We start from the raw sequence: 103,705 nt of genomic DNA on the forward strand, positions 1-103,705 counted from the left end.
TCGCTGGATGAATTTGCGGGGCTGGTCGAGGGTCGGGGTAATTCCGGCGCACTACCCGTGCAGAGATCGTCGGTGCCGCTGCTCGGCTTCGCCCAGGCGGGCGCCGGTGGCTTCTTCGACGACGCCGGGTTTCCAGCGGGGCAGGGATGGGACCTGATCGAGCTTCCGGCACGGGCAACCGAAACCTCCTATGCCTTGAAGGTCCAGGGCGATTCCATGCTGCCGCTCTATCGCAATGGCGATGTCCTGATCGTCGAGCCAGGGGCTACCATACGAAAGGGTGATCGCGTCGTCGTCAAGACCAATGCCGGCGAGGTGATGGCCAAGGTGCTCGACCGCCAGACACCGAGGTCGATCGCGCTGGTCTCCCTCAATCCCGATCACCCGGACCGCGACATCCCCATGCGCGATGTCGAATGGGTGGCGCGGATTGTCTGGGCAAGCCAGTAGGCGCGGGGCCGGTGCGTCTGCCTCACCTTGCCTTGGCTGTTCTGGCGATCCCGGCGATGGCCACGGCAATTGTCGCCGGCGGCCGCGCCGTCCAGAGCGAAAGCGGCGGCCCCTGGGAGCAAATCCAGGTCGGCGCTGAACCGCAGCCCGCCGCGCCGGCTACGTCGGCCATCCCGAAACCAGTGCCGGCCAAGCAGGCGGCGCATTCGAGGGCAATCGATCCAGAAATCGTGGTGCCGCCGCAGCTCGGTTCCAACGAGCTTGAACGGATAGAGCCGCGCGCCCCGTTGAGCGATCTGGCATTGGCCGGACCGCCCAAGCCGCCAAAAACGAAAATGCCCGACGACTGGAAAGGCACGAAACTATTCCAGCCCGTCGCGTCGGCCGCCGGGGTCATCGAAGCAAAGGGCTATTCGATTGCGGTTTCCGGTATCGACATCGTCAAGCAGGAGGAGACTTGCACCGACGGCGGCGAGTCCTGGAATTGCGGCATTCGGGCGCGAACGGCCTTCCGCGCCTTTCTCCGCAGTCGTGCGGTGGTCTGTGCCGTGCCGCCCGAAGGCGGTCCTGATCTGATCGCCGCCGAGTGCCGGATCGGCAATCAGGATATCGGCCAATGGCTGGTCGAAAATGGCTGGGCGCGCGCCGCCAAGGGCGGCCCTTACGTAGAAGCCGGCGAGAAGGCGCGTGCAGCAAAAAAAGGCGTCTTCGGGCCGCCGCCGAGCGTTTCAGGCCTGCCGCCGCTCCCGGCTGCTGCGTCGCGATCCGCGCCTGTAGCGCCTAGCTCGATCCTGGAGGAGCAAGACGGCGTCCTCATGCCGCCAGCTGACCAGCCAGCGCCCGCTGAATGAGCTCGCGCGTTTCGGCGATGCCGTAGAGCGCGGCGAAGGAGCCGAAGCGCGGCCCGCGTTCCTGACCTATCAGCACCTGATAGATCATCTGGAAGAAGGCGACGGAGACACCGGGTCCGCCCTCCGGGCTCTGCTTGGAATGATCCTGGTAGCGCTCGATCTTGCGCGCAACATTGAGGGCAGCGTTCTGGATTGCCTCGCTGTCGGCATCAGCCGGCAGCGCGGCGAGCGCTTCCGAAAGCTTGGTCAGCGCCTCGCGCTCGACCGCGTCGGCAGCACGGTACACTTTCGCCGGCTTCACGAAATCGTCGAAATAGCGGATGGCATATTCGGCCAGCCGGTCGAGCTCGGGATGGGTTGTCGGCGTCACACCCGGCGCGTGGCGCGAAATGAAACCCCACAGCACGTCCCTGTTCTGCGCATTCGAGGCGCTGACCAGGTTGAGCAGCAGCGAGAACGGAACCGGCAGGTCGACTGCCGGGGGATTGCCGTCATGCATGTGCCAGACCGGATTGCCCAGCCGCTCCTTCCAGTCCTGCCTCTGATAGGCAGAGAGGAACGTGTAATATTCGTCTACCGCCTTCGGGATGACGTCGAAATAAAGCTTCTTCGCGGTTCGCGGGCGCTGGAACATATAAAGGCTAAGGCTCTCGGTCGGCGCGTAAGTCAGCCACTCGTCGATGGTCAGCCCATTGCCCTTCGACTTCGAGATCTTCTGGCCGTTCTCATCGAGGAACAGCTCATAATTGAAGCCCTCGGGTGCCGGAGCATCGAGCGCGCGGCAAATCTGCCCGGCGAGCTTGACGGAATCGATCAGATCCTTGCCGGACATCTCGTAATCGACGCCGAGTGCTGCCCAGCGCATCGCCCAATCTGGCTTCCATTGCAGCTTGGCATGACCGCCGGTCACCGGCGTCTCGAAGCGCTCGCCGGTGTCCGGGTCGCGCCACACGATGGTGCCGGCGTCGAGCTTGCGCTCGTCGATCGCGACTTGCATGACGATGCCGGTCTTGGGATGGATCGGCAGGAAGGGCGAATAGCTCAGCGCCCGCTCCTCGCGCAGCGACGGCAGCATAATTGCCATCACCTTATCGAAGCGCTCGAGCATCTTGAGCAGCGTCGCGTCGAAGCGGCCGGAAGTATAATAGTCGGTCGAGGAAGCGAATTCGTAATCGAAGCCGAAACGGTCGAGGAAAGCGCGCAGCCGTGCGTTATTGGCGGCGCCGAAGGACGGATACTCATTGGAGAACGGGTCCGGTATCCTGGTCAGCGGCTTGCCGAGATAGGCGCGCAGCATGTCCTTGTTAGGCACATTGTCCGGCACCTTGCGCAATCCGTCCATGTCGTCGGAGAAGCACAGCAGCCGCGTCTTGACCTTGTCTTCAGTCAGCACGCGGAAGGCGTGGCGCACCATAGATGTGCGCGCCACCTCGCCGAACGTGCCGATGTGCGGCAGGCCGGACGGGCCGTAGCCGGTCTCGAACAGCACCGTTTCCGGGTAGCCGCTGCTCGCGTAGCGGGCGACGATCTTTTTCGCTTCCTCGAATGGCCACGCCTTGCTTTCGGCGGCGGCGGCGAGGACTTCCGGGCTGAGATCGATCGGCTGTTGTTCGGCCATGATGCTATTCCTGCAACTTTGCCAGCATCCATGCCGGCAGCCGCATGCTCTAGACCATGATCCCGAAAAGTGGAACCCGGTTTTCGGGCAGCACCGTGATCAGGCAAGAAGATTAAGAGCCCCCGTCCCGATAGTCAGGATGGATCAAGTTCCAAGGCGTGATCGGAGCGCCAACGATCGCGGCTGTTTTTCCTTGCGGCGCCGGTCCCTCGTTCCTAACTTCGGGACCATCTCAAGGAGTTGTAAATGCCATTGTCGCCACACGAAGCCATGATCTACCTGATGGTCATCACCTCGGCATCAGACCGCGACATGACCGACGTCGAACTGGCGCGGATCGGCGACGTCGTTCGGTCCTGGCCGGTGTTTGAGGATTTCAACCAGGAGCGGCTGGTCGAGGTCGCCCAGGCCTGCCAGAAAATGCTGCATGAAAAGGATGGGCTGGAGGGCGTCCTGGCGCGCGTCGCCGAGGCGCTGCCCGAACGCCTGCGTGACACCGCCTATGCCGCCGCCTTCGAGGTCGCAGCTGTCGATCTCGAAATGCGCCTGGAGGAGGTGCGCGTCCTGCAGCTCGTCCGCCGGGAACTCGACCTCGATGCGCTGACGGTCGCCGCCATTGCGCGAGCCGCCAAGGCCCGCCTTCGCACGCTGACCTGAGCCGGCGGCCAAGCTCAGAAAAAACTGACGGGAAAATAGCGCAGATAGAACTCGGCGAACGTGCCTTTCACCGAGATTTCCTGCAGCGCGTAGTCGAAAGCGGCGGCCAGTGCCGGATCGTCGGCCCTGGTGGCGATTGCCATGCCTGAGCCGAGATATTCGGGCGCCAGATAGGGGCCGCCGGCAAAGCGGCAGCAGCCCGCTGCATCCGAACCGCCGAGCCAGAAGGCGAAACGCATGCCGTCGCCGAAGGCGGCGTCGATCTTGCCGGCTTTCAGCTCGCCATAAAGCTCCTCCGGCTTTGCGAACGGGACGATTTGGACGTCGCCGAAATAATCGCGCAGCATCCGCTCGTGCGCGGAGCCGGCGATCACGCCGACACGCTTGCTGCGCAGCTTGTCGAACATTGGTTCGGTCAGCGCCTGTGTCTTCAACATGATGAAGCGTGCCGGAAATTGCAGGTAGGAGCGTGAAAATGTGTATTTCGACCGCGACTCCGGCGTCGCGGCGATGCCGGCAATGATCGCTTCGCCCTCGCCTTTCCCGAGCGCACCTTCGAGCTCGGCCCAGGGCAGCGCCTGGATCTGGCATTTTTCGGCAATGCCGAGCTCGGCGCAGATGGCGCGCGCCAGGTCGACATGGAAGCCCGACAGCCGGCCTGCCCCATCGAGGAAATTGAACGGCGGGAAATCCGTGGCGGTCAGGAATCGCAGCCGCGGCAGCATCGAAAGGTCCGGCTTTGGCAGCCGCTCCTTGGCGTCCCAGAACACCGGCACCTGCGGCTCCGCGGCGAGCGCAGCAGCCGCAAGCGATTGCGCTCCGATCAATATCGAGATCAATGAAATGGATATGCGCCGAAACGCCACGCGACGACTCCGTCCGGTCTTGCCCCGGCTTTCGTACGAAATAACACAGGTTTTTGTACGAAAAAAACACAGGTACGACGGTTTTTGGTTTCATCATTGCAATTTAGGGATATTGTTTAGTGAGTTTGCAAGTGACTGCGTGATGCCGGCTGAGGAGGAGCAGTAGGACGCACAGGGGAGGCAGCTTTGCAGTCCGGGGTTGATGGCGTGGTGTTGATGGCGTGGTGCGGGTTGATCACTGCCATTGGCCTCAAGAGCGGAAGGCAACATGGGGTAGATGTTGCGATGGGTCATTTCGATCGTACGCTGGAGTTGATAGATCAGTTGCAGCACGCCGGCACAGCCGCCGCCGTCTGCGAAAAGCTGCTGGGGGTAACAAGCGGGTTCGGGCTGACGGCGCTGATGGCCGGGACGGTTCCGCAACCTGGCACACCGAGAAACCAGCAAAAGGACCATGTGCTGCTCTGCGACTGGCCGGCTGAATGGCTTGAGCGCTACGTCGCGCGCAACTACGTCGATCACGACCCCGTCGTCAGCCACATGAAGCAGCTTCAAGCGCCATTCCAGTGGCGGGAAGCATCTCAGGGCATCCGCATCGGCAAGAGCGGCGGCGAGGTGATGGGCGATGCCGGCGAATTCAAGCTGCGCGACGGGTTGGCCTTCCCGCTAATCACGCTCGATGGCCAGATCGTCATGGTGTCGCTAGGCGGCGAGGCTGTCGAATTGTCGAGTGCCGAGTTCGGGTTGGTGTCGCTGGTCTCGACTTATGCGATTGGCCGCGCAATGCAGCTCCACACTATGGCGGGCAAAACCATCGATCATGTCGAATTAACGCCGCGTGAGCGCGAATGCCTGCAATGGGCTGCTGTTGGCAAGTCCGAATGGGAGATTTCACAAATTCTCGGCATTTCGGAACACACGTCAGAGAAACACCTTCTTAACGCCAAAAGCAAACTCGGTGCCGTCAACCGGGTCCAGGCCGTCGCGGAAGCGATAAGGCGCGGCTATATTAACTAGGTCGGCCGCGCCGGCCTAGAAATTCTTGCTTGCGTGATCGCGTAATTTTTTTGGGAAAGCACGGCCGTATCTTCCTATTGAAACTAGGAGACGGCAAATGCTTTTTTCCCTCACGACCCAGGAATTGATGGAACGGCCCGACCTCTGGGAGGCAGTTCATCGTTTGCGTTACAGAGTTTTCGTCGAAGAGATGGGATGGACCGATCTGCAGCGCCCTGATGGCCTCGAGATCGATCAATTCGACCACGACGAGGCAGTGCACCAGATCGTCATCCGCAATGGCGAGCTCGCCGGTTATCAGCGGATGCTGCCGACGACCCGGGCACATCTTCTAACCGATGTGCTGGCGGACCTTTATGAGGGAACCCCACCGTCGGGCCCGAATGTCTATGAACTGACCCGCTATGCGGTTGCGCCGGGATTCCGCGACGGTCGGCGCGGCGTGTCGACGGTCGGCACCGAGCTGATCGCCGGCTTCGTCGAGTGGGGCCTGAAGCGCAACGTCAACCAGGTGATCATCGAATTCGAGCCGATGTGGGTGCTTCGCGCGCTGCAGCTGCATTTCCTGGCAACGCCGCTCGGTTACCAGCGTACCTATGGCAACCAGCAGGTGGTTGCCACACTGCTCACCTTCAACGAGCACACGCTCGACGTGGTGCGTTCGCGCCGCAACCATTTTGCGCCGGTGCTGGCCAGAGGGTACCCGGACATGCTCGGACAGAGACGCGCCTCGTGAGATTGGAGAGAGGCCATGAACGTTCACTCAAAAGCAGAATTCCGCAATCACACGCTGATCGTCACGGTATCGTCGGGTGACGGCCGCCCGGTGCTGGACAGGCGGGCCTATGAAAGCCTGGCCAGGACATTCCATGAAGCCGCTGTCGACGACGACGTCCGCGTCGTGGTCCTGCGCGGCTTGGCCGGGTGCTTCTGCCTCGGAGCCGATTTCTCCGAATTTCTCGATGCCACCAAACATCGGCGACTGATCGCCGCCGTCACCGATATGTTCCGCACGCTGGCGACGTTCCCGAAACCGGTCCTTGCCTGTGTCGACGGCGACGCCGTCGGCGTCGGTTGCACCATCCTGTTCCACTGCGACATGGTGATCGCCTCGAGCAAGAGCACGTTTCGGGTGCCGTTCGTCGATTTCGGCCTGGTGCCGGACGCGGCGACCAGCATTCTGGCGCCGCAGAAGCTCGGCTATGCCGGGGCGTTCCGCTTCTTCTGCCTGGGCGACACGCTCGCCGCCGAAGATGCCAGGGCACTGGGCCTTGTCGGCGAGATCGTGACGGACGGCAGCGTCGAGGAAGCCACGTTGGCAAGAGCCAGGCAACTCGCCAAGAAGCCTGTCGCGGCGCTGCTACAGACGCGCGACCTGCTTAGGGGCGACACCGGCGCGCTCTGCGACCGCATCGACCAGGAGATCTCGCTTTTCCAGCAGGCGCTGCAGGACGACACCACGCTGAAGCGACTGCAGCGGATTGCCCGGCTGGCGGCATGAGAGCCGCGTATCGATGAGGTGAGCTTATTTTTCGAGGAAAGTCGGCCCTTCGCCGATGATCTTCTTGTCCTCCTTGCCGATGACGTCGAGGTCGCGGCCGTCATAGGGAAGCGAAAGGAGAATGCGCTGCATGACGGCCAGCCGCGCGCGCCGTTTGTCGTTCGCCCGCACAATGATCCAGGGCGCGAACTCCTTGTGCGTGCGCTCGACCATCAGGTCGCGCGCTTTGGTGTATTCGTCCCATTTGGTGATGCCGGCGATGTCGATTGGCGAAAATTTCCAGCTCTTCAGCGGGCTCCAGCGGCGGTCGTGGAATCGCTCGAGCTGCGTTTCCCGGCCGATGTTCAGCCAGAATTTGAAGAAATGTATGCCCTCGTTGCGGATCATCCGCTCGAAATGCGGAACCTCGTCCAGAAATTGCTCGTGCTGCTCGGGCGTGCAGAATCCCATCACCGGTTCAACGCCGGCGCGGTTATACCAGGAGCGGTCGAAGGTGACGAATTCGCCCGACGTCGGGAAGTGGTCGACGTAGCGCTGGAAGTACCATTGTCCAAGCTCGGTGGGCGTTGGCTTGGTCAGCGCCACGTTGCGCGCCGTGCGAGGGTTCAGATACTGGCGCAAAACGAAGATCGTGCCGCCCTTACCGGCAGCGTCGCGCCCCTCGAACAGCGAAATTACCCGCTTGCCCGTCGACTGCAGCCACGCCTGCGCCTTGACCAGCTCGATCTGCAGCTTCTCTAGCCTCTCGTCATACTCCTCGCTCTTCATCTTCTTGTCGTAAGGGTAACCGCCGGCGGTGAGCTTGCGGTCCTCGACCCAGTCGGGAAGCGCGGGGGCCTCGATGTCGAACGCCCTCTCCTTGCCGTCGATCATGATCTTCAGCGGCCCCGATGAGGGTGCGGCGGGGCTTTCCTTGGCGTTTTTCATCGAGGCGAACCTTTCCAGCTTCCGGACTCGTGCTATTGGGAGCCTTACTGCATCGGCCCGAAAATCGGAATCGATTTTCGGAAAGAACGATGCAGCAGATAAAGTGGTAGAGCGTCCTTTGTGCGCCCAATTGGACGCACTGCGCTCTAGCGCCGGTCCAGCAAGAAGTTCTTGAAGTGGCCGCAGACGGAGCGCAAATGGCCGACATCGGCGCAGAGCGGAGAGGCAGGGCGCAAGCCGTCGCCATGCGGCTGTGGAACAGCCGCTGGCTGCTTGCGGCCGGCCTCGTTGCGGTTCTGATGGTCTATGGTTTTGCCGGCATGTCTGGCTATGTGGTGCTGCTGGCTGGCGCCGTGCTGGTTGCCGCTGCGATGCTGCCGGCCGGCATCGCCCGCCAATCGACCGAAAATGCCGCGGCCATCGAATCGAGCGTGCAACAACTTTCCGGCGAATATCTCGCGGCGGCGGTTGCCGATCCGCTGATCATTTTCGATCGCTCCGCCGCCATCGTCCACGCCAACGCCGCTGCCTTTGCCGCCTTCGGCGGGATTGCCCCCGGCATGTCGCTGTCGCTGAAATTCCGCGCGCCGGAAATGCAGGCCTTGCTGGATAGTATCTTGGCGGGCAACGTCGCTTCGGACAGCGTCGACTACATAGAAAAGCTGCCGGTCGAACGAGCCTATCGGGTGAGCGCGTCTTCAGTCGGCCATGCCACGGATCTCTACGTGCTGGTGTTCAAGGACCAGAGTGAGGCGCGCCGGATCGACAGAATGCGTGCCGACTTCATTGCCAATGCCAGCCACGAGCTGCGCACGCCTCTCGCCTCGATCGCCGGCTTCATCGAGACGCTGCGCGGGCCGGCCCGCAACGACCCCGCGGCGCGCGAGCAGTTCCTGCAGATCATGCAGAACCAGACCAGCCGCATGGCGCGCCTCATCGACGACCTTCTGTCGCTGTCGCGCCTGGAGATGAAGCCCTATCTCAAGCCGGGAACCGAGGTCGACCTGCGCCAGGCCATCGACAACGTCATCGATTCGCTTGGGCCGCTCGCAAAGGAAAACGGCGTCGTCATCGAGCGTGATTTCGCGGAAGGGCCGCTCGACGTGCCCGGCGATCGGGACGAGCTTTTCCAGGTCTTCGAAAACCTGCTGGAAAACGCCTGCAAATATGGTCAGTCGGGCGGACGCGTCGTGGTGTCGATCATACGCAGCGACAGCGATCCCGAACCGGGCATCGACGTCACCATCAGGGATTTCGGCCCCGGCATCCCCGAAGAGCACATCCCGCGCATCACCGAGCGCTTCTACCGGGTCGACGTCGAGAACAGCCGAACCCAGAAGGGCACCGGCCTTGGCCTGTCCATCGTCAAGCATATCCTGACCCGCCACAACGCCAGACTCTCCATCAGGTCGGAGGTCGGCAAGGGTGCGGCGTTCACGGTCCATTTGCCGGCTCGCTAACGTAGTACTATCTCTAGCACATAATGGGCCGTTTCTTTTTTCTGTCATCCGGCTAGCGTATCAGCGGGGATTCGAGGGAACGACTCAACCACGAGATCCCGGGAAAGGCATTTCGTCCATGCAGTCCGTGCATATCGTCAGCGCCTATGACGAGGAGCTGAAATATCTGTCGAAGCGCATCGCGGCGATGGGCGGGCATGCCGAGCGCATGGTCGAGCAGGCGGTCGCGGCGCTGGTCAATGCGGATCCGGGGCTTGCCCAGAAAGTCATTCGGGACGACCTGGTTCTGGATGAGGGACAGCGCGAGATCGACGACAAGGCGATCATCATCATCGCTAAACGCCAGCCGATGGCGACGGATCTGCGCGAGATCGTCGGCGCGATCCGCATCTCGGCTGACCTCGAACGGATAGGCGACCTCGGCAAGAACGTCGCCAAGCGGGTGGTTGCCGTCGCAGACGGGCGCCAGCCGAACAGCCTGTTCCGCGGCCTCGAGGCTTTGGCCAATCTGGCACTGACCCAGCTCAAGGAAGTACTCGACGTCTATGCGTCGCGGTCGGTGGAGAAAATCGGTTTCGTGCGCGACCGCGACGACCAGATCGACGCCATGTACACCTCTCTGTTTCGCGAATTGCTGACCTACATGATGGAAGACCCACGCAACATCACGCCCTGCACACATCTCCTGTTTTGCGCCAAGAACATCGAGCGCATCGGCGACCACGCTACCAACATCGCCGAGACGATCTACTATATCGTCACCGGCGATCAGATGCCGGCCGATCGTCCGAAGGGCGACAAGACGGACAAGATTATTCTTCCCGCAACCCAACCAGCGAAGTGAGTTCTCTCAGCACTGATGCGAATTTCGGATTCGCCACCTGACAGAAAATTGCGCTAAGCTTTCGACGCGCCGACTTCTCAGTTCCGCGATGAAGGCCCCGCCTTCAGGAGGCTGCGATGGAATACGTCCGCGAGTTTGCTCCTGCGCCGCCGATGTCGGGTATAATCGCTTGCGGCGTCTATACGGCTGGGCGGCGCATCGCCGACATTCCGATCGAGGAAGCCGGCGAATGGGCCGGGAAGCCGGGTCACGTGGTCTGGATCGGACTGCTGGAGCCCGACCGCAATTTGCTGCTGCGCGTCCAGGCGCAATTCCATCTGCATGAGCTGGCGATCGAGGACGCCGAGCATCCGCACCAGCGACCGAAGATCGAGCAATATGGTGATGCCCTGTTCATAGTTGCCCGCACGGCGCAGCTGATCGAGAGCCGCGTCACCTTCGGCGAGACGCATCTGTTCGTCGGCGCGGGCTACATTGTCAGCGTCAGGCATGGCCCGTCGACCTCCTACGCCGCCGTTCGGCAGCATTGGGAAAGCTGCCCGCATTCCCTTGCCAAGGGCGAGGATTTCGTCCTCTACGCCATTCTCGATTTCATCGTCGACAACTATATGCCGGTGCTTGAGCAGATCGAAAACGAGGTCGAGGCGATCGAGGACAAGGTTCTGCTGAAACCGATGACCGGCTCCGATATCGAACGGCTTTATATGCTGCGCCGCGATCTCTTGCGCCTGCGTAATGCGGCCCTGCCGCTGGTGGAGGTCTGCCGGCGGCTCACCAGCGCCGATCTGCCGCAAATCCACACAGCCATGCACCCGCTGTTTCGCGACGTCACCGACCACATCCGCACCGTCCAGGAAAAGATCGACAGCCTGCGTGAGGTTCTCGCCTTCGCCTTCGAGGCGAGCCTTCTGGTCGGTCAAAGCCAGGAGACGGCGATCTCCAAGAAGCTTGCCTCATGGGCCGCAATCTTGGCCGTGCCGACGGCATTCGCCGGCATTTACGGCATGAATTTCAGCGACATGCCGGAACTGAGGATGGAATATGGCTACCCGGCCGTCCTGGCGGCAATTGCCCTGATCTGCACGTTTCTTTACTGGCGGTTTCGCAAGAATGGGTGGCTATGAAGTGGGTGAATGGTGAATAGGGCTAGACAAGAGCCTTGCTTTCTTACTCCAAGCTCAGCCCGCCACCATTCACCATTCACCATTCACCATTCACCATTCACCTGCTCCGCCGCCGCTCCGATGCCGGCTGGAACGCCACGCGGGCGTGGTACTTGCAGTAGGGGCCGGTTTCGGCTGCGTCGTTGCCGCAGAAATGGAAGTCTTCCGAAAGCGGATCGCCGTTCGGCCATTTGCAAGTGCGCTCGTTGAGTTCGACAAGTTGCAGATGCCGCGAGATCGGCACGACGACGTTCTCGACCGGGCGGATATAGTGGCGCGCCACCGGTTCGGCATCGAACTGCGCCTTGAGCGCGGTCGCACCGATCGACATCGAGGTGGTGGCATGGCGCGTGGCGCTTGCTGCCCGGGACACCGATTTCTGGATCGTCGATCCCTGCACCGTCTTCTTCTGGCGTGCCGGTGAGGCGGTCGTGCGTCCGCGACCGGACAGTTTCAGCCGGTGCACTTTGCCGATGACCGCATTGCGGCTGACCCCGCCAAGCTGTGCGGCGATCTGGCTGGCGCTGAGGCCCTCCGACCACAATTTTCTGAGAAGTTCGACTCGCTCGTCAGTCCAGTTCATGAGACCGCGCTCCTGCTGAAACGTGCGGCAATCGGAATCCATTCCCGACCCGGCTTCTGCCGGGCAGACACCACATATATCGGGTGATTAGGTCCGCCGCACGAAATCTAGTTATTTCTCTACTACAATTACCTTATGCGCTGACTCGGTGACAAGAGTCCCAAGGCCAACACGAATCGGTTTTTTCGGTTTTCCCCAACTTGCCCGGTCGCTTATGAGCCGGCGTTATGCTGGGGGGCTTGCCGCGCGACCTTGCGCGACCTTTTCGTTGACTTCACGGCCGAAAAACACGATAAGCCACAAGGGCCGCCGCTTTGGCGGCTTTTTGATTTTTCCGGTTCCGGAGACGCATATAATGAGCGGTTCGGCGCTTTTCGAGACCTTTGTTCGCGCACCCCTGGCTTTCGACCACGGTGAAGGCACCTGGCTGGTCACCGACAAGGGCGAGCGATATCTCGATTTCGCCGGCGGCATCGCCGTGAATTCGTTGGGCTACAGCCATCCGCATCTGGTCGCGGCCCTCACCGAGCAGGCCGCCAAGCTCTGGCACGTCTCCAATCTGTACGAGATTCCTGGACAGAGCCGGCTCGGCGAGCGGCTGGCCGACGCAAGCTTCGCCGACAAGGTGTTCTTCACCAATTCCGGCGCAGAGGCGCTCGAATGCGCCATCAAGACGGCGCGGCGCTACCACTTCGTCAAGGGCCATCCCGAGCGCTACCGCACAATCACCTTCGAAGGCGCCTTCCACGGCCGCACCCTGGCGACCATCGCCGCCGGCGGCCAGTACAAGTATCTGGAAGGTTTCGGCCCCAAGGTCGACGGCTTCGACCAGGTCGGCTTCGACGATGTGGATGCCGCCGAGAAGGCGATCACGCCTGAAACCGCGGCGATCCTGATCGAGCCGGTGCAAGGGGAGGGCGGCATCAGGCAAGTGCCGACGCAATCGCTGAAGCGGCTCAGGCAGCTCTGCGATCAGCACGGACTGCTCCTGATTTTCGACGAGGTCCAATGCGGCGTCGGCCGCACCGGAAAGCTGTTCGCGCATGAGTGGACGGGTGTCACACCCGACCTCATGGCGGTGGCCAAAGGCATCGGCGGCGGCTTTCCGATGGGTGCCTGCCTCGCCACCGACGAGGCAGCGGTCGGCATGACCGCCGGCGTGCACGGCACCACCTTCGGCGGCAATCCGCTGGCAATGGCGGTCGGCAACGCCGTGCTCGACGTGGTGCTGGAAGACGGCTTTCTCGAAGACGTCCGGCGCAAGGCACTGCTGTTGAAGCAGGGGCTCGCTGGCGTCGCCGACGAATTTCCGGATGTTATCGAAAGCATCAGGGGCACCGGCCTGATGCTCGGGCTTAAATGCGCGATGCCCAACACCAAGGTCACGGTGGCACTGCGTGACCAGCATCTCTTGACGGTTCCGGCCGGCGACAACGTTATCCGCCTGCTACCGCCTCTCACCGTCACCGACGCCGAGATCCACGAAGCGCTCGAGCGCATTCGTGCCGGCGCCAAGAGCCTGGCAGATGCCATCGTCGCTGCCGCTGCGAAGTAATCCTGGAATTTCTGATGTCCCTTCGCCATTTCACCGATCTTTCCGCCGTTTCCGAAGGCGATCTGCGCTTCATGCTCGACGACGCAGCGGTGCGAAAGGCAAGGCTCAAGGCCGGCGAACGCAGCAAGCCGCTCGAAGGCAAGGTGCTGGCGATGATCTTCGACAAGCCGTCGACGCGCACGCGCGTGTCGTTCGACGTCGGTATGCGGCAGTTGGGTGGCGAGACGATCATGCTGACCGGCACCGAGATGCAGCTTGGCCGCTCGGAGACCATTGCCGACACGGCCAAGGTGCTGTCGCGCTATGTCGATGCCATCATGATCCGCACCACCTCGCATGACCGGCTGCTGGAACTGACGGAAAACGCTACGGTCCCCGTCATCAACGGGCTGACCGACGAGACCCATCCCTGCCAGCTGATGGCCGACATCATGACCTTCGAAGAGCACCGCGGTCCGGTGGCCGGTAAAACGATCGCCTGGACCGGCGACGGCAACAACGTGCTGCATTCGCTGCTGGAGGCATCCGCGCGGTTCCATTTCAAGCTGAACGTCGCCGTGCCCGAGGGCAGCGAACCGGCCCAGAAGCATGTCGACTGGTCGAAAGCCAATGGCGGCAAGCTGAAATTCAGCCGTTCGCCCGAGGAGGCCGTTCACGAGGCCGACTGCATCGTCACCGACTGCTGGGTGTCGATGGGCCAGGAGCACCGTGCCCGCGGCCACAATGTCTTCCTGCCCTATCAGGTCAATGCGGCACTGATGGCGAAAGCCAAGCCGGACGCGCTGTTCATGCACTGTCTACCGGCGCATCGCGGTGAGGAGGTTACCGACGAGGTCATCGACGGACCGCATTCGGTGGTGTTCGATGAGGCCGAGAACCGGCTCCATGCCCAGAAGGCGGTCTTGGCCTGGTGCCTGGGCGCTTGATACGAGCCGCGGTGATCCGGGCCGGCCTGATCTGCGCCGCCTTGATCTGGGCCGCCTTGATCCGGGAGTTGGTGGTGCCTATCTCAGGCGCATCACGCAAATCGAGCGCGTCTCGTCGCATGCGCCCCGGAGGGCGGCATCGCCGCGCCCCGGAGCTTTGTCATGTTGGAAACTCATCAATTGGCTGAACATAAACCCAAGCTCGGCGAATTCGGCTACGCCGGCGACGACCATGTCGTGCCGTTCGAGGTCGGCCCGCTCGACGTGCGCGGTCGCACCGTCCAGCTCGGGCCGATGCTCGATGCTATTCTCAGCCGCCACGACTATCCCGAGCCGGTCGCGCGGCTCCTGGCTGAAGCCTGTGTGTTGACGGTATTGCTCGGAACTTCGCTGAAGTTCGAGGGCAAGTTCATTCTGCAGACCCGCACCGACGGGCCGGTCGACATGCTGGTCGCGGATTTCTCCACGCCGCACGCGCTGCGCGCTTATGCCCGCTTCGATGCCGACCGGCTGCAGGCTTTGACTTCTGCCGGCGAGACGTCACCGCAGACGCTGCTCGGCAGCGGCGTCCTGGCGCTGACCATCGACCAGGGCGCTCACACACAACGCTACCAGGGCATCGTCCAGCTCGACGGCGTCACACTGGAAGATGCCGCACGCACTTATTTCCGCCAGTCGGAGCAGATTCCGACCGACCTCCGGCTTTCGGTTGCCAAGCTTCTGACGCCCGGCGTCGGCGGTGCCCGCGAGCAATGGCGGGCCGGTGGCCTGCTGGCACAATTCCTGCCGCAGTCGGCGGAGCGCATGCGCGTACCCGACCTTCCCGGTGGCGACGGCGATCCGCGTGAGGAAATCCACGACCCGACCGACAATTCCTGGCAGGAGCTGCTGGCGCTGGTTGGTACTATTGAACCGACCGAGCTGATCGATCCGACGATCGGCGCCGAACGGCTGCTTTACCGGCTTTTCCACGAGCATGGCGTCCGCGTGTTCGGCGGGGTGCCGGTCGCCGACCAGTGCTCATGCTCGAGGGAGAAGATCCACGGCATCCTCGAAGGCTTTTCCGCCGAGGAGATCAGGGACAGCACCGAGGATGGCAGCATTCACGTCGCCTGCGAATTCTGCTCGAAGCAATATGACTTCGACCCGGCGGAGTTTGCAGCGGCCGGATGACGGCCGTCAATTGACGGTGCGCCGCATTCCCGGCAAGTCGAGCGAGAAGGCGGGGATGGCGACGTCGAACGTCTCGCCCCGCTTGTTGCGCATGGTGTAGTGCCCGACCATGATGCCGGACGGCGTCGAGAGCGGGCATCCAGACGTATACTGATAGCTGTCGCCGGGGTTGAGTCCGGGTTGCTCGCCGACGACCCCGGGGCCGCGCACTTCCTCGACCTTGCCGGTGCCGTCGGTAATGTGCCAGTAGCGCGACAGAAGCTGCACGAACTCATCCGACTGATTGTCGATGGTCACCTGATATCCCCAGACATAGCGGTTTTGCGGCGGGTCGGAGTGATCCTCCAGATAGAACGGCCTGACCTGCACTTCGATGTTGCGGGTGACGGCGCTGTACATAAACTGCTCCAAAGCAATGTAGATGGAACTTCGACGCTCAGCGCAGTTTGATCAACGATGCGCGTCATCTCCTTGCCCGACTCGAGCGCAGGTGCCGAAAAACAATGTCATTTAAGTGACACATGACAATGATGGTGTGCAGGCTTGTGCCGGGCGACTCAGCGTTCTGTCGAATTGTTGAAAACGGCCGTCATGCGGCCGGCACTTCTGGAGTGACCAGATCTCGATGGAACCGACATTCGCAGCCGCCCTCCTTTCCATAGCCCTCCTTCTTTCAAATCTCGCCAGCATCCTGTTAGCTTCGCTGAAGCTGAAGCGACCAGGCAGGATCGCACCGCCCGCGGCCAACGCGCCGCCGGTATCGATCGTCATCCCGGCGCGCGGCGTCGAGCCGTTTGCCGAAGAGACGCTGGAGCGCGCCTTCTCACTCGACTGGCCGCGCTACGAACTCATCTTCTGCGTTGCCCATGCCGACGACCCGGTGGTCAAGCCGATCACCGCCGCAATGGCGCGCTTTCCAGCTATTCGCGCCCGTCTTCTAGTCGGTGACGACCGCATCAGCGGCAATCCAAAACTCAACAATTGCGTGAAGGGTTGGGAAGCGGCGCATTATAGCTGGGTCATCCTTGCCGATTCCAACGTGCTTATGCCGAGCGACTACGTCCAGCACCTGATGGCGGCGTGGCGGCACGACACCGGCCTCGTCTGCTCGACGCCGATCGGCTCGCGGCCGGACGGCTTCTGGGGGGAGGTCGAATGCGCCTTTCTCAACACGCTGCAGGCACGCTGGCAGTACGCCGGAGAGGCGCTCGGCCTCGGCTTCGCGCAGGGCAAGAGCATGTTGTGGAATAAGCCGATGCTCGACGCCAATGGCGGCATCTGCGCGCTTGCTGCCGAGATCGCCGAAGACGCCGCCGCGACCAAGCTGGTCAACGGGTTCGGACTGCGGGTCAATCTTGTCGCCTCGCCCTTCGAACAGCCGCTCGGCCGGCGCACGTTTGGCGAGATCTGGTCGCGGCAGGCGCGCTGGGCGCGGCTGCGCCGCGTCACCTTCGCGCTGTTCTTCGCCCCCGAGATCCTGATCGGCGCAGCGCCGCCGCTGGTGCTTGCGCTGATCGCGGCGGCTGACGCCGGCGTCAGCCTGCCGGCAACCGCCATCGCCGTGCTGGTCGCGGCCTACCTGCCGGAATGCGCCTTGGCCTCGGCCAAGGGATGGCACCTGTCGCTGCGCACCATCCTGGCGATGATGGCGCGAGACCTGATGCTTCCCGCCATTTGGGCGCGCGGATGGCTGAGCGGCGCCGTCGACTGGCGCGGCAATGTGATGACTATCCAGACCAAGGCCGTCGCGGAGCTGGAAGAGACCCCGTCCGGCGCCTGATCGGCGCGTCCCCGCTCGCCTCTGTTCGGCCAGCCCTTATCCGGCAACTCTCAGTGCCTGCTCGATGTCTTCGAGCAGGTCGTCGGCGTCCTCAAGGCCAACTGACAGCCTGAGCGTTCCCGGTCCGATGCCGAGCTCGGCGCGGGCCTCATCGGTCAAGTTCTTGTGCGTCGTCGTCGCCGGATGGGTGATCAGGCTCTTGGCGTCGCCGAGATTGTTGGAAATCAGCACGACGTCGAGTGCGTTCTGGAAGGCAAAGGCCGCCTGCTTGCCGCCCTTCACATCGAGGCAAATCAGCGTCGAGCCGCCCGACATCTGCTTCTGGATCACGGCCGCTTGCGGGTGGTCGGCGCGGCCGGGATAGATGACGCGGGCGATTTGCGGGCGCTCGGCCAGGAAATCCGCGATGCGGCCGGCACTTTCCGTCTGCTGGCGTACGCGTAGCGGCAGCGTCTCCAGGCCTTTCAGCAGCGTCCAGGCATTGAAGGGCGAGAGGCTTGGGCCGGTGTGGCGGAAATAGTCATGCAGGTTCTCGTCGATCCATTTCTTGTCCGACAGAACGATGCCGCCAAGACAGCGCCCCTGGCCGTCAATATGCTTCGTGGCCGAATAGACGACGATGTGGGCGCCGAGCTGCAGGGGTTTCTGCTGCAAGGGCGTAGCGAAGACATTGTCGACGATCAGCCTGGCGCCGATCGAATTGGCAAGTGCCGCGACGGCGGCAATGTCGACTACCTCCAGCGTTGGATTGGTAGGGCTTTCCAGGAAAAACAGTTTGGTGTTGGGCTTGACCGCCTTTTCCCAATTGGCGATGTCGGTGCCGTCGACCAGCGTTGCCTCAATGCCGTATTTCGGCGCCAGCGTCTCGACCACCCAGCGGCAGGAGCCGAACAGCGCGCGCGCCGCCACGATATGGTCGCCCGCCTTGGCGCTGCACAGCAGTGCTGCCGTCACCGCCGCCATGCCGGATGCCGTGGCGCGCGCGTCCTCGGCTCCTTCCAGCGCGCACATGCGTTTCTCAAACATGTCGACCGTCGGATTGGCATAGCGCGAATAGATGAAGCCCGGCTCCTCGCCCTTGAAGCGGGCCTCCGCCGCTTGCGCCGTCTCGTAGACATAGCCTTGGGTGAGATACATCGCCTCGGAGGTCTCGCCGAAGCCGGAACGCAGCGTCCCGGCATGCACGAGTGCGGTCTGAGGCTTCCAGTCGCGCTTCTTGGTCATCATTCCATCCAAACACCAAAATTGGTCCAAACAACAAAAAACCGGTCGCGAAAGTCGCAACCGGTCCATATGGCCTTGCGGCCCGACGGTCCTTTAGCGACTTGTTTAACGTGGCTGCAAGCCGACCGGCCAAATCACCACGGGATAACGAGCTTTAGACCCGCGCCACGCTTGCGTCAATTGCCGGCATGATTAAGAGGGTTGTACCAAGCAGGTGCCAAAGGCGTCCACGGTCGGACCTGCGACAGAACAAGACCTCGCCCGGCGTTCGAACGGAGCCAGACCCTTGCGGCAGACAGGCATTCTTCCCGATCAGGATATTTCCACGCTGTTCCAGACGGGCGCGCTGAAATCGCCGCGCACGCTCGATGCCGATCAGATCCAGCCGGCCAGCCTTGACCTCAGGCTCGGCGACAAGGCCTGGCGGGTGCGTGCTTCCTTCTTGCCCGGCCCGGACCACAGGGTTGTCGACAAGCTCGACCGGCTGAAGCTGCACGAGATCAACCTCGCCGAAGGTGCCGTGCTGGAAACCGGCTGCGTCTACATCGTGCCGCTGCTCGAAAGCCTGGCGCTGCCCGCGCACATTTCCGCCTCCGCCAACCCGAAAAGCTCGACCGGACGGCTCGATATCTTCACCCGGGTAATGACCGACCGTGGCCACGAGTTCGACAAGATCGCCGCCGGCTATGAAGGCCCGCTCTATCTGGAGGTCAGCCCGCGCACTTTCCCGATCGTCGTGCGGACCGGCTCGCGGCTGTCGCAGATCAGGTTCCGCACCGGCAATGCGCTCTTGTCGGAAAGCGAGCTGCACGAGTTGCACCGCGCCGAGATGCTGGTCGCCACCGAACCGCCCAACATCTCAGGCGGCGGCATCGCGCTGTCGATCGATCTCGACGGCGACAAGGACGGGCTGGTCGGCTATCGCGGCAAGCACCACACCGGCCTGGTCGACGTCGACAAGCGCGCCGCGCAGGATGTGGTCGATTTCTGGGAGCCGCTCTACAAGAGCGGTGCCGGCGAGCTGGTGCTCGATCCGGACGAATTCTATATTCTGGTGTCGCGCGAGGCGGTGCATGTGCCGCCACTCTACGCCGCCGAAATGACGCCTTTCGACCCGCTGGTCGGCGAGTTCCGCGTCCATTATGCCGGTTTCTTCGACCCGGGTTTCGGCCATTCGGCGTCGGGCGGCACCGGCAGCCGGGCGGTGCTCGAGGTGCGTAGCCACGAAGTGCCGTTCATCCTCGACCACGGCCAGATCGTCGGACGGCTGGTCTACGAGCACATGCTGAAACGGCCGCAGGCGCTCTACGGCACAGATCTAGGCTCGAACTATCAGGCGCAGGGCCTGAAACTGTCCAAGCATTTCCGCACCGCGCGCTGAGCTTGGTCGCAAGACGTCAGCTGCGAAACAGATATTCTTTCGCGGCGCCAAGGCAGCCATGAAACTGACCGACAAAGAGCAGTTCTCGCACTGCCAATCGCTTCTTCCCCCAAATCCTCTGGTTTGCTTCTCGTCGTCAAGTGAGGCGCTTGAGCTGGACTGCAAGGGGAACAACTGCTTGCCGAGACATCCCAGCACATGGGCTCTGGCGGAGTCGATACCGCAGGCTCTGCCATTGTCGTTCAGTCTGTCAGCGCGGAGTGCGGACGTCATGCGATCCGCGTTGCGCATCAGAAAGCTCACTTGCGATTTCGAATAGCCGGTGGCCAGAAGCCGGTTAGTCATCGACATCCGGGCTTCGCGATAGGATTTTGCGCTGCATTGTCCGGCGCTGTAAGCCGCCGGGGAGAAATAGGCGAGGAACAGGACTAAACTTACGGACACAGTGCCAATCCGCAGGCCGTTCATTTTTCGCTCCTGAATTCTGTCACCAGTTTACAACGCCTTCACCGCCACCTTCACCGGCTGCTCGATTTCAAGCGGGTTGCGCAGCGGCAGGCCGAAATCCTGCGCCTCGATTTCGAATACGTCGCCGGCCTCGGTCCTGATGCCGTCGGCGAAGGACAGCGTCGCCGTGCCGAACATGTGTACATGCACGTCACCCGGCTGGCGGAAGGCCGAGTATTTGAAGTGATGATGCTCGAGATTGCCAATGGTGTGCGACATGTTCGCCTCGCCCGACAGGAACGGCTTTTCCCAAAGTAGCTTGCCGTCGCGCAGGATGCGTGAAGCGCCGCGGATATCGGACGGCAGGTCGCCGATCAGGATCTCCGGGCCGAACGAAGCGTTGCGCAGCTTGGAATGGGCGAGGAAGAGATAGTTCACACGCTCGGTGACGTGGTCGGAAAACTCGTTCGACAGGGTGAAGCCGACACGGAACGGGGCGCCGTCGTCGCCGATCACATAGATCCCGGCGATTTCCGGCTCCTCGCCGGCATCCTGGGCGAAGGCCGGCGACATAAGCGCCGCACCGGGCGCCACCGCCATGGTGCCGTTGCCCTTGTAGAACCATTCCGGCTGCACGCCGGTCTGGCCCTTCGCCGGCTTGCCGCCCTCAAGCCCCATGCGGAACATCTTCATGGAATCGGTCAGCTGTTCCTCGCCGTCCGTGCTGAGCTTCTTGTGCATGGAATCGCGGGTCGCGGCGGAGCCGAGATGCGTCAGCCCGGTGCCGGTGAGATGGAGATGCGCCGGATCGGGATGGTTGATCGGCGACAGCAGCCGGCCCTTCTTGTAGGCTGCGTCGAGATCGACGGTTTCGCCGAAGCCCTTGCGCTCGATCAGGGCGACAAGCCCGCTGCCGGTACGCGCGGCTTCCATCGCCAGCGAATAGACGCTGCGGGCGCCGTTGATGACGCGGGTCTTGCCGCCGTTGCGCGCAACGACGCGGATCGTCTCGGCGTCGTCGAGGATTTGTGAGATCAGCATGGTAACCCTCTCTGAATTGTGGGCTGGCCTGCCCTTTCTCGGCAAACCCTGCCCTGCGCGGCCCGGACCCTGTCCGCGCCTCGGTTGAAATTCTCGTCCGGATTGCGCTCGCGGATCAGGTCCCTCGGGGGACTTCTTTGCGCCGCCCGGCAGCGCCGCGATGTGACCCGTATGCCTCCTGGTTGCCTCTCAAGCCTTGTTCTTGTTGTAGACGTCGAAGACGACGGCGCCGAGCAGCACCAGGCCTTTGACCACCTGCTGCCAATCGACATTGACGCCCATGATCGACATGCCGTTGTTCATGACGCCCATGATGAAGCCGCCGACCACCGCGCCGATCACCTGGCCGACGCCGCCCATCGCCGAAGCGCCACCAATGAACACCGCGGCGATGACGTCGAGCTCGCTGCCGAGGCCGGCCGCCGGCACAGCCTGCCCCAGGCGCGCTGCGATAATCAGGCCGCCGAGTGCCGACAGCACGCCCATATTGATGAACACCATCAACGTCAGCCGTTCGGTCTTGATGCCCGATAGCTGGGCTGCCTTGGCATTGCCGCCCATCGCATAGATGCGACGGCCGATCGTCATGCGTTTGGTAACGAAGACGAACAACGCGATCAGCACGCCCATCACCATGAGAACGATGGGGAGGCCCCTATAGGTGGCGAATTGGTAGACGAGAAACAGCGCCAGCGCGCTGATCACCAGGGTCTTGACGACGAACAGCGAGAAGGGCTCGGCTTCGTAGCCATGCTTTTCGCGGGTGCGCCGTGCCCTGAGCCCGAAATAGGCATAGGCGAGCACGGCGACGAGGCCGATCACGATCGTCGTCAGGTGCAGCGTCAGGCCGCTGCCGACAATGGTTTTGCCGGCGGCGTTCACGGTTGGCGGTATCAGCGTCAATGGGCCGATCAGGTCCGGAATGAAGCCGGAACTGAGCGCCTTGAAGCCGACGGGAAGCGGCCCTACGGAAGACCCGCCACCCAGCAGCGCCTGGCAGATGCCGCGGAAGATCAGCATGCCCGCCAGCGTGACGATAAAGCTCGGTATTCGGTGATAGGCAATCCAGTAGCCTTGTGCCGCGCCGATCGCACCACCGACGATCAGGCAGATGATCGACACCACCAGCGGATTGCTCAATGGGCCAAGCGGCCAGATGACCATCATCATCGCCGCCAGTGCGCCGATGAAGCCGGCGACGGAGCCGACGCTGAGATCGATGTGACCCGAAACGATCACCAGAAGCATGCCCAGCGCCATCACGATGATGAAGCTGTTCTGCTGCACGAGATTGCTGAGGTTCACCGGCTTGAACAGCGTTCCGGACGTGGTGAACTGGAAGAACACCATGATTGCGATCAACGCCAGCACCAACCCGTATTCGCGCAGGTTGGTGACCAGCGCCGAGACGGCAATGCGAGGTCCCTGTTGTAGATCCTGGGCAACGCCGGTCTGCGGCCCGGGAGCGCTTTCGGTGCTCATGATGCTTTTCCTTCTCCGCGGACGATGGCGCGCATTATCTTTTCCTGGCTGGCGTCGCTTGCCGCCATTTCGCCGACGATGCGTCCTTCGTTCATTACGTAGATGCGGTCGGTGATGCCGAGCAGTTCGGGCATTTCCGACGAGATGACGATGATTGCCTTACCCTCGGAGGCGAGACGCGCGATGATCGTATAGATTTCATACTTGGCGCCGACGTCGATACCGCGTGTCGGCTCGTCGAGGATCAGCACTTCCGGATTGGCGAACAGCCATTTCGACAGCACCACCTTCTGCTGATTGCCGCCAGAAAGGTTGCCGGTCATCTGGTAGACGCTCGAGGCGCGGATATTGGTCCTGCCGCGATAATCGTTGGCGACCGAAAGCTCGCGCAAATCGTCGATCACGCCGTGGCGCGACACGCCGGGCAGGTTGGCCAGCGTGATGTTGTGCTTGATGTGGTCGATCAAGTTGAGACCGTAGGTCTTGCGGTCCTCGGTAACGTAGGCGATGCCGTGTTCCACCGCCTTGCTCACCGAAGAGACGTCGATCGGCTTGCCGTTGAGGAACACCTCGCCGGTGATGCGACGGCCATAGGACCGGCCGAACAGGCTCATGGCAAACTCGGTCCGGCCGGCGCCCATGAGCCCGGCAATGCCGACCACTTCGCCCTTGCGGGCGTTGAGGTTGATACCCTTGATGACCTGCCGCTCGGCATGGATGGGGTGGTAGACCGACCAGTTTTTCACTTCGAGAACGGTCTCGCCGATCCTCGGCTCGCGCGGCGGATAGCGGTCGTCGAGCGAACGGCCGACCATCGAGGTAATGATGCGGTCCTCCGAGATGTCCTTCTTGGCCAGCGTCTCGATGGTCCGCCCGTCACGGATGATGGTGACCTTGTCGGCGACCCGGTTCACCTCGTTGAGCTTGTGCGAGATCAGGATCGAAGTGATGCCTTGCCGCTTGAATTCGAGCAGCAGATCGAGCAGCGCCTGGCTGTCCTTTTCGGACAGGCTCGCGGTCGGCTCGTCGAGAATGAGCAACTTCACTTCCTTGCTGAGCGCCTTGGCGATCTCGACCAGCTGCTGCTTGCCGACGCCGATATTGGTGATCAGCGTGTTGGGGTCCTCCTTGAGGCCGACCTTCTTGAGCAGGGCGCTGGTGCGCGCCTCATTGGCATTCCAGTCGATGACGCCGTATCTGGCGTGCTCGTTGCCGAGAAAGATGTTTTCGGCGATCGATAGCATCGGCACCAGCGCAAGCTCCTGGTGGATGATGACGATGCCCTTGCGCTCGCTGTCATGGATGCCTTTGAAATGGCACTCATCGCCGCGATAGATGATCTGGCCGTCATAGGTGCCGGACGGATACACACCCGACAGCACCTTCATCAGCGTCGACTTGCCGGCGCCGTTCTCGCCGACCACGGCATGGATCTCGCCTTCCTCGACCATGAGCTTGACGTTCGACAGCGCCTTGACGCCGGGAAACGTCTTGGTGATGTCGCGCATCTCCAAAATCGTCGATGCCATTGAGAATACCACTCCTGCGAGGTCCGCAAACAATACCGGGCTGGCTCGCCAACGAAAAGGGGCCCTGCCTGCGCAGGACCCCAGGCTTTGTAACCGCGATTACTTCAGCTCTTCGGCCTTGATGTAGCCGGAGTCGACCACCAGGGCCTGATAGTTCGACTTGTCGACGTCGTGCGGTGTCAACAGGATCGAGGGAACGACCTTGACGTCGTTGTTGTAGGTCGTGGTGTCGAGGCCTTCCGGCTTGCCGCCCGAGAGCACCTTGTCGACGAGTTCGACCGTCGCCTTGGCGAGTTCGCGGGTGTCCTTGAACACGGTCGAATACTGTTCGCCGGCGATGATCGCCTTGACCGAAGCGGTCTCGGCGTCCTGTCCGGTGACGATCGGCCATGGCTGATCGGCGGTGCCGTAGCCTACGGCGCGCAGCGAAGCGATGATGCCGCGCGACAGGCCGTCATAGGGCGAGAGCACGCCATCGACGCGGCTGCCGTCCGAGTAGTTGGCGGAGAGCAGATTGTCCATGCGGGCCTGGGCGGTTGCCGCCAGCCAACGCAGCGTGCCGACCTTGTCCATGCCCATCTGGCCGGACTTCACGACGAGGGTCTTGTCGTCGATCAGCGGCTGAAGAACCGACATGGCGCCGTTATAGAAGAAGAACGCATTGTTGTCGTCCGGCGAACCGCCGAACAGCTCGATGTTGAACGGGCCCTTCTTCTCGGGATAACCGAGACCCTTGAGCAGCGATTTGGCCTGGATGACGCCGACGCCGAAATTGTCGAAGGTGGTGTAGTAGTCGACATTTGGCGTCTTCTTGATCAGGCGGTCGTAAGCGACGACGACAACGCCGGCGTCATTCGCCTTCTGCAACGCATCGCCCATCGTGGTGCCGTCGATCGAAGCGATGATCAGCGCCTTCGGGCCCTTGGTGATTTCGTTTTCCAGCTGGCTGAGCTGGTTCGGAATGTCGTCCTGCGCGTACTGCAGGTCGACAGTGTAGCCCAGAGCCTCGAGCTGGGACTTGACGGCGTCGCCGTCGTTGATCCAGCGCTGCGAGGTCTTGGTGGGCATCAGCACGCCGATCAGGCCTTCGCCCGCCTGCGCCGGCAGCGTCATGGCCGCGATGCCTAGGGCCGCAACGGCGGCCAGTGTCTTGACAATCTTCACATTAACTCTCCCTGGTTGATGGACGCGTACCCTTGGGTTTCGTGGGCCGCGCAATCGTGCAGGAGCGCCAAACGCGCCGCTGCCGTCAATCGATCTCCGGTATCCTCCCAATCGGCCCCGAGACTCTGGTTTCAATCGATACGAGTTTTCCCTCGTCACCGACCGTCAAGCCTCAGGACGCGCGAAGGGTGTGTCGCTTTGCCATAACTGTCAAATGCGATCTTTGATGGTTGCTATATCGAGACTGATATGGCTTAGGCTAGTGACGACGCTGCCGGATTTTGCCGGGGCGCCGGGCGTAAGAGTAGGGAAGAATCATGGCGGCGCTGCGAAATCCTGATGGAATATCAGCCAGTTACGATGAAATTCCGGGTGATGGCGGAACCTTGCTGCGCAGCGGCTTGAGCCTGCGTCACATGCGCATGATCGCAGCCCTCGACGAGCACGGCCGGGTGAGCGCCGCGGCCCAGGTAATGAACATCTCGCAGCCGGCGGCCTCGCGCATGATCGCCGAGATGGAGGCCGTGCTCGACGTCAAGCTCTGCGAAAGGCTGCCGCGCGGCATCACGCTGACACCCTATGGCAAGGCGTTGGCACGGCGCGCGCGATCGATCCTGCTCGAGATGCGCGAGGTCGACCGCGAGATTTTCGAGCTCAAGGCGGGCAAAGGCGGCTCGGTGTTCCTGGGCGCGGTGACAGCACCGGCGATCGAGCTGGCGGTGCCGGCGATCCGCGAAATCCGGCGCCTTTATCCGCGCATCGAAATCACCATGCAGGTCGAGACCTCGAACGTCCTGGCGCGCGAGCTGATCGCCTCGCGCCACGATTTCATCATCGCCCGCATCCCCGACGACCTCAATCCGCGGCTGTTCGAAGCGCGCGTCATCGGCGTCGAGAAAGCCTGCCTGATCGTGCGCCGCGGCCACCCGCTGACCAAGGGCAAGGCGGTGCGGCTGGAAGACACCGCCGCCTATGACTGGGTTTTCCAGTCGGGCGGCTCGCCGCTGCGCCAGGCGATGGAGAGTAACTTCCTGAACCGAAACATCGCGCTGCCGGACCGCATCCTCAACACCAGCTCGCTGCTATTGACTCTGGTCATGGTCGCGCAATCCGACGCCATCGCGCCGGTGTCGATCCAGGTCGCGAAGTTCATCCAGAACCCCGAAGGCCTGGCCGGCGCTATCGATGTCGTCCAGACTGAATTCGACATCGAGGTCAGGCCCTACAGCCTGATCACGGTGAAGAACCGCGCGCTGTCACCGGCAGCCAAGATGCTGCACGATTTTATTTTGCGAGAGGTGGGCTGAGGGTTGGAGCGGGTAGCGGGCGCATCCCGTGGCCGGCCAGACGACCGGACAGGCCCGCCAGCAGCGGCGCCGATGCACGTCGGCCACTACTGCCTGATGCTCAAAAAAGCCCGCCAGCAGAAGCCAGCGGGCAAAGGGTAGACTTTCCGGTTGGGGTCATTCGAGGCCCCGCCGACCCTCAATGTGAGATATTCCACAAACTGGCACATCGGCCAAACAGATGAAAGACGGCCAGCCGGGCTGTAAAACTGCCTATAAATCCGCTGGTTTTCAGCTTGGCCAGAACAAGTGCAATGCACCGGGGGCAAAAGCTGGAGCGGGTAGCGGGAATCGAACCCGCGCGTTCAGCTTGGGAAGCTGACAAGCTACCATTACATCATACCCGCGCTGGTTCCTCCGATATCATGGCCCGGCGCCGATGCGCAATCCGGTTTGAGGGCTCGGCTTGATGCAGGGCTATCAACTGCGTATTTCTAGGCATGTGCCCGAATCGCGGCACCCGACTGTGGAGACAGGCTTGTCCGCACTGAACCGCTTTCTCGGCGATACGCCGCTCCGGGTGATCCTGAAGCTGCTTGTGGTGTCGTTCCTCGTCGGGCTGGTCATGAATGCCTTCGGCTGGTCGCCGATGGATGTGCTTTATGGCATTCGCAAATTCTTCATCGACCTGTGGAATTTGGGCTTCCACGCCATCGACCGCTTTCTCGGCTACATCCTGCTCGGTGCCGCGATCGTCGTGCCGGCCTTCATCCTGCTCAGGATCGCTAACTACCGGAAGTGAATTTTCAGGCGTAGCCCGCCGCCACCTCGAACAGGATGGCGTGCCGTGCAGCAAGTGCTGCGACATCCGTCGAATAGCCTCCGCCGATAACGCCGCATACCGGTATGCCAAGCGTGCGGAAATGGCGGATCACCATATCGTCGCGGGCGCGCAGCCCGTCATCCGTGAGCGACAACCTGCCGAGCCGGTCCTCGACATGGACATCGACGCCGGCATTGTAGAAGACGAGGTCCCAGCGCCTTCGCGCCGACAGCTCCGGCAGGATGGCGTCCAGCAGCTCCAGATAGGCTGCATCGCCGGCGCCGTCGGGCAGGGCGACATCGAGATCGGAGGCGATCTTGCGCGCGGGGTAGTTGCGGTCGCCATGCATGGAGAAGGTAAACACGCGCGGCTCGTCGTTCAGGATATCCGCCGTGCCGTCGCCCTGATGCACGTCGAGGTCGACGACCAGGATGTTTTGGACAGCAGCTTCGGCGAGCAGCACCAGCGCGGCAACGGCTACGTCGTTGAAGGTGCAGAAGCCGGCGCCTTGCGCGCGCCGTGCATGATGGCTGCCGCCGGCGGTGTTGCAGGCGATGCCGTTCAGCAACGCCAGCCGCGCTGCCAGCACCGTGCCGGCCGTTGCGAGCTGCGCCCTCAGCGAAACCCGCGGTCCCACGGGAAAGCCGATCTCGCGCTCGATCGCCACCGGCACTTCGCAGTCAAGCACCTGGTCGACATAGTCGACCGCGTGGGCAAGCTTCAGCCATGATGGCCGCGCCGCCTCCGGCATGTTGAGCGCTTCGGGCTGCGCCAGGCCGCGTGCCCGCAAGGCATCCATCAGCAGCGGATATTTGCTCATCGGGAAGCGGTGGTTGACGGCGAAGCCGGCGTCGTAGTCGGGATGATGAACGATCTGCAAGGGCATGGGACGGGCGGTGCGCCAGAGGCGGGTTTCGGTTGACCATAGCGGGGTGGATGGTTGCGCGAGGTCCGCAAACTGGGGCACATCGGCTAGCCGATCAAGCCGCAACAGGAAGCAACACGCGTTTGGAGCAGGCTTTACCCACCGAAGTCCACGCCACCGAAGCCAGGGCCTTCGTCGTCACCAACCGCTTGGTGCTCGCCATCGCCGTGCCGATGACGCTTGCCTATCTGACGACGCCGTTGCTCGGAATTGTCGACACGGCGGTGGTTGGGCAGTTCGGCGACGCCGCCCTTCTCGGCGGCCTGGCGGCCGGCGCCCTGATCTTCGACGTCGTTTTCACGACCTTCAACTTCCTGCGCTCCGGCACCACCGGCCTCGTCGCCCAGGCCTTCGGGCGCGGCGATGCGCTGGAGGAGCAGGCGGTGTTCTGGCGCGCCGTGCTGATCGCGGTCGTCGCCGGCGTCGTGCTTGCCGCGCTTGCGCCGCTGGTCTCCACCGCCGGGCAATGGTTCATAGGCGCCGAACCACGCGTCAGCGCGGCGATGGACGTCTATATCCGCATCAGGATGCTCGCAGCACCGTTCTCGCTGATCAATTACGCCATCCTCGGTTACGTGCTTGGGCGCGGCGAGGGCGGGCTCGGGCTGATGCTGCAGTTGATACTGAACGGCATCAACATCGCCCTCTGCTTCCTGCTTGGCCTGGAGCTCGGCTGGGGCGTTGCCGGCGTTGCCTGGGCAACGGTCACCGGCGAATTCGTCGCCATGCTGCTTGGTCTCGCCATTGTCGGCCGGCGCTTTTGGGCGGCGCCCAAGCTGCCGCGCCGCCGCGTCCTCGATCTGCCGGCATTCCTGCGCATGATGTCGCTCAATCGCGATATCATGATCCGCTCCTTTTCGCTGCTCGCCGCCTTCGCGCTGTTCACGCGCCAAGGCGCGCAATTCGGCACTCTGACGCTGGCCGCCAACGCCGTGCTGATGAACCTCTTCCTGGTTGCCGGCTATTTCCTCGATGGTTTCGCCACCGCCGCCGAGCAGCTCGCCGGGCGCGCCATAGGCGCCCGTGCCGCCACGGCGTTTGACCAGGCGGTGCGGCTGACGCTGCTTTGGGGGCTCGGGCTGGCGGGCGCGGCGACGCTCTTCTTCCTGCTGGAGGGCACCGATCTCGTCGCCCTGATCACGACCGCGACGGACGTCCGCGCCATTGCCGACATCTACTTGCCCTGGGCGGCGTTCACCGCGCTCAGCGGCGCGCTGGCTTTCCAGATGGACGGGGTTTTCATCGGCGCGACGTGGTCGCGCGACATGCGCAACATGATGCTGTTGTCGTTCCTGGCGTTCAGTGCCGCGCTGCTGATCCTGGCGCCGGCCTTCGGCAATCACGGCTTGTGGGCGGCGTTGCATGTCTTCCTGCTTGTACGCGGCTTCAGCCTGCTCGCCATATTGCGGCTGCGGGTGCGCGCGGTCTTTGGCTGATCGCTAAAACGGTTTCGCCGCCCATTGATCGAGGCGGCTGTCGCGAAGCTCGCGCAGCGACTTCAGCCGTTGACTGTCCATGAAACGGACCATGCCGGAAAGAATACGCCCCGGCAGCGCAGGCCCGGCATAGATCATGCCGGTGTAGAGCTGCACGAGGTCGGCGCCGGCACGGATCTTTTCCAGCGCCGTCTCGGTGGAATCGACGCCGCCGACGCCGATGATGGTGGGATCCGGGCCAAGCAGTTTTCGCATCTTAGCCAGCATGATCGTCGAGCGTTCGAACAAGGGTTTCCCCGAAAGCCCGCCGGTCTCGCCGGCAAAGCCGGCGCTGCTCAGGCCGGCTCGCGCGATCGTTGTGTTGGAGACGATGACGCCGTCCATTTGCTTATCGCTGATCTCGGCGGCGATGTCCTCAAGCTCGGCCTCGACCAGATCCGGCGCGATCTTGAGGAACACGGGCGGTTTTGCCGGTGCCGCCGCACGCGCGGCCATGACCCGCGACAGGAGGTCGCCAAGCTGTTCGCGTGCCTGCATGTTGCGCAGGCCCGGCGTGTTCGGCGAGGAGATGTTGATTGCCAGATAACTGGCATATCGCGCGAACCGGACCACGCCGCGTTCATAGTCACTGACGCGGTCGGTGCTGTCCTTGTTGGCGCCGATGTTGACGCCGACGATGCCGGCACGGCCCATGCGGGCGGCAAGGCGCTTTTCCGCGGCGTCGTGGCCCTCATTGTTGAAGCCCAGCCGGTTGATCACCGCCCCGTCCGAAGGCAGCCGGAAAATGCGCGGCTTCGGATTGCCGGTCTGCGGCAGCGGTGTGATCGTGCCGACCTCGGCGAAGCCGAAGCCGAGGCCGAGCAGCGCGTCCGGCACTTCGGCATTCTTGTCGTAACCCGCGGCCATGCCGAGCGGGTTCGGGAAATCGAGTCCGCAAAGGCTGACCTTTAGCCTGTTGTCCTGCGGCGGACGACGGGCGACCGGCAGCCCGCATCTCAGCGCGGCAATCGACAGCCCATGCGCGGTTTCCGGATCGAGCGTGAACAGCAGTTTCTGGCCGATCCGGTCGAACGCGCTCATTCGGCCTCCAGCGCCGGGAATTCATGCCGGCCGTCAGCGCCGAGCGGCAATGCCTGCACCGAAACGACCGCATCGAGGCCGAGCCCGCCATAGAGATGCGGGAACAGGGCGCCGCCGCGCGAGACCTCATATTTCAGCGCATCGCCGAGGCGCGCGCTATCGACGGCGACCAGCAGCAACCGGCTTTGGCCGGCGAAATGTTTGGCCGCCGTTTCCCGAACCTGCCCGGCGGTGGAAAAATGGATGAAGCCGTCGGCGACGTCGATCGGCGCGCCGGTGAAGCCGCCTTCTCTTTCAGCCTCGCGCCACAACACCTCGGGAACTATCTTGTAGATGATCTCGGACATCGTTGCGCTATAGTCCGAACCGACCACGCGGGGAAGGGCAGGCCCGTGTTCTTCCCCATTTCAGGTTCGTCCCCATTTCAGGCGCAAACTGTGATAGATTGCGCTGACTGGCTCATGGAGGAAAACATGCGTCTGAAACACGTCTTGATCCCCGCAGCACTGGTGTCGCTTGTCGCGGCGTCGGCCTTTTCCGAGGAAGCCGATCGCTACCGGTTGGAGAAATCGGCCAATGGCTATGTCCGCATGGATACACAAACCGGCGCCATGTCGCTCTGCGAGGAACGCTCCGGCCAGCTCGTCTGCAAGACGGCGGCCGACGAACGTGCCGCCCTCCAGGATGAGGTCGACCGGCTGCAAAATTCGGTGAAGGCGCTCGACGAACGCGTCGCCAAGCTCGAAAATTCGCTTGCCGCGCGTTTCGAATCGACTTTGCCCAGCGAGGAGGATTTCAACAAGACGATGGGCTACATGGAGCGCTTCCTGCGCAGCTTCATGGATATTGTCAAGGACATGGACAAGGACGAAGACGGCGCCAAGCTCAATTCGCAAAAGACCTGAGGACCTGGAATCGCCTACGGCATGCCGCTCGAAACAGCTGGCGCCGCCGCATAAGTTCAGGTCCCGTAAGGCGGAAATCGCCTATGGGATTCGGGGAGGAATACCACTGTTGGGCTATACATTCGTCATTGCCGACGATCACCCGCTTTTTCGCGGTGCATTGAGGGAGGCACTCGCGGGCATCGGAGATGTTGCCGCCATTCACGAGGCTGGCGATTTCGAAAGCGCCAAGGCGCTGGTCCTGGCCAATGAGGATGTCGATCTGGTGCTGCTCGATCTCTCGATGCCGGGGGCAAGCGGTCTTTCCGGCCTGATTTCGTTGCGCGGCATCCATCCGGCGGTGCCGATGATGGTGGTCTCGGCGCATGACGATCCGGTGACGATCCGGCGCTCGCTCGATCTCGGCGCCTCCGGCTTCATCTCCAAATCGGCCAGCATGGAGGAGATCCGCAATGCGGTGCAGTCGGTGCTCGCAGGTGATATCGCGGCACCCGCCGGGGTCGATCTCGGTGTCGAGCGCGATCCCGAGATTTCCGACCTGATCAAGCGCCTGCAAGCGCTGACTCCGCAGCAGACGCGCGTGCTCGGCATGCTGGCTGAGGGACTGCTCAACAAGCAGATCGCCTATGAGCTCGGGGTCTCCGAAGCGACGATCAAAGCGCATGTCTCGGCCATCCTGCAGAAGCTCGGCGTCGACAGCCGCACGCAGGCGGTGATCCTTTTGTCCAAAATCGGCAGCGACCCGCTGGAGGCGGCCGGCTGATTCCTATTCGGCCGCCGGCGCCAGCGGCCTGACCCTGGCCATCATCGAGCGCAGCATCGCCGGTTTCAGTGGTTTGCTGATCACCGGCACGTCGAGCCTGCCGGCAGCGGCGCGAACCTCGCTGGAGCGGTCGGCGGTGACCAGCACGGCCGGCAGGTCCTCGCCATGGATCGCACGCAACTGGGCGATCAATTCGAGGCCGGTCTTGTCGTCGAGATGATAGTCGGCAAGCACGATGTCCGGCCGATGCATGCCGGATCTCTCGAGATCCTCCGCGCCGGAAAGCGTGTCGACGCTGCAGCCCCAGCCCTCGAGCAGCAGCCGCATGCCGTCGAGGATGCGGGCGTCGTTGTCGATGCAGAGCACATGGAGCCCGGCAAGCGAGGCCGCGGCACGGGCAGGCGGCTTCGCCTCGGCCTCGCGCCGCGGTGCCTGCACGGCCACCACCGGCAGCAACACGGAAAAGCGTGTGCCCTTGCCTGGGTTGGAGAAGATCCGGATTTCGAGGCGCAGGACGCGGGCGATGCGGTCGACAATGGAGAGCCCAAGGCCGAGGCCTTCCGCCTCGCGTGCGCCCTCGTCCAGCCGGGTGAATTCGCGAAACACGGTGTTCAGCTGGTCGCCGGCAATGCCGATGCCGGTGTCGATAACCTGGATCTCTGCCAGTTCGCCGCGCCGCCGCGCGCCGACCAGGATGCGGCCACGGCGCGTATACTTGATGGCGTTGGAAACCAGGTTCTGGATCAGCCGGCGCAGCAGATTGCGGTCCGTCATGACGCTGAGCGACGACGGCATGATCGAGAGTTCGAGCTTCTTTTCGGCGGCAAGCGGCCGGAAGTCGTTGCCGATCTGGCGCAGCAGCCCGTCGAGGCCGAAGCTCGTATCGTCCGGCTTCATCGCGCCGGCATCGAGGCGCGAAATGTCGAGCACCGCGCCGAGGATGGTCTCGACCGATTCCAGCGACGATTCGATGTTCATCGCCGCCTTGCCGGCAGGTCCCTTGCCGGTCTTCTCGATCAGCGACGAGCAATAGAGGCGGGCGGCGTTCAGCGGCTGCAGGATGTCGTGGCCGGCGGCAGCGAGGAAGCGGGTCTTGCCGAGATTGGCCTCCTCGGCCAGCATCTGCGCCTGAGCCAGCTCCTCATTGACGCGGGTGAGCTCGGCGGTGCGGCTCTTCACTCGCTGTTCCAGGGATTCGTTGGCGCGCTTCAGCGCCAGATCCTGCTCGACACGTCCGGAAATGTCGGCGTAGGTGGCGACGATGCCGCCGTCCGGCATCGGATTGGAGCGCAATTCCAGGATGCGCCCGCTTGTCTTCAGCTCCATCTGCCATGGACTGACGAAGCTGGTCAGGCGGTTGAGCATGGTGACGCGCTGGTCTGCCGGTATGTCACCGCGCTCGGCAAGGTGGCGCAGGATACGATCGAGTGAGACGCCGACCTGGCCCATCTCGTCGGGCAGGTCGAACAGCGCCCGGTACTGGCGGTTCCAGCAAATCAACCGGAAATCGCGGTCGAAGACAGTGATGCCCTGTTCCATCTGGTCGAGTGCGATCTGCAGCAGATCGCGATTGTGCTGCAGCGCCTCGGTGGCATCGTCGAGCAGGCGGAAGGCGTCCTTGGATTCGCGGTCGTTGCGGCGCAGCAGCAGCGACAGGATCAGCCGCGCCGAGGATGAGCCGACGGCACTGGCCAGAAGCTGCTCGGAGAAGCGGATGACATCCATGCTGGCCTGTTCGTTGCCGAGCAGTGAAGTGCCGCTGCTCTTTTCGAACGACTGAAAGGACCGCTCGGTCCGTTCGACACCGAGATAGCGCGCGATCGTGTCCTTGAGGTCGTTGACGGTAATGGTGGTGCGGAAGCGGCGCAGGCTGGGCAGCGGACCCGCTTCGCGCGGCACGAAGATCGACGCCTGGATGCGTTCCAGCGGCACAGAGGCGCGCGACAGCGAGCCGAACACAAAAAAGAGCGTGTTGATCGATAGGCTCCACAGCACGCCATGGTTCAGCGGCTCGGCGACGGTGCCGAAAAGAGCCTGCGGCCGCAATGCATCGAAGCCGAACAGGCCGTGGACGAGGATGCCGGTATCGGGCGCGACGAGCGAGGGAAGCAGCAGCGTATAGCTCCAGACGACGATGCCGGCGACCATGCCAAGCGCCGCACCCCGGCCGTTGGCGCCGCGCCAGACCAGGCCGCCGATCATTGCCGGCGCGAACTGTGCGATCGCGGCGAACGACATCAGGCCGATCGAGGACAGCCGCGCGCTGTTGGTGCTCTCGCGGTAGTAGAGAAAGGCGATGAACAGCATGATGAAGATCGCCGCCCGCCGTACATTGAGGATGAGCGTCGACCAGTCCTCGTTCTCGGATGTCGTGGTCCGCAGAAGCCGGCGCACGAACAGCGGAATGACCAGGTCGTTGGAGATCATGATCGACAGCGCGACGCTTTCGACGATCACCATTGCGGTCGCCGCCGACAGCCCGCCGATGAAGGCGGCCATGGCCAGCACGTCGTGGCCGCTGAACAGCGGCAGCGACAGCACGTAAAGGTCGCTGCTGGTCCTGGGGCCGACCAGTTCCAGGCCGGCCAATGCGATCGGCAGCACGAACAGGTTGATTGCCACCAGATAGAGCGGAAACACCCATGTCGCGGTGCGCAGCTCGGCCTCGCTGCGGTTTTCGACGATGGTGACGTAGAACTGGCGCGGCAGCATGAGGATGGCAAAGCCGCTCAGGCATGTCAGCACCAGCCAGGTAGCGAGCGAGGTGTTGTAGCCCATCGCCTTGCGCACCTGCGTGTTTTCGGCGAGCTGGTCGAACATATCGCCTGGCCCGCCGAAGATCAGGAACGTGACCATCAGGCCGATCGCCAGGAAGGCGGCGAGCTTGACCACGGTCTCGACCGCCACAGCCAGCACCAGCCCGTCCTGGTGCTCGGTGGCATCGGCATGGCGCGTGCCGAACAGCACCGCAAACAGCGCCAGCAGCATGGCCACGACCAGCGAGATGTCACTGACGAACGGATCGAACGACGGCGGCGAGCCGGTATAGTGCTCGACCATCAGGCTGACCGAGCCGGAGATTGCCTTCAATTGCAGCGCGATATACGGCACGGCGCCGATGGTCGCGATCAGCGTGGCGATCGCCGCGACAGCGAAGCTCTTGCCGTAGCGGGCACCGAGAAAGTCGGCGATCGAGGTGATCTTCTCGGTCTTGGCCAGCCTGACGATGCGCTGCAGCAGCGGAAAGCCGAACACGAACACCAGGACCGGTCCGATATAGATGCCGAGGAACTCCAGGCCGCGCTCGGAGGACAGGCCGACCGAGCCGAAGAAAGTCCAGGAGGTGCAGTAGATCGCGAGGCTGAGCGCATAGATGAACGGCCGGGCGCGGCCGGGCCCGGTTGAAGTCGAGCGGCGGTCGCCCAGGCTGGCGATGACGAACAGCAACGTCACATAGGCGATCGCGATGATGACGATGAACCAGCCTTGCACGGCTCGAACTTCCTCCCTGCGCCGGCTTTTTCATCCGGCCTTCCAGACGCAATCACAGCTTGGCGACCGAGTCCATCGCGGCTTTCGGCGTATTATATCGGCTGCGTCGGGCAATCGTGACCGGCTGAAACCAGCTTTTGCTCCTGTTGCAACCGCAGGTTTTTGCTATTCTGCCTGCCGGTCGATGCCGGAGGAGCGGCAGAACGGCCGGTCAAGACAAGGAGGCGTCGAATGCTGAAAGAGTTTCAGGAATTCATTTCCAGGGGCAATGTGATGGACCTGGCCGTCGCCGTCATCATTGGCGCTGCCTTCGGCAAGATCGTCACCTCGCTGGTCGACGACATCATCATGCCGGTCATCGGGGCGATTTTGGGCGGATTGGACTTCAACAACTACTTTCTGCCCTTGTCCTCGGCCGTTAACGCCACATCGCTGGCTGAGGCAAAGAAACAGGGCGCGGTCTTCGCCTATGGCAGCTTCATCACCGTGGCGCTGAACTTCCTTATCCTCGCCTTCATCATCTTCCTGATGGTCAAAGCGGTGAACAATCTGCGCCAGCGGCTGGAGCGCGAGAAACCGGCCGCCCCGGTTGCCCCGCCGCCGGCCGATGTCGCGCTGCTCACCGAAATTCGCGATCTCCTCGCCAGAAAGTAGCGCCTGCGGTAACTTTCTGGACCAAAACCCCGGTCGCTTGCGGCCGGGGTTTTCTGTTTTCGTCCGCCCTGAAACACGCTAGCAGTCGAGCAAACGAAAACGGACCCATCCATGACCCTGATCGATACTCTGCGCGCCGAAGCGCGGGCGGCGCCTGAAAGCGGCATTGTCGCCGTCATGAATCGCGGCCGCGGCCGCGACGGCATGATCCCGCTCTGGGCCGGCGAGGGCGACCTGCCGACGCCTGCCTTCATCACCGATGCCGCCGCCAAGGCGATGGCTGGCGGCGAAACCTTCTACACCTGGCAGAGGGGCATTCCTGAACTCAGGCAGGCGCTCGCCCGCTACTACACCAGGCATTTCGGCAAGACTTTCGCCAACGAGGAATTCATCGTCACCGGCTCCGGCATGCATGCCATCCAGATGGCCATCGATGCGGTGGCCGGCAAGGGCGACGAACTCGTCTACCTGTCGCCGGCATGGCCGAACTTCGCCGCCGCCGCCGGCATCGCGGGCGCCGTTCCAGTCGCGGTCACGCTCGATCAGTCGGGCAATGGCTGGTCTTGCGATGTCGACAAGATCGCAGCGGCGATCACGCCACGGACCAAGGCGCTGTTCGTCAACACGCCGTCCAACCCGACCGGCTGGACCGCCGACAAGGAGACGCTGCAGGCGATCCTCGATCTCGCCCGCGAAAGGGGCCTGTGGATCATCGCCGACGAGATCTACTCGCTGTTTCATTACGGCCATGGCCGCGCGCCGTCCTTCATCGACATCATGGCCGATGAGGATCGCATCCTGTTCGTCAATTCCTTTTCCAAGAACTGGGCGATGACCGGCTGGCGCATCGGCTGGATCAAGATCCATCCCGCCTTGCAGCAGGTGTTCGAGAACCTGGTCCAGTATTCGACTTCCGGCGTTGCGCAGTTCATGCAGCGCGGCGCCGTCGTCGCCCTCGACGAAGGCGACGCCTTCATCGTCGAGCAGGTGGAGCGGGCGAGGGCGGCGCGCGACCTGGTCTGCGGCATTCTCGCTACCACCGGCAGGGCGCGGTTCACAGTGCCGCAGGGCGCATTCTATTTGTTCTTTGCGGTCGACGGCATCACCGATTCCCGCGCTGCCGCCTTCGACATGGTCGACCGCGCCAATGTCGGCCTGGCGCCCGGCACCGCCTTCGGCCCCGGCGGCGAAGCCTTCCTCAGGCTGTGCTTCCACCGCCGCCTCGACCAGCTCGAGGAAGCGGCAAATAGGCTGGCGAAATGGATGAAGACTGTCTGAGCGACTTCGCTCTGACGACCAAATGGTTCTCGGCGTAGAGTTTTAAACGACCTTCAGCCGCCCGACTTCGGCACCAGCAGCGGAATGACGCGATCGCTTTTGGCGACCGACGGTCGGCCGGCGGACCCGTACGGAATCCCCAACGCGTCCCATGTCTCGACCAGTGCGTCCTGCAGCGACGCGATCAGCGCGTCCGAATGGAACGGTGTCGGCGTGATGCGCAGCCGCTCGGTGCCGCGCGGCACTGTCGGGTAGTTGATCGGCTGGATGTAGATGCCGTGCACACCGAGCAGGCGGTCGGTGGCCATCTTGCAGAGCTCGGGATCGCCGACCAGAAGCGGCACGATGTGGGTAGGCGACTCCATCACCGGCAGGCCGGCCGCGGCCAGCACTTGCTTGGTCCGTGTCGCCTGACGCAGCTGCGCATCGCGCTCGGCCTGCGAGCGCTTGAGATGGCGGATCGAGGTGGTTGCCGCGGCAGCGATCGCCGGCGGCAACGCCGTGGTGAAGATGAAGCCCGGCGCATAGGAGCGCACCGCGTCGATCACCGCAGTGTTGCCGGCGATGTAGCCGCCAAGCGTGCCGAACGCCTTGGCCAGTGTGCCCTCGATGATGTCGATGCGGTCGGCCAGCCCTTCGCGCTCGGTGATGCCGCCGCCGCGCGGCCCGTACATGCCGACGGCGTGGACCTCGTCGATGTAGGTCATGGCGTTGTAACGCTCGGCGAGATCGACGATCTGCTTGATCGGCGCGATGTCGCCGTCCATCGAATAGACGCTCTCGAAGACAATCAGCTTGGCGCGCTCGCGGCCGGCCGTCTGCAGCAGGCTTTCGAGATGCGCGACGTCGTTATGACGGAAGATCTTCTTCTCGGCGCCTGAGCGCCGCACGCCCTCGATCATCGAAGCGTGGTTGAGCTCGTCCGAGATGATCAGGCAATTGGGAAGCAGCTTTGCAATGGTCGAGATCGACGCCTCGTTGGAAACGAAGCCGGAGGTGAAAACCAGTGCGGCTTCCTTGTCGTGCAGGTCGGCCAGCTCCAGTTCGAGCTCGACCAGCGGGTTGCTGGTGCCGGAGATGTTGCGGGTGCCGCCGGCCCCCGACCCCATCTTGCCTGCCGCCTTCTGGAACGCGGCAATGACGTCGGGATGCTGGCCCATGCCGAGATAGTCGTTGGAGCACCAGACGGTGATTTCCTCGGCGCGGCCATTGGCGCGCCAGATGGCGCGCGGGAATTTCCCGACAATACGCTCAAGGTCGGCGAAGACGCGGTAGCGACGCTCCGCATGGAGCTGGTCGATCGCTTCCTCGAAAAACCGCTGATAGTTCATGTCGCCTTCCCAGTTTTGTGCGGGATCATAGTCATTGGCCCATTCGTCGTCCACCTGGCCTTTTTGGTCAAAATGCCACGCCCCGAGCCTGTTCCTAACGACCACGGAACGTGGCCTATTCCCTTGATGTGGATCAATCTTGTTTCACGACAATGCCACGCGCCGATGAGACTGGTTACCGCAGGTTTTAATGGCCTGGCGGCGAGTTTTCCAGTACGGCGACGATTGAGACAGTTCCGATAAATCATGAATAGCGAGGATGCGGATGACGGTTTTGGTGACAGGCGGTGCCGGCTATATCGGTAGCCATATGGTCTGGGAATTGCTGGACACGGGCGACAACGTCGTCGTCCTCGACCGGCTTTCTACCGGCTTTGAATGGGCGGTGGCCCCGGAAGCAAAGCTCGTCGTCGGCGCCGGCGCCGACAGGGAACTGGTCGCCTCGATCATTCGCGACAATAAGGTCGACGCGATCATCCATTTCGCCGGCTCGATCGTGGTCCCCGAATCGGTCGCCGACCCGCTTGCCTATTACGAGAACAATACCTGCAAGACGCGCACCTTGATCGAGACTGCGGTGCGCGAAGGCGTGCCCAATTTTATCTTTTCCTCGACCGCCGCCGTCTATGGCGGCGCCGGCCTGGAGCCGGTGCGCGAGGATGCCCGGCCTGCGCCGGAATCGCCCTATGGCCTGTCCAAGCTGATGAGCGAATGGATGCTGCGCGACGCGGCAATTGCCCATGGGTTGCGCTATACGGCGCTGCGCTATTTCAACGTCGCCGGCGCCGATCCGAAGGGCCGCACCGGCCAGTCGACGCCCGGTGCCACGCATCTGATCAAGGTCGCTTGCGAGACGGCGCTCGGCAAGCGCCCCTTCATGCAGGTGTTCGGCACCGACTATCCGACGCCGGACGGTACCTGCATGCGCGACTATATCCACGTCAGCGACCTGGCGGCGGCGCATCGGCTGGCGCTTCAGCGGCTGCGTGCCGGCGGATCGAGCCTGGTCGCCAATTGTGGTTACAGCCACGGCTATTCGGTGCTCGAGGTCATCGACAGCGTCCGCCGCGTCTTCGGCCATGATTTCGAGGTACGGATGGGCGATCGCCGCGCCGGCGACGCCGCCGCGGTCGTCGCCAATTCGGAGCTGGCGCGCGGCGAGCTCGGCTGGACCCCGCAGCGCGACAACCTCGACCGGATCGTTGCCGATGCGCTTGCCTGGGAGCGCATCCTGACCAGCAAGAATTCGGCTCTGGGGTGAAGTGGGCTCTCCGCAAAGGTTGGTTCAGCGCGCTGGGGGCGGAATGAAAATCCTGGTGCTTGGGGCGGGCGTCGTCGGTACGGCGGCGGCCTATTATCTGGCCAGCGACGGCCATGAGGTGACGGTGATCGAGCGCCATCCGGCGGCGGCACGCGGCACCAGCCGGTCGAATGCCGGCCTGGTGTCGCCCGGAGACGCCACCGCCTGGGCCTCGCCAGCCGCGCTGAAGACGTTCCTGCGCGGCCTCTACAACCACGATCTCGGCATCAAGGTGCGGCTGCGCTTCGATCCGTATTTTTTCGCCTGGAGCCTGCGCTTCCTGCGCCAGTGCACGCATAAGCGCATGCGCGCCAACACCGACGTCAAGCTGCGTCTGGCGCTCTATTCGCGCGACTGCATCAACGCCGTCTCGGCCGAAACCGGCATCCACTATGACGAGCGCAAGAAAGGCATTCTCTATTTCTTCCGCTCGCAGCAGAGCTTCGATACCGGCACCGACAATTATCGCTATCTCGGCGAACACGGCCTGCCGATCGAGATCGTCGGCCGCGACCGGCTGGTCGAGCTCGAGCCCGGCCTTGCCGGCGCCAAGGACAAGATAGCCGGCGGCGTCTATTCGCCGATCGACCAGACCGGCGACTCCAGCCAATTCACGCAGCGCCTCGCTGCCTATGCCGCCGAGAAACTCGGCGTCCAATTCCTCTACGGCACCACGGTTGAAGGCCTTGACATCGACGGCGACCGGGTGCGCGCGGTGATGACCTCGGCCGGCCCGATAATCGGCGACGCTGTGGTTATCTCGATGGGGCCGGAGAGCGGTCTGCTCGGCCGCCGCTACGGCATCGACCTGCCCGTCTATCCCGTGAAGGGCTATACCGTGACTGTTCCGCTGGAAGATGAAAGCAAGGGGCCGATCATGGGCGGCGCCGACGAGGACCGGCTGATCGGCTATTCCAGGCTGGGAAATCGGCTGCGGATGTCCTCGACGGCGGAGTTCACCGGTTTCGACCGCACGTTCAAGCCACGCGATTTCAACTCGATCCTGAACACCGGCAAGGACCTGTTCCCCGGCGCTTTCGACGAGAGCAAGGCTGAGCTCTGGGCTGGACTTCGCCCGATGATGCCGAACTCCGTGCCGGTCATCGGACGGGCGCGGTACGACAATCTCTATCTCGACACCGGCCACGGCCATCTCGGCTGGACCATGGCCTGCGGTTCGGGAAAATTCCTTGCTGACGTGGTCGCCGGCCGCAAGCCGGAGATCGATCCGCAAGGATTGCTCTACAGGAACTAGGCATCTCCAGACATCAGGGCGCCATGAGCTCGGCGGTCAGGCTCGTTCGTCGACCGCCGAACGCCAGGAGCGCACGTAACTTGTCCAGAGTGGATCGGCCGACGGTTCGGTCCTTTCGCCTCTGCCTTGCGGTGTCCCCTGGTCCGACGCCAGCAAGGCGGCGCCGATGCTGGTGCCTGTCGCAGCCTCGGAGGCAATGACGGCGCGCGCCGCCGCCGCAGCCAGCATGCGGGTGAACAGCCGGTTGCGGGCGAAGGGTCCTTCGACGATGGTGGGACCGTCCGCGCCGATCAGGTCGAGGCAGGTCGCGGTCATCAGCGCCAGGTAGAACGAGATGGCGACAAAGCGATGGCCGACGCTCATACCGTCCGCGTTAAGCCATGATGCGGTATAATACGGAAACGGCCCCGAACCCTGTTGGGTCGAGGGCAATAGGGACGTCTTGCGCGCCAGCACCGTGGCAACATCGTCTTCCGTCCAGTTCTCCGATTGGCCCTCGGTCAGCACGGAAAACTCGCGGCCACCCATGAAGCGCGCCGAGGGCACGGGATCGCCGAGCGCGTTGACATTGACCAGCGTGTCGCGTGCCGGGTCGAGCGCGATCTTGTTGCCGCCAACCGCCATCGACACCACCCAGGTGCCGGTCGAGACCACGGAGAAAGGCGGCTTGTCGGACAGGAGATGCGGCATCAGCGAGGCGTTGGAATCGTGCAGGCCGCAAAACACCGGCGTTTGCGGGTCGAGGCCGGTTTGCCGCGCGAGAGCGGGCAGGATCGGGCCCAGGCGGTCCTTGGCCGGCCGCACCGGCGCCATTAGCCGGCGCCATTCCAGCCGGTCGACCAGCGACGAAAAATCCGCTTTCCACGGGTTCCACAGATCGGTGTGGCAGCCGAGCGAAGTCACCTCGCTGGCGGCGATGCCGGTCAGGCGCAAGGCCCAGTATTGCGGATACATCAGGATCGCTGCGGTTCTGGCGAAATCCGCCGGAAAGCGCTTCTGCTGCCAGAACAGCTGCGCGCCGAGATTGAGGCCGGCCGGCAGGTGCGGCGTGCCGGTCTCGGAGAACGCCGGACGGATCGTGTCATAGTCCCCGGCAAGGGCATCCGGCCCGTCGAATTCGTAGTCGAGCACCGGCAGCGCCAGTTCGCCTGATGCGTCGACCAGCACGCCCGTAGCGCCATGGGTGGTGATCGATATCGCATCGATGCGCTGCTCGCGATCGATCTCGGCCAGGCTGCCAAGGATAAACGCCCATAACCGCTCGACGTCATGGTGCGGGTACGGGCCTTGCCGAACCGGCTCGTTCACCATCCTGCGCAGCGCGACTTCGCTTGCTGCGGCAAGATCGACCAGCGCCACCTTGGCGTTGGTCTTGCCGATATCGATGACGGCGACGTGGCGGGTCATTCCATATGGAACATTGTTTCCAGCGGCACCGCCACCGGCTCGTTGTTCGGCTTGGTCTCCATGATGTCCGCCATCTCGGCCCACCAACGCTGCATCACCGGATGCTTCGGCAATTCGTCCATGCCGTGGTCGTCACGGCGCCACAGCACGCCGAACAAGGTGTTGGTCTCTTCGTCGAGATGGATCGAGTAATCGGAGATACCGGCCTGTTTGAGCAGCGCGACCAGCGACGGCCAGATGTCGTCGTGGCGCCTCTTGTATTCGGCCTTCATGCCCGGATTGAGCTTCATCTTGAACGCGTATTTCTCCGGCATCAGGCAAAGCGCTCCCGCCGCACTCGCCGCCACAGGATCGGCAGCGCGATAACGATGATCAGCAGCAGGCCGATGAAGATCGACATAACGATCCCCGGCACGTTGAGCAGGCCGAGGCCGAAGGTCACCAGTCCCATGATGAAGGCGGCCAGCACCACACCCAGAATGCTGCCGGCGCCGCCCAGGATGCTGACGCCGCCGAGCACCACCATGGTGATGACTTCCAGCTCGTAGCCCTGTGCGATGGACGGCCGGGTCGAGCCGAGCCGCGATGTTATCAGCACCGAGGCGATGCCCGCCATCAGGCCGGTCAGGCAAAACAGGATGAATTTGATACGGCCGACGCGTACGCCGGAAAACTGCGCCGCGACCGGGTTGTTGCCGATGGCAAAGACCCGGCGGCCGAAGCTCGTCCGGTGCAGAAGGAACCAGTAGACGACTGCCGCGACCAGGAAAAGCGTCAGTTCGAACGACACCACCCACCAGACATAGCCCTGGCCGAAGAAGGCGAAGCTCGCGGGATAGCCCTTGTAGGCCTGGTCGCCCAGGATGATGAAGGCAATGCCGCGAAACAGGCTCATCGTGCCGATGGTGACGACGATCGACGGCAAGCCGAGCCTGGTGACGAGCAGTCCGTTGAAGGCGCCGCAGCCGAGCCCGACGACGAGGCCGATTGCCACCAGTTCAGGCATGCCGGCGCCGGCCTGCACCGCCATGCCCATCATTGTTGACGCCAGCGCGATGATGGCGGCCACCGACAGGTCGATTTCGCCGGAGATGATCAGCAGCGCCATGGCCAGCGCGATCAGCGCCTTTTCCGTGAAGTTGAAGGTCAGGTCCGACAGAGACCACGCGTCGAGGAAATAGGGCGAGGCAAAGCTGTTGACGGCAAAGATGGCAACCGCCACGACGACCAGCAGCGCCTCCCATGAGAAGATCGCCGACGTCAGCGGCTTGTCGAGCCGGTCGGGAATATGGCGTGGGGCAGGGGTGTCGGTCATGCCGCTTCCGCCTTCTTGAGGATGATGCGGCCTTGCCGGCGTTCGCCGCGCGCGTTGAGCACCACGGCCAGGATGATGGCGCTGCCTGAAATCGCCATCTGCCAGAAGGGCGAGATATTGATGACCGGCAGCGCGTTGGAGATGATGCCGAGGAACAGCGCGCCGAGCACCGCGCCGCCGACCGAGCCGATGCCGCCGGCGATCGAGATGCCGCCGATGACGCAGGCAGCGATGATATTGAGCTCATAGCCGTTGGCGACCTCGACCGAGGCGATGACGTAGCGCGAGATCCACAGATAGCCGCAGAGGCCGCCGATCATCCCCGAAATGCAGAAGACGGTGAATTTCGTCCGGCCGACATCGATGCCGGCATAGACCGATGCGGTCGGGTTGACGCCGATGGCATAGATCGAGCGGCCGAGCGCGGTGCGCGTCATCACGAGGAAGAACAGCGCAATAACCAGCAGGGCGATCCACGACAGTACCGGAATGCCGAGGAAAGCCGCGCGCTGCAACCCGATGAAATCAGCGCTCATCTGGTCGGCGTTGACCCAGGCGCCGCCTGAAATGACGAACGTGGCACCGCGGTAGATGGTGAGGGTGCCGAGCGTTACCACGATCGAGGGAATGTTCAGCCGCCATACCAGCAGGCCGTTGATGGCGCCGAGCACCAGGCCGACCAGAAGTGCGATGACGATCAGCAGCGGGATCGGGATCGCCGGATGCGCGGCGTTCAGCATTGCCACCACCATGCCGGTGAAGCAGAGATTTGAAGCCATCGACAGGTCGATCGAGCGGGTCAGGATGACGACCATCTGGCCGAGCGCCAGGATCATCAGGATCGACGTGTCGTTGAACACCTGGCGCAGGTTGGCCGGATCGGAAAAACCTGGAAACCGCGTGGAGATCAGCCCGATCAGCACGACGATTGCCGCCAGCAGCCAGACCTCGCGGTATTTGAGAAGAGCCTTCATGCCGCGATCCCCGCTGCCGTCCGGACCAAGGTTTCGGCGTCGAGCCCTTTATTGTCGTAGACCGCGGCAATGCGGCCCTCGCGCATAACCACGACGCGGTCCGACATGCCGAGGATTTCCGGCAATTCGGACGACACCATGATCACCGACAGGCCTTGCGCGACGAGCTCGGCCATGAAGCCGTGCACGGCCGCCTTCGAGCCGATGTCGATGCCCTTGGTCGGCTCGTCCAGGATGATCACCTTGGGCGCGGTCGCCAGCCATTTGGCGATGACGATCTTCTGCTGGTTGCCGCCCGACAGCGTGCCGACGTCCTGGCTGAGCGAGGAGGCGCGCAGATCGAGCCGCTCGGTATAGGAGCGAGCCAGCGCGAACTCTTCGGCCAGCCGCAATATGCCGGATTTGGATGTCCGTTTGAGCGAGGGCAGCGAGACATTCTGGAAGATCGGCAGGCCGATCACCACGCCTTGCTTGCCGCGCTCCTCCGGCACATAGACGATGCCGGCGTAGATCGAATCCGCCGCCGATTTCGGCGCGATTGCCTTACCCTCCAGCGTGATCGTGCCGCCGCTGGTGCGGGTGATGCCTGATATCGCCTGCATCACCTCGCTGCGCCCGGCGCCGACAAGGCCGTAGAAGCCGAGGATTTCGCCCCTGTGCAGCTCGAAGCCTATGTCGTCGAACTCGGTCGGGTGCGACAGGCCGGAGACGGCCAGCACCGGCGCGCCGATCTCGGCCTTGCGCTGCGGAAAGATGTGATCGACCGAGCGGCCGACCATCATGCGCACGATCTGGCTCTGGCCGGCGTCCTTGATCAGGCCTTCGCCGACCATCTCGCCGTCGCGGAACACGGTATAGCGGTCGGCGATGCGGTAGATCTCATCGAATTTGTGGCTGATGAACAGGATCGCCTTGCCGTCGCTCTTGAGGAATTCGATCAGCAGGAAAAGCTCTTCGATCTCCTTCATCGAAAGCGCTGCCGTCGGCTCGTCCATGATGACGATCCGCGCGTCGATGGACATGGCGCGGGCAACCGCAACCAGGTGCTTGTTGGCAATGCCGAGATCCTTCAGCCTGGCGTCGGCGTCGATATGGCCGGCGCCCATCGTGTCGAGCACCTCGCGGGCATTCTTGCGCATGGTGCGCCAGTCGATGGTTTTGAAACGCGTGCGCGGCGCATGGCCGAGGAAGATGTTTTCGGCCACCGTCAGGTCGTCGAACAGCACGGTTTCCTGGTGGATGGCGGTGATGCCGTGCCCGAACGCTGAGTGGGCGCTGGGCAGTGTGACCGGCTGGCCGTCGATGCTGATCGTGCCAGCATCCGGCTGGTAGATGCCGGTCATGATCTTGACCAGCGTCGACTTGCCGGCACCGTTTTCGCCGATCAGCGCGGTTACCTGGCCGGGATAGAGCGACAGGCCGACATTGTGCAGCGCCCGCACGCCGGGAAAGCTTTTCGAGATGCCGGACAGCGTCAGGCGCGGTCCGGATGACAAAGGCGCTTCATGTGCCACTTCGTGCTGGGCTGTCGTGTCCATAATCGTATCAAGCCCTGTAGCAAGGTTCGTTTGAAAGCGCGGCGGAACCTGAGCCCCGCCGCACCGTTTCGAAGGTCCCAGGATCAATAGATCTTGGAGAACTTTTCGATGTTCGACTTGTCGAACTGGAAGGGCGGAGCCATCGCAGCCGAGTTGGTGTCGTCGAGCGTGACCTTGCCGACGCGGCCGATCGACAGCGTAGCACCGGGCTTGGCCTCTTCCTTCTTCACCGCCAGGTCGTGGGCGAGGTAGACGGCGGAGTAGCCGAGATCGATCGGGTTCCACAGCGCAACCGCCTGGCTGGCGCCATTGTCGATGAACTTTTTGAACTCCGACGGCAGCGCCAGGCCGGTGACGTTGACCTTGCCGATCAGGCCCTCGTCGGTCACCACCTGCGCGGCGGCAACGACGCCGACCGTGGTCGGTGCGATGATCGCCTTGAGATTCGGATAGGACTTCAGCAGGCCCTTGGCTTCGTCCGTGCTCTTGGCCGAGTCGTCGTCGCCATAGACGGTGGCGACGAGCTTGATCTTGGGGAACTTCTCCGGCAGCACCTTCTTGGCCGCGTCGATCCAGGCATTCTGGTTGGTCGCGGTCGAAGAAGCCGACAGGATGGCGACATCGCCGCCTTCCGGCAGGTAGTCGGCGGCCAGCTTGATGATGGTCTCACCGATCAGGTTGGTATCGGAGGGGTTGAGGTGAAGCTGGCGTCCTTCCGGCGCGACGCCTGAATCCCACGAGATGACGGTAATGCCGCGCTGCATCGCCTTCTTCAGCACTGGCACCAGCGCGTCGGCGTCGTTCGCCGAAATGGCGATGGCATTGACCTTCTGGGCGATCAGCGAATTGACCACTTCGATCTGCGCTTCGGCGGTCGCCTTGGTCGGGCCGGTGTAGATGATGTCGACATCGCCGAGCTCCTTGGCCGCCTCTTCGGCGCCCTTGTTGGCGGCGTCGAAGAAGCCGTTGCCGAGCGACTTCACCACCAGCGCGATCTTGACGTTTTCGGCGTAGGCGGCATTCACGAACAGGGCGGCGGAGAACGCCGCCGTAACCATCAATTTCTTCAGAAAGCTCATCGAATATCCTCCCTTGAGCGTTGCATTCCATCGCCGCTGCGGGCGTGAGTGGTTCTCAGGCCTGCAGCGAAGATTCTTCCTTGTTGGTTGCCGTTGTGCGGGCGATGATCAGCGTCACGCCGGCGGTCTCCAGCATCTTGGCTTCGCGATCCTCGATGGCGTCGTCGGTGATCACCGTGGCGATGCGCGACAGGCCGCACAGGATCAGGCTCGAGCGTTTGCGGAACTTCGAGGAATCGACCAGCACCACCAATTCGTCCGCCTGGTCGATCAGTTTCTGCTCGGCCTGGATCAGCAGCGGGTCGCCTTCCATAAGGCCGAGCGGCCCCAGCCCTTGCGCGCCCATGAACATGCGGCGCGCGTAGAAATTGCGCGTCACGTCATTGTCGAACGGCGACAGGATGATGTTCTGCTCGCGGTAGATGGTGCCGCCCGACAGCATCACCGTGTTCTTGGAGTGCCTGAGCAAGTGCTCCGCGATCGGGAAGGAATTGGTGAAGATCGGCATGCGGCGGCCGGTCAGGAAATGCACCATCTGGAAGGTGGTGGTGCCGCCATTGATGATGATCGGCTCGCCGTCCTTGCACAGATCCACGGCTTCCCGCGCGATTGCCCGCTTCTGCGAAGCGTTGATGGTCTCGTTGACGGAAAAGGGCCGGCCGGCTAGGCCGATGAACTGCGGCGGCGAAAGCGCCTCGGCGCCGCCGCGCACCCGGCGCAGCCGTTTTTGCACATGCAATGCCGCGATGTCGCGCCGGATCGTCGCCTCCGACGACTCCGTCAGGTCGACCATCTCCTGCACCGTCACCACAGGCTTTTCCTGGACGGCGGACAGAATGATCCTGTGGCGCTCTTTCTCGTGCATGGTTCCTCCCTGCCGGAGCATCTAGTCACCCAAAGCGCGCAGTGTCAATCATTTCCGATCAGATAATTTCATTGTGCAATGCAATATGACTGATATTGATCGTTTGTGATTGACAAGGCCGCCGCTTGCGTAGAAATTCGTACAAAAGGGACCCGCGCCGTTTGCGTGTCCCAAAGGGAGGATACCTATGCTCGACAAGCGCTCCGGCACGCGCCTCGCCAATCTTTGGAATGACGCAAAAGCGCAAGCAATGAGCGAGCCCGAACGTCTGGTCTATCGCTCGAATGTTCTTGGCTCCGACAAGCGCGTCACCAATTATGGCGGCGGCAACACCTCCTCCAAGATTTGGCAAAACGATCCGCTCACCGGCGAGAGCGTGGAAGTGCTGTGGGTCAAGGGCTCGGGCGGCGACAGCGCCTCGATCAAGCTCGACGGCTTCGCCACGCTCTACATGGACAAATTGCGCGCGCTGAAAGGTCTCTATCGCGGCCTCGAACATGAAGACGAGATGGTCGGCTATCTGCCCCATTGCACCTTCAACCTCAACCCGCGCGCGGCTTCCATCGACACGCCGCTGCATGCCTTCGTGCCGAAGCCTTATGTCGACCATATGCATCCCGATGCCATCATCGCCATTGCCGCCGCCAAGGATTCGCAGGCGCTGACCAAGGAGATCTTCGGCGACACGATCGGCTGGCTGCCATGGAAACGGCCGGGCTTCGAGCTCGGCCTGTGGCTGGAGAAATTCTGCCGCGAAAACCCCGAAGCCAAGGGTGTCGTACTGGCCAGTCATGGCCTGTTCAGCTGGGGCGACACGCCGAAGGAATGCTACGAGACGACGATCTCGGTGATCAACCAGGCGATCGACTGGTTCGAGCGCAAGAGCCAGGGCAAGCCGATTTTCGGCGGCGAAGTCGTCAAATCCCTCGATGCGCCTGCGCGTCGCACCGTGGCCGCAAAACTGATGCCGAGGATCCGTGGCCTGATCTCGGAGAACAGCCACAAGCTCGGCCATTTCGACGATTCCCCTGCCGTGCTCGAATTCGTCAATTCCAGGGATTTGCGGCCGCTGGCGGCACTCGGCACGTCCTGCCCGGACCACTTCCTGCGCACCAAGATCCGGCCGCTGGTCATCGAGTTCGACCCCCAAAATCCCGACGTCGATGCCGTCATTGCCCGTCTTGCCGATGATGTGGCGGAGTATCGCGTCGGCTATCAGGCCTATTATGACCGCTGCAAGCACGCGGATTCGCCACCGGTGCGCGATCCGAACGCCGTCGTCTATCTGATGCCCGGCGTTGGCATGTTCACCTTCGCCGGCGACAAGGCGACGGCGCGCATATCGGGCGAATTCTACGTCAACGCCATCAACGTCATGCGCGGTGCCTCGACGGTCTCGACCTATGTCGGCCTGCCCGACCAGGAAGCCTTCGACATCGAATACTGGCTGCTCGAAGAGGCAAAGCTGCAGCGCCTGCCGAAACCAAAGGCTCTTGCCGGCCAGATTGCGCTGGTCACCGGCGGCGCCGGCGGTATCGGCCGGGCCACCGCCAACCGGCTGCTGCGCGAGGGCGCGTGCGTCGTGCTGGCCGATATCGACGAAGCAGCCCTTGCCAGCGCCAATGACGAGCTTGCCAAGGCCTATGGCAAGGATTTCGTGCGGCCCGTAGTCATCAACGTCACGTCCGAGGATCAGGTGATCTCCGGCTTTGCCGAAACGGCGGTCGAATTCGGCGGCATCGATATTCTGGTCTCCAATGCCGGCCTGGCCTCCTCGGCGCCGATCGAGGACACCACGCTGACGCTGTGGAACAAGAACATGGACATCCTGTCGACCGGCTATTTCCTGGTTTCGCGGGAGGCGTTCCGGCTGTTTCGGGCGCAGAAGATCGGCGGCAACGTCGTCTTCGTCGCCTCCAAGAATGGGCTTGCCGCATCGCCAAACGCCGCCGCCTATTGCACTGCCAAGGCCGCCGAAATCCATCTGGCACGCTGCCTGGCGCTGGAAGGCGCGGAAGCGCAGATCAGGGTCAATGTCGTCAACCCCGACGCTGTGCTGCGCGGCTCGAAGATCTGGACCGGCGAATGGAAGGAACAGCGCGCCGCCGCCTACAAGATGTCGACCGACGATCTCGAGGAGCACTACCGCTCGCGTTCGATGCTGAAGCGGTCGGTGTTCCCCGAAGACATCGCCGAGGCGATCTATTTCTTCGCCTCCGATATGTCGGCCAAATCGACCGGCAACATCATCAACGTCGACGCCGGCAACGCACAGAGTTTTACGCGATAAGCGACCGTCTTTGAGGGTTGCGCTGCCCCTCATCCGCCTGCCGGCACCTTTCTTCCCGTATAGTGACGGGGAGAAGGGAAGCGCTACAACGCCGGTGATCCTCCTCTCCCCGTGTTTTTACGGGGAGAGGGTAAGGGTGAGGGGCAGCGCCGACCAACGCAAATTGGGAGGAAACCACCATGTCCGAAACCATCATCTCCGCCGACCTCGTCGACAGGCACAATGCCGCGCGCGATGCCGACCTCAGACGCGACTACGAGTCTCTCGGCGAGCGCCTCGACCGCCGCGGCATCGCCATCGACGCCATCCGCGACAAGGTCGAGAAATTCGCCGTCGCCATCCCGTCCTGGGGCGTCGGCACCGGCGGCACCCGCTTTGCCCGCTTTCCCGGCGCCGGCGAGCCGCGTGACATTTTCGACAAGATCGAGGACTGCGCCGTCATCCGGCAATTGACGCAGGCGACGCCGACCGTCTCGCTGCATATTCCCTGGGACAAGGCCGATCCGAGCCGGCTGAAGCAGGCGGCATCCCGCTTCGGCCTCGGCTTCGACGCCATCAACTCCAACACCTTCTCCGACGCCAGCGACCAAAAACTTTCCTATAAATTCGGCTCGCTGTCGCATGCCGATGCAGCAACACGCCGGCAGGCGGTCGAGCACAATCTCGAATGCATCGAGATCGGCAGGACGCTGGGCTCCAAAGCGCTGACGGTATGGATCGGTGACGGCTCGAACTTTCCCGGCCAGGTCAATTTCGCCAAGGCATTCGAGCGCTATCTCGACGCGATGAAGGAGATCTATGCCGGACTGCCGGACGGCTGGAAACTGTTCACCGAGCACAAGATGTACGAGCCGGCCTTCTATTCGACCGTCGTGCAGGATTGGGGCACCAATTACATCATCGCCAAAGAGCTTGGCGACAAGGCGTTCTGTCTGGTCGACCTCGGCCATCACGCCCCCAACGTCAACATCGAGATGATCGTGTCGCGGCTGATCCAGTTCAAGAAACTCGGCGGCTTCCATTTCAACGATTCGAAATATGGCGACGACGACCTCGACGCCGGCTCGATCGATCCCTACCGGCTGTTCCTTGTCTTCAACGAACTCGTCGATGCCGAGCTTTCAGGTGCAGAAGGGTTCGATCCGGCTCACATGCTCGACCAGAGCCACAACGTCACCGACCCGATCGAAAGCCTGATGCTGTCGGCAATTGAGGTGCAGCGCGCCTATGCTCAGGCGCTGCTGGTCGACCGCAAGGCGCTCGAAGGTTTCCAGCATGCCAATGACGCGCTGATGGCGACGCAGACGCTGAAGACAGCCTATCGCACCGACGTCGAGCCGATCCTTGCCATGGCGCGGCTGAAGACCGGCGGCGCCATCGATCCGGTCGCCGCCTACCGCGCCGCCGGCTACCGGGCGAAGCTTGCAGCGGAACGGCCGGCCGTGGCGAGCGTCGGCGGCGGGATTGTTTGATGTTGGTGAAAATGAAAACCCGCCACGAAGGGCGGGTCGTTGGAGCCAATTAGCACCACAGCCAGATTAATAGCATAGCTGCCGGCACAAAGCAAGAACAAAATTGCTGTAACGTGAAAATTCTGGGAGCCGCGATGAAGCGTGGCCTTGCTACCAACGCTGCGGCGCTCAGAAGTTACGGCATGGATCCTAGGGTCTCCGCTACGTCGCTTCGCTCCTGCTCCGCCCTAGGATGACGAACGCGTGGTGGTACAAGAACCAGTCGCGGACGTTGGAGATTGGCGGGAAGCGTCACCTCGCTTCGTCATCCTAGGGCAGAGCGAACGCGAAGCGCAGCGCAGACCCTAGGATCTATATGTGGACGGCGCCTGCCTGCAACGGTTGTTTTGCGTCGTTTTCGATCGCTTGCGTCCATATGTCCGGCCTTTGAGCACGGTCCTTGCGGCCGCTGGCCAAGGTGGGGTTCGCGACGCCCGTTCCAATCATGCCAGCGGTTTCGTTGGCCAATGGATCCCTCGGAGTTTCGCGCGTCACGGATCGATCGATCACGCCATCTTCCTTCCGTTGCAAGAGCTTGTGTTCGGTGTTCCTCCGTTGCGGCCTATCCGGGCATGTCAGCGCCGTGCTGAGCCGCGGTCAGGGCTGGCCGCAGGCCACCGCCGTAGGCGGCGCGAAGCGGCCTTGAGGGCGGCGAGGAGGCGTCAGGTTGCCCGCCAGGCCGCAACGGTACGGCTCGCCGGTGATCATCATCTTCCAGGCCATGCGGGCGGTCTTGTTGGCGAGCGCCACAGCCGCCAGCTTCGGCGGCTTGCGCGCAATCAACGCCGCCAGCCACGGCGAGGCCTTGGCGCGGCCGCGACGCACCTGCTGGATGTGGGCCGTCGCGCCCACCACCAGCGCCTGCCGCAGCATCTCGTCGCCGGCCCGCGTGATCACCCCCAGCCGGTTCTTGCCGGCGGTCGAATGGTTCTTCGGCGTCAGCCCCAGCCACGCCGCGAAGTCGCGTCCCGAGCCGAACGCTGTCGCATCAGTGACCTTGACGCCGAGCAGGCTCGCCACGACCGGCCCGACGCCGGGCATCGCAGCCAGCCGCTGTCCAGTCTCGTCCTTGCGGTGATGGGCCAACAGCTTCTTGTCGATTGCCGCGTATCGCGCGCACACCGCGCGGTATTCCTCGCCGAGCGTCTCAAGCAGTTCCTTTGCCAGCCCCGGCACCGTCGCGTCGCCGGCAATGCGGGCCAGCAGTGGCTCGATGCGGGCAAGGCCTTGTGCGGCCACCAGGCCGAATTCGGCTGCGTAGCCGCGGATCGTGTTGGAAAGCTGCGTGCGCCGCCGCACCAGCTGCTCGCGCACCCCAAACAGCATCTGCGCCGCTTGCTGCTCGCCGCTCTTGATCCCAACAAAGCGTGTCCTGGGCCGGCTCATCGCCTCGCAGATCGCCTCGGCGTCAGCCGCGTCATGCTTGCCGCGCCGCACATATGGCTTCACGTGCTGCGCCGCGATCAGCACCACCTCATGACCCAGCCCCGACAGCGTGCGCGCCCAGTAATGCGAGCCGCCGCACGCCTCCAGCCCGATCCTCACCGGCGCAAGCTTGGCGAAGAACGGGACTACCGCCCGCCGTTGCAATTTACGCACCAGCACCGAACGCTCCGCAGCGTCGACACCATGCAGCTGAAAAACACTCTTGGACGTATCCATGCCAATACGGATAAGGTGTTCCACGGACGGCTCCCTTGTTTGAGATCTCAACGAACTCATTCTGGCACATCCGATGCCGTCGGGCGCCGTCCACCCCATCATGCCGTTGCAGTCGCCGAAGATTGCAACGGCGGTTGCGAGGCGAACCGGCACAGGCGTGCGAACCCTCCCGATTCTTTCGATCTTCGCAGTAGACTCAACCGCTCCAAGCGCGTTTCCTAGGCACACCCCCACGCTCGGAGAACGGCCATGCACAACACCCGCCGAACCCTAATCGCCGTAAGCCTTTCCCTCACCCTGACCTTCGTACCCTTCCTCGCCTATGCCGCCTCGCCGCAGCCGGCGAAGGGCGAGCACGGCATGGTGGTGACCGCCCAGCATCTTGCGTCTGAGGTCGGCGTCGAGGTGCTGAAGCAGGGCGGCAACGCGGTCGATGCCGCGGTCGCCGTCGGCTATGCGCTGGCCGTGGTCTATCCGACCGCCGGCAATATCGGCGGTGGCGGCTTCATGACCATCCGCTTCAACGACGGCCGCTCGACCTTCCTCGATTTTCGCGAGCGCGCGCCGCTGGCCGCGACCAAAACCATGTATCTCGACAAGGACGGCAAGCCGGTAAAAGGCGCCAGTCTCGACGGCTATCTGGCGGTCGGCGTGCCGGGCTCGGTCGCTGGTTTCGAAATGGCACGGGAGAAATACGGCACGCTGTCGCGGCAGGACTTGCTGGCGCCGGCCATCCGCTTTGCCAAAGAAGGCTTCGTGCTGGAGCAGGGCGATGCGGCCTCGCTCCAGGGCGGCGCGGAGCGGTTGGCCAGGGACCCAGCGGCGGCGGCCATTTTCCTCAAGCCGGACGGCAAGCCTTATGCTGTCGGCGAGCGCCTTGTTCAGCCCGATCTCGCGGCTTCGCTTGCCGCCATTTCCGAACGCGGGGCGGATGCCTTCTACAAAGGCGCGACCGCCGACGCCATCGTCAAGGCGAGTGGCGAGAAGGGCGGCATTCTGGCCAGGGCTGATTTCGAAAACTATGCGGTGCGCGAGCTCAAGCCGGCGACCTGCAATTACCGCGGCTACGAGATCATTTCCTCGCCGCCGCCGAGCTCCGGCGGCGTCATCATCTGCGAGATCCTCAACGTGCTTGAGTTCTATCCGTTGTCCTATCTCGGCGCCGGTTCGGCCGAGACGGTTCACGTCATGGTCGAGGCGATGCGCCACGCCTATGTCGACCGCAATTCGGCGCTCGGCGATCCCGGCTTCATCGACAATCCGGTCGCAAAACTGCTCGACAAGAATTACGCCAGGGAAATTCGCGAAAAGATCGATCCGTTCCGGGCCGGCGTGTCGCAGGAATTGATGCCGAAGGGCTTTGGCGAGAGCAACGAGACGACGCATTTTTCGATCATCGACAATGACGGCAATGCCGTCGCGGTAACCTACACGCTGAACGGCTCTTTCGGCGCCGGCGTTGTCGCCGCCGGCACCGGCATCCTGCTCAACAACGAGATGGACGATTTCACCCAGAAACCCGGCGTGCCCAATCTCTATGGCCTGGTCCAGGGCGAGGCGAATGCGATTGCGCCGAAAAAGACGCCGCTGTCGTCGATGAGCCCCACCATCCTCGCCAAAGACGGCAAGCCGTTCATGGTCATCGGCAGCCCCGGCGGTTCACGCATCATCACCATCACGCTGGAGGCGATCGTCAACGTCGTCGATCACGGCATGAACATCCAGGAGGCCATCGACGCACCGCGCATCCATCACCAATGGCTGCCTGACACGGTCTATATCGAACCCTTCGGCCTGTCGCCCGATACCGAAAAGCTGCTTACCGGCATGGGCTACCGCCTCGATCTTGCCGACACGACCTGGGGCCAGGCGGCCGGCATCCTGGTCGGCGGCAAGAGCCTGGCGGAAATCGAGAAGGGTGGCGGCGCCCGCTACAATGGCGCCATCGACAGCCGCGCCGCAGCCGGCAAGGCTATCGGGTATTAAACCCCAAAAAGTGGGAACCGGTTTTCGGATAAGATCATGGTCAACAAGAAGATTGCGCCTTGCTTCAGGTGACCAGCGCGATTGTCGACGCAATCAGCATCAGCGCCGCGATGCCGACGAACAGCGCGTAGATGCGCGGCCGGTCGAGCAGAAGCGCATTGCCGGATATCCATGCTGCAGTGGCGCCACCAAGCGCGAAAAAGAAGGTGCTGCGGCGCCCGAAGCTCAAGCCGGCAGCCATCAGGCCACCGATGATCAGGGCGCCGAACACGATGATCACGGCGACTGCGTATTTTTCGAAATCGTTGCTGCCGGCGCTCGGGCCGATTGCGTTCAACCTCGACAGATCGTCCGGATCGAACGGGCTGGTCGACCCATATTCGTCTTGACCGACAGGCTCATGCATTATTCGTTCTCCGCAAACCGACAGCAAATCATCAAGCCTCGCCGAGCGCAACCGCTCGCCGAATGTGATCGGCACGGTGTTCAACACTTTCTGGCGGCGGCTTGCCAGAGATTTTTGAATTCGCGCTTGGATCGCCGCCCCGCTGCGCGGCCTGGTCAAGCGCTTTGCCCGAGCTGAATCTTCATGCCGCCCTGGCCAAAGACCGCGTTGCCTGAACGGAAGCCCCAAGCACCGCCTGTGCGGAGTCGGCCTGCCTTTCATCGACATGCGCCAGCACCAGGATCACACCTTGTGCGGCATTCGTCTGGCCTGGCTGCTTGCCGGTACCGGACGATGTCCCGAAAAGCCTGCCGGCAACGCCGCCCAGGACTGCACCGACGAGGGCCGAGGCCAGCCATCCCGCGCCGAGGGGATCGATGCCGGGGATATCAAAGGCGCCGAGGCCGGCCAACAAACCCGCCGCCGCGCCAAGGGCGGCACCGGTGCCTGGACCGCGCAAGACGGCGCCGATTTCGTCATCGTAGGGTCCGATGACACTGATTTCGTGACGGGCGATCCCTGCCGCCTGAAGCGCTTCGACGGCACGCGCCGCCTGGTCATGGGAATCAAAAAGTCTGCTGATTGTTCGCATTGAAACTGCCTGTGAGGCCCCCCGGCCCTCGACGGTACGGCGGGTTCCTGCTGAGCGACGACTGCCCGAGCTTTCACGTCACTCGATGATCTTGACGATCTTGCGCGTGCCTGGGTCGACGACGACGGTGCGGTTGTCGACGATGACATAGCGGTATTTGACGCTGGGGACTTCATGAAGCTCGACGGTATCGGGAAGCGTCGAGCCGATATTGAGCTCCACCCCAGGGATTTTCACCGAGGCCAGCGGCTGCTTCTTCACATACTCCTTGATGACCGTTTCCTGCTGCGGTTCGATGACAACGTCTTGCGCTGCAGCGGCGCCGAGGCCTGCCAGCAGCAGAAATCCCGCCACCGCGGTGGAAAGATGCATTCTCATGGTCGTCTCCTTTGCGAACTCGGTCCGCTCTTCGCGCCAAGGCTCACTCGAACGGAAGGCAGCTGAAAACGTTCCGTCGACCGGGCTTCGGTCCCGCCCGGCAGGGACCAACCGACGTGTTGCCGCAGGACCTAAGTCTGATCCTTGTGCGCAAAGGGTGGGTTTGCCGCGTGACCCGGAACCGCCGCGGCACCTAGCCGTTGCTGGCTGCACGTTCCGGGAGGATTCCATGGAAAAGGTCGACGGTTGCTCGCACCGATCCTGGCTGTTTCCATTCCGATCGAACCCGGCATCTGCGCAGCCCTGTCCCTTCCTGCGCCGATAAGGGTTCGCGCGTCACTTTGTGGCGGGCGAACCCTCAAATTGCTGCGTGCACCAAAGTTGACCCCCTGAAGCGAAGAGAAGGGGCGAGGAGAGCGGAAATGCCCGACGACAAGAGCAAGCGAGACTTCAGCGACCGCAATCGCGTTTCGGCGGATGAATATTATGAGGTCGAACATTTCGCGCGGGAAAATGGTGTTTCGCCCAGCCAGGTGAGCAAGCTGATCAAAAGGACCGGCGGCGACCGGATGATCCTCTCGCAGGCGGTGAAGGCATTGCGCGAGCGCAAGTGAGCTGGCGGCCAAGCCAACGGTGGAGAGGCACTGATCGCGATCGGCCGAGATCCGGCCAGCTATCGACAACATGCCCGGATGCCGCCGCTTCGGCCAAGCGCAATGCCCCGCTACTTCTTCGATTCCGATGAAGACGGAATCGTCTATTCCGACGATCAGGGAACGTTATATGACGATCTCCCGCTGGTCAGGAAAGAAGCCCTTCGCACACTGGCCGAGATGGCCAGGGATGGCCTTCCTCATCGCAGGATTGCAGTCAAGGTCCGGGACGACCGTGGCGGTCTGGTCCTTGAAGTGGCTTTGACCTTTGCCGTTGAAACGCGGCACTTCGACGAGCGGATTTTCCAGATCGACTTGCGCACGAACTGACGGCTCGATCATCATCGCGCCGACCATCATCAGATTTCTGGTGCAGCGGCATCTTCCCCTGGCGCGGAACATTAGAAGTCTCTAATTGTTATCTTAAGCAGCGGGAACCTCCCAGGATTCTGCTGCAGATCGGGTGCAACCCGATCGGCCCGCGCCCTCCGCCAGAGGCGCGGGCTTCGTTTGTTTAGCCGATGCGCAACGCCGTTCGGCAGCAGCATATTGGAGACCTGCGGGAGCAGTAGTAGCATCTGTCGCTACCGCGGCGCCCTGGCGCCCAGGCAACGGAGCCCGTCGTCCGACAGGGCGGCGGGCTTTTTTGACGCGGGTCGGTCATCACGCAATCGATGGAATTCTGGCCGGCGCCGATTCGTGTGGCATGGGGTAAGGTGCCCTGACGCAGCGCCGGCCAAGCGGAAATCAGGTCCGCCGCAGCCAGATAGTAGCCGCGCTGGCGCAGCAGGTAATTGCGTGATCGCGGAAGCCGCACCATTGCAGAGCCCTCCCCAGCAGTTCGGCCTGCCCAGCGGCTGACCCGAGGCATTCATTCATTCTGACGATGCACCGGACGCCCCGACGGCGGAAATTGGACGCAGCGCTCGCTCTCGATTCAGCGGCCGGTGTTCCCTGCAGATTTCGGACGAAAGGCCATTCTATCCTTGTTGCGCCTGGATTCTTATCAGATCGTGGCAAGGATTGCCTTTCCGGCCGCGTTTGCCGGCGTTCTGCTGTTCGCCCTTCTGCCGGAGCAACTCCTGCAGGGTCTTGGCCTGGCTTTCACGTTTGATCACGACAAGCTCAATCACGCCGCCGCCTTCGTCGTCCTGGCGGCTCTCGGAAGTCTCGGCTGGCCGGAACGCAAGGCGAAGCTGATCGTACTCCTCGTTCTCACGGGTGCGGCGATCGAGGGGCTTCAGGCCGTGCAACTGATAGGGCGCGACCCGGATTTATTCGACTGGGTGGCCGACTGCGCGGGAATCGCGTGCGGACTGACGGTTGCAGGCTGGACAAAGCGGCTCGCCGGCGGATTGCCATAGCTCGAAAGCGCATAACGGAATCGGCGCGCCCGTGCCCCAATAAGGGGAAAATGGCCGGCGCCACTTGGGGGCGCGTTGGGGTAAGTTGCCTGATGGGGCGCCGGCCAGGCGGAAAAATTACGTCCGCCGCAAAGTAACATAGCAGGAACGGCAATGCGCGGCAGTAGCGTGATCGCGGAAGGTCCGCGCTCGCGCCTCCGGTGCGGTGACCCGTTTTGGGCCAACAATTCTGGCACCTGAATTGCACTGTAGGCAATGCCGGGGAATCCCGGCAATCGTCCCCGAATATGGGGCCTCGCCGCTTCGCAAATGGAGCGGCGGGCCTTTTTGCCGGATGTTGAAAAGTAGGCCGATCAGCGGCTTAGCTGATCACAGTGTGCTTAGCCCGATTTCCCCTACCAAGTGCTTATTCTCACAAGAGAAATTCTAAAGCGCCCAAGCATCGGAGCTTGACACAGGCTTCGAGAACTGGATAAGTGGATACACAGATACGCTCTGATCGGACCCAAGACATGGCAGCTGACGCAATCGAGCCGTTGGGCATCACGACCGCCGAGGAGGAAGCTTATCGCCACATTCAGCGGGCCCTGAGGATGGGGCGTTATCGGGCCGGGGACCGGCTGATCCCGGAAGAGATCGCGACGGAAATCGGCATGAGCCGCATGCCGGTTCGCGAAGCATTCCGCCAACTGGCCGCGGAAGGTCTTGTGGTCATTCGCCCGAACCGTGGCTGCATCGTCGCCGGGCTTACCCTCGATGAGATCTACGAAACATTTGAAATACGCTCGGTGCTCGAAGGGCTGGCGGTGAGGCTTGCCATGCCGCACATCGATGTCGAAGTGCTTGAAGAACTGGAACGCCAGCTCGACCGGATGGAGCGCGCCAGCCAGACCGGCAGCAGCGACTGGGTCGTGCGCCATCAGGCCTTCCATTTGCAGATTTGCCAATTGAGCAACAGACCCAAGCTGGTCCGGCAGATTGTCAGCCTGCACGTCGTGATCGAGCCCTACCTGCGCATCTGGTTCGACTATGTCGACAAACCCGCCAGCGCGCGTGCCGAGCACGAGATCCTGATCGACGTGCTGCGGTCAGGTGATGCCGGCAAGGCTGAGATCGTCATGCGGGATCATATCGTCGAGACGGCGCCGCTTCTGGCCAACTTCGCAAGTCCCGGCCGCCGCTAGGGAATACCATCTAACTCGTTGAAGCCGGAAGATAATCCGGCACGACGAAAGGGAACTGCCATACCGGCAAAAAGAGGAGAATGATATGAAAATTAGCCGCATCGCAGCCATTGCGTCGGTCCTGTTCGGCCTGGTCCAGGCCGCCGTTGCACAAGAAACACCAAAGGCAATTACCATTGCCACCGAAGGAGCCTACGCGCCCTGGAATTTCACAACAGCCGACGGCAAGCTGGACGGCTTCGAAGTCGATCTCGCCAATGATCTGTGCGGGCGAATGAAGATCGAGTGCAAGATCGTCGCACAGGACTGGGACGGCATGATCCCCGCGCTGACCGTCGGCAAGTTCGACGTGATCATGGCGAGCATGTTCATCACTGAAAAACGTCTGAAGATCATTGACTTTACCCAGCCGTATGCCGTGGATCCCTCAGGTTTCGCGGTCGCCAAGGATAGCGAACTGGGCAAGCTCGGCATCTCCAACGAGCGGTTGAAGCTGGAGAATGAACCCTCTGCGCAGGCGGCAATCGACAAGCTCAAGCCATTGCTGAAGGGAAAGATCATTGGAGTTCAGGCTGCAACGGCGAACCTGGAATTTGTGAAAAAATACTTCTCGGACGTCGCCGAGATTCGCGAATACAAGACCACCGAGCAACACGATCTCGATCTTGCCGCGGGTCGCATCGACGCGCTCTTCGCGCAACAGACAGCGCTGGCCGCCACGCTGGGCAAGCCGGAGTTCAGCGACTATACGCTTGCAGGACCAGGATTTGTCGGGGGTCTCTTCGGTCTTGGCTCCGGGGCCGGTATCCGCAAAGAGGACACCAAGCTGAAAGACATGCTCAACGGCGCCATCGACGCCGCGACCGCCGACGGCACGATCAAAACCCTGTCGCTTAAATGGCTCAAGAGCGACGTCACTCCAGTCAAGTAAGCGCTTGCCGGCGAACGGCCATTCCTGACCACGTTCCGGAGCTGAGCCGTTCGTCCTGCCGGGGGTATCAATGCCGGGGGTATCAATGGTTGACGCATTCCGGCTGCTTGGTTTCCAGCACGGAGGTTGGGGGGCTGCTCTTCTCATGGCGGCCTCGGTCACAGTGCTCCTGTCCGTGCTGGGCTTTGCGCTTGGCGCTGTATTTGGCGGGCTGGCAGCGGCCGGGCGTCTCCGCAACTCCAAAATATTGAGGTTCTTGGCCCTTGGCTATTGCACGGTTTTCAGGGGCGTGCCCGACCTTCTGACCATTTATCTGCTTTACTATGGAGGAAGCGTCGCCCTGACCTCGCTTGGTCATAGCCTGGGTGGGTCCGGATTCGTCGGCGTTCCGGCCTTTGCCACTGGAACCTTGGCTATCGCGATCATCTCGGGCGCCTATCAAGCCGAGGTCTATCGAGGGGCTTACCTCGCCATCGACCAGGGACAGCACGATGCCGCTTGCGCGCTTGGTCTCAACCGGCTGCAGCGGCTGCGACAGGTTATTTTTCCCCAGCTCCTGAGATACGCGCTGCCAGGTCTCGGCAATGTGTGGCAGTTGGTTCTGAAGGACTCGTCGCTGATATCGGTAATCGGCCTCGTTGAACTGATGCGCCAGGCGCAGATCGCTGCAGGTTCGACCCGTGAACCGTTCATCTTTTACATTGCTGCAGCCTTGCTCTATCTGGCTATCGCTTCCGTCACGGGCCACGCCTTCTACCGTCTGGAACGGAAGGCGCCGTGGCGCGTCCGGTCGGCATGATAGATTTCAGTTTTTTCCTCGAAATCCTGCCGAAGCTACTCGTCGGCCTGCCGCTCACGATGGAACTGGCCCTGACTTCCATCGTTGCCGGCTTCGTTCTTGCCGTCACATTGGCGCTTGCCCAGCAATCGGAATCGCCCTTCGTCGTCTTGCCGATCCGTGGCTTCGTTGCCGTGTTCAGGGGCACGCCTCTGCTGGTGCAGATTTTTCTGACCTATTATGGCCTTGGTCAGTTCCGGCACCAACTGTCGGCAATTGGATTATGGGCCGTTTTCCGCGAACCCTACTGGTGCGCAATCATCGCGCTGACACTCAACACCACCGCCTATGGCAGCGAAATCCTCCGCGGCGCGATTCAATCGGTGCCACGCGGCCTTGTCGAGGCGGCCCGGTCTGTCGGCCTGTCCACCTATTTGACCTATCGGCACGTTATCCTGCCGCTGGCCTTTCGCCAGGCGCTGCCGAGTTACGGCAATGAAATCATCCTGATGATCAAGGGCACGTCTCTGGCTTCCATCGTGACCTTGATGGAGGTGACTGGAATTGCCCAGGGATTGATCTCCCAGACCTACCGCGCCTTTGAAGTCTTCATCTGCGCGGGCGCCATTTATCTCACTTTGAACTTCGCGATCATCCGTGCCTTGGCGGCACTCGAATACTGGATGTCGCGGCATCTGCGGCACCGCCCCTCGACGATGAGCGACGCCGCCTCTTGAGCACGATCAGAAGGGCATAGCATGCGAAATTTTGAGAAACCAACGCGCTCGGTTGTCGTTTCACGCGAGGCCATGGCCGCCACCTCTCATCCGTCGGCGACCCTGACGGCGGTGGAGATCATGGCGGCCGGCGGCAACGCCATGGATGCCGCCATCGCAGCCTGCGCGGTGCAATGTGTCGTCGAGCCAGCCTCGACCGGCATTGGAGGCGACTGCTTCGCTCTTCTGTCGCGAAACGGATACGGCGAGGTCATCGCCTACAACGGATCGGGCAGGACACCCGCCGCCCTCACAATTGACTGGTTCCTCGAACGTGGCATGGCGGAGGTGGCCCGCAATTCTCCTGGCTCCGTCACCATCCCGGGAGCAATCGATGCCTGGACCAGATTGCACGCTGATCATGGGCATATGCCCTTCGATCAAATCCTGGCCCCCGCTATACGTTTCGCCGAGGAAGGCTACGCCATTTCACCGCGGGTCCATCGTGACTGGGCGTTGGAAGAAGAACTTCTGGCCTCCGATGTAGCCGCGAAACGGATTTTCCTGCCAAACGGCCGTGCGCCAGGCGTTGGCGAAGTGCATCGCCAGCCTGAGTTGGCTGCAACGCTGCGGCTGATCGCCAAGAAGGGACGAGAGGCCTTCTACACTGGCCCTGTGGCCGGTGACATGGTCGCCTATCTTCGTGGGCTCGGCGGATTGCACACACTCGAAGATTTCGCCTCGGCAACAGGCGAATACGTGACCCCGATCAGCACGGCGTTCCGAGGCTGCGATGTGTTCGAATGTCCGCCGAATGGCCAGGGTGTGATCGCGCTGCTCATTCTAAACATCCTCTCGCGCTTCGAAGCGCACGGCGACCCGCAATCCGCGGACCGGCTTCACCTGGAAATCGAAGCAACACGCCTCGCTTACGCCGCGCGTGACCTGCTCGTCGCCGATCCTGATGCGTCCGAGGTCCCGGTGGCCGACATGTTGTCGAATGCCTGGGCCGATCGTCTGGCCGGCATGATTGACCTAAAGCGCGCCCGCGCGGACCTGCCGGCGTTCGATATGCCGCTGCACAGCGACACGGCCTATATTTCCGTTGTCGATAAGGATCGCAATGCGGTCAGTTTCATCAACTCGGTCTTCGACAGCTTTGGCTCGGGCCTGGTCTCGCCACGCTCCGGTGTCGTCTTGCACAATCGCGGGCAAAGCTTTTCGCTTGACCCCAAGCACCCCAATGCAGTGGCGCCGAACAAGCGACCTTTGCATACCATCATACCCGGGATGCTTGCGAGAGACGGCCGGGCAGAAATGCCTTTCGGCGTTATGGGTGGCTACTACCAGGCAATGGGCCACGCGCACCTGCTGACGAAGGTGCTCGACTTCGGGATGGATCTGCAGGAGGCGATTGATCTGCCGCGGGTCGCCCCCGTCAGCGGCACCATGAACGTCCAGGCCGAACACGGGCTCGCTGGCGAAACCGTAGCTGAACTTAGCCGACGCGGTTTCGAAATCATTCCCGCCACGGACCCGATCGGCGGTGCGCAGGCCATTCGCATCGATTGGGCAAACGGGACCCTGCTGGGCGGTTCTGAACCGCGCAAGGACGGCTGCGCCCTCGGTCTGTAGACCGGTTATGGCCAGAGTGGGATCCAAGATGCCGAAGATGCTCTTCATCGACATTTGGCCGGCGAGCAGGAGCCGCTGGCGCCATGGTCCAGATAATTCTTGCACGCCATCGACAATCCGATCGGCGCGAGGTTGTCACCCATGTCTTAGGTACAAACTGTTACCCATCTCCGGGCCGTACAGGGAAAAATGGTGCCCAGAGGCGGATTCGAACCACCGACATGCGAATTTTCAGTCCGCTGTCGGTGATTGATATTGTTCAGATTTTAGGTCGAATGTCGCGTTTGTGTCGCGTCAAGCCAAAAGCGCCCGCTCGGCCTGAACTCGTTGCCTTGTTCAGCGCCCAAACACGCGTGCCGTGGTGCCGACAGTCATTCAGATGGATGATGGTATGGTTCGGCACTCCTAGTAAGCTCCGATCACCAGGCAATTTAGAGACTTTCTGAGGTCCATGTTCCTATGGGCGCAAGCGGCGCGACGACGGAGGTGTTGGCGCAGGCGGCGGGGTCGGCGTCGTCGAGGCTCGCACGCCTGGAAGCCACAACGACCGACGTCGACCAACGGGCAACCGTGGGGCACGCGCTCGATCAGGAGATGGCACGGGCGACGAGCCAGTTCGACAGCGACAGGCGTGTCAACCAGCCGCAAGCGCAGGCGATCGAGAAGCAATTGCAAGTTCCCAAGTCAACCGGCAACGCTGTCGCGGCTCGACAGGCGGGACTGCACGCCATGGAAAGGCAGTTCCCGCCGCATCGCATCTCCTCCAAATCTTTTTGCGGCGTCAGCAGGATGCCAGCGAGCGGGGTCAACTCGGCCAGGCGGATGCCAGAGTGTTTACGCTCGCCACACCGCCGGAGCGGGCGAGCTCGCTTCATCCGATCTTTCTGTTTCCTGTTCGGGAGGTCCCTACATGATTATCGAGTTGTTCGGTCCGCCTGGTGCAGGCAAGACGACCCTTCTCCGCGCCCTTTGCCGTGAGCTGGCGAAACGCGACATCCGTGTGAAGACAGTCAATGGCTATCGCCGGATTGATTTTGTGTCTTTCGGCAGCGAAGTCGATTCGGTCGAGGATGAAGGCCCGGAGACACGCCATGGCATCCAGCGTCTGGTGCACAAGCTCGCCACCGCGAGTCCGGTCTTGTTCTCGACCCCGCCGAGCGAGGGGGCCGCTGCGCGGCTTTTGGCATCGATCCCTCCAAAAAGTCGAATATGGGCGTTGCGTCTGAAGATCGACGTCGTTTTGCTCTTCGAAGCCTGGAATACGGCGCAGGCCTCAGAAGGGTACTTCATTTTCGAAGAGGGCATCGTTCAGGCGTTGTGTGCGCTCGTCCTGTTGGCACGAAATCCAAGTATCGACATGGTTCGTAATTGCATGACGTTCCTGCCGCGACCGGATCTCCTCATTCAAGTCGACGCGCCCGGGGAAACGCTGCGCCACCGCCTCATTGAGCGGTATGCGCGGCAGCCGTACCTCGAGCGCCTTCTCGAAGTCGGAGTGGTCAGGGGCCTGAAGCAAGCGGATATCGCGAGGGAGATCGGCCAATGCCTGCAAGACAAATGGCCGCTGATGCGTGTCGACGGCCTCGACCCACGCAATTTCGAACAGGTCGTCGCGCGCATCGTGGGGCACGGATTGCCCGCGACGGCATGCGTCGGGCCAGACTAGAGGCGCGAGTTGCATGGTGCTCACGGTGAGATCGTTCGTTGGCATTCGCAGATTTCTACGGGCGCAGCGGCGACCGTTAGGCAGCGTCCATGAGAACCGTGCACCCGCTCGTCGGGATTACCGAGCAAGCCACCAGACGGATGGGTACGGTGCCCATTACTCCGACACGTTCCGGTCCGGCTACTATGCAGCTCTGTGGTCGGGTATCGAAAAGCCCTTGGTCGAACGTACTCTCCTGCCTGTCGGCGGGCCGAACCGGAAATGCCTGGACTTCGCATGCGGCACAGGCCGCATAGCAAATATCGCAGCTCAATTTTTTGGTGAAGTCGTCGGCGTTGACATCTCCCAATCTATGCTGGCTAGCGCACGGGTTCCGAAGAACGTGAAATTGGTCCGCGCTGATATTACGCTCTCTCCGCTCGCCGAAAGGTTCGACGTGGTCACGGCATTCAGATTCTTCCTCAATGCTGAAGATGAGCTCAGGAAGGATGCACTGTCGGCCATCAGCGCGCATTTGAACGAAGGTGGATTGCTAATCTCGAATATCCACATGAATGCGACCTCGCCAATAGGGCTGGTCTGCCGCATTCTGAACCGTTATGCAGGAGGGACAGTCCGCCACACTTTGAGCATTAAAGGATACGAGCAGACGCTCATTGCAAACGGCTTTATTGTCGAGCGGATAGTTGGGTACGGTTTTTTGCCGCGACCCGGGAAATTGCTGCCAAGACTCTGCGAAATATTGATCGTGCCGTTTGAAAGGATCTGCGCAAGTGCCAGGATTCCGGCGGAGCTTGCGCAGAATTTCCTGGTGGTTGCCAGAAAGCGGTAAAGCCGGCGGGCACATGAAATTTGAAACCGAGCATTTGCCATGAGGCTGGTCTTTGTTGAAGCTATTGGCAGGAAAGTATCGAGTGTCGTTTTTGGCTGCGCTTCGCTTGGCTCAATCAGACAAAGCGCTGCTCGCCTCTGCTCATCAGTGCGTTTGGCGACGGCGCTCGCCGGTGACCAACGATGCACTTGCCCTTTTGAGGCAGGACGATCGCAAGCATCCCGACGTCGCGAGGTACTTTCGTAGGTTGGGGGATTCCGGCAACGTAACGCGGGTTCGCGCCGTAATTTCCAGACGTCTTGAGGTTCAAGTATCTCCCTGCCGATTGCGGGACGCGAATTCCTCGTAATGCCTGCGTATGAACTCCGGTTTGGCCCGATGCCGCACCTGCCGGCCTGTAAGCCTCTCGCAGACAGTGCCCACGCATCTCGAACCATAAAGACGCATGAGAGAACGTCTGAAAGCGGCTACGGCGCGCTTTGCGCGTGCCCATGTCGCGTTCATGTCGCGTGGAGTTGCCGACAGTCGCAGGAAACCCTTGAAAATCAACGGTAACAGTTCGCAACACGGCGCGACATGAAATGCCGTAAGTCGCCAAGTTGGCGACACCGCAAGCCATTGAGTGATTTTATATGAGGAAGTAGTGGTGCCCAGAGGCGGATTCGAACCACCGACACGCGGATTTTCAGTCCGCTGCTCTACCAACTGAGCTATCTGGGCCTGCTCCGGCGGGCGGCAATCTGCACACCGGGTTCATGAAAGCGCCGTCGGCACCCCTTGAAAGCGCGTGGGTTATAGCACGGGAATTCGGCCTGTCCAGCGCTTAGAGCATGATCCCGAAAAGTGGAATCCGGTTTTCGGAAAAAGATCATGCTCAGACAAAAAGCATGATCCCGAAAAGTGGAATCCGGTTTTCGGAAAAGATCATGCTCAAACAAAAAGCATGATCCCGAAAAGTGGAATCCGGTTTTCGGAAAAGATCATGCTCAAACAAAACGCCAGAACCTGTTCCGTCCGACAGTGCCCGGATGGAACAAGTTCTGGACATTGATTTCAGGCGGGAAACGACAGGCAGTCCGCAAGGCCGATCATCGGTCACGATCGCGGCTGCGAAACCGTCCCAAGCCTGTGGAAAACCGCAGGTGGACGGCGCTATTTCTGGTCGTCGTTCTCGTCTTCGTCGTCGCGGCCCGGGATGACGTAGACCCCCTTCAGCCAGCGGTTGAGGTCGATGTCCTTGCAGCGCGTCGAGCAGAACGGGTAGGTTTCGCGCGCCGATGGCTTGCCGCATTCGGGGCAGGGCCGCTTGGGCCGCAACGGCGTGACCTTGTCGTCCGGGCTCATATCCGCGCACCCGACAGCCAGTTGGCGTGCACCTTAAACCCTTCGCCGCTCAAAAGCGCTACCGTCTCGTAGAGTGGCAGGCCGACGACGTTGGTGTAGGAGCCGACAAGCTTGACGACGAAGGCGCCGGCAAGCCCCTGGACGCCATAGCCGCCGGCCTTGCCGCGCCATTCTCCGGATGCGATGTAGGCCTCGATCTCCTCGCGCGGCAGCCGCTTGAAACGCACCCTGGTCTCCACCAGCCGCAAGCGCTGCTTGCCGCCCGGCGTGATCAGGCAGATGCCGGAATAGACCCGGTGCGAACGGCCGGACAAAAGCCCGAGGCAGTTGGCGGCGTCGTCGAGCGTCTCGGCCTTGGGCAGGATGCGCCGCCCGACGGCAACCACCGTGTCGGCGGCCAGCACGAAGCTCGGCAGGTAGTCCGTCTCGGTCTTCAGCGAAGCCAGCGCCTTCTCGGCCTTCTGTGTTGCCAGGCGCTTGGCCAGCGAGCGCGGGTGCTCGGCGCGCAGCGGCGTCTCGTCGACATCGGCCGGCAGCACACGGTCCGGCTCGATGCCGGCCTGCTGCAGCAGCTCGATCCGGCGCGGCGAACCCGAGGCAAGCACGAGCTTCTGCAAAATGCCCATCGCGATCCCGGCCGGGTCCTTGAACTTACTTGAAGCGGTAGGTGATGCGGCCCTTGGTCAGGTCGTAGGGCGTCATCTCGACCAGGACCTTGTCGCCGGTCAAAACGCGGATGCGGTTCTTGCGCATGCGGCCGGCCGTATGGGCGATGATTTCATGTTCGTTTTCGAGCTTGACCCTGAACATCGCGTTGGGCAGCAGTTCCGTCACGACACCCGGAAACTCGAGGACTTCTTCCTTCGGCATTCGATACCTTTGCTTGGATGGGTACTTCCAGCGCCCCGGCCGGAAAGTTGCGCGGAACCTATATGATAAACGTCCGCTTGTGAACATGCTTAATCCGCGGCGTTTTTAGCCCCGTTGCCGAGAAAACGGCGGCCGATCCGCGCCTTCAGCCGCTCGCGCACGTCGCGGTAGGCGGCCATGATCTGCTCGCGCGTGCCGCTGACGCCGGTCGGGTCGGGCATCGGCCAATACTCGACCTCGACGGCCAGCGAGCGGGTGAGCTCGAGCGCGGTGTGGTGAGCTTCCGGCGCCAGCGTCACGATCAGGTCGAAATAATCGTCCTCGAGGTCGTCCATCGTTCTCGGGTGCCGTTCGCCCAGCGACAGCCCTTCTTCGGCCAGCACGGCATCGACGAACGGATCGCGTTCGCCGCCGCGCACCCCGGCCGAGGCGACGAAGGTGGTGGGCGGAAGCACCTTGCGCGCCAGCAATTCGGCCATCGGCGAGCGCACGGCGTTCATGCCGCAGACAAACAGGATCGAGCGGGGCAGGATCGGGCGGGGCAGCGGGGCGGCCAGTTCAGCCTCGCCAGTGCAGCACGCAAACCAGCGTGAACAGCCGGCGCGCCGTGTCGAAGTCAATCTCGATCTTGCCGGCAAGCCGGTCCATCAGCGTCTGCGAGCCTTCATTGTGCAGGCCGCGCCGGCCCATGTCGATCGCCTCGATGTGGCTGGGCGTCGCGGTGCGGATGGCATCGTAATAGCTTTCGCAGATCATGTAGTAATCCTTGACGATGCGCCGAAGCGGCGTCAGCGACAGGATGTGGGTGACCACGGCTGCGCCGTCCTCGCGCGCCACCGCAAACACCAGCCGGGATTCGGCCAGCGACAGTTTCAGCCGGTACGGGCCGGCGCCGTCGTCATTGACCGGCTGGAAGCGGTTCTCCTCGATCAGGTCGAAGATCGCCACCGCCCGCTCATGCTCGACATCGGGCGTCGAGCGGCCGATCGTCTCGTCGAGCTCGACATCGATCAGTCTGGCGCGGGTTTGGTCGTAGTCGGACATTTCTACATGTTCAGCCGAATGCCGACGGAGCGTCCATGTGCATCGAGCCCTTCCGCCTTGGCGAGCGTGATCGCCGCCGGCGCCAGCGCCCGCAACTGCTCCGGCCCGAGCTTCAGGATCGAAGTGCGCTTGACGAAATCGAGCACCGAAAGCCCGGACGAAAAGCGCGCCGAGCGCGCCGTCGGCAGCACGTGGTTGGAGCCGGCGACATAGTCGCCGATGGCTTCCGGCGTGTGGCGGCCGAGAAACACCGCACCGGCATTGCGCATTCGCGCCAGGAAGGCCTCTGGGTCGTCGATGGCAAGCTCGACATGTTCGGCCGCGATGCGGTCGACCAGCGGCAGTGCTGCCTCGATCGTCGGCACTAGGACTATGGCGCCAAAATCGCGCCAGCTCGCCGCCGCCGTTTCTCCGCGCGGCAGGTTCTGCAACTGCCGCTCCACCGCCTGTTCGACCGCCGCGCCAAAGGCAGTGTCGTCGGTGATCAGGATCGACTGCGCCGACACATCGTGTTCGGCCTGGGCGAGCAGGTCGGCGGCGATCCAGTCCGGATCGTTGCTGCCGTCGGCGACGACCAGCACTTCCGACGGCCCGGCGATCATGTCGATGCCCACCGTGCCGAACACCTGGCGCTTGGCCGCAGCGACATAGGCATTGCCGGGGCCGACGATCTTGGCGACGGGCTTTATCGTCTCGGTGCCATAGGCAAGGGCCGCGATCGCCTGGGCGCCACCAACGCGGTAGATTTCGGAGACACCGGCAAGGTCGGCTGCCACCAGCACCAGCGGCGGCACCTCGCCGCCGGAGGCCGGCACCACTATGGCGATGCGCTCGACGCCGGCGACCTTGGCCGGTACCGCGTTCATCAGCACCGAGCTCGGATAGCTCGCCGTGCCGCCCGGCACGTAGAGCCCGACGGCCTCGATTGCCGTCCAGCGCGAGCCGAGCTCGACGCCGGCGGCATCGGTGTAGCGGTCGTCCTGCGGCAGCTGCCGCTGGTGGTGGGAGCGGATGCGCTCGCGCGCGAATTTCAGCGCCTCGACCGTCTGCGGATCGGCGGCCTCATAAGCCTTGGCAATGTCGTCCCTGGAGACGGCGATGCCGAGCCTGGCCAGGTCACCGCCGCCGAATTTCTGCGTGTACCCGACCAGCGCCGCGTCGCCCTCGGCACGCACCTTGGCGATGATCTCGCGCACCACGGCGTCGACATCGGCCGAGACTTCCCGCTTGGTCAGCAGGAACGCGGCAAAGCGCTGCTCGAAATCGGCGTCGGACTGGCGAAGCGTGATGGCCATCGGCTCAAACCCTGTGGACCGGGCGCGACGTCGCTTCCCAGGCGCCGCCGACATCGGCAAGCCGTGCCTCGATGCATTCGACATCGAGCATGATCGCGCCGCCGCCCGAAAAGATCAGCTCGACGATGCCGGCCGGCTTGTCGAGCGCGAGAAAGCTGATCGCCAGCAGCGACAGCACTTCGTCCGGCTTGTCGCGGGCAATGCCGCTGGTCTTGGCGCCGAGCACCCGGTCGAAATGCAGCACGGCCTGCCGCCGCTCATTGTGCTGGCGCAAGAAGCCGGATTTCGCCTCCCACACGAAGCGGTTCATGGTCAGCACGAAGCGCTTTACCGAAGGCAGGTATTCGAGATCGCTGACCTTCATGACGGCATCCTGGAGATGCGCCGAGATGATGCTCAGATCCTGATCGTCGAGCGCGACAAGCTTGAGGCCATTCATGCGGAATTCGCACCTGCGAGTTGATTATTCGACCTTCTGTTAGGCGGTCTTTCCGGCTCGTGCAACCGCGCCGGAGGTCTTGGCCAGGCAATCGCTCCGGTCGGCGCCGCCCCTCATCCCCCTGCCGGGACCTTCTCCCGTATAGGGGACGGGTGTAGGGGCTGGCCGCAACCTCGGCACCCTCTCCGCAACGCCGGAGATTGGCGAAATTCTTCGCGAGGCGGTCCTACTTCCCGTCCCTATACGGCGAGAAGATGCCGGCAGGCAGGCGAGGGGCAGCGCCGACCTGAGCCTGCTATCGTTACCCCGAAATGCGCTCGATTTCCGCGCCGCAACCAGACAGCTTTTCCTCCAGCCGCTCGAAGCCGCGGTCGAGATGGTAGACGCGGTTGACCGTGGTTTCGCCTTCGGCAGCAAGGCCGGCAATGACCAGCGACACCGAGGCCCGAAGATCGGTCGCCATGACTGGCGCGCCCTTCAGTTTCGCTACGCCGTCGACGATCGCCGTCTGGCCGGACAGCGTGATGTGGGCGCCTAGCCGGGCGAGTTCCTGGACGTGCATGAAGCGGTTTTCAAAGATCGTCTCGGTGATGCGCGACTTGCCCTTGGCCATCGTCATCAGGCCCATGAACTGCGCCTGCAGATCGGTCGGGAAAGCCGGGAAGGGCGCCGTCGTCACGTCGACCGGCGAAATGCCGGCGCCGTTGCGCCTGACGCGGATGCCGGAATTAGTCTGCGTGATCTCGGCGCCGGTCTGCGAAATGATGTCGAGCGCCGTCTGCAACAGGTCGGGCCGCGCGCCTTCCAGCACGACGTCGCCGCCGGTCATCGCCACCGCCATCGCATAGGTGCCGGTCTCGATGCGGTCGGGGATCACCCTGACGCGGGCACCCGACAGCGCCTCGACGCCGTCGATGGTGATGGTCGCCGTGCCGGCGCCCGAGATCTTCGCGCCCATGGCGTTGAGGCATTCGGCGAGGTTGACGATCTCCGGCTCGCGGGCGGCGTTTTCGAGCACCGTCTCGCCCTTGGCCAGCGAGGCCGCCATCATCAGCACATGGGTGGCGCCGACCGAAACTTTCGGGAACACATAACGGTTGCCGACAAGCCGGCCGTTCCTGGTTTTGGCAATGACATAGCCGGTGTCGACGTCGATATCGGCGCCCAGCGCCTGCAGGCCCTCGAGGAAGAGGTCAACCGGCCGTGTGCCGATGGCGCAGCCGCCGGGCAGCGACACCTTGGCCTCGCCCATGCGGGCCAGCAGCGGGCCGATCACCCAGAACGAGGCCCGCATCTTCGACACCAGCTCGTAAGGCGCCGTCGTGTCGACGATGTTGCGGGCGGAGAAAGTGATGGTGCGCGAATAGCCTTCCTGCTGCTTTTCGCGGCGGCCATTGACCGAATAGTCGACGCCGTGATTGCCGAGGATGCGGATCAGCTGCTCGACATCGGCCAGATGCGGCACGTTTTCCAGCGTCAGCGTGTCATCGGTCAAAAGCGCGGCGATCATCAGCGGCAGCGCAGCGTTTTTCGCGCCCGAGATCGGAATGCTTCCGGCAAGCTTGTTGCCGCCGACAATTCTGATGCGATCCATGAAGAGCGTCCCCTCGGCGCCAAGGCCGGTTTAAATCGGTTGAGTCTGTTGCGGCCATCTAGACCATTGGCCGGCTTGGTTCAAGAAACAGGCTACTCCCCACTTTGGCCCACGCCGACTTGGCCAAAGTACCGGCGACCAACATAGCCGATTCGCGTTAATCTTTTTTCATCGCCGCCTGCAGCCCCTCCGGCCGCTCGTCGGCCTCGCCAGCGCGCCGCTTGTCGGCGTCGCCGGTCCTTCGTGAGCGCGATTGCGCCTTGCGCTTCTGCAGGTTGGCGCGCAACTGCTCGGCCAGCCGGTCCTTGCGGCCCGTTCCGGCCTTTTTCGGTGGGTCATCCTTTTTTGGTGAAAGCGTCTTGTCGTTCATCGTCCCGTCTCCGGCCGGCGACCCGCCAGCGTGCTATCAAGGGATAGCCAACATTGTGGCACGGCCATGTCCGGAACAATCGCCGGTGCGGCCTTTCAACCCGTCTTTGTCTTGGCCTTGCGCTTGCCGGTTCGATATGGCAGAAGCCCCGCCATCGGCGGCTGCGGTAGCTCAGTGGTAGAGCACTCCCTTGGTAAGGGAGAGGTCGAGAGTTCAATCCTCTCTCGCAGCACCAGATTGTTTTCGCTGGCGCATCTTCCAAGGCCTCTTTGACCTGCTCGATGATGATTGTGCGCGGTTGGCGAGGTTGCCGAAAAATATGGCGCCCCGCGATCTGCCGAGTGCCACGCGCACAAGCTCGTCGAAACAGTGGTCTTGCACGCGCACCTCCCGGCGCTCGCACGCGCCATGATGCGCGCGGGGAAAGCGTTCTAGTCTGCCCTGCTGCAGGCTGCTTAACAAAGCTTGCAGCCGGGAACAATCGCTCAATGACTCGCGTTTCTTGCGAAGACCCGCTTCTTTTGCACGGGCAGCGGGCCTCGAAGGCTCGCAAATGTCGCGCCGGCGTTTCAATCGCACTCGCCTCAGCCCTCACGATTTGGCTATTTGTGAACGCGTGTTTGATCAGGTTTGCGCAGATGAGCACATTGACCCTCTAAGCCTGGATGCCGAAGCCTTGGCGGTGATGATTGTCGCAATCTTCCGAAACGTGACTACCAATGAGCGCGAACTGCTGGAGGAAGTTAGGTCTCTTCGTCGCTCAAAAGGCGCAGAGAAGGCGCACTAGCTAGGCGGCGTTCCGAGGCGAATTGTTCTAGTCCCGCATTGGCACAATCGGATTGGCATCTGAATTGCCCATTGATGATCGCCAGAGTGTAGCCACCGAGCTTGCGAAGGGGATAGAAATGGGTTTGGCCGAAGACTTATCTGATGTCGCGCTCACATTCGAATGTCCGGATTGCTCACACCCGGCGGTAAGAAAGGGCTCCGCACTAAGAACAATCGCGCACTTCAGATGCGACGGGTGCAACCGCAAGGTGCGGATGACCTATCCGCAGAAGCTCGCGATCTTCGAAAAGCACAAGCTATTGGCCGCAAGCAGCCGGCAAAGCCGCGGGAAGCGATTGTACGCCCCCTACCGGGGCTGATTGCCGCCGACAACACGACACAGAAGGAAAATGCCCAAGGTCAGGGGCACAGATGCGGCCGAAGTGGCTTCGCGACCTCTGCCGCGTGCAGCGACGCCTGCTAAGCCTTCCTCATCCGCGCGGCCTTCGCCCCTTTTGACGCATGTTGACCATGACAATGCGCCCAATCGGAATAATTCGGGCGAAGGGCTCGTTAGTTCTTTAGGCGATGCTAAAATACGGCAAAGTGTCCGAATGTCATTTCATGAAGCCCGCCAGACAGGCTGCGGCTCGCTCTGGCCTAACCTCGAAGGGAACCAGGGATGAAAATTTCGACTTCTCTCACAAGACGAAGTGTTGTCGCCGCGCTGGCGCTGGCCGCCGCATCGACGTCGGTATTGCCTGTCGACAAGGCGCTCGCGCAGACGAAGAAAACCACATCCGAGAAAAGTCTGTATGAGCGGCTGGGCGGCGTGTTTGCCATCGCAGCGGTGATCGATCATTTCAGCGACGCCGTCGTGAGGAACCCGATCGTCGGCCAAAAGTCCAAGAATCCGCAGCTGCGCAAATGGCACACCAAGAACCTGGAAAGGTTGCCCGGCCTTAAGTTCATGCGCACGCTGTGGGTCTGCGACGTTTCTGGCGGGCCCTTCAAGTTCGTCGCCACCAAGCCCGGCACGACGCCGCTCGGTCTCGAGGAGGCGCATCGCGACCTGCGGATTTCCCCCGCGGAATTCGATGAGGTCGCAGCCGAACTCGGGCGGACGTTGGATCATTTCAAAATTCCGAAGCCTGAGAAAACCGAAGTCCTGGAAGCTTTCGCCGCCCACAAAGACGAGGTCACCGCCGGCTACGTCAAGCCGGGCTGAAGCGCTTATATCGCGCGGGCATTCGTTCTGAGCATGGCGCGCATCGCCGTGACGATGCGGCGCGGCCGTAGCTCAGCGCGCGCAGTCTTCCGATGGATCCTACTCGGAACCTGCGCGAACTGTTTCCGCGCTGAGCGACCCTTCCGGCAGTGGCAGCATGAGTTCAGCCTCGGACTTCGTCAGATGGATCCATGCCGCCCAGTCCGATGGCCGCAGCACAACCACTTGCCGATTGTGATATGGCGCGACATCCGGCCCCGGATCGGTCGTCAGCATCGTGAACGTCGGCGGCTTGTTGCCGACACCCTCGCGCCACAGCCCGGCAATCGCCATGAACGAATGGCCATTCAGCGTGAACCTGTGCTTGGTTTTTGGATATTTCGCTCCCGTGAATTCGAAGAATGCCGACGCCGGAACGAGACAGCGCTTGCTGTTGCTGAACTGCCGGCCCTCCGAGCGAAAGTTGAATACAGGTCCGCCTTTTGGCCCGGCCGGGGGAAAGCCGAACGTCATCGACGCCAGTTCGATTGCGTCGCCGGCGGCGCGCATTACCGGCGCGGGGTCGTTGATGTGGATGTCATCCGCCTGCGGCAGATCCAATTCGGTTTGATGGCTGGGGATTTTGAGCGCCAGCGATTCCATCATCCGGCAGTATTCGGCCCAGGCGATGTGCTGCTCGTAGTCATTGCACATGGAAAGGCTCCGTACGCTCGACCGAGATCAGTTCAACATAGCGTTTATCGGTTGGCGCCGATTGCTGGCGGATTTGATATAAGCCTATTTGGGCCGGCGTGCGGCAGCGATGGCCTGAAACAGATTGATGCTGTTCACGTCGGGTTCGCTGGATGCGGCAACGGCAAGTGCGGCGGCTTCGGCGATTTTCGCGACGTCGTCGCTGCTGATCGTTCCGCGCTTTTCCAGCAGATTTACAAGTTCGACAACGAGAAGAAAGGCGTTCACGCCATATCGTTCGGCTTTGAGCTCGAACTCGCCTCGAGCCAATTTCTCCGCGTCTCCTTCAGCCCGTTTGTCCACGTGATCGCCCTCTACTTTTGCCGATAACCTATTAACGCTTAGCACGAATGGTTTAATCCTTCGAACTGGCCACAACCTTCGCCAATTGCCGGGCATAGTGTCGCCGGTGGCAAGGGCATGGGTTCAGCCAAGGATGAGACCAACCAACAGAACGGTAAGAATAAAGGACAACACGACGGCAAGTAGCCCGCATGCTTCCAAAGTGTTGGTTTGCCAAGCTTTCGTCGGGCGCCTCCGGTTTGAATTCCCGTTTCGCGAAACAAACTTCATCGGGCACCAGATCGGACGCGGAGCCGGCTTGAATTTGGCAAAGCGCTCCTCTTCATCGGCCCGGAAGGCATCTCCGCGAAACTCCGGAGCACCGTATGCGCGGCGCCGGCCTGCCTTTCATCGACGCGAGCAATCACCAATACGACACCCTCAGCGATCTTCGGCTTGCGCGGCTTCTGGGCAAAATTGGCAAAAGTTCCGAGAAGCACGCCGGCAAAGCCGCCCCAAGCCGCACCGACCAGGGCCATGCCGGTCATCCCCGCAGGATCAACGTCTTGAGCTCCAAAAGCGCTGAAGCCGGCCAACAGACCAGCCGTCGCGCCAAGTGCGGCACCAGCGACGGCACCTCGCCAGAGAGCGCTCATCTCATCGTCGTAATATCCAGCAACGCTGATCGGTTCATCATTGTCATTGTAAGATCCGACCACGCTGATTTGCCGGCGACGAATCCCGGCAGCCTGAAGCCTCGCAACGGCACGTGCTGCCTGGGCATGGGAATTGAACAGCCTGCTGATCGTTTGCATTTACGCCCAGGCCCGCCGCCCGTTCGGAGCGTCGGGCCTCTCCTCCCTGGCTTGAACTCTTCCGCCCGGACGCATCTTCGTCGCGCCAAAGCTCACCACAACGTGAGCCAGCCGGCTACGTTCCCAGCCGGGGCTTCGGTCCAATCCTGGAGTATCTTGCTTGGGACCTAAGTCTGACCTGCTTGAATGCAACGGGCAGTGAGGCCACGCCGAGAGGGAGCCGTTGCTGAATCGAAGAGGTCGAGGAGAGGGCTAAGGCCTATCGCAGACCCAAAAAGCTCAAAATGGCTATTACGATCACGATCGCGCCGACCAGCCAGATAATGTTGTTCATGATTGCACTCCTTCGCCTCCGGGTGGGGTGCACGCCGAGGCGAAGCCCGCCACGCAAGTAGAACATCAGATATGGCTAAAGGTTCCTCGCTCGCCTCGCTGTCGAAAGAGCCCACCGCACCAGTCGGCACGGCGGGCGACGCAGAGTTTCACCCCGGTGGTGGGCAGCAAACGGCATTGCATCCAAAGGCTCAGCTGATGCTTCTGGACCAGTTATCAACCTGGCGCTCCGCCTCTTCCTTGGCGATGCCATATCGCTCCTGGATGCGTCCCAAAAGCTGGTCTCGGTTGCCCTCGATGCGATCAAGATCATCGTCGGTGAGGTCACCCCACTGCTCTTTCGCCTTGCCTTTGAACTGCGTCCATTTTCCCTTGATTTGATCCCAGTTCATATGTTCCTCCTTGCTTCCTAGGCCCGCACTAAAGCGGAGCGCGGACCGATCAGCATTGCATGTCGGTGACGAATGAAGATTAGCGGCCGCTAAAAGTTCCGGTGCCGGCGCAAAAAGCCCGCCGTGCCCGTGCCTGACTGTGAGCTGATGTTGATGATGTCCGGAGCTTGATGCTCTTTCGCGGCACTATCTTATGCCGTTGAAGTCGCCGAGCTTCTTGCTGGTTGGCCTTGGCTGGCAAGCCTCGAAAGGCTACCCGGCAGCATTGTTCTGTCCTTGCCGATCATCAGCACGCCGCTGTCGGGCGCCAACAGTGCCGAGAACGGCAGCATCGCCGCGCCGATCGGCGAAGCCTCGGGGCCGAATTGTCCCGACACGATTTCCGGCGCCACGATGCCGATGGCGCTGATCCTGTTGAACTGGGTCTGCACCTTTGCCAACAGCTCGAGATGAATCGGCCGCGGCAGGATGCTGTCGAGAACGATCGCCTCGATGTCGATGACGGAGGTGATGGCGATGATCGCCTCGACCAGCGCATTGGCGCAATCGTCGATCCATTCGGACAGCGGCTCGCGCGCCCCCGGCGGCAAGGGATCGAGTTCGCGCACACGGTTGATCTCGATGCCGCGCGATTTGAGATGATTGACCAGCACATAGATCGAAGCGCGATGCAGCAGGCTCTGGTAGCGCGCCGGCTTGGCCGCCACCGAATCGAGGCTTGAAGGCGAGACCGGCAAAGGACCGAGCGCGGCGCTGTTGCCGTGGGGCCCGGTATGGACCTTGCCGCCTTGCACCAGTCCGCCGCCGACAAAGGTGTCGATCGAGATATGCATGAAGTCGCGGAACCGCGCGCCGGTCCCCTGGATGAGTTCGGCGAGTGCGGCCGATGATGCGTCGTTTTCCACGAAGACCGGGGTCTTCGGCTTTGTGGCGAAGAACGTCGTCAGATCGATTGCTTCCCAGCGGCTGCCGAGATCGTCGGGAAAGCCGAGCTCTTCGCTCCAGCCGCCGAGGAAATATGGCGAGGCGATGCCGACGCCGACGATGCTGGCATCGCCAAGCCCCTCGACCAGCTTGTCGAAATTGGCCAGCGACATGTTGCCGGCCTTGAGCACCATGTCGGGATCCGGAAAGCGATATTCGTGCGACTCGCGCGAGCGGACCTCGCCGGCAAAGTCGACGAGCACGGCTTCCAGCGCGCGCCGGCCGATCTTGATGCCGACGCTGTAGATACGCTCAGGTGCAAGTCGGTAGAGAGTGGATGGCGATCCGCGTTGCCCGAACCTTTTCCCCACTTGCTTTACGAATCCGGACGATTCCAGCCCGTCGACAATGGTGGCGACCGCGGCCGGCGTCAGATTTGCGGCGCGCGCCAGATCGGACTTGGATGCCTCCTTCAGGCGGCGAATGGCATCAAGCACGAAGCGCTCGTTATAATGCCGAACCTTGACCGAATTGCTGCCTTTTCCGGACAAAACCGGCGCCTCCCCATTCATTCCCGCAGAGCCACTCCAGCCGCTTGCAGCTTTGAGGCTGCCGCGGGGTCGAGCACTCCAATCGCACCCGTGCGCGACGCGACAGTGCCCTTCGCGGCCATGGAAGTCAATTTTCCAGTTGCGGCATTCGGCCATTTAATATAGCAAATTGAAAAAACAGGACCAGGGAGGAAAGGTGCTGCACTTGGGCGCATTAGGCGAAGCCGACGCCATGGTGAAGAGCGACGCGGCTGTCCCCGTTGCCCTGGTTCAGGCGACAAAAGCCTTCGGCGGCACGATTGCCCTCAAGGACGCGTCCTTCGAATTGCGCTCAGGCGAGGTGCTGGCTCTGCTTGGCGAAAACGGCGCCGGCAAGAGCACCTGCGTAAAGCTGCTGGCCGGCGTGTATCTCCCGACCGGCGGCCAAGAACGGGCTGACGCTGGTGCGCGTCGACCCGCTGTGGCTGCAGGGCGTCTACGGCCTGGTTATCCTGGTGGCCATCGGCATCGACACCTTCATCGTGCGGCGTGCCGAGCAGGCAAGACAGGCGAGGGCGCGGTGAAAAGTTCCTCCGTTCGATCGACTTCTGGGATCTGCTGCTGGCGACCTCTTGCGTGGCCATCTTCCTCTATGCCGCGATCTTCGTGCCGAATTTCGTTTCCGGCTTCAATCTCTCGCAACTGGCCGCCAGCGCCTCGGAAAAGGCATTGCTGATCCTGCCGATGACGCTGCTCATCATCACCCGCGAGATCGACCTGTCGATCGCCTCGGTGCTGGCGCTGACCTCCGTCGTCTTTGGCTTGCTGGTCCAGGCCGGTGTGCCGACGCTTGCCGCAATCCCGCTGACGCTCGTCATCGGCGGCCTGCTCGGCGCCTTCAACGGCTATCTGGTCTCGGGCCTTGGACTGCAGTCGTTGGTTGTGACGCTCGGCACCATGGCGCTCTACCGAGGCATTGGCTACATCCTGCTCGGCACCGGCTCGGTCAACATCCTGCCGCCCGCGCTCGTCGATTTCGGCATCAACAACCTGCCTGGCACCGAGATACCGTGGACCATCGTGCCCTTCCTGGTGCTGGCGCCGGTGTTTGCGGTCGTGCTGCAGAAGACGCCGACCGGCAAGCGCATCTACGCGCTCGGCGGCAGCCCCGAAGTGGCGCGCTATTCCGGCATAAACACGCGCCGGATGGTGCTGAACCTGTTCGTCGTCTCGGGCGTCGTCGCGGCGATAGCCGGCATCGTTTATACCGCGCGCCTTTCCAACGCCCGCGCCAACAATGCGCTCGGCATGGAGCTCGACGTCATCACCATCGTGCTGCTCGGCGGCGTCAGCGTCTTTGGCGGCAAGGGCCGCCTGACCGGCGTCATGCTGGCACTGGTCCTGATCGCCATCATCCGCAACGTGCTGGCGCTGAACCAGATCGGTGGCGACGCGCAGGGCATGATCATCGGCCTGCTTCTGATCGGCTCGCTGCTGGTCGGCAATTACTGGCGCTCCACACAGGAGATGCTCAGCAGATCCCGCGCAATGCGCGAGACAAAGGGGTGATCTCGGGCCCCTTCCTTCAAGCCCGAATTTTGACGGAGGAGTCACAATGAAAGCGTTTAGATTAGCCCTGCTCGCATCCGCGGTTCTGCTTGCGCCAAGCTCGCTGGCCTTCAGCCAGGAGTGCGCCAAGGAACCCGTAACGGTCGGTTTCCTGCCCAAGCTCGACACGGATCCCTACTTCAAAGTGGCCTTCGGAGGCGCACAAGAGGCAGCCAAGGAAATTGGCGGCACCGCTACGCAGGTCGCCCCATCGCAGGCGACCGCCGAGGCGCAGATCGAATTCATCAACAGCCTCGTGTCGCAGAAGGTCGGAGTCATCGCAATTGCCGGCAACGACGCCAATGCCGTCGCGCCTGCGCTGAAGCGCGCCGTTCAGCAGGGGGTCAGGGTGATTTCGTATGACTCCGATGTGGCCGCCGATGCGCGTGCGGTGTTCGTCAATCAGGTGAAGGGCGACAGCCTCGCCGAGATGATGCTCGAAAGTGCATTCGCCCTCAGCGGCGGTGAAGGCGAATTCGCGATCCTGTCGTCGACGCCGACGGCGACCAACCAGAATGCCTGGATCGACTTCATGAAGGCGAAGATGGCGGCCGAGCCGAAGTTCTCCAAAATGAAGCTGGTGCAGGTGGCCTATGGCGAAGAAAGCGAACAGATCAACCAGCAGCAGGCATTGGCGCTGGTGCAGGCGTTTCCCGATCTCAAGGTGATCATCGTCCCGGCAGGCATCGGCCTTCCGGCGGCCGCGCGTGCACTCGAGGAAGCGGGCATGATCGGCAAGGTCAAGCTGACCGGGCTCGCGCCGGCCACTCTGATCTCGAAATACATCAAGGACGAAGCGGCTCAGGATATCTGGTGGAACGTCACCGATCTTGGCTATCTTACTTATCAGACGGCCCAGGCGTTTGCGCAATGCAAGATCACCGGCAAGGAGGGTGAGAAGTTCACGGCAGGCAGGCTCGGCGAATACACGATTGGCGCCGGCGGCGAACTGATCCTTGGTCCGGCCAAGATCGTGACTCCCGAAAATCTGGCCGAGTTCAAATTCTGATCCTATAGAGCTTGAGTTCTAGGGGGCGCCGGTCCATCCGGCGCCCTTCCTAAAAACCTCTCGAATGAAAACAGTGCGGGGCGGCAATGAAGATATTGCTTCCAGGCGAAACCTTTGCAGCGACGACCTCGGTTGCCATCGGCAGCGACGTGCTTACAAGTGCGGCCTCGACAAATGGTGCGACGGCCTTCAATGCCGCGCTGGCCACTGAAGGCATCGCGGTCACGCAGATCGGCGGCGAGCGTTGCAGCGCGGCGTTTCCCTATGACCTCGATGGGCTCGCCCAATATCAGGCGGTGGTGATCTCCGACGTCGGCGCCCTGACATTGCTGGTGACGCCGGATGCCCGCGCCGGGCGTGTCGGCGTCAACCGCCTCGATGTGCTCAAGGCCTATGTCGAAGGTGGCGGCGGGCTGATGCTGGCCGGCGGTTACATGGGCTTTCAGGGCATGTTCGGGACGGCGCGTTTCCACGACACCCCGGTCGAGGACGTTCTGCCGGTCCGTTGCCTACCCTACTGCGACGGCATGGAGGTGCCGCAAGGCGTGCAGGCCTCCATCCTGCAGTCGTCACATCCGATTTTTTCCGGGGTGGAGGGGCCTTTGCCGCCGATTCTCGGCATGAACAAGCTGGAATTCAGGCGCGACGGTTCGTCCCGGCTTCTGGCGACCTGCCACCATCGCGGCACCGACTGGCCGCTCCTTGCCGTCGGTAGCCATGGCCGCGGCCGCACGATTGCCTGGGCAACCGATATCGGCCCGCATTGGCTCTCGCAGGATTTCCTCGGATGGCCGTTCTACGGAAGACTGATGGCGAACATGGTCGGTTGGCTCGCCGGCGATGGATGAGAAAGCTGGTTTGACCAGTGCGGCTGCCCAATCCTCCAACGAAAGACCAGGCTATCAAGCATGCGTTGAATCAGGACGGCAGTGGCTGATAAACCGAAACCCCGATGTATCGATCGTATGAGCCACGATCTTTCTCAGGAAGCTTGTCTCGGGTTACACGTAATGTGAATCCCCCCTGCAAGTGCCCCGCGTCGAGAACCATCCAATCGAAAATATCATCGCCTTCAAACGAAAGTCGCTGTCCGACTTGATGCCATTTCTGAAGCTCGGGTGGCACCTCGAAAAACGCACCTGAAAATAGCCGCTCCTCAGCATGATAATGCACAGCGGCAAGCCAAAGGAAAACAAAGTGGTCCTCCCGAAGACGTACGGACTCGTCGGGATCGCGAAACCGAAGCTTCGCGGAACAGAAGGCATCTGCATTTCCCTCGATATGTTCGACAAATGTCGGCACACTCGCAAGCGCGCGATCGTAAGCTGCTAGGAAGGCGGGGTCTGTCTGCGAGATAGCCGCGAAGAGTGGCTCATTCCGCGGTTCGTCGAATTCACCGTTCGATTGAGATTTTTCGCTCATAAAAGACCTCTTGGACTAACCTTGCGAAGTCCGCGCGCTTCTTCCTGGTGTGGGGAGACGGCGCTCGCGAAGCGGTGTCGCACTACCAGCCAAAGAGTCCTATCACGCTACCGACCAACCGCCATCCACCAATTATTTTCGCGCCAGTGATCAGTGACGCCGGCGGCGAGGCGAGGAACACCACGGTGCCCGCGACGTCGATCGGGTCGCCGATGCGGCCGAGCGGAATGTGGCCAGCACATGCAGGCGAGTGCGCAGGCGCGGCCGCTGCCGCGCGAGGCCCCGGTGACCAGCACCACCTTGCCGGCGAGGTCGAATTTCGGCGTGAACTCATTTGTCATGCGATTCCACCTTGTTCTTCAAATCGGACCGGCTGCCGTGTCGAACCGAATAGGCTCGCGTGAATTCGGCGCCCAGCAGAAATATCTCGGCCGAATAATAGACCCATAACAGCACGACGAGCAGGGCGCCGGCCGCGCCGTATGACGATGAGATGGCGCTGGTTCCGATATACCAGCCAATCAGCGACTTGCCGATGGTGAACAGAAACCCGGTGACCACGGCGCCGATGCCGACATCGCGCCATTGCAGGCTGCGGTCCGGCAGCACCTTGTAGATTGCGGCAAACAGCAGCGTGATCAGGGCAAACGAGACGATCCCGTTGATGGCGCTCAGGATGATGGTGCCGAACGGCAGGTAGGCGTTGATGACTTCTCCGAGCGCCGAAATTGCAGCGCTTACGACCAGCGACACCAGGAGCAGAAAACCGAGGGCGGCGACCAGGCCCAGGCTTGCAATGCGTGCCCGAACCATTCGTGAAATCGTTGCCCCGGTCGGTTTGACTTTCCAGATTTCGTTCAACCCCAGCTGCATCTCGCCGAACACGCCGGATGCGGCGACGAACAGCGTGACCAGCCCCAGAATGCTGGCGAGGGTTCCGGCTTCCTTCTGCGAGGCGTTTTCGATCGTAGCTCGCAGCAGCTCGGCACTTTGCGGCCCCATCAGGCCAGCGATCTGTGCCGAAAGGGCGAGTTGCGCCGCCTCGTGCCCGAAGGCCATGCCGGCAATAGCGACAACGATGAGCAGGATCGGCGCAAGCGAGGTCGTGGCATAAAACGCTATCGCCGCCCCATGGCTCAGCGCATTGTCGTCGATGAAGCCGATGACGCTCTGCTTGAGGAGCCTCCAGCCCTCTGCTGCCAAATTCCACATGTAGGCCTCGCATGCCTGTCAACAAACAAGTAGCGGCGGCGCAGCGCTGGGCGAGGGGTGGGGGCTCGGCCGGAACAAAGCCGGCAACGGCACGCCGTACAAGGCGATCGCCTATAAAGGCGGCGTGCAGCGAACATCCTGCGAAAGGTGCCGCTCGACTGGCCGGGGACGTGCTCACGATGCAATCAGGGGAACTGTGACAGTTGTCTGATAATGTATCGGATATCGGTTGAAATACGGGAACTCGATCACGAACGCATATTGGGCGGTCAGATGTGCCATGCGAAAGCCGCCGCTGGCGACGTCGATTGCTATTGTTACGTCGACGTCTTTCAATCCCAAATCCAGTAATTTTTCCGTGGCAATGGCTTGGATCTGGGCCTGAGTCAGCGAGTTCTTCATTTGCAGCGCACGTGACGACGTTTCCAGCGTGTACCGAACACTCGACATAGCGTTCAGAGCCCAGCCGAATGCAAAGATGCCGATCAAAAGCATTATCAGAAAAGGCGCGATCAGCGCGAACTCTAATGCAGCTCCGCCTGATGCATCCCCCGTGAAAGCTCTCGACTTAGCGGACACGAATCACCTGTTGATGACTGAGTTCGCGCGAGAGGGAAAACGCGCCAAAACTGAAGGGCGGTGACCAGGTGGCTGTCGCCTGTATTACGAGGAAGACCGAGGGGGCTTTCAAAGTGTCGCACAGGACCGATGGATCGGCCACGATGTTCCCGCACATGTATTTCCGGCTCACTGCCACCTGCGCGCCATCAGGATGGTTTTCCCAGCTCGAAAGAGCGACAGCTTGGATGGTCGTATCCTCGACTGCTCCTTGCATCACGAGGTTCGCCGCGGTTTTGACGCCTGCACGCATCGACAATGCGCTCGAGACAAAAGACCAGCCGTCGATGATGCCAAGAAGTACCAGGCAAAGGATGGGCAGAACCAGCGCAAACTCTACCGCGGCAACACCCGAATCACTCCGGAACATCCGGACTTGTAGCCGATCCACGAAAACTACTCGACAAGCTGAACGGTTTGCGTGGCCGGAATGTCTCGCATTCCAAGCTCGTGCAATCCTGAATGATGTTTGCGTTGCCGGACCATTGCACGGTACTTGCGACGACCTGCGTGCAACCACCTTTGCCCGAGAAATTGCCGAGATAATTGACGCCCTGTGTTGGAAAATACAGAGCGCCGGTCAATAGCGAATCCGCCGTGCCATTAAACGTGTTGGATCCCGCCAGGTTGGCTCTGTCGCCATAGAACAGCACACCTGAATAGGTGCCCGACGTCGGTGCGCTGAGCTTGACGGTCGCCGTGCCGTTCATGCTAACGCCGGAGGTATCGGCCAGATAAATGACGACACCCTCGCCGGAAATATTTGCATTCGAGCTCGCTTTGAAATCGCCTCCCTCAATGACGTATATCCCGGGCGAGAGGGTTACATTGCCGCTCAAGCTGAGCCCCTTGCAGTATGTTCCAGGTTGCAAGGTTGACTGATTGCCGTTTTGACAAGGGTTCGTGGCCGGCGGCGCCGGCAGGTCGGCAAAAGGATCAGCAGCGGGCAGCGCCTGAGTTATCAGGCTGGCGCAAACGGTCTTCACGACGTTGCTCAACGAAACACCGCCTGCCGATATCAGGCAATCGACATCAAGGCTTGCCGATCCCTGAAGTTTGATGGCGTCCGGAGCTATCGAATTCGACATGACGGAGCAGCCTGTCAGTTTTGTGGTCGAACTGCCGGAAAAGAGCGCCGCTTTCGAAGCGGAAGGATCGACCGTCAAAATGCAGGCTTTTGAAGCATCCGTAATAAGAGCCACCGCCCTTGCTTGTGCGCCAACTGCGTTTTGCGTGAATATCGACGTAAAGAACCGATCGAGGTTCTGATGAACGACTACCTCAACCGCCTTTTTTCCGACATTTGGACCGGCTGACGGAGGCGAGAAGACCTCTATTGTACCTGCTGACGGTCCCCAGCCGTTCGTGGTCGCTGACGCTGTCGCTGCGGAGACAATCTTTGGCGTGTCGGATCCCGAAACCTTTTCCAAAGCGCCAGCATAGGCCGCCGCATCCGCCACCGCTTGTAGCTTCAGGCTGCTGTAATACCAATAGGAAGTCTCGATACCAAGGCCCGCACCGCCGACGACAATCGGCAAAGACAGAGCAAAAATAGTAGCAACGTTGCCGCTCTCGCCGATCGGTCGCATAGCGCGGAAAAAACACCTAAAAATGCGGGCACGCCAGTCCATTTCCCTATTAAAGCAGGATTGCATAAAAGAATGACTAAGAATTTCCGTACATTTCTTGGCTGCGATCCATCCGGGCTTAACGGCCCGTTCCGCCGCTTCAACGCGGGCCTTTGGCGCCACAGGACCCTCGTTAGTCCTTCGGCCGGGAGCATGTCTTCATAGGAACAATTCTGGTTTCCGGGGTCATGCGCAAGAAAAGACCGCCGCGGCCGGTTTCGATTGGCAATGGGTTGCCGTTCCCTGCTATTCCCGCTTCAAATCAAAAAGCAGTGGACGTTCCAGTATGACCAATGTCGCCTTGACCGGGCTTGCCCGCGATCTTGCCAAGCGCGCCGCGGAAGGCCGCCCGGTGCGCATCGGCGTTATCGGTTCGGGCGAGATGGGCACCGACCTGGTGACGCAAGGCATGCTGATGCCGGGCATTTCGGTTTGCGCGATCTCGACGCGCCGTCCGCATACGGCGCGTGACGCCATCCGCATCGCCTATGGTGATGAGGCGATGGCGGCCGAAGCGGACAGCGCTTCGAAGGTCGGCCAGGCGATCGAAAGCGGCAAGATCGCCATCACCTCGAACGAGATGCTGGTCACCAATCCGCTCATCGATGTCGTCATCGACGCCACCGGCAAGCCCGGCGTCGCCGCCGATTTCGACCTGATGGCGATGCAGCACGGCAAGCATCTGGTGATGATGAATGTCGAGGCCGACGTCACCATCGGCTGCTATCTGAAGCAGCAGGCCGACCGGCTCGGCGTCGTCTATTCGGTCGGTGCCGGCGACGAGCCGTCGAGCTGCATGGAGCTGATCGAGTTCGCCTCGGCGCTCGGCTACACCATCGTCTCCGCCGGCAAGGGCAAGAACAACCCGCTCAACCACGACGCCGTTCCCGACGACTACCGCGAGGAGGCGCTGCGCCGCAACATGAATCCGCGCATGCTGGTCGAGTTCGTCGACGGCTCGAAAACCATGGTCGAGATGTGCGCCATTGCCAACGCCACCGGGCTGGTGCCCGACGTTCCCGGCATGCACGGCCCCAAGGCCGATCGCGACGAGCTGGTCAAGGTGCTGATCCCGCGCGAGCAGGGCGGCATCCTGTCGAAGAAGGGCGTCGTCGACTACACCGTCGGCAAGGGGGTGGCGCCCGGTGTCTTCGTCATCGTCGAGGCGACGCATCCGCGCATCATCGAGCGCATGGACGATCTGCATATCGGCCACGGCCCTTATTACAGCTTCTTCAGGCCCTACCATCTGACCTCGCTGGAAGTGCCGCTGACGGCCGCTCGCATCGCGCTTTACGGCAAGCCCGACATGGTGCCGCTGCCGCGGCCGGTGGCCGAGGTCTGCGCCGTGGCCAAGCGCGATCTGGCGGCAGGCGAGGTTTTCGATGCGATCGGCGAGACCTGCTACCGCTCCTGGACCATGACCGTCGAACAGGCCCGCGCCCATCGCGCCGTGCCGGTCGGTCTGCTCGAAGGCGGCAAGGTGCTGAAACCGGTGAGGAAAGGCGAATTGCTCACCGCCGACAATGCCGCGCCCGACCCGACGACCGGGCTGTTCGCCTTGCGCCGGCTGCAGGACGAGATGCTGTATGGGAATCTTGGTGATGGCTGAGGTCCGTGAATCCGAGTTGAAGCGGGAAAATGGACGCCCTTCTCTGGCAGAGCGGCTCGCGGCCATTGCCGATGATCTCAAAGCCAAAGCCGGCAAAGACGGGCGGCCCGTGAACAAGGACGAGATCGACGACTTGTGGGGACATCGCTGATATCTGTCGACATTCTAGGCTATCGCGATTTTGATGTCGGCAGGACAGTGGAGGGCGCGAAGGAACGCCGCGTAACGGCTTTTCTACCGGTTGCTATTGCCGAAAGGAACGGTCGGCCATCACCGCCGACCGGCTCCCCCAGAAGCCCTACTTCCCCAGCTCGATAGACCGCAGCCGCGCCGCTTCCACCGCCTCGGTGAGCAGGCGCGTCAGCCGGTCCTCGCCCATCAGTACTGAAAGGGCCGCAGCCGTGGTGCCGTTGGGGCTGGTCACCTGCTGTCTGAGCACGCCCGGCTCCTCGCCGCTTTCGGCGGCCAGCGAGGCGGCGCCGTAGACCGTCTGCATGGCCAAGAGCTTGGCAGTCCCGGTCGGCAGGCCGGCCTTCTCGGCGGCCACGGTCAGCGCTTCGATGAAATGGAAGATATACGCCGGCCCCGACCCGGAAACCGCCGTCACCGCATCCATCAGGGCTTCGTCGTCGATATCGGCCACTTGCCCGCCCGCCGAAAGCAGGTCGGCGACGAAGCGTTTAGTCTCGTCGGAAACCAGCCTGTTGGAAAACACCACCATCATGCCCTTGCCGATCGCCGCCGGCGTGTTGGGCATGCAGCGCACGATCGGCGCGCGGTCGCCGAGAATACCTTCAAACGTGGCCACCGGCGCTCCGGCGGCGATGCTGAGGAAGGTGGTCCGGCCATCGTTGAAGCGGATGTAACCAGCCGTCACGTCGCGGATCACCTGCGGCTTCACCGCAATGACGACGACGGTCGGCACGGCGTCCGCCGGGATGGCGCCGGCATCCGCGGCAGCAGCGCAGCCCAGTGCTTCGGCACGCTTGCGCAACTCGGCATTGGGCTCGACCACGAACACCGCAGCCGGAGCGAGCTTGCCGGCTTTCAGCCAGCCCGAGAGCATGGCATAGCCCATATTGCCGCAACCGGCGAGAACAAGCCTGATCGTCATCGAAAGCCTCCCATAGAGATGGCTTCCCCATAGACGTTCGCGGCAGGGCGGGGAAGCCCTGTTGGGACCGTGATCAGGCGGAAACCCCGACCTTGCGGTTGGATGCGCATGTAGTCGCGCAGCCGCGCGGCGACCAAATTAACCTTTTATTTCCTATGCCTGTTTAGCATCGCCTAACCAGTGGCGGTCGCTAGGTCCCAGCCCGAGGGGAAGGCTCCAGAAACCATGGCTTATAGGAAAAATCGTGAACACTGGAGGAACGAGCAGTCCTTGCTGTCGCTCGTCGAGGCGGTGCGCGGCGAGGACGAAGCATCGCTGGTTTTGCTAGAGGACCGCGCAGGCCCGTCATGGCGCGAGGATGCCGCCACACGCCATCGTCTTGCCCGCTCGCGCCGCGAAGCGTGTGCCAGTCCGATCCTGTTGGCAGCCGCCGGCATAAGCCAGCCCGATCCTGATGAGCCAAAGGGCGGCACCATACTGATGGAAGAGGCTGCAGCTGCCGATGGGTTTTTCGACCCCGCTGGCTCCCATGGCGGCCCCGATGCCGGTTCCGCCGATCGCGCCGCGTACCGGGCAGCACCGCCTGCCGCTCCGTCGGTCGAGGTCGCGCGCACCAAACGTCCAGGCGCGATCGGTGCCGTGTTGTCGGCGCTGCGCCGGCTCGTGCCTGGCAGAGCGCCGGAGGAGATGGCGTCCGGTGAGACTTCCGCCGCGACAAATTCCACCGCAGCGATGCCGCCTGCGTTCCACCCGCAGCCGTTCTATGCCGGTCGGGCACCTTATCCGCAGCAACCCCCGCCGCCGCATTCGGCCCGTACTCAGGCCTGGTCGAGGAAGGCAAATCAGGCCTCGGAAGCCGCCGATCAGCAAAGCCAGATCGAGGAAATCCGCGCCAGCCTGCGCGAATTCCGCGAGGTCGTTCGCGAGCTCACCGAAAACCGCGCGCGCCGCCGCTATTTCTGAGCGTCGAATAAAACATGCCGGTTTCGAGTTAACGGCATGGGACGGCGCATTGACGGGATTGCCCGGCTCGATTTTCGTGAAAATGCCGCGCTGCATGTCCGCCCGCAGCGCATGGTTCTGGGCAACGGCCTGCATAAAAGATATCTGGAGCGCGCCGCATGGATGTTTTAACGCGGCAGGCTTGCGCGATAGGCGTCGAGGGTGGTTCATGGCTGAGTTGATTGACGGAAAAAGCGTCGCCGAAGACGTGGTGCGGCGGGTCAAGGCCCTGACCGCCGAACTGGCGGAAAAGGGCGGACGGCAGCCCGGTCTCGCCGTGGTCATCGTCGGCGAGGATCCGGCGAGCCAGGTCTATGTCGCCTCCAAATCCCGCACCGCCAAGGAATGCGGCTTCCATTCGGTTCAGCACACGCTGCCGGCCGAAACCTCCGAGCCGGACCTGTTGAAGATCATCGGCCAGCTCAACGCCGATCCGGCCATCAACGGCATCCTCGTGCAGCTTCCGCTTCCCGGCCATATCGATTCCGGCAAGATCATCCAGACCATCGCGCCGGAGAAGGATGTCGACGGCTTCCACTTCATCAATGTCGGCAAGCTCGGCACCGGCGAACTCGAGACCGCCTTCGTGCCTTGCACGCCGGCCGGCTCGATGCTGCTGATCGAACGCGTGCGCGGCAAGGACCTGTCCGGTCTCAATGCGGTCGTCGTCGGGCGTTCGAACATCGTCGGCAAACCGATGGCCAATCTTCTGCTTGCCGCCAACTGCACCGTCACCATCGCACACAGCCGGACCAGGGACCTGCCGGCGCTTGCCCGCACCGCCGATATTCTGGTCGCCGCCGTCGGCCGGTCTGAAATGGTCCGCGGCGACTGGGTCAAGCCTGGCGCCACCGTCATCGATGTCGGCATCAACCGCGTCGCCGCACCTGAAAAGGGCGAAGGCAAGACGCGCCTCGTCGGCGACGTCGCCTTTGCCGAAGCAGCGAAGGCGGCCGGCGCCATCACGCCGGTGCCTGGCGGCGTCGGACCGATGACCATTGCCATGCTGATGGCCAACACGCTAGCTTCCGCCTATCTCGCAGCCGGATTGAAACGGCCTTCCTTCTGACCAGAAAGCAGCGTCCTTGCCGAACCTCACTGTTCCCTTAGAACGGCCGGTCACCAATGATCCCGTTCAGGGCGGGCGGCAGTTCGGGTTTCTGTTGGTCGACAAGTTCTCCATGTTCTCGCTGGCCGCGGCAATCGACACGTTCCGGTCGGCGAACCGGCTGCTCGGCCGCGATTTCTATGGCTGGACTACGGTGTCGGCCGACGGCGACGCCGTCATGGCGTCCAACGGCCTGCCGCTCAAGATCGACTACGCGGTTGCCGATCTGCCGCCGGTCGATATCCTGTTCGTCTCGGTCGGGCTGACGACGGAATTTCCCGGCAAGAGCAAGGTGCTGGCAGCGCTGCGCAGTTGGGGCCGGCGCGGCAATGCGCTCGGCGCGCTTTCGGTCGGTTCCTATTTGCTTGCCGAAGCAGGCCAGCTCGATGGCTATCGCTGCACCATCCATTGGGAAAACCGCGCCGGCTTCCTCGAACGCTTTCCGGACATCAACTGCACCGGCAACGTCTTCGAGATCGACCGCAAGCGCTACACCTGCGCCGGCGGCACCACATCGATCGACCTGATGCTGGAGATCGTGCGCGGTGATTTCGGCTCGAGCCTCGCCAATGGCGTCGCCAACCAGTTCCAGCATGAGCGCATCCGCTCGGCCGGGGACCGCCAGCGCGTCGGCCCGGAACGCGACCTGACCGGCAAGTCGGAGAAGCTGCGCCGCATCGTCGAGCTGATGGCCGACCATCTCGACGAGCCGCTGTCGGCGGTGCAGCTCGCCAAGTCGGCGGGCCTGTCGGTGCGCCAGGTCGAGCGCCTGTTCCTGCGCCATCTCAGTGTGACGCCCGGGCGCTATTATATGCGGCTCAGGCTCGAGCGGGCGCGCGAATTGCTGCGCCAGACCAACATGCCGATCCTCGACGTGGCAATCGCCACCGGCTTCACCTCGCATTCCTATTTTGCCCAGAGCTACCGGCTGCAATTCGGCCGGCCGCCTTCCGAGGAACGCCGCACGGCCTATTGAGGGTTTGGCAGAGAGGCGACGCAGCTTCGTACTCCGTCCGGGCTTGTGTCGCGACCCGGCGTCAAATAGCTTTCCGGCGCCGAGCGGCGGCGACTGACGGGGGAGATTTTTGATGGCGGGATTTGTGCAGAGCGTCGCTGCGGCGGCCCTGTTGCTGCGGACGACGGGGTTCGGCTTCGCCGCCGATCGCGTCATCGTCATTCTCGATGCCTCCGGCTCGATGTGGGCGCAGATCGACGGCAAGCCCAAGCTCGAAATCGCCCGTCAATCACTGCGGAACGTGCTGCAATCGGTCCCGGCCGAGGAGGAAATAGGCTTCATGGCCTATGGCCATCGCGAGAAGGCCAGTTGCGACGACATCGAACTCATCGTGCCACCGCAGGCAGGCTCGGCAAGTGCGATCTCAGCCGCGGCCGACAGCTTGAAATTTCAGGGCAAGACGCCGCTGACCGCTGCGGTCAAGCAAGCGGCGGAAGCATTGAAATACACCGAGGACAAGGCGACGGTCGTTCTCATCACCGATGGCATCGAGACATGTAGCGGCGATCCCTGTGCGCTCGGCAAGGAACTGGAGGCTGCTGGCGTCGACTTCACCGTCAATGTCGTCGGCTTCGGCCTGACGGCGGCCGAGGGCAAGCAGGTCGGTTGCCTCGCCGACAATACCGGCGGCAAATATATCGAAGCGTCGGATGAAAACGCATTGCAGGACGCCCTCGTCGAGACCGTTGCGCCTCCGCCACCCGCCCCTGAACCGATTCCCGCCCCGCAGCCTGCTCCCCAGCCGGCGCCCGCCCAGCCGGCGGAGTCCAATTTCGTGCCCACCGTCGTGCTTGCCGAGGGTGGCGATCCCGTCACCGACGGCAACGCCTGGGAGATCTACAAGGCGAATTCCGACGGCACGCGCGGCGATCCCGTCACCACCGAATATGGCACCTACAAGGGCAATCTGGAGCCGGGCGACTATATCGTCGTCGCGCGTGCCGGCGAGGCCAGGGCCGAACAGAAGATCAAGATAGAGCCTGGCCAGGTCGCCAAACCGCACTTCAACCTGAATGCCGGCACGCTGGTCATCCACCCGCGGCCAAGCGAAGGAGCGGACGTTGATGACGGCGCGGCTGTCGTAATCGGCTATCCCGGCGTCGACACCCCGCCGACCTATTACGGTGACACGAAAGTCGTGCTGCCGGCCGGTGACCAGAAGGTGACGGTCACGATCGGCCAGGGCATGGTTATCGAGACGATCCCGCTTGCCGCCGGCAGGGTCATCGACAAGGACATCATCGTCGGCGTCGGGAGTATCGTCGCCAACGCCTATTATGCTGCCGGCGGCGACAAGGCCGAGGGTTCGGGCGTCGGCTTCAAAGTGCTCCAGGCGAAAAAGAACGTCGACGGAACCAGGCAGGAGGTGACTTATGCCTACGGTCCGGACAGCAAGTTCGATCTGCCGCCCGACGATTATGTAATGGTCGCGACGGTCGACCTTGCGGTGGCCGAGCAGCCGTTCAGCGTCAAGGTTGGCGACCATCAGGATCTGAAGATCGCGATGAACGCCGGCATGCTGACGATAACCGCGCCAGGGGCCTCGAAGATCGAGATATTCGAGGCCAGGAAGGCCATCGACGGAACCCGCAAGTCGGTCGGCTACGCCTACGACCAGAAGTATCAAGCCACCCTGTCGGCCGGCGACTACGCGGTGGTTTCGGAGAAATCGGACAACAGCTCGAGGGAAGGCACGGTAACGGTCAGGGCCGGCGCGCGAGCCGAGCTGACCGTTCAGTAGATCTAAGGGAGAGCGGCCACCAGCCGCTCTTCCATGGTCGAAAAGTCATGCCGTACCGAAGGCGCTGGCGCCATGGTCGGCGCGTCCCACCAACTGCCGGAACCCGGCGAAAAGCTCGCGGCCGAAGCCGAATTCATTGCCTATGAGGTCGCTGTCCGCGGGGCGGCGCAGTGCGAAATCGCCGGCTGGCACCAGTACCTCCAGCGTCCCGGCCTCGGCGTCGAGCCTGATGATATCGCCGTCATGGATCCTGGCGATAGGCCCGTCCTCCGCCGCTTCCGGCGTCACGTGGATCGCCGCTGGCACCTTGCCTGAAGCGCCCGACATGCGGCCGTCGGTGACCAACGCCACATGCTGGCCGCGGTCCTGCAGGATGCCGAGCACGGTGGTCAGCCTGTGCAATTCCGGCATGCCGTTGGCCTTCGGTCCCTGGAACCGAATGACGGCGATGAAGTCGCCGGTCAGCGACCCCGCCTTGAACGCCTCGTTCAGGCCTTGCTGGCTGTCGAACACCTTGGCCGGCGCCTCGATGACGCGCCGCTCCGGCTTGACCGCCGATGTCTTGATGACGGCGTGGCCGAGATTGCCCGAAAGCACTTTCAGACCGCCGCTCGGCTGGAACGCCTTCTTGAACGGCGCCAGCACCTTCTCGTCCCCGCTCTCGCGCGGCGAAGCCTCGCGCACGACGCCGCCGTCCGCACCGAGCTTGGCCTCGACCGCGTAGGGGCGCAGCCCTTCGCCCCACACCGTCTGCACATCCTCGTGCAGGATGCCTGCGTCGAGCAGTTCGCGGATCAGGAAGCCGAGCCCGCCGGCGGCGTGGAAGTGGTTCACATCGGCAAGGCCGTTCGGATAGACTCGCGCCAGCAGCGGCACGGCTTCCGAGATGTCGGAAATATCCTGCCAGGTAGTGGCGATGCCGGCCGCCGCTGCCATGGCGATCAGGTGGATGGTGTGGTTGGTCGAACCGCCGGTGGCGTGCAGGCCGACGATGCCGTTGACGATCGAGCGCTCGTCGATCATCCGTCCGACCGGCGTGTAGGCGTTGCCGAGCGCGGTGATCGCCAGCGCCCGCTTCGTCGCTTCCCTGGTCAGCGCGTCGCGCAGCGGCGTGCCGGGATTGACGAAGGAAGCGCCAGGCGTGTGCAGGCCCATGATCTCCATCAGCATCTGGTTGGAATTGGCGGTACCGTAGAAAGTGCAGGTTCCCGGCCCGTGATAGGATTTTGATTCGGCTTCGAGCAGTTCGGCCCGCCCGGCCTTGCCCTCGGCATAGAGCTGGCGGATCTTGGCCTTTTCGTCGTTCGGAATGCCGGTCGTCATGGGCCCGGCCGGGATGAAGACCGCCGGCAGATGGCCGAAGGTCAGCGCCGCGATCACCAGCCCGGGCACGATTTTGTCGCAGACGCCGAGATAGACGGCGGCATCGAACATGTTGTGCGACAGGCCGATTGCCGCGGCCATGGCGATCACGTCGCGCGAGAACAGCGACAGCTCCATTCCGGGCTGGCCCTGGGTGACGCCGTCACACATCGCCGGCACGCCGCCGGCCACCTGGGCGATGCCGCCGGCCTCGCGCGCCGCATCCTTGATCAGCGCCGGAAACGTCTCGAAAGGCTGATGTGCCGACAGCATATCGTTATAGGAGGTGATAATGCCGAGATTCGGCACCCGGTCCCCGCCAAGCGCTACCTTTTCGGAAGGGCTGCAGACGGCAAAGCCATGGGCCAGGTTGCCGCAGGACAGCACGGCCCGGTTGGCGGTGCGGTTCGAGGCTTCGGCGATGCGGCCGAGATAGGCCTCGCGACCGGGCTTGGAGCGCTCACGGATGCGCTGGGTGATGGCTTCGATATCGCGTCTTGCGGTCATGGCGGTCGGTCCTTTCAGGCGAGGTCCCGCAAACACCTTCCGGCTATTGCCGGGACCTGCAGCCAAGTTGAGATCAGGGTGCCCAGAAAACCTCTACGGGCTTTTGAGTGGCATCGAGCACGGCGCGAATGGGCTTTCGTGCTCCAGTTCCAAGCGCGGCCTCGAATGCGGTGCGTTTTTCCGCGCCCTCGATATGCAGCGCGATGAAGGCGGCATTGATGATCCGCGCCAGTGATAGCGTCAGCCGTGGCTCGCCGGCGCTTGCCGCGTGAACCGGAAGCACGATCTTTTGCGACGACGGATCGAGCAATCTTGCCAGGTTGTCGGCATCCGGAAAGAACGAGGCGGTGTGGCCATCAGTTCCCATGCCGAGCACAACAACGTCGAGTGGCCAGGGCAGCACTTGCAGCGCCTCACTGTCGGAGACCGCTGCACCCTCGATCGTTGCCGCGGCGTGGTAGAGCGGCACGAAATTCGCGGCGGCGGCCGCGTTCTGCAGCAGGTTGGCGGCAACCAGGCCGGCATTGGAGCGCGGCGATGAGGGCGGCACGAAGCGCTCGTCGACCAATGTTATCGTCACCTTTTCCCAGGCGATCGGAACGGTCGAAAGCGCCGCGAAGAATTTCGCCGGCGTCGTGCCGCCCGAGACCGCAAGCAGCGCCATGCCGCGCTCGGCGATCGCCTTTGAGAGACGGCCGGCGACGTGGCCGGCAAGCGCTGTCGCCAACTCCTGGCGTCCGGCAAATTCGTGCCAGTTGTAGGCGCCGCCTAATTGCTCTCGTGCCATGTCCGCCCGTCGCGTTCGATCAGCGCAATCGAGGCCGAGGGGCCCCATGTGCCGGCGGTGTAGCCTTGCGCCTCTTGCCTGCCGCTTTCCCAGGCGTCCTGGATCGGGTCGATCCATTTCCACGCCGCCTCGACCTCGTCGCGGCGCATGAACAGCGTCTGGTTGCCACGGATGACGTCCATGATCAGCCGCTCATAGGCATCGGGGGCGCGGCCGTCGAAGGATTGCGCAAAACTCATGTCGAGCGGAATCTGGCGCAGCCGCATGCCGCCCGGCCCCGGATCCTTGATCATGATGAACTGCTTGACGCCCTCGTCGGGCTGCAGCCTGATGACCAGCTGGTTGGCGGAGATCGGCCCGGCGCTCTCGCCGAAGATCGAATGCGGGATCGGCTTGAATTCGATGACGATCTCCGAAACGCGCGTCGCCAGCCGCTTGCCGGTCCGGAGATAGAACGGCACGCCCGCCCAGCGCCAGTTGCCGATCTCGGCTTTGAGCGCAACGAAAGTCTCGGTGTTGCTGTACTTGCCGAGCTCCTCGACATAGCCTTTCACCGGCCCGCCGGCCGAGGCGCCGGCACGGTATTGTCCGCGCACCGTGTGCTTCGGCGCTTCGTTGCCGTTGATGCGCTTCAGCGCCCGCAGCACCTTCAGCTTTTCGTCACGGACGGCATCGGCGTCCATCGACGACGGCGCCTCCATGGCGACGAGGCAGAGCAGTTGCAGCATGTGGTTCTGCACCATGTCGCGCAATGCGCCGGCCTTGTCGTAATAAGTGACGCGGTCTTCCAGGCCGACTGTCTCGGCCACGGTGATCTGCACATGATCGACATTGGCGGAATTCCAAAGCGGCTCGTAGAGCGCGTTGGCAAAGCGCAGCGCCATCAAATTCTGGACCGTCTCCTTGCCGAGATAGTGATCGATGCGGAAAATCTGGCTTTCATGGAAGTCGTCGCCGACCAGGTCGTTGAGCGCGCGCGCCGAAGCTAGATCGCGGCCGATCGGCTTTTCCAGCACGATGCGCGAATTCGGCGTGATCAGCCCGTGCTCCTTCAGCTTGTGCGAGATGTCGCCGAACAGTGCCGGCGCCACCGCCAGATAGAAAGCGCGGATGTGTTCGCTGTCGCCGATCGCCTTCTTCAGCCTGTCGAAGCCGGCACCTGTGGTTGCATCTGCCGGGACATAGGAAAGCCGTGCGAGGAACGTCTTCAGTTCCGTGGCGTCGATATCTTCCGGCTTCACGTGGTCGGCAATCGCCTGCCTGGCGAAAGACTGGAACTCCTCGTCTGTCATCTTCGAACGCGATGTGCCGATGATGCGCGTCGGCTCGGAAAACTGGTGGTCGCGCTGGCGGTAGTATAGCGACGGCAGAAGCTTGCGTTCCGACAGGTCGCCGGTGCCGCCGAAAATGATGAAGTCGAAAGGGTCGACGGGAATGATCTGGCTGGTCATGGTCTGTCCGCTGTGACGCCGGTCGCGATAACGCGGCTGATATAATCTAATCGATTTAAACTTGCCAGTGCCATTGCGTCACATCCGCGTGTGCTCTTGACACCGGCGCTGGCCGGAGGCTTGTCGGCAAGCGATGCTTCCGGGGGCGTTCGCAGTTGCAGCATAGAGCCGGATGGCAGCGAAAGCCAAAGGAGAAATCGTCGATGGACGCACATCTTTCGATGGCCATCGCCAAACGCGTTTTCGATCGTCTTCAACGATGAGTGAGAAAAGCATGCGCCTGCAAAACAAAGTCGCCATCATCACTGGCGCTGCCTCGGGTTTTGGCGAGGGCATGGCCAGGCGCTTTGCCGAGGAGGGCGCGCGGGTAGTCGTCGCCGATCTGAACGCCAAGGGCGCAGAGCGCGTTGCCGGCGAGATCGGCGAAAAGGCGATCTGGACCCAGACCGACGTTTCGCTGCGGTCCGAATTCGACGACATGGTCCATGCCGCAATGAGCGCCTTCGGCCGCATCGACATCATGGTCAACAATGCCGGTTACACCCATCGCAACGGTGACATGCTGGAAGTCGACGAAGCGACCTTCGACCTGATCACATCAGTCAACATGAAGGCGATCTACCACGCAGCGCTTGCAGTGGTGCCGGTCATGGAACGGCAAGCCGGTGGCGTCATCCTGACGACGGCCTCCACGGCCGGTATCAGACCGCGGCCCGGCCTCACCTGGTACAATGCATCGAAGGGCTGGGCGATCACCGCGACCAAATCGATGGCGGTGGAACTCGCGCCGAAGAACATCCGCGTCAACTGCCTCTGCCCAGTTGCTGGTGAGACCGGCATGCTCGCGAAATTCATGGGCGCCGACACACCCGAGATCCGCGAGAAGTTCCGCGCGTCGATCCCGCTCGGCCGGCTTTCGACGCCGCTCGACATAGCCAATGCCGCGCTTTGGCTCGCTTCGGACGAGGCGGCTTTCATCACCGGCGTGGCGCTGGAAGTCGACGGCGGGCGTTGTATTTGAACGGTCCGGTTATCCGGCGGAGGACCGGCTGATGGCGAGCGACCCGCAATCGCTCTGCCGGCCCTACGCCCCGGTTTTGACGTAGCTCTTGTAGATCCAGCCGCGCTTGCCGTTGTAGACGATCTGGCACCATTGCTTGCAGCTCATCACTTGCACCGATGTCTTGGCCGGCACGGTGAGAATGGCGGCCGCATTCTTTTTTGGGCCGGTGCGCATGGTGACGGATCTCAGGATGCGTCCGGTACCGGCAGTATTGGCTCTTCCGGATTTTGCCTTGGTGCTGTTGTCGTCTTCGCTCGCGGTCTGCGTCGGCAGTTGCGGCTTGGGCGTGGGGATGGCGGCGGTCTGCGCGCCATCGGGTCCGCTGTTTTTCGTCGAGCTGCCGGGAGCCGCGACCTTGGCAAACAATGCCGCAGCGTCGGGTTTTGCTGCCGGGTCGGCGAATGCCACCGAAGCAGACGATTTATCGGCCGCCTGCTCGGTCTGGCTTGCCAGCTGGTCGGATGCTGCCGTGGCGGCGGCCGATGCCGTCTTTGGCCCCGTCCAGCGCGGATCGTTGGGAGCCAGCGCTGGTATCTCGGCTTCCGCTGCGGCCACCGCTGGGGAAACCGCATCTGCCTTGCCCGTCGTCCGCGGCGCCGCAGCAACCTTGGCAGGCATGATCTTCGTCGTCTTGACCGGGATGGTCGGAACGATCTGCTCAGGACTTGCGGCCGCTTGTCGCTCATTTGCCGGCAATGCCAGCCACAGTGCCACCACGGCAACGCCGAGCAGTGCGGCCGTGCCAAGCGCGGCTATCACCAGATGCGCGTTCGACCGGACCCCGTGCCAGAACGTCGGCCGCATATCGTAACCGAATTGCATCGCAAGGCGCCGTCGTTCCGGCGCGCCGAAACTGAAGGGCTCTCTCACACTTGCCACCTCCATTTGCGGGCCGATGTTCTTACGACCCATGCCGGAGAGCCGGCATTTCGATCGGCATCGGTCCCAAACCAAAAGCGGGCAGGCCCGCAAAAATTCCCCGTTCAGCTGCCCACGAGCATCATCTTTCGCCCGCGATTGTGGCATCACTGCGCCCTTGGCGGGGATTCTGCGCCCTGGTTAAGGATTCTGCAACGTCTGGTTAAATCCTGTCCCGCAACGCGTACCAGTTGAGCGCAAGAAAGAGCAGTGGCGCGCGCAAACGCCGGCCGCCGGGGAAGGGTGGAATTTTCAGGTCCTCGATCAGCTTCAGCCGGTCGCGGTTGCCGGCGACCGTCTCGGCATAAAGCTTGCCGAAAAAGTTCGACAGCATGACGCCGTGGCCGGAATAACCGCCGATCGAGGTCACATTGGGCATCACTTCGCGCACGAACGGCTTTCTCGGCACGGTGATGCCGACATAGCCGCCCCAGCCATGCGTGATCTCGACGTCCTTCAGTGCCGGATAGATTTCGGCGATCTGCCGGCGGATGTGGATGTGGATGTCCTTGGGATCATTGACCGCATAGATCTCGCGCCCGCCAAACAGCAGCCGCCCGTCCTTCGATTTGCGGAAATAGCGCACGACGAAGCGCGAATCATCGACCGCCTCGCCACCCGGCAACACTTTGGAATCGGCTCCCAGCGGCACCGTCGCGCCGATGAAGGAGCCGATCGGCATAATATGCGCGGCACTCACCGGTTCGAGCGTGCCGCCATAGGCATTGACCCCGATCAGGCATTTAGCGGCGGCGATCGTGCCCTTCGGCGTCACAACCCTCACCTTGCCGCCGCCGGAGGTGATGCCGGTCGACGGCGTCTGCTCGAATAGCTTTGCGCCGGCCTCTGCCGCCACCTTTGCGGTGCCGATGACCAGTTTCAGCGGATGGATGTGGCCGGTGCCGGTGTCGCGGGTGCCGCCGAAATAATGCGTCGAGCCCAGCCGCTCGGCTGTCTCCGCGGCATCCATGAATGAGATGTGCGGATAGCCGAATCGGCTCGCCATGATGTCGGCATGCGCCTTGTAGTCGTCGACATAGCGCTTCTTGTGCGCCACCGACATCTGGCCGGGCATATAGTCGATCTCGATCTGGTGCATCGCGGCAAAGTCGAGCAGATGCGCCTTGGCCTCTTCGGCCAGGTCGAACAGCGCCTTGGCGCGGGAAAAGCCGTATTCCGCTTCCAGTTCCTCTGCCCAGGCCCGTTGTCCGGTGCCGAGCTGGCCACCATTGCGGCCCGATGCGCCGTCACCGAAACGATGCGTTTCGATAAGCACGACATCCGCGCCTGTCTTGGCGAGATGAGCCGCCGCCGACAGACCGGTAAAGCCGCCGCCGACAATCACGACATCGCATGTCCGGTCGCCGTCGAGCGCCGGATATTCGGGCCTTGGCCCGGCCGTGTCTTCGTACCAGGAGCGGCCGGGGGAGATTGGGGATTGGTAAGTCATGATGCTCGGCTAGGGCAGTAGGGCAGTAGGGCAGTAGGGCAGTAGGGCAGTAGGGCAGTAGGGCAGTAGGGCAGTAGGTCTCTATTCAGCCGACATCTTGCGGAACAGAAGCCTCAAGAGCTATCCAACGCTCTCGCTGTCGGGCATCAA

General features: G+C 62.5%; 100 protein-coding genes, 3 tRNA genes, 2 pseudogenes and 1 riboswitch (1 of these 106 only partly in view). Of the genes and pseudogenes, 51 read left to right on the forward strand and 54 right to left on the reverse strand.

The window, feature by feature from the left end; all coding sequences use genetic code 11:
* Together NKJ32_RS04690 and NKJ32_RS04695 are read left to right on the forward strand one after the other, a co-directional pair.
* Nucleotides 1-450 carry the 3' portion of a S24 family peptidase gene (locus tag NKJ32_RS04690; protein WP_023677336.1) on the forward strand. 195 nt of this gene lie to the left of the window's left edge, so 450 of the gene's 645 nt are visible here — the last part of the coding sequence; the start codon falls outside the window, past its left edge; the stop codon is at nt 448-450.
* An 11-nt stretch (nt 451-461) separates the two neighbouring features.
* Nucleotides 462-1,301, forward strand: a complete 840-nt coding sequence (locus tag NKJ32_RS04695; protein ID WP_023677337.1) for a thermonuclease family protein — start codon at nt 462-464, stop codon at nt 1,299-1,301.
* Here the strand turns inward: NKJ32_RS04695 and NKJ32_RS04700 are convergent.
* Nucleotides 1,264-2,919, reverse strand: coding sequence for a lysine--tRNA ligase (locus NKJ32_RS04700; protein ID WP_352621875.1), 1,656 nt, complete (start codon nt 2,917-2,919; stop codon nt 1,264-1,266). The two genes, NKJ32_RS04695 and NKJ32_RS04700, sit on opposite strands and share 38 nt — an antisense overlap.
* 246 nt (nt 2,920-3,165) lie before the next feature.
* On the opposite strand from NKJ32_RS04700, the gene NKJ32_RS04705 reads away from it, so the two are divergent.
* Nucleotides 3,166-3,576 (forward strand): tellurite resistance TerB family protein, encoded by a 411-nt coding sequence (locus NKJ32_RS04705; RefSeq protein ID WP_023677339.1) that lies wholly within the window; start codon nt 3,166-3,168, stop codon nt 3,574-3,576.
* A 14-nt stretch (nt 3,577-3,590) separates the two neighbouring features.
* Here NKJ32_RS04705 and NKJ32_RS04710 read toward each other — a convergent pair whose 3' ends face one another.
* Nucleotides 3,591-4,442, reverse strand: coding sequence for an ABC transporter substrate-binding protein (locus NKJ32_RS04710; protein WP_352826909.1), 852 nt, complete (start codon nt 4,440-4,442; stop codon nt 3,591-3,593).
* Nucleotides 4,443-4,727: 285 nt separating this feature from the next.
* On the opposite strand from NKJ32_RS04710, the gene NKJ32_RS04715 reads away from it, so the two are divergent.
* The 3 genes from NKJ32_RS04715 to NKJ32_RS04725 all read left to right on the forward strand — a co-directional run bounded on the left by NKJ32_RS04715 (nt 4,728) and on the right by NKJ32_RS04725 (nt 6,960).
* Nucleotides 4,728-5,459 carry a helix-turn-helix transcriptional regulator gene (locus NKJ32_RS04715; protein WP_023677341.1) on the forward strand — a complete coding sequence of 244 codons (732 nt, stop codon included), beginning with the start codon at nt 4,728-4,730 and terminating at the stop codon, nt 5,457-5,459.
* Between the two features lie 97 nt (nt 5,460-5,556).
* Complete coding sequence (locus NKJ32_RS04720) at nt 5,557-6,195, forward strand: acyl-homoserine-lactone synthase (protein WP_023677342.1); 639 nt, start codon at nt 5,557-5,559, stop codon at nt 6,193-6,195.
* Between the two features lie 15 nt (nt 6,196-6,210).
* Nucleotides 6,211-6,960: an enoyl-CoA hydratase-related protein gene (locus NKJ32_RS04725; protein ID WP_023677343.1), complete on the forward strand. Its 750-nt coding sequence runs from the start codon at nt 6,211-6,213 to the stop codon at nt 6,958-6,960.
* A gap of 24 nt (nt 6,961-6,984) precedes the next feature.
* Here NKJ32_RS04725 and ppk2 read toward each other — a convergent pair whose 3' ends face one another.
* Nucleotides 6,985-7,887, reverse strand: coding sequence for a polyphosphate kinase 2 (gene ppk2, locus NKJ32_RS04730; protein WP_352621871.1), 903 nt, complete (start codon nt 7,885-7,887; stop codon nt 6,985-6,987).
* Between the two features lie 197 nt (nt 7,888-8,084).
* Here ppk2 and NKJ32_RS04735 point away from each other — a divergent pair, with 197 nt between their 5' ends.
* The 3 genes from NKJ32_RS04735 (at nt 8,085) to NKJ32_RS04745 (ending at nt 11,315) form a co-directional block, all read left to right on the forward strand.
* Entirely contained in the window at nt 8,085-9,347 is a 1,263-nt protein-coding gene (locus NKJ32_RS04735) for a sensor histidine kinase (RefSeq protein ID WP_352826911.1), read from the forward strand.
* Between the two features lie 118 nt (nt 9,348-9,465).
* Nucleotides 9,466-10,191 carry a phosphate signaling complex protein PhoU gene (gene phoU, locus NKJ32_RS04740; protein ID WP_352589138.1) on the forward strand — a complete coding sequence of 242 codons (726 nt, stop codon included), beginning with the start codon at nt 9,466-9,468 and terminating at the stop codon, nt 10,189-10,191.
* Nucleotides 10,192-10,307: 116 nt separating this feature from the next.
* Entirely contained in the window at nt 10,308-11,315 is a 1,008-nt protein-coding gene (locus NKJ32_RS04745) for a magnesium and cobalt transport protein CorA (protein ID WP_352621868.1), read from the forward strand.
* Nucleotides 11,316-11,412: 97 nt separating this feature from the next.
* Here NKJ32_RS04745 and NKJ32_RS04750 read toward each other — a convergent pair whose 3' ends face one another.
* Nucleotides 11,413-11,937 (reverse strand): GcrA family cell cycle regulator, encoded by a 525-nt coding sequence (locus NKJ32_RS04750; RefSeq protein ID WP_023677348.1) that lies wholly within the window; start codon nt 11,935-11,937, stop codon nt 11,413-11,415.
* Nucleotides 11,938-12,292: 355 nt separating this feature from the next.
* On the opposite strand from NKJ32_RS04750, the gene NKJ32_RS04755 reads away from it, so the two are divergent.
* From NKJ32_RS04755 to NKJ32_RS04765, 3 genes are all read left to right on the forward strand, one after another.
* Entirely contained in the window at nt 12,293-13,492 is a 1,200-nt protein-coding gene (locus NKJ32_RS04755) for an aspartate aminotransferase family protein (protein WP_352826912.1), read from the forward strand.
* Nucleotides 13,493-13,506: 14 nt separating this feature from the next.
* Nucleotides 13,507-14,418: an ornithine carbamoyltransferase gene (gene argF / locus NKJ32_RS04760; RefSeq protein WP_031211966.1), complete on the forward strand. Its 912-nt coding sequence runs from the start codon at nt 13,507-13,509 to the stop codon at nt 14,416-14,418.
* 162 nt (nt 14,419-14,580) lie between these two features.
* A complete protein-coding gene (locus NKJ32_RS04765) occupies nt 14,581-15,591 on the forward strand; it encodes an Hsp33 family molecular chaperone (protein WP_023677351.1) in 1,011 nt (336 codons plus the stop codon).
* 6 nt (nt 15,592-15,597) lie between these two features.
* Here the strand turns inward: NKJ32_RS04765 and apaG are convergent, their stop codons facing one another.
* On the reverse strand, nt 15,598-15,990 hold the full coding sequence (gene apaG / locus NKJ32_RS04770; protein WP_023677352.1) for a Co2+/Mg2+ efflux facilitator ApaG/CorD: 393 nt from the start codon (nt 15,988-15,990) through the stop codon (nt 15,598-15,600).
* Between the two features lie 226 nt (nt 15,991-16,216).
* Between apaG and NKJ32_RS04775 the strand changes: the two genes are divergently transcribed.
* Nucleotides 16,217-17,371: a glycosyltransferase gene (locus NKJ32_RS04775; RefSeq protein ID WP_352621865.1), complete on the forward strand. Its 1,155-nt coding sequence runs from the start codon at nt 16,217-16,219 to the stop codon at nt 17,369-17,371.
* A 36-nt stretch (nt 17,372-17,407) separates the two neighbouring features.
* On the opposite strand, the gene NKJ32_RS04780 is transcribed toward NKJ32_RS04775, so the two are convergent.
* Nucleotides 17,408-18,598 carry an O-succinylhomoserine sulfhydrylase gene (locus tag NKJ32_RS04780; protein ID WP_352826914.1) on the reverse strand — a complete coding sequence of 397 codons (1,191 nt, stop codon included), beginning with the start codon at nt 18,596-18,598 and terminating at the stop codon, nt 17,408-17,410.
* Nucleotides 18,599-18,668: 70 nt separating this feature from the next.
* Nucleotides 18,669-18,746: riboswitch (SAM riboswitch) on the reverse strand.
* A gap of 135 nt (nt 18,747-18,881) precedes the next feature.
* Between NKJ32_RS04780 and NKJ32_RS04785 the strand changes: the two genes are divergently transcribed.
* Nucleotides 18,882-19,976, forward strand: coding sequence for a 2'-deoxycytidine 5'-triphosphate deaminase (locus NKJ32_RS04785; protein WP_352826916.1), 1,095 nt, complete (start codon nt 18,882-18,884; stop codon nt 19,974-19,976).
* Here NKJ32_RS04785 and NKJ32_RS04790 read toward each other — a convergent pair.
* The 5 genes from NKJ32_RS04790 to chvE form a co-directional block, all read right to left on the reverse strand.
* Nucleotides 19,914-20,444: a hypothetical protein gene (locus tag NKJ32_RS04790; RefSeq protein WP_352756039.1), complete on the reverse strand. Its 531-nt coding sequence runs from the start codon at nt 20,442-20,444 to the stop codon at nt 19,914-19,916. The two genes, NKJ32_RS04785 and NKJ32_RS04790, sit on opposite strands and share 63 nt — an antisense overlap.
* Nucleotides 20,445-20,471: 27 nt before the next feature.
* A complete protein-coding gene (gene araD1 / locus NKJ32_RS04795) occupies nt 20,472-21,464 on the reverse strand; it encodes an AraD1 family protein (RefSeq protein ID WP_292659523.1) in 993 nt (330 codons plus the stop codon).
* Between the two features lie 189 nt (nt 21,465-21,653).
* On the reverse strand, nt 21,654-22,946 hold the full coding sequence (gene mmsB / locus NKJ32_RS04800; protein WP_292659525.1) for a multiple monosaccharide ABC transporter permease: 1,293 nt from the start codon (nt 22,944-22,946) through the stop codon (nt 21,654-21,656).
* Nucleotides 22,943-24,475 carry a multiple monosaccharide ABC transporter ATP-binding protein gene (gene mmsA / locus NKJ32_RS04805; RefSeq protein WP_352756040.1) on the reverse strand — a complete coding sequence of 511 codons (1,533 nt, stop codon included), beginning with the start codon at nt 24,473-24,475 and terminating at the stop codon, nt 22,943-22,945. The genes mmsB and mmsA overlap by 4 nt, the downstream gene beginning before the upstream one ends.
* A gap of 99 nt (nt 24,476-24,574) precedes the next feature.
* Nucleotides 24,575-25,639, reverse strand: coding sequence for a multiple monosaccharide ABC transporter substrate-binding protein (chvE, locus tag NKJ32_RS04810; RefSeq protein ID WP_023677360.1), 1,065 nt, complete (start codon nt 25,637-25,639; stop codon nt 24,575-24,577).
* Between the two features lie 317 nt (nt 25,640-25,956).
* Here chvE and NKJ32_RS04815 point away from each other — a divergent pair, with 317 nt between their 5' ends.
* Nucleotides 25,957-26,946: a LysR family transcriptional regulator gene (locus NKJ32_RS04815; protein ID WP_352448650.1), complete on the forward strand. Its 990-nt coding sequence runs from the start codon at nt 25,957-25,959 to the stop codon at nt 26,944-26,946.
* Between the two features lie 312 nt (nt 26,947-27,258).
* Here the strand turns inward: NKJ32_RS04815 and NKJ32_RS04820 are convergent.
* Nucleotides 27,259-27,332, reverse strand: a tRNA-Gly gene (locus NKJ32_RS04820).
* Between the two features lie 131 nt (nt 27,333-27,463).
* On the opposite strand from NKJ32_RS04820, the gene NKJ32_RS04825 reads away from it, so the two are divergent.
* Entirely contained in the window at nt 27,464-27,727 is a 264-nt protein-coding gene (locus NKJ32_RS04825) for a DUF6460 domain-containing protein (RefSeq protein WP_023677362.1), read from the forward strand.
* A gap of 4 nt (nt 27,728-27,731) precedes the next feature.
* On the opposite strand, the gene NKJ32_RS04830 is transcribed toward NKJ32_RS04825, so the two are convergent.
* A complete protein-coding gene (locus tag NKJ32_RS04830; protein ID WP_352826919.1) occupies nt 27,732-28,634 on the reverse strand; it encodes a histone deacetylase family protein in 903 nt (300 codons plus the stop codon).
* 50 nt (nt 28,635-28,684) lie between these two features.
* On the opposite strand from NKJ32_RS04830, the gene NKJ32_RS04835 reads away from it, so the two are divergent.
* The gene (locus NKJ32_RS04835) at nt 28,685-30,109 is read left to right on the forward strand and encodes an MATE family efflux transporter (RefSeq protein WP_352826948.1); all 1,425 of its coding nucleotides are present in this window, start codon (nt 28,685-28,687) and stop codon (nt 30,107-30,109) included.
* A 3-nt stretch (nt 30,110-30,112) separates the two neighbouring features.
* Here NKJ32_RS04835 and NKJ32_RS04840 read toward each other — a convergent pair whose 3' ends face one another.
* Both NKJ32_RS04840 and NKJ32_RS04845 read right to left on the reverse strand, forming a co-directional pair.
* Nucleotides 30,113-31,189 carry a quinone-dependent dihydroorotate dehydrogenase gene (locus tag NKJ32_RS04840; RefSeq protein ID WP_352756042.1) on the reverse strand — a complete coding sequence of 359 codons (1,077 nt, stop codon included), beginning with the start codon at nt 31,187-31,189 and terminating at the stop codon, nt 30,113-30,115.
* Nucleotides 31,186-31,536, reverse strand: coding sequence for a DUF952 domain-containing protein (locus tag NKJ32_RS04845; protein ID WP_352576998.1), 351 nt, complete (start codon nt 31,534-31,536; stop codon nt 31,186-31,188). The genes NKJ32_RS04840 and NKJ32_RS04845 overlap by 4 nt, the downstream gene beginning before the upstream one ends.
* Before the next feature lie 126 nt (nt 31,537-31,662).
* On the opposite strand from NKJ32_RS04845, the gene NKJ32_RS04850 reads away from it, so the two are divergent.
* Nucleotides 31,663-32,094: a hypothetical protein gene (locus tag NKJ32_RS04850; protein WP_352756043.1), complete on the forward strand. Its 432-nt coding sequence runs from the start codon at nt 31,663-31,665 to the stop codon at nt 32,092-32,094.
* 109 nt (nt 32,095-32,203) lie between these two features.
* Complete coding sequence (locus NKJ32_RS04855) at nt 32,204-32,857, forward strand: response regulator (RefSeq protein WP_502897330.1); 654 nt, start codon at nt 32,204-32,206, stop codon at nt 32,855-32,857.
* Nucleotides 32,858-32,860: 3 nt separating this feature from the next.
* On the opposite strand, the gene NKJ32_RS04860 is transcribed toward NKJ32_RS04855, so the two are convergent.
* A complete protein-coding gene (locus NKJ32_RS04860) occupies nt 32,861-36,349 on the reverse strand; it encodes a PAS domain-containing hybrid sensor histidine kinase/response regulator (RefSeq protein ID WP_352756044.1) in 3,489 nt (1,162 codons plus the stop codon).
* A 231-nt stretch (nt 36,350-36,580) separates the two neighbouring features.
* Between NKJ32_RS04860 and mscL the strand changes: the two genes are divergently transcribed.
* Nucleotides 36,581-37,003 (forward strand): large conductance mechanosensitive channel protein MscL, encoded by a 423-nt coding sequence (gene mscL / locus NKJ32_RS04865; protein ID WP_352488570.1) that lies wholly within the window; start codon nt 36,581-36,583, stop codon nt 37,001-37,003.
* Between the two features lie 111 nt (nt 37,004-37,114).
* The gene (locus tag NKJ32_RS04870) at nt 37,115-38,281 is read left to right on the forward strand and encodes a pyridoxal phosphate-dependent aminotransferase (RefSeq protein ID WP_023677370.1); all 1,167 of its coding nucleotides are present in this window, start codon (nt 37,115-37,117) and stop codon (nt 38,279-38,281) included.
* Between the two features lie 53 nt (nt 38,282-38,334).
* Here NKJ32_RS04870 and hemA read toward each other — a convergent pair whose 3' ends face one another.
* Nucleotides 38,335-39,612, reverse strand: coding sequence for a 5-aminolevulinate synthase (hemA, locus tag NKJ32_RS04875; protein ID WP_023677371.1), 1,278 nt, complete (start codon nt 39,610-39,612; stop codon nt 38,335-38,337).
* Between the two features lie 265 nt (nt 39,613-39,877).
* On the opposite strand from hemA, the gene galE reads away from it, so the two are divergent.
* Nucleotides 39,878-40,873, forward strand: a complete 996-nt coding sequence (galE, locus tag NKJ32_RS04880; RefSeq protein WP_352826922.1) for a UDP-glucose 4-epimerase GalE — start codon at nt 39,878-39,880, stop codon at nt 40,871-40,873.
* A gap of 43 nt (nt 40,874-40,916) precedes the next feature.
* The gene (locus NKJ32_RS04885; RefSeq protein ID WP_352784748.1) at nt 40,917-42,167 is read left to right on the forward strand and encodes a D-amino acid dehydrogenase; all 1,251 of its coding nucleotides are present in this window, start codon (nt 40,917-40,919) and stop codon (nt 42,165-42,167) included.
* A gap of 36 nt (nt 42,168-42,203) precedes the next feature.
* Here the strand turns inward: NKJ32_RS04885 and NKJ32_RS04890 are convergent, their stop codons facing one another.
* From NKJ32_RS04890 to NKJ32_RS04920, 7 genes are all read right to left on the reverse strand, one after another.
* A complete protein-coding gene (locus tag NKJ32_RS04890; protein ID WP_352826923.1) occupies nt 42,204-43,574 on the reverse strand; it encodes an FGGY-family carbohydrate kinase in 1,371 nt (456 codons plus the stop codon).
* On the reverse strand, nt 43,571-43,888 hold the full coding sequence (rhaM, locus tag NKJ32_RS04895) for an L-rhamnose mutarotase (RefSeq protein ID WP_352448660.1): 318 nt from the start codon (nt 43,886-43,888) through the stop codon (nt 43,571-43,573). The genes NKJ32_RS04890 and rhaM overlap by 4 nt, the downstream gene beginning before the upstream one ends.
* Nucleotides 43,888-44,889 (reverse strand): ABC transporter permease, encoded by a 1,002-nt coding sequence (locus tag NKJ32_RS04900; protein WP_352589179.1) that lies wholly within the window; start codon nt 44,887-44,889, stop codon nt 43,888-43,890. The genes rhaM and NKJ32_RS04900 overlap by 1 nt, the downstream gene beginning before the upstream one ends.
* The gene (locus NKJ32_RS04905) at nt 44,886-45,863 is read right to left on the reverse strand and encodes an ABC transporter permease (RefSeq protein ID WP_352784753.1); all 978 of its coding nucleotides are present in this window, start codon (nt 45,861-45,863) and stop codon (nt 44,886-44,888) included. Before NKJ32_RS04905 ends, NKJ32_RS04900 begins: the two co-directional genes overlap by 4 nt.
* Nucleotides 45,860-47,401: a sugar ABC transporter ATP-binding protein gene (locus NKJ32_RS04910; protein ID WP_352826925.1), complete on the reverse strand. Its 1,542-nt coding sequence runs from the start codon at nt 47,399-47,401 to the stop codon at nt 45,860-45,862. The genes NKJ32_RS04905 and NKJ32_RS04910 overlap by 4 nt, the downstream gene beginning before the upstream one ends.
* A gap of 83 nt (nt 47,402-47,484) precedes the next feature.
* Nucleotides 47,485-48,480 carry a rhamnose ABC transporter substrate-binding protein gene (gene rhaS / locus NKJ32_RS04915; RefSeq protein WP_352684493.1) on the reverse strand — a complete coding sequence of 332 codons (996 nt, stop codon included), beginning with the start codon at nt 48,478-48,480 and terminating at the stop codon, nt 47,485-47,487.
* A gap of 55 nt (nt 48,481-48,535) precedes the next feature.
* Nucleotides 48,536-49,345 (reverse strand): DeoR/GlpR family DNA-binding transcription regulator, encoded by an 810-nt coding sequence (locus NKJ32_RS04920; RefSeq protein ID WP_023677380.1) that lies wholly within the window; start codon nt 49,343-49,345, stop codon nt 48,536-48,538.
* A gap of 187 nt (nt 49,346-49,532) precedes the next feature.
* Here NKJ32_RS04920 and NKJ32_RS04925 point away from each other — a divergent pair, with 187 nt between their 5' ends.
* Together NKJ32_RS04925 and rhaI are read left to right on the forward strand one after the other, a co-directional pair.
* Nucleotides 49,533-51,635: a bifunctional rhamnulose-1-phosphate aldolase/short-chain dehydrogenase gene (locus tag NKJ32_RS04925; protein ID WP_352784755.1), complete on the forward strand. Its 2,103-nt coding sequence runs from the start codon at nt 49,533-49,535 to the stop codon at nt 51,633-51,635.
* Nucleotides 51,636-51,814: 179 nt separating this feature from the next.
* The gene (gene rhaI / locus NKJ32_RS04930; protein ID WP_352784758.1) at nt 51,815-53,107 is read left to right on the forward strand and encodes an L-rhamnose catabolism isomerase; all 1,293 of its coding nucleotides are present in this window, start codon (nt 51,815-51,817) and stop codon (nt 53,105-53,107) included.
* Between the two features lie 636 nt (nt 53,108-53,743).
* Here rhaI and NKJ32_RS04935 read toward each other — a convergent pair.
* The gene (locus NKJ32_RS04935; protein ID WP_352685161.1) at nt 53,744-54,832 is read right to left on the reverse strand and encodes an IS110 family RNA-guided transposase; all 1,089 of its coding nucleotides are present in this window, start codon (nt 54,830-54,832) and stop codon (nt 53,744-53,746) included.
* Nucleotides 54,833-55,057: 225 nt separating this feature from the next.
* Between NKJ32_RS04935 and ggt (NKJ32_RS04940) the strand changes: the two genes are divergently transcribed.
* Complete coding sequence (gene ggt, locus NKJ32_RS04940) at nt 55,058-56,794, forward strand: gamma-glutamyltransferase (RefSeq protein ID WP_352784764.1); 1,737 nt, start codon at nt 55,058-55,060, stop codon at nt 56,792-56,794.
* A 64-nt stretch (nt 56,795-56,858) separates the two neighbouring features.
* On the opposite strand, the gene NKJ32_RS04945 is transcribed toward ggt (NKJ32_RS04940), so the two are convergent.
* The 3 genes from NKJ32_RS04945 to NKJ32_RS04955 all read right to left on the reverse strand — a co-directional run bounded on the left by NKJ32_RS04945 (nt 56,859) and on the right by NKJ32_RS04955 (nt 58,209).
* A complete protein-coding gene (locus NKJ32_RS04945; protein WP_292663955.1) occupies nt 56,859-57,200 on the reverse strand; it encodes a hypothetical protein in 342 nt (113 codons plus the stop codon).
* Between the two features lie 181 nt (nt 57,201-57,381).
* Complete coding sequence (locus NKJ32_RS04950; protein ID WP_352784767.1) at nt 57,382-57,831, reverse strand: hypothetical protein; 450 nt, start codon at nt 57,829-57,831, stop codon at nt 57,382-57,384.
* Nucleotides 57,832-57,909: 78 nt separating this feature from the next.
* The gene (locus NKJ32_RS04955; protein WP_352784770.1) at nt 57,910-58,209 is read right to left on the reverse strand and encodes a DUF1236 domain-containing protein; all 300 of its coding nucleotides are present in this window, start codon (nt 58,207-58,209) and stop codon (nt 57,910-57,912) included.
* A 422-nt stretch (nt 58,210-58,631) separates the two neighbouring features.
* Here NKJ32_RS04955 and NKJ32_RS04960 point away from each other — a divergent pair, with 422 nt between their 5' ends.
* From NKJ32_RS04960 to NKJ32_RS05005, 10 genes are all read left to right on the forward strand, one after another.
* On the forward strand, nt 58,632-58,823 hold the full coding sequence (locus tag NKJ32_RS04960; protein ID WP_352624329.1) for a DUF3606 domain-containing protein: 192 nt from the start codon (nt 58,632-58,634) through the stop codon (nt 58,821-58,823).
* A 102-nt stretch (nt 58,824-58,925) separates the two neighbouring features.
* Nucleotides 58,926-59,192: a DUF6894 family protein gene (locus tag NKJ32_RS04965; RefSeq protein ID WP_352448669.1), complete on the forward strand. Its 267-nt coding sequence runs from the start codon at nt 58,926-58,928 to the stop codon at nt 59,190-59,192.
* Nucleotides 59,193-59,848: 656 nt separating this feature from the next.
* The gene (locus tag NKJ32_RS04970) at nt 59,849-60,226 is read left to right on the forward strand and encodes a VanZ family protein (protein WP_352826928.1); all 378 of its coding nucleotides are present in this window, start codon (nt 59,849-59,851) and stop codon (nt 60,224-60,226) included.
* A 512-nt stretch (nt 60,227-60,738) separates the two neighbouring features.
* Nucleotides 60,739-61,410, forward strand: a complete 672-nt coding sequence (locus NKJ32_RS04975; RefSeq protein WP_352826930.1) for a GntR family transcriptional regulator — start codon at nt 60,739-60,741, stop codon at nt 61,408-61,410.
* Nucleotides 61,411-61,495: 85 nt separating this feature from the next.
* A complete protein-coding gene (locus NKJ32_RS04980; protein WP_352784777.1) occupies nt 61,496-62,341 on the forward strand; it encodes a transporter substrate-binding domain-containing protein in 846 nt (281 codons plus the stop codon).
* An 85-nt stretch (nt 62,342-62,426) separates the two neighbouring features.
* Nucleotides 62,427-63,140 (forward strand): ABC transporter permease, encoded by a 714-nt coding sequence (locus NKJ32_RS04985; RefSeq protein WP_352698118.1) that lies wholly within the window; start codon nt 62,427-62,429, stop codon nt 63,138-63,140.
* Nucleotides 63,137-63,856, forward strand: a complete 720-nt coding sequence (locus NKJ32_RS04990; RefSeq protein ID WP_352698254.1) for an ABC transporter permease — start codon at nt 63,137-63,139, stop codon at nt 63,854-63,856. Before NKJ32_RS04985 ends, NKJ32_RS04990 begins: the two co-directional genes overlap by 4 nt.
* Before the next feature lie 21 nt (nt 63,857-63,877).
* Nucleotides 63,878-65,470, forward strand: coding sequence for a gamma-glutamyltransferase (gene ggt, locus NKJ32_RS04995; protein WP_352698116.1), 1,593 nt, complete (start codon nt 63,878-63,880; stop codon nt 65,468-65,470).
* A gap of 910 nt (nt 65,471-66,380) precedes the next feature.
* Nucleotides 66,381-67,136: an AAA family ATPase gene (locus NKJ32_RS05000; RefSeq protein WP_051406149.1), complete on the forward strand. Its 756-nt coding sequence runs from the start codon at nt 66,381-66,383 to the stop codon at nt 67,134-67,136.
* Nucleotides 67,137-67,353: 217 nt separating this feature from the next.
* On the forward strand, nt 67,354-67,968 hold the full coding sequence (locus tag NKJ32_RS05005; protein WP_245274725.1) for a class I SAM-dependent DNA methyltransferase: 615 nt from the start codon (nt 67,354-67,356) through the stop codon (nt 67,966-67,968).
* A gap of 644 nt (nt 67,969-68,612) precedes the next feature.
* On the opposite strand, the gene NKJ32_RS05010 is transcribed toward NKJ32_RS05005, so the two are convergent.
* The 10 genes from NKJ32_RS05010 to NKJ32_RS05055 all read right to left on the reverse strand — a co-directional run bounded on the left by NKJ32_RS05010 (nt 68,613) and on the right by NKJ32_RS05055 (nt 74,924).
* A tRNA-Phe gene (locus NKJ32_RS05010) sits at nt 68,613-68,688 on the reverse strand.
* Between the two features lie 432 nt (nt 68,689-69,120).
* The gene (yacG, locus tag NKJ32_RS05015; RefSeq protein WP_023677402.1) at nt 69,121-69,312 is read right to left on the reverse strand and encodes a DNA gyrase inhibitor YacG; all 192 of its coding nucleotides are present in this window, start codon (nt 69,310-69,312) and stop codon (nt 69,121-69,123) included.
* Nucleotides 69,309-69,938: a Maf-like protein gene (locus NKJ32_RS05020; RefSeq protein WP_023677403.1), complete on the reverse strand. Its 630-nt coding sequence runs from the start codon at nt 69,936-69,938 to the stop codon at nt 69,309-69,311. Before NKJ32_RS05020 ends, yacG begins: the two co-directional genes overlap by 4 nt.
* Before the next feature lie 25 nt (nt 69,939-69,963).
* Nucleotides 69,964-70,182, reverse strand: a complete 219-nt coding sequence (gene infA, locus NKJ32_RS05025; protein WP_006200926.1) for a translation initiation factor IF-1 — start codon at nt 70,180-70,182, stop codon at nt 69,964-69,966.
* An 89-nt stretch (nt 70,183-70,271) separates the two neighbouring features.
* Complete coding sequence (locus NKJ32_RS05030; protein ID WP_280952102.1) at nt 70,272-70,739, reverse strand: arsenate-mycothiol transferase ArsC; 468 nt, start codon at nt 70,737-70,739, stop codon at nt 70,272-70,274.
* Nucleotide 70,740: 1 nt separating this feature from the next.
* Complete coding sequence (locus NKJ32_RS05035) at nt 70,741-71,226, reverse strand: UPF0262 family protein (RefSeq protein WP_292663977.1); 486 nt, start codon at nt 71,224-71,226, stop codon at nt 70,741-70,743.
* A 2-nt stretch (nt 71,227-71,228) separates the two neighbouring features.
* On the reverse strand, nt 71,229-72,521 hold the full coding sequence (gene hisD / locus NKJ32_RS05040) for a histidinol dehydrogenase (protein ID WP_352577518.1): 1,293 nt from the start codon (nt 72,519-72,521) through the stop codon (nt 71,229-71,231).
* 4 nt (nt 72,522-72,525) lie between these two features.
* On the reverse strand, nt 72,526-72,960 hold the full coding sequence (locus NKJ32_RS05045; RefSeq protein ID WP_023677407.1) for a DUF2948 family protein: 435 nt from the start codon (nt 72,958-72,960) through the stop codon (nt 72,526-72,528).
* 301 nt (nt 72,961-73,261) lie between these two features.
* Nucleotides 73,262-74,554, reverse strand: a complete 1,293-nt coding sequence (gene murA, locus NKJ32_RS05050) for a UDP-N-acetylglucosamine 1-carboxyvinyltransferase (RefSeq protein WP_023677408.1) — start codon at nt 74,552-74,554, stop codon at nt 73,262-73,264.
* 157 nt (nt 74,555-74,711) lie between these two features.
* Complete coding sequence (locus tag NKJ32_RS05055; RefSeq protein WP_352571653.1) at nt 74,712-74,924, reverse strand: hypothetical protein; 213 nt, start codon at nt 74,922-74,924, stop codon at nt 74,712-74,714.
* 160 nt (nt 74,925-75,084) lie between these two features.
* On the opposite strand from NKJ32_RS05055, the gene NKJ32_RS05060 reads away from it, so the two are divergent.
* A tRNA-Thr gene (locus tag NKJ32_RS05060) sits at nt 75,085-75,159 on the forward strand.
* Nucleotides 75,160-76,374: 1,215 nt separating this feature from the next.
* Nucleotides 76,375-76,920, forward strand: a complete 546-nt coding sequence (locus NKJ32_RS05065) for a group I truncated hemoglobin (RefSeq protein WP_352457047.1) — start codon at nt 76,375-76,377, stop codon at nt 76,918-76,920.
* A 99-nt stretch (nt 76,921-77,019) separates the two neighbouring features.
* On the opposite strand, the gene NKJ32_RS05070 is transcribed toward NKJ32_RS05065, so the two are convergent.
* Together NKJ32_RS05070 and NKJ32_RS05075 are read right to left on the reverse strand one after the other, a co-directional pair.
* Entirely contained in the window at nt 77,020-77,613 is a 594-nt protein-coding gene (locus NKJ32_RS05070) for an SOS response-associated peptidase (RefSeq protein ID WP_352457048.1), read from the reverse strand.
* 84 nt (nt 77,614-77,697) lie between these two features.
* Nucleotides 77,698-78,051, reverse strand: a complete 354-nt coding sequence (locus NKJ32_RS05075; RefSeq protein ID WP_352826932.1) for a hypothetical protein — start codon at nt 78,049-78,051, stop codon at nt 77,698-77,700.
* A gap of 269 nt (nt 78,052-78,320) precedes the next feature.
* Between NKJ32_RS05075 and NKJ32_RS05080 the strand changes: the two genes are divergently transcribed.
* The gene (locus NKJ32_RS05080; protein WP_352826933.1) at nt 78,321-78,920 is read left to right on the forward strand and encodes a hypothetical protein; all 600 of its coding nucleotides are present in this window, start codon (nt 78,321-78,323) and stop codon (nt 78,918-78,920) included.
* 353 nt (nt 78,921-79,273) lie between these two features.
* Here NKJ32_RS05080 and NKJ32_RS05085 read toward each other — a convergent pair whose 3' ends face one another.
* Together NKJ32_RS05085 and NKJ32_RS05090 are read right to left on the reverse strand one after the other, a co-directional pair.
* Nucleotides 79,274-79,474 (reverse strand): CsbD family protein, encoded by a 201-nt coding sequence (locus NKJ32_RS05085; protein ID WP_023719429.1) that lies wholly within the window; start codon nt 79,472-79,474, stop codon nt 79,274-79,276.
* A 191-nt stretch (nt 79,475-79,665) separates the two neighbouring features.
* Entirely contained in the window at nt 79,666-80,949 is a 1,284-nt protein-coding gene (locus NKJ32_RS05090; protein ID WP_352577521.1) for an ROK family transcriptional regulator, read from the reverse strand.
* Nucleotides 80,950-81,181: 232 nt separating this feature from the next.
* Here NKJ32_RS05090 and NKJ32_RS05095 point away from each other — a divergent pair.
* The 4 genes and pseudogenes from NKJ32_RS05095 to NKJ32_RS05110 form a co-directional block, all read left to right on the forward strand.
* Nucleotides 81,182-81,373, forward strand: a pseudogene (locus NKJ32_RS05095) (ATP-binding cassette domain-containing protein); the annotation flags it as partial.
* A 191-nt stretch (nt 81,374-81,564) separates the two neighbouring features.
* Entirely contained in the window at nt 81,565-82,497 is a 933-nt protein-coding gene (locus NKJ32_RS05100) for an ABC transporter permease (protein WP_352826934.1), read from the forward strand.
* 46 nt (nt 82,498-82,543) lie between these two features.
* Nucleotides 82,544-83,545, forward strand: coding sequence for a rhamnose ABC transporter substrate-binding protein (locus NKJ32_RS05105; RefSeq protein WP_023677420.1), 1,002 nt, complete (start codon nt 82,544-82,546; stop codon nt 83,543-83,545).
* An 86-nt stretch (nt 83,546-83,631) separates the two neighbouring features.
* Nucleotides 83,632-84,393, forward strand: a complete 762-nt coding sequence (locus tag NKJ32_RS05110; protein WP_352826936.1) for a glutamine amidotransferase — start codon at nt 83,632-83,634, stop codon at nt 84,391-84,393.
* 70 nt (nt 84,394-84,463) lie between these two features.
* Here the strand turns inward: NKJ32_RS05110 and NKJ32_RS05115 are convergent, their stop codons facing one another.
* From NKJ32_RS05115 to NKJ32_RS05140, 6 genes and pseudogenes are all read right to left on the reverse strand, one after another.
* Nucleotides 84,464-84,967 carry a DUF2314 domain-containing protein gene (locus NKJ32_RS05115; RefSeq protein WP_352577524.1) on the reverse strand — a complete coding sequence of 168 codons (504 nt, stop codon included), beginning with the start codon at nt 84,965-84,967 and terminating at the stop codon, nt 84,464-84,466.
* A 102-nt stretch (nt 84,968-85,069) separates the two neighbouring features.
* A pseudogene (locus NKJ32_RS05120) lies at nt 85,070-85,211 on the reverse strand (SDR family oxidoreductase); the annotation flags it as partial.
* Nucleotides 85,212-85,297: 86 nt separating this feature from the next.
* Nucleotides 85,298-86,179 carry a YihY/virulence factor BrkB family protein gene (locus NKJ32_RS05125; RefSeq protein ID WP_352571644.1) on the reverse strand — a complete coding sequence of 294 codons (882 nt, stop codon included), beginning with the start codon at nt 86,177-86,179 and terminating at the stop codon, nt 85,298-85,300.
* 174 nt (nt 86,180-86,353) lie between these two features.
* Nucleotides 86,354-86,758 carry a TadE/TadG family type IV pilus assembly protein gene (locus NKJ32_RS05130; RefSeq protein WP_352571643.1) on the reverse strand — a complete coding sequence of 135 codons (405 nt, stop codon included), beginning with the start codon at nt 86,756-86,758 and terminating at the stop codon, nt 86,354-86,356.
* Nucleotides 86,748-87,167, reverse strand: a complete 420-nt coding sequence (locus NKJ32_RS05135; RefSeq protein ID WP_352571642.1) for a TadE/TadG family type IV pilus assembly protein — start codon at nt 87,165-87,167, stop codon at nt 86,748-86,750. The genes NKJ32_RS05130 and NKJ32_RS05135 overlap by 11 nt, the downstream gene beginning before the upstream one ends.
* On the reverse strand, nt 87,154-88,548 hold the full coding sequence (locus NKJ32_RS05140) for a pilus assembly protein TadG-related protein (protein WP_352826938.1): 1,395 nt from the start codon (nt 88,546-88,548) through the stop codon (nt 87,154-87,156). The genes NKJ32_RS05135 and NKJ32_RS05140 overlap by 14 nt, the downstream gene beginning before the upstream one ends.
* Nucleotides 88,549-88,711: 163 nt before the next feature.
* Between NKJ32_RS05140 and NKJ32_RS05145 the strand changes: the two genes are divergently transcribed.
* Nucleotides 88,712-90,037 (forward strand): NAD(P)H-dependent oxidoreductase, encoded by a 1,326-nt coding sequence (locus tag NKJ32_RS05145; RefSeq protein WP_352589243.1) that lies wholly within the window; start codon nt 88,712-88,714, stop codon nt 90,035-90,037.
* Entirely contained in the window at nt 90,030-90,188 is a 159-nt protein-coding gene (locus NKJ32_RS05150; RefSeq protein WP_352589246.1) for a hypothetical protein, read from the forward strand. Before NKJ32_RS05145 ends, NKJ32_RS05150 begins: the two co-directional genes overlap by 8 nt.
* Before the next feature lie 147 nt (nt 90,189-90,335).
* Here the strand turns inward: NKJ32_RS05150 and proC are convergent, their stop codons facing one another.
* Entirely contained in the window at nt 90,336-91,151 is an 816-nt protein-coding gene (proC, locus tag NKJ32_RS05155; RefSeq protein WP_352826940.1) for a pyrroline-5-carboxylate reductase, read from the reverse strand.
* A gap of 225 nt (nt 91,152-91,376) precedes the next feature.
* On the opposite strand from proC, the gene NKJ32_RS05160 reads away from it, so the two are divergent.
* From NKJ32_RS05160 to NKJ32_RS05180, 5 genes are all read left to right on the forward strand, one after another.
* Complete coding sequence (locus tag NKJ32_RS05160) at nt 91,377-92,114, forward strand: hypothetical protein (RefSeq protein ID WP_352589252.1); 738 nt, start codon at nt 91,377-91,379, stop codon at nt 92,112-92,114.
* A 36-nt stretch (nt 92,115-92,150) separates the two neighbouring features.
* Nucleotides 92,151-92,285: a hypothetical protein gene (locus tag NKJ32_RS05165; RefSeq protein ID WP_023677431.1), complete on the forward strand. Its 135-nt coding sequence runs from the start codon at nt 92,151-92,153 to the stop codon at nt 92,283-92,285.
* A gap of 37 nt (nt 92,286-92,322) precedes the next feature.
* Entirely contained in the window at nt 92,323-93,222 is a 900-nt protein-coding gene (folD, locus tag NKJ32_RS05170; protein ID WP_023677432.1) for a bifunctional methylenetetrahydrofolate dehydrogenase/methenyltetrahydrofolate cyclohydrolase FolD, read from the forward strand.
* A gap of 16 nt (nt 93,223-93,238) precedes the next feature.
* On the forward strand, nt 93,239-94,237 hold the full coding sequence (locus NKJ32_RS05175; RefSeq protein ID WP_023677433.1) for a GlxA family transcriptional regulator: 999 nt from the start codon (nt 93,239-93,241) through the stop codon (nt 94,235-94,237).
* Nucleotides 94,238-94,349: 112 nt separating this feature from the next.
* Entirely contained in the window at nt 94,350-96,017 is a 1,668-nt protein-coding gene (locus tag NKJ32_RS05180) for a vWA domain-containing protein (RefSeq protein ID WP_023677434.1), read from the forward strand.
* Nucleotides 96,018-96,062: 45 nt separating this feature from the next.
* Here NKJ32_RS05180 and edd read toward each other — a convergent pair whose 3' ends face one another.
* The 3 genes from edd to zwf form a co-directional block, all read right to left on the reverse strand.
* On the reverse strand, nt 96,063-97,886 hold the full coding sequence (gene edd, locus NKJ32_RS05185) for a phosphogluconate dehydratase (protein ID WP_023677435.1): 1,824 nt from the start codon (nt 97,884-97,886) through the stop codon (nt 96,063-96,065).
* A 73-nt stretch (nt 97,887-97,959) separates the two neighbouring features.
* Nucleotides 97,960-98,673 carry a 6-phosphogluconolactonase gene (gene pgl / locus NKJ32_RS05190; RefSeq protein WP_023677436.1) on the reverse strand — a complete coding sequence of 238 codons (714 nt, stop codon included), beginning with the start codon at nt 98,671-98,673 and terminating at the stop codon, nt 97,960-97,962.
* A complete protein-coding gene (gene zwf, locus NKJ32_RS05195; protein ID WP_023677437.1) occupies nt 98,655-100,124 on the reverse strand; it encodes a glucose-6-phosphate dehydrogenase in 1,470 nt (489 codons plus the stop codon). Before zwf ends, pgl begins: the two co-directional genes overlap by 19 nt.
* Nucleotides 100,125-100,398: 274 nt before the next feature.
* Here zwf and NKJ32_RS05200 point away from each other — a divergent pair, with 274 nt between their 5' ends.
* Complete coding sequence (locus NKJ32_RS05200; RefSeq protein ID WP_352756661.1) at nt 100,399-101,145, forward strand: SDR family oxidoreductase; 747 nt, start codon at nt 100,399-100,401, stop codon at nt 101,143-101,145.
* Between the two features lie 63 nt (nt 101,146-101,208).
* On the opposite strand, the gene NKJ32_RS05205 is transcribed toward NKJ32_RS05200, so the two are convergent.
* Both NKJ32_RS05205 and NKJ32_RS05210 read right to left on the reverse strand, forming a co-directional pair.
* The gene (locus NKJ32_RS05205) at nt 101,209-102,099 is read right to left on the reverse strand and encodes an SH3 domain-containing protein (protein ID WP_352826942.1); all 891 of its coding nucleotides are present in this window, start codon (nt 102,097-102,099) and stop codon (nt 101,209-101,211) included.
* A 169-nt stretch (nt 102,100-102,268) separates the two neighbouring features.
* Nucleotides 102,269-103,555, reverse strand: a complete 1,287-nt coding sequence (locus NKJ32_RS05210; RefSeq protein ID WP_352826943.1) for an NAD(P)/FAD-dependent oxidoreductase — start codon at nt 103,553-103,555, stop codon at nt 102,269-102,271.
* Nucleotides 103,556-103,705 lie beyond the last annotated feature (150 nt).

Origin of the sequence: Mesorhizobium sp. M0159, assembly GCF_040322295.1 — a bacterium.
In the GTDB taxonomy this organism is placed as follows: Bacteria; Pseudomonadota; Alphaproteobacteria; order Rhizobiales; family Rhizobiaceae; genus Mesorhizobium.

Coding starts and splice junctions, on each gene's coding strand:
- NKJ32_RS04700 (WP_352621875.1), bottom strand. CDS start 2,919: ATGGCCGAACAACAGCCGATCGATCTCAGCCCGGAAGTCCTCGCCGCC.
- NKJ32_RS04705 (WP_023677339.1), top strand. CDS start 3,166: ATGCCATTGTCGCCACACGAAGCCATGATCTACCTGATGGTCATCACC.
- NKJ32_RS04715 (WP_023677341.1), top strand. CDS start 4,728: ATGGGTCATTTCGATCGTACGCTGGAGTTGATAGATCAGTTGCAGCAC.
- NKJ32_RS04720 (WP_023677342.1), top strand. CDS start 5,557: ATGCTTTTTTCCCTCACGACCCAGGAATTGATGGAACGGCCCGACCTC.
- NKJ32_RS04725 (WP_023677343.1), top strand. CDS start 6,211: ATGAACGTTCACTCAAAAGCAGAATTCCGCAATCACACGCTGATCGTC.
- ppk2 (WP_352621871.1), bottom strand. CDS start 7,887: ATGAAAAACGCCAAGGAAAGCCCCGCCGCACCCTCATCGGGGCCGCTG.
- NKJ32_RS04735 (WP_352826911.1), top strand. CDS start 8,085: ATGGCCGACATCGGCGCAGAGCGGAGAGGCAGGGCGCAAGCCGTCGCC.
- phoU (WP_352589138.1), top strand. CDS start 9,466: ATGCAGTCCGTGCATATCGTCAGCGCCTATGACGAGGAGCTGAAATAT.
- NKJ32_RS04745 (WP_352621868.1), top strand. CDS start 10,308: ATGGAATACGTCCGCGAGTTTGCTCCTGCGCCGCCGATGTCGGGTATA.
- NKJ32_RS04750 (WP_023677348.1), bottom strand. CDS start 11,937: ATGAACTGGACTGACGAGCGAGTCGAACTTCTCAGAAAATTGTGGTCG.
- NKJ32_RS04755 (WP_352826912.1), top strand. CDS start 12,293: ATGAGCGGTTCGGCGCTTTTCGAGACCTTTGTTCGCGCACCCCTGGCT.
- argF (WP_031211966.1), top strand. CDS start 13,507: ATGTCCCTTCGCCATTTCACCGATCTTTCCGCCGTTTCCGAAGGCGAT.
- NKJ32_RS04765 (WP_023677351.1), top strand. CDS start 14,581: ATGTTGGAAACTCATCAATTGGCTGAACATAAACCCAAGCTCGGCGAA.
- apaG (WP_023677352.1), bottom strand. CDS start 15,990: ATGTACAGCGCCGTCACCCGCAACATCGAAGTGCAGGTCAGGCCGTTC.
- NKJ32_RS04775 (WP_352621865.1), top strand. CDS start 16,217: ATGGAACCGACATTCGCAGCCGCCCTCCTTTCCATAGCCCTCCTTCTT.
- NKJ32_RS04780 (WP_352826914.1), bottom strand. CDS start 18,598: ATGATGACCAAGAAGCGCGACTGGAAGCCTCAGACCGCACTCGTGCAT.
- NKJ32_RS04790 (WP_352756039.1), bottom strand. CDS start 20,444: ATGAACGGCCTGCGGATTGGCACTGTGTCCGTAAGTTTAGTCCTGTTC.
- araD1 (WP_292659523.1), bottom strand. CDS start 21,464: ATGCTGATCTCACAAATCCTCGACGACGCCGAGACGATCCGCGTCGTT.
- mmsB (WP_292659525.1), bottom strand. CDS start 22,946: ATGAGCACCGAAAGCGCTCCCGGGCCGCAGACCGGCGTTGCCCAGGAT.
- mmsA (WP_352756040.1), bottom strand. CDS start 24,475: ATGGCATCGACGATTTTGGAGATGCGCGACATCACCAAGACGTTTCCC.
- NKJ32_RS04815 (WP_352448650.1), top strand. CDS start 25,957: ATGGCGGCGCTGCGAAATCCTGATGGAATATCAGCCAGTTACGATGAA.
- NKJ32_RS04830 (WP_352826919.1), bottom strand. CDS start 28,634: ATGCCCTTGCAGATCGTTCATCATCCCGACTACGACGCCGGCTTCGCC.
- NKJ32_RS04835 (WP_352826948.1), top strand. CDS start 28,685: ATGGTTGCGCGAGGTCCGCAAACTGGGGCACATCGGCTAGCCGATCAA.
- NKJ32_RS04840 (WP_352756042.1), bottom strand. CDS start 31,189: ATGAGCGCGTTCGACCGGATCGGCCAGAAACTGCTGTTCACGCTCGAT.
- NKJ32_RS04845 (WP_352576998.1), bottom strand. CDS start 31,536: ATGTCCGAGATCATCTACAAGATAGTTCCCGAGGTGTTGTGGCGCGAG.
- NKJ32_RS04850 (WP_352756043.1), top strand. CDS start 31,663: ATGCGTCTGAAACACGTCTTGATCCCCGCAGCACTGGTGTCGCTTGTC.
- mscL (WP_352488570.1), top strand. CDS start 36,581: ATGCTGAAAGAGTTTCAGGAATTCATTTCCAGGGGCAATGTGATGGAC.
- NKJ32_RS04870 (WP_023677370.1), top strand. CDS start 37,115: ATGACCCTGATCGATACTCTGCGCGCCGAAGCGCGGGCGGCGCCTGAA.
- hemA (WP_023677371.1), bottom strand. CDS start 39,612: ATGAACTATCAGCGGTTTTTCGAGGAAGCGATCGACCAGCTCCATGCG.
- galE (WP_352826922.1), top strand. CDS start 39,878: ATGACGGTTTTGGTGACAGGCGGTGCCGGCTATATCGGTAGCCATATG.
- NKJ32_RS04885 (WP_352784748.1), top strand. CDS start 40,917: ATGAAAATCCTGGTGCTTGGGGCGGGCGTCGTCGGTACGGCGGCGGCC.
- NKJ32_RS04890 (WP_352826923.1), bottom strand. CDS start 43,574: ATGACCCGCCACGTCGCCGTCATCGATATCGGCAAGACCAACGCCAAG.
- rhaM (WP_352448660.1), bottom strand. CDS start 43,888: ATGCCGGAGAAATACGCGTTCAAGATGAAGCTCAATCCGGGCATGAAG.
- NKJ32_RS04900 (WP_352589179.1), bottom strand. CDS start 44,889: ATGACCGACACCCCTGCCCCACGCCATATTCCCGACCGGCTCGACAAG.
- NKJ32_RS04905 (WP_352784753.1), bottom strand. CDS start 45,863: ATGAAGGCTCTTCTCAAATACCGCGAGGTCTGGCTGCTGGCGGCAATC.
- NKJ32_RS04910 (WP_352826925.1), bottom strand. CDS start 47,401: ATGGACACGACAGCCCAGCACGAAGTGGCACATGAAGCGCCTTTGTCA.
- rhaS (WP_352684493.1), bottom strand. CDS start 48,480: ATGAGCTTTCTGAAGAAATTGATGGTTACGGCGGCGTTCTCCGCCGCC.
- NKJ32_RS04920 (WP_023677380.1), bottom strand. CDS start 49,345: ATGCACGAGAAAGAGCGCCACAGGATCATTCTGTCCGCCGTCCAGGAA.
- NKJ32_RS04925 (WP_352784755.1), top strand. CDS start 49,533: ATGCTCGACAAGCGCTCCGGCACGCGCCTCGCCAATCTTTGGAATGAC.
- rhaI (WP_352784758.1), top strand. CDS start 51,815: ATGTCCGAAACCATCATCTCCGCCGACCTCGTCGACAGGCACAATGCC.
- ggt (WP_352784764.1), top strand. CDS start 55,058: ATGCACAACACCCGCCGAACCCTAATCGCCGTAAGCCTTTCCCTCACC.
- NKJ32_RS04945 (WP_292663955.1), bottom strand. CDS start 57,200: ATGCATGAGCCTGTCGGTCAAGACGAATATGGGTCGACCAGCCCGTTC.
- NKJ32_RS04950 (WP_352784767.1), bottom strand. CDS start 57,831: ATGCGAACAATCAGCAGACTTTTTGATTCCCATGACCAGGCGGCGCGT.
- NKJ32_RS04955 (WP_352784770.1), bottom strand. CDS start 58,209: ATGAGAATGCATCTTTCCACCGCGGTGGCGGGATTTCTGCTGCTGGCA.
- NKJ32_RS04960 (WP_352624329.1), top strand. CDS start 58,632: ATGCCCGACGACAAGAGCAAGCGAGACTTCAGCGACCGCAATCGCGTT.
- NKJ32_RS04965 (WP_352448669.1), top strand. CDS start 58,926: ATGCCCCGCTACTTCTTCGATTCCGATGAAGACGGAATCGTCTATTCC.
- NKJ32_RS04975 (WP_352826930.1), top strand. CDS start 60,739: ATGGCAGCTGACGCAATCGAGCCGTTGGGCATCACGACCGCCGAGGAG.
- NKJ32_RS04980 (WP_352784777.1), top strand. CDS start 61,496: ATGAAAATTAGCCGCATCGCAGCCATTGCGTCGGTCCTGTTCGGCCTG.
- NKJ32_RS04985 (WP_352698118.1), top strand. CDS start 62,427: ATGGTTGACGCATTCCGGCTGCTTGGTTTCCAGCACGGAGGTTGGGGG.
- NKJ32_RS04990 (WP_352698254.1), top strand. CDS start 63,137: ATGATAGATTTCAGTTTTTTCCTCGAAATCCTGCCGAAGCTACTCGTC.
- ggt (WP_352698116.1), top strand. CDS start 63,878: ATGCGAAATTTTGAGAAACCAACGCGCTCGGTTGTCGTTTCACGCGAG.
- NKJ32_RS05000 (WP_051406149.1), top strand. CDS start 66,381: ATGATTATCGAGTTGTTCGGTCCGCCTGGTGCAGGCAAGACGACCCTT.
- yacG (WP_023677402.1), bottom strand. CDS start 69,312: ATGAGCCCGGACGACAAGGTCACGCCGTTGCGGCCCAAGCGGCCCTGC.
- NKJ32_RS05020 (WP_023677403.1), bottom strand. CDS start 69,938: ATGGGCATTTTGCAGAAGCTCGTGCTTGCCTCGGGTTCGCCGCGCCGG.
- infA (WP_006200926.1), bottom strand. CDS start 70,182: ATGCCGAAGGAAGAAGTCCTCGAGTTTCCGGGTGTCGTGACGGAACTG.
- NKJ32_RS05035 (WP_292663977.1), bottom strand. CDS start 71,226: ATGTCCGACTACGACCAAACCCGCGCCAGACTGATCGATGTCGAGCTC.
- hisD (WP_352577518.1), bottom strand. CDS start 72,521: ATGGCCATCACGCTTCGCCAGTCCGACGCCGATTTCGAGCAGCGCTTT.
- NKJ32_RS05045 (WP_023677407.1), bottom strand. CDS start 72,960: ATGAATGGCCTCAAGCTTGTCGCGCTCGACGATCAGGATCTGAGCATC.
- murA (WP_023677408.1), bottom strand. CDS start 74,554: ATGGATCGCATCAGAATTGTCGGCGGCAACAAGCTTGCCGGAAGCATT.
- NKJ32_RS05055 (WP_352571653.1), bottom strand. CDS start 74,924: ATGAACGACAAGACGCTTTCACCAAAAAAGGATGACCCACCGAAAAAG.
- NKJ32_RS05065 (WP_352457047.1), top strand. CDS start 76,375: ATGAAAATTTCGACTTCTCTCACAAGACGAAGTGTTGTCGCCGCGCTG.
- NKJ32_RS05070 (WP_352457048.1), bottom strand. CDS start 77,613: ATGTGCAATGACTACGAGCAGCACATCGCCTGGGCCGAATACTGCCGG.
- NKJ32_RS05075 (WP_352826932.1), bottom strand. CDS start 78,051: ATGCCCGGCAATTGGCGAAGGTTGTGGCCAGTTCGAAGGATTAAACCA.
- NKJ32_RS05080 (WP_352826933.1), top strand. CDS start 78,321: ATGCGCGGCGCCGGCCTGCCTTTCATCGACGCGAGCAATCACCAATAC.
- NKJ32_RS05085 (WP_023719429.1), bottom strand. CDS start 79,474: ATGAACTGGGATCAAATCAAGGGAAAATGGACGCAGTTCAAAGGCAAG.
- NKJ32_RS05105 (WP_023677420.1), top strand. CDS start 82,544: ATGAAAGCGTTTAGATTAGCCCTGCTCGCATCCGCGGTTCTGCTTGCG.
- NKJ32_RS05110 (WP_352826936.1), top strand. CDS start 83,632: ATGAAGATATTGCTTCCAGGCGAAACCTTTGCAGCGACGACCTCGGTT.
- NKJ32_RS05115 (WP_352577524.1), bottom strand. CDS start 84,967: ATGAGCGAAAAATCTCAATCGAACGGTGAATTCGACGAACCGCGGAAT.
- NKJ32_RS05125 (WP_352571644.1), bottom strand. CDS start 86,179: ATGTGGAATTTGGCAGCAGAGGGCTGGAGGCTCCTCAAGCAGAGCGTC.
- NKJ32_RS05135 (WP_352571642.1), bottom strand. CDS start 87,167: ATGTTCCGGAGTGATTCGGGTGTTGCCGCGGTAGAGTTTGCGCTGGTT.
- NKJ32_RS05145 (WP_352589243.1), top strand. CDS start 88,712: ATGACCAATGTCGCCTTGACCGGGCTTGCCCGCGATCTTGCCAAGCGC.
- NKJ32_RS05150 (WP_352589246.1), top strand. CDS start 90,030: ATGGCTGAGGTCCGTGAATCCGAGTTGAAGCGGGAAAATGGACGCCCT.
- proC (WP_352826940.1), bottom strand. CDS start 91,151: ATGACGATCAGGCTTGTTCTCGCCGGTTGCGGCAATATGGGCTATGCC.
- NKJ32_RS05160 (WP_352589252.1), top strand. CDS start 91,377: ATGGCTTATAGGAAAAATCGTGAACACTGGAGGAACGAGCAGTCCTTG.
- NKJ32_RS05165 (WP_023677431.1), top strand. CDS start 92,151: ATGGGACGGCGCATTGACGGGATTGCCCGGCTCGATTTTCGTGAAAAT.
- folD (WP_023677432.1), top strand. CDS start 92,323: ATGGCTGAGTTGATTGACGGAAAAAGCGTCGCCGAAGACGTGGTGCGG.
- NKJ32_RS05180 (WP_023677434.1), top strand. CDS start 94,350: ATGGCGGGATTTGTGCAGAGCGTCGCTGCGGCGGCCCTGTTGCTGCGG.
- edd (WP_023677435.1), bottom strand. CDS start 97,886: ATGACCGCAAGACGCGATATCGAAGCCATCACCCAGCGCATCCGTGAG.
- pgl (WP_023677436.1), bottom strand. CDS start 98,673: ATGGCACGAGAGCAATTAGGCGGCGCCTACAACTGGCACGAATTTGCC.
- zwf (WP_023677437.1), bottom strand. CDS start 100,124: ATGACCAGCCAGATCATTCCCGTCGACCCTTTCGACTTCATCATTTTC.
- NKJ32_RS05200 (WP_352756661.1), top strand. CDS start 100,399: ATGCGCCTGCAAAACAAAGTCGCCATCATCACTGGCGCTGCCTCGGGT.
- NKJ32_RS05205 (WP_352826942.1), bottom strand. CDS start 102,099: ATGGGTCGTAAGAACATCGGCCCGCAAATGGAGGTGGCAAGTGTGAGA.
- NKJ32_RS05210 (WP_352826943.1), bottom strand. CDS start 103,555: ATGACTTACCAATCCCCAATCTCCCCCGGCCGCTCCTGGTACGAAGAC.